At 66.9% G+C, this 113,510-nt stretch carries 108 protein-coding genes and 3 tRNA genes (2 of these 111 running past the window's edge); 57 read left to right on the top strand and 54 right to left on the bottom strand.

Annotated features, from left to right (window positions below):
* Window positions 1–370, bottom strand: the 5' portion of a protein-coding gene (locus tag MNAB215_RS09985; protein ID WP_077078727.1) for a tRNA adenosine deaminase-associated protein. It extends 152 nt beyond the left edge of the window; 370 of the gene's 522 nt are visible here — the first part of the coding sequence; the start codon lies at window positions 368–370; the stop codon falls past the left edge of the window.
* Between the two features lie 130 nt (window positions 371–500).
* On the opposite strand from MNAB215_RS09985, the gene MNAB215_RS09980 reads away from it, so the two are divergent.
* Window positions 501–1,445, top strand: a complete 945-nt coding sequence (locus tag MNAB215_RS09980; protein ID WP_245830428.1) for a prephenate dehydrogenase — start codon at window positions 501–503, stop codon at window positions 1,443–1,445.
* Here MNAB215_RS09980 and MNAB215_RS09975 read toward each other — a convergent pair.
* The 5 genes from MNAB215_RS09975 to MNAB215_RS09955 are packed head-to-tail and all read right to left on the bottom strand — an operon-like array spanning window position 1,408 to window position 5,491.
* Complete coding sequence (locus tag MNAB215_RS09975; RefSeq protein ID WP_077078725.1) at window positions 1,408–1,962, bottom strand: putative glycolipid-binding domain-containing protein; 555 nt, start codon at window positions 1,960–1,962, stop codon at window positions 1,408–1,410. The genes MNAB215_RS09980 and MNAB215_RS09975 overlap by 38 nt on opposite strands.
* Window positions 1,963–2,008: 46 nt before the next feature.
* Complete coding sequence (locus MNAB215_RS09970) at window positions 2,009–2,755, bottom strand: ABC transporter permease (RefSeq protein WP_077078724.1); 747 nt, start codon at window positions 2,753–2,755, stop codon at window positions 2,009–2,011.
* Entirely contained in the window at window positions 2,752–3,441 is a 690-nt protein-coding gene (locus tag MNAB215_RS09965) for an ABC transporter permease (RefSeq protein WP_077078723.1), read from the bottom strand. Before MNAB215_RS09965 ends, MNAB215_RS09970 begins: the two co-directional genes overlap by 4 nt.
* A gap of 2 nt (window positions 3,442–3,443) precedes the next feature.
* Window positions 3,444–4,547, bottom strand: coding sequence for an ABC transporter ATP-binding protein (locus MNAB215_RS09960; RefSeq protein WP_077078722.1), 1,104 nt, complete (start codon window positions 4,545–4,547; stop codon window positions 3,444–3,446).
* Window positions 4,544–5,491, bottom strand: coding sequence for an ABC transporter substrate-binding protein (locus tag MNAB215_RS09955; RefSeq protein WP_077078721.1), 948 nt, complete (start codon window positions 5,489–5,491; stop codon window positions 4,544–4,546). The genes MNAB215_RS09960 and MNAB215_RS09955 overlap by 4 nt, the downstream gene beginning before the upstream one ends.
* Before the next feature lie 111 nt (window positions 5,492–5,602).
* Here MNAB215_RS09955 and MNAB215_RS09950 point away from each other — a divergent pair, with 111 nt between their 5' ends.
* A complete protein-coding gene (locus tag MNAB215_RS09950) occupies window positions 5,603–5,968 on the top strand; it encodes a LapA family protein (RefSeq protein ID WP_077078720.1) in 366 nt (121 codons plus the stop codon).
* Here the strand turns inward: MNAB215_RS09950 and MNAB215_RS09945 are convergent.
* Both MNAB215_RS09945 and MNAB215_RS09940 read right to left on the bottom strand, forming a co-directional pair.
* Window positions 5,965–7,014 (bottom strand): phosphotransferase family protein, encoded by a 1,050-nt coding sequence (locus MNAB215_RS09945; RefSeq protein ID WP_077078719.1) that lies wholly within the window; start codon window positions 7,012–7,014, stop codon window positions 5,965–5,967. The two genes, MNAB215_RS09950 and MNAB215_RS09945, sit on opposite strands and share 4 nt — an antisense overlap.
* Before the next feature lie 9 nt (window positions 7,015–7,023).
* Complete coding sequence (locus MNAB215_RS09940) at window positions 7,024–7,632, bottom strand: histidine phosphatase family protein (RefSeq protein ID WP_077078718.1); 609 nt, start codon at window positions 7,630–7,632, stop codon at window positions 7,024–7,026.
* Window positions 7,633–7,762: 130 nt separating this feature from the next.
* On the opposite strand from MNAB215_RS09940, the gene MNAB215_RS09935 reads away from it, so the two are divergent.
* From MNAB215_RS09935 to MNAB215_RS09915, 5 genes are all read left to right on the top strand, one after another.
* Entirely contained in the window at window positions 7,763–8,818 is a 1,056-nt protein-coding gene (locus MNAB215_RS09935; RefSeq protein ID WP_077078717.1) for a phosphotransferase family protein, read from the top strand.
* A gap of 1 nt (window position 8,819) precedes the next feature.
* Window positions 8,820–9,578 (top strand): SDR family NAD(P)-dependent oxidoreductase, encoded by a 759-nt coding sequence (locus MNAB215_RS09930; protein WP_077078716.1) that lies wholly within the window; start codon window positions 8,820–8,822, stop codon window positions 9,576–9,578.
* Window positions 9,579–9,647: 69 nt separating this feature from the next.
* Window positions 9,648–10,955, top strand: coding sequence for an acyl-CoA dehydrogenase family protein (locus MNAB215_RS09925; protein WP_077078715.1), 1,308 nt, complete (start codon window positions 9,648–9,650; stop codon window positions 10,953–10,955).
* A complete protein-coding gene (locus tag MNAB215_RS09920) occupies window positions 10,952–11,563 on the top strand; it encodes a TetR/AcrR family transcriptional regulator (RefSeq protein WP_077078714.1) in 612 nt (203 codons plus the stop codon). Before MNAB215_RS09925 ends, MNAB215_RS09920 begins: the two co-directional genes overlap by 4 nt.
* The gene (locus MNAB215_RS09915; protein WP_077078713.1) at window positions 11,563–12,531 is read left to right on the top strand and encodes an NADPH:quinone oxidoreductase family protein; all 969 of its coding nucleotides are present in this window, start codon (window positions 11,563–11,565) and stop codon (window positions 12,529–12,531) included. The genes MNAB215_RS09920 and MNAB215_RS09915 overlap by 1 nt, the downstream gene beginning before the upstream one ends.
* A 94-nt stretch (window positions 12,532–12,625) precedes the next feature.
* On the opposite strand, the gene MNAB215_RS09910 is transcribed toward MNAB215_RS09915, so the two are convergent.
* The gene (locus MNAB215_RS09910; protein WP_077078712.1) at window positions 12,626–14,506 is read right to left on the bottom strand and encodes an alkyl/aryl-sulfatase; all 1,881 of its coding nucleotides are present in this window, start codon (window positions 14,504–14,506) and stop codon (window positions 12,626–12,628) included.
* Between the two features lie 169 nt (window positions 14,507–14,675).
* Between MNAB215_RS09910 and MNAB215_RS09905 the strand changes: the two genes are divergently transcribed.
* Complete coding sequence (locus MNAB215_RS09905; protein WP_077078711.1) at window positions 14,676–15,152, top strand: lipoprotein LpqH; 477 nt, start codon at window positions 14,676–14,678, stop codon at window positions 15,150–15,152.
* Here MNAB215_RS09905 and MNAB215_RS09900 read toward each other — a convergent pair.
* The 6 genes from MNAB215_RS09900 to MNAB215_RS09880 form a co-directional block, all read right to left on the bottom strand.
* A complete protein-coding gene (locus MNAB215_RS09900) occupies window positions 15,145–16,674 on the bottom strand; it encodes a sensor histidine kinase (RefSeq protein WP_077081897.1) in 1,530 nt (509 codons plus the stop codon). The genes MNAB215_RS09905 and MNAB215_RS09900 overlap by 8 nt on opposite strands.
* The gene (locus tag MNAB215_RS09895; RefSeq protein WP_077078710.1) at window positions 16,652–17,356 is read right to left on the bottom strand and encodes a response regulator transcription factor; all 705 of its coding nucleotides are present in this window, start codon (window positions 17,354–17,356) and stop codon (window positions 16,652–16,654) included. Before MNAB215_RS09895 ends, MNAB215_RS09900 begins: the two co-directional genes overlap by 23 nt.
* Window positions 17,357–17,513: 157 nt before the next feature.
* Window positions 17,514–17,672, bottom strand: coding sequence for a DUF6131 family protein (locus MNAB215_RS29710; protein WP_165691557.1), 159 nt, complete (start codon window positions 17,670–17,672; stop codon window positions 17,514–17,516).
* A 27-nt stretch (window positions 17,673–17,699) separates the two neighbouring features.
* A complete protein-coding gene (locus tag MNAB215_RS30205) occupies window positions 17,700–17,924 on the bottom strand; it encodes a hypothetical protein (RefSeq protein WP_077078709.1) in 225 nt (74 codons plus the stop codon).
* Between the two features lie 96 nt (window positions 17,925–18,020).
* Window positions 18,021–18,431, bottom strand: a complete 411-nt coding sequence (locus MNAB215_RS09885) for an MmcQ/YjbR family DNA-binding protein (RefSeq protein WP_077078708.1) — start codon at window positions 18,429–18,431, stop codon at window positions 18,021–18,023.
* Window positions 18,432–18,489: 58 nt separating this feature from the next.
* Window positions 18,490–18,900 (bottom strand): MarR family winged helix-turn-helix transcriptional regulator, encoded by a 411-nt coding sequence (locus MNAB215_RS09880; protein ID WP_245830240.1) that lies wholly within the window; start codon window positions 18,898–18,900, stop codon window positions 18,490–18,492.
* Window positions 18,901–18,993: 93 nt separating this feature from the next.
* Between MNAB215_RS09880 and MNAB215_RS09875 the strand changes: the two genes are divergently transcribed.
* Window positions 18,994–19,941 carry a quinone oxidoreductase family protein gene (locus MNAB215_RS09875; protein ID WP_077078706.1) on the top strand — a complete coding sequence of 316 codons (948 nt, stop codon included), beginning with the start codon at window positions 18,994–18,996 and terminating at the stop codon, window positions 19,939–19,941.
* A 21-nt stretch (window positions 19,942–19,962) separates the two neighbouring features.
* Here the strand turns inward: MNAB215_RS09875 and MNAB215_RS09870 are convergent, their stop codons facing one another.
* Window positions 19,963–20,898 (bottom strand): class I SAM-dependent methyltransferase, encoded by a 936-nt coding sequence (locus MNAB215_RS09870; protein ID WP_077078705.1) that lies wholly within the window; start codon window positions 20,896–20,898, stop codon window positions 19,963–19,965.
* Between the two features lie 127 nt (window positions 20,899–21,025).
* On the opposite strand from MNAB215_RS09870, the gene MNAB215_RS09865 reads away from it, so the two are divergent.
* A complete protein-coding gene (locus MNAB215_RS09865) occupies window positions 21,026–21,373 on the top strand; it encodes a nuclear transport factor 2 family protein (protein WP_077078704.1) in 348 nt (115 codons plus the stop codon).
* A gap of 71 nt (window positions 21,374–21,444) precedes the next feature.
* The gene (locus tag MNAB215_RS09860; RefSeq protein WP_083746079.1) at window positions 21,445–22,440 is read left to right on the top strand and encodes a phosphotransferase family protein; all 996 of its coding nucleotides are present in this window, start codon (window positions 21,445–21,447) and stop codon (window positions 22,438–22,440) included.
* Between the two features lie 34 nt (window positions 22,441–22,474).
* On the opposite strand, the gene MNAB215_RS09855 is transcribed toward MNAB215_RS09860, so the two are convergent.
* The 3 genes from MNAB215_RS09855 to MNAB215_RS09845 form a co-directional block, all read right to left on the bottom strand.
* Window positions 22,475–23,419, bottom strand: coding sequence for an aldo/keto reductase (locus MNAB215_RS09855; RefSeq protein WP_077078702.1), 945 nt, complete (start codon window positions 23,417–23,419; stop codon window positions 22,475–22,477).
* A complete protein-coding gene (locus MNAB215_RS09850; RefSeq protein WP_077078701.1) occupies window positions 23,416–24,150 on the bottom strand; it encodes a cysteine hydrolase family protein in 735 nt (244 codons plus the stop codon). Before MNAB215_RS09850 ends, MNAB215_RS09855 begins: the two co-directional genes overlap by 4 nt.
* A 107-nt stretch (window positions 24,151–24,257) precedes the next feature.
* Window positions 24,258–24,848, bottom strand: coding sequence for a TetR/AcrR family transcriptional regulator (locus MNAB215_RS09845; RefSeq protein ID WP_077078700.1), 591 nt, complete (start codon window positions 24,846–24,848; stop codon window positions 24,258–24,260).
* Window positions 24,849–24,932: 84 nt separating this feature from the next.
* On the opposite strand from MNAB215_RS09845, the gene MNAB215_RS09840 reads away from it, so the two are divergent.
* A complete protein-coding gene (locus MNAB215_RS09840) occupies window positions 24,933–25,199 on the top strand; it encodes a hypothetical protein (protein ID WP_245830238.1) in 267 nt (88 codons plus the stop codon).
* A 20-nt stretch (window positions 25,200–25,219) separates the two neighbouring features.
* On the opposite strand, the gene MNAB215_RS09835 is transcribed toward MNAB215_RS09840, so the two are convergent.
* A tRNA-Arg gene (locus tag MNAB215_RS09835) sits at window positions 25,220–25,292 on the bottom strand.
* A gap of 34 nt (window positions 25,293–25,326) precedes the next feature.
* A tRNA-Ser gene (locus tag MNAB215_RS09830) sits at window positions 25,327–25,415 on the bottom strand.
* Between the two features lie 91 nt (window positions 25,416–25,506).
* Between MNAB215_RS09830 and MNAB215_RS09825 the strand changes: the two genes are divergently transcribed.
* A complete protein-coding gene (locus MNAB215_RS09825; RefSeq protein ID WP_077078699.1) occupies window positions 25,507–26,571 on the top strand; it encodes a pyridoxal phosphate-dependent aminotransferase in 1,065 nt (354 codons plus the stop codon).
* A 3-nt stretch (window positions 26,572–26,574) separates the two neighbouring features.
* Entirely contained in the window at window positions 26,575–27,048 is a 474-nt protein-coding gene (locus tag MNAB215_RS09820) for a DUF4334 domain-containing protein (protein ID WP_077078698.1), read from the top strand.
* A 38-nt stretch (window positions 27,049–27,086) separates the two neighbouring features.
* On the opposite strand, the gene MNAB215_RS09815 is transcribed toward MNAB215_RS09820, so the two are convergent.
* Window positions 27,087–27,671: a TIGR03086 family metal-binding protein gene (locus MNAB215_RS09815; protein ID WP_077078697.1), complete on the bottom strand. Its 585-nt coding sequence runs from the start codon at window positions 27,669–27,671 to the stop codon at window positions 27,087–27,089.
* Window positions 27,672–27,694: 23 nt separating this feature from the next.
* On the opposite strand from MNAB215_RS09815, the gene MNAB215_RS09810 reads away from it, so the two are divergent.
* A complete protein-coding gene (locus MNAB215_RS09810) occupies window positions 27,695–28,519 on the top strand; it encodes a crotonase/enoyl-CoA hydratase family protein (protein WP_077078696.1) in 825 nt (274 codons plus the stop codon).
* Window positions 28,520–28,553: 34 nt separating this feature from the next.
* Window positions 28,554–29,789, top strand: a complete 1,236-nt coding sequence (gene lipE, locus MNAB215_RS09805) for a lipase LipE (protein ID WP_077081895.1) — start codon at window positions 28,554–28,556, stop codon at window positions 29,787–29,789.
* A gap of 15 nt (window positions 29,790–29,804) precedes the next feature.
* Here lipE and MNAB215_RS09800 read toward each other — a convergent pair.
* Window positions 29,805–29,894 (bottom strand) — tRNA-Ser (locus tag MNAB215_RS09800).
* A gap of 69 nt (window positions 29,895–29,963) precedes the next feature.
* On the opposite strand from MNAB215_RS09800, the gene MNAB215_RS09795 reads away from it, so the two are divergent.
* Window positions 29,964–30,935: an NAD(P)H-quinone oxidoreductase gene (locus MNAB215_RS09795; protein WP_108637740.1), complete on the top strand. Its 972-nt coding sequence runs from the start codon at window positions 29,964–29,966 to the stop codon at window positions 30,933–30,935.
* A gap of 126 nt (window positions 30,936–31,061) precedes the next feature.
* On the opposite strand, the gene MNAB215_RS09790 is transcribed toward MNAB215_RS09795, so the two are convergent.
* Window positions 31,062–32,258: a cysteine desulfurase-like protein gene (locus MNAB215_RS09790; protein WP_077078694.1), complete on the bottom strand. Its 1,197-nt coding sequence runs from the start codon at window positions 32,256–32,258 to the stop codon at window positions 31,062–31,064.
* 130 nt (window positions 32,259–32,388) lie between these two features.
* Here MNAB215_RS09790 and MNAB215_RS09785 point away from each other — a divergent pair, with 130 nt between their 5' ends.
* The 5 genes from MNAB215_RS09785 to wzm all read left to right on the top strand — a co-directional run bounded on the left by MNAB215_RS09785 (window position 32,389) and on the right by wzm (window position 37,518).
* Window positions 32,389–34,359 carry a DUF6541 family protein gene (locus MNAB215_RS09785; RefSeq protein ID WP_077078693.1) on the top strand — a complete coding sequence of 657 codons (1,971 nt, stop codon included), beginning with the start codon at window positions 32,389–32,391 and terminating at the stop codon, window positions 34,357–34,359.
* Between the two features lie 85 nt (window positions 34,360–34,444).
* A complete protein-coding gene (locus MNAB215_RS09780; RefSeq protein ID WP_245830427.1) occupies window positions 34,445–34,912 on the top strand; it encodes a bacterial proteasome activator family protein in 468 nt (155 codons plus the stop codon).
* A gap of 20 nt (window positions 34,913–34,932) precedes the next feature.
* A complete protein-coding gene (gene wzt, locus MNAB215_RS09775; protein ID WP_077078692.1) occupies window positions 34,933–35,778 on the top strand; it encodes a galactan export ABC transporter ATP-binding subunit Wzt/RfbE in 846 nt (281 codons plus the stop codon).
* Window positions 35,771–36,691 (top strand): galactofuranosyltransferase GlfT1, encoded by a 921-nt coding sequence (gene glfT1, locus MNAB215_RS09770; RefSeq protein ID WP_077078691.1) that lies wholly within the window; start codon window positions 35,771–35,773, stop codon window positions 36,689–36,691. The genes wzt and glfT1 overlap by 8 nt, the downstream gene beginning before the upstream one ends.
* Window positions 36,688–37,518 carry a galactan export ABC transporter permease subunit Wzm/RfbD gene (gene wzm, locus MNAB215_RS09765; RefSeq protein WP_077078690.1) on the top strand — a complete coding sequence of 277 codons (831 nt, stop codon included), beginning with the start codon at window positions 36,688–36,690 and terminating at the stop codon, window positions 37,516–37,518. The genes glfT1 and wzm overlap by 4 nt, the downstream gene beginning before the upstream one ends.
* On the opposite strand, the gene MNAB215_RS09760 is transcribed toward wzm, so the two are convergent.
* Window positions 37,515–38,246, bottom strand: coding sequence for a hypothetical protein (locus MNAB215_RS09760; RefSeq protein WP_077078689.1), 732 nt, complete (start codon window positions 38,244–38,246; stop codon window positions 37,515–37,517). The genes wzm and MNAB215_RS09760 overlap by 4 nt on opposite strands.
* Window positions 38,247–38,414: 168 nt before the next feature.
* On the opposite strand from MNAB215_RS09760, the gene MNAB215_RS09755 reads away from it, so the two are divergent.
* The 8 genes from MNAB215_RS09755 to MNAB215_RS09720 all read left to right on the top strand — a co-directional run bounded on the left by MNAB215_RS09755 (window position 38,415) and on the right by MNAB215_RS09720 (window position 48,261).
* Entirely contained in the window at window positions 38,415–38,657 is a 243-nt protein-coding gene (locus MNAB215_RS09755; protein ID WP_083746297.1) for a hypothetical protein, read from the top strand.
* Window positions 38,658–38,691: 34 nt separating this feature from the next.
* A complete protein-coding gene (locus MNAB215_RS09750) occupies window positions 38,692–39,828 on the top strand; it encodes an SPFH domain-containing protein (protein WP_077078687.1) in 1,137 nt (378 codons plus the stop codon).
* A 123-nt stretch (window positions 39,829–39,951) separates the two neighbouring features.
* Window positions 39,952–40,431, top strand: coding sequence for a GreA/GreB family elongation factor (locus MNAB215_RS09745; protein ID WP_077078686.1), 480 nt, complete (start codon window positions 39,952–39,954; stop codon window positions 40,429–40,431).
* 40 nt (window positions 40,432–40,471) lie between these two features.
* Window positions 40,472–40,900: a GtrA family protein gene (locus MNAB215_RS09740; RefSeq protein ID WP_077078685.1), complete on the top strand. Its 429-nt coding sequence runs from the start codon at window positions 40,472–40,474 to the stop codon at window positions 40,898–40,900.
* 31 nt (window positions 40,901–40,931) lie between these two features.
* A complete protein-coding gene (gene dprE1, locus MNAB215_RS09735) occupies window positions 40,932–42,326 on the top strand; it encodes a decaprenylphosphoryl-beta-D-ribose oxidase (protein ID WP_077078684.1) in 1,395 nt (464 codons plus the stop codon).
* On the top strand, window positions 42,327–43,091 hold the full coding sequence (gene dprE2 / locus MNAB215_RS09730) for a decaprenylphospho-beta-D-erythro-pentofuranosid-2-ulose 2-reductase (protein WP_077078683.1): 765 nt from the start codon (window positions 42,327–42,329) through the stop codon (window positions 43,089–43,091).
* Between the two features lie 2 nt (window positions 43,092–43,093).
* Complete coding sequence (locus MNAB215_RS09725; protein WP_077078682.1) at window positions 43,094–45,001, top strand: galactan 5-O-arabinofuranosyltransferase; 1,908 nt, start codon at window positions 43,094–43,096, stop codon at window positions 44,999–45,001.
* Window positions 44,998–48,261, top strand: a complete 3,264-nt coding sequence (locus MNAB215_RS09720; RefSeq protein WP_077078681.1) for an arabinosyltransferase domain-containing protein — start codon at window positions 44,998–45,000, stop codon at window positions 48,259–48,261. The genes MNAB215_RS09725 and MNAB215_RS09720 overlap by 4 nt, the downstream gene beginning before the upstream one ends.
* Before the next feature lie 93 nt (window positions 48,262–48,354).
* Here the strand turns inward: MNAB215_RS09720 and MNAB215_RS09715 are convergent, their stop codons facing one another.
* The 3 genes from MNAB215_RS09715 to MNAB215_RS29705 form a co-directional block, all read right to left on the bottom strand.
* Window positions 48,355–48,609 (bottom strand): hypothetical protein, encoded by a 255-nt coding sequence (locus MNAB215_RS09715; RefSeq protein WP_077078680.1) that lies wholly within the window; start codon window positions 48,607–48,609, stop codon window positions 48,355–48,357.
* Window positions 48,610–48,784: 175 nt separating this feature from the next.
* A complete protein-coding gene (locus MNAB215_RS09710) occupies window positions 48,785–49,939 on the bottom strand; it encodes a BTAD domain-containing putative transcriptional regulator (RefSeq protein WP_077081893.1) in 1,155 nt (384 codons plus the stop codon).
* Window positions 49,940–50,038: 99 nt separating this feature from the next.
* A complete protein-coding gene (locus MNAB215_RS29705) occupies window positions 50,039–50,194 on the bottom strand; it encodes a hypothetical protein (protein WP_165691556.1) in 156 nt (51 codons plus the stop codon).
* A 187-nt stretch (window positions 50,195–50,381) separates the two neighbouring features.
* Here MNAB215_RS29705 and MNAB215_RS09705 point away from each other — a divergent pair, with 187 nt between their 5' ends.
* Together MNAB215_RS09705 and MNAB215_RS09700 are read left to right on the top strand one after the other, a co-directional pair.
* Window positions 50,382–53,699: an arabinosyltransferase domain-containing protein gene (locus MNAB215_RS09705; RefSeq protein WP_077078679.1), complete on the top strand. Its 3,318-nt coding sequence runs from the start codon at window positions 50,382–50,384 to the stop codon at window positions 53,697–53,699.
* Window positions 53,696–56,929, top strand: coding sequence for an arabinosyltransferase domain-containing protein (locus tag MNAB215_RS09700; RefSeq protein WP_077078678.1), 3,234 nt, complete (start codon window positions 53,696–53,698; stop codon window positions 56,927–56,929). The genes MNAB215_RS09705 and MNAB215_RS09700 overlap by 4 nt, the downstream gene beginning before the upstream one ends.
* On the opposite strand, the gene MNAB215_RS09695 is transcribed toward MNAB215_RS09700, so the two are convergent.
* The gene (locus tag MNAB215_RS09695) at window positions 56,926–57,189 is read right to left on the bottom strand and encodes a hypothetical protein (RefSeq protein ID WP_077078677.1); all 264 of its coding nucleotides are present in this window, start codon (window positions 57,187–57,189) and stop codon (window positions 56,926–56,928) included. The genes MNAB215_RS09700 and MNAB215_RS09695 overlap by 4 nt on opposite strands.
* Window positions 57,190–57,247: 58 nt before the next feature.
* Window positions 57,248–58,240, bottom strand: coding sequence for a hypothetical protein (locus MNAB215_RS09690; protein ID WP_077078676.1), 993 nt, complete (start codon window positions 58,238–58,240; stop codon window positions 57,248–57,250).
* 293 nt (window positions 58,241–58,533) lie between these two features.
* On the opposite strand from MNAB215_RS09690, the gene MNAB215_RS09685 reads away from it, so the two are divergent.
* The 3 genes from MNAB215_RS09685 to MNAB215_RS09675 all read left to right on the top strand — a co-directional run bounded on the left by MNAB215_RS09685 (window position 58,534) and on the right by MNAB215_RS09675 (window position 61,912).
* Window positions 58,534–59,040 carry a hypothetical protein gene (locus MNAB215_RS09685; protein WP_077078675.1) on the top strand — a complete coding sequence of 169 codons (507 nt, stop codon included), beginning with the start codon at window positions 58,534–58,536 and terminating at the stop codon, window positions 59,038–59,040.
* Between the two features lie 169 nt (window positions 59,041–59,209).
* On the top strand, window positions 59,210–60,076 hold the full coding sequence (locus MNAB215_RS09680; RefSeq protein WP_077078674.1) for a cyclopropane mycolic acid synthase family methyltransferase: 867 nt from the start codon (window positions 59,210–59,212) through the stop codon (window positions 60,074–60,076).
* A 51-nt stretch (window positions 60,077–60,127) separates the two neighbouring features.
* Window positions 60,128–61,912 carry an acyl-CoA dehydrogenase family protein gene (locus tag MNAB215_RS09675; protein ID WP_077078673.1) on the top strand — a complete coding sequence of 595 codons (1,785 nt, stop codon included), beginning with the start codon at window positions 60,128–60,130 and terminating at the stop codon, window positions 61,910–61,912.
* Between the two features lie 169 nt (window positions 61,913–62,081).
* On the opposite strand, the gene MNAB215_RS09670 is transcribed toward MNAB215_RS09675, so the two are convergent.
* The 11 genes from MNAB215_RS09670 to glf all read right to left on the bottom strand — a co-directional run bounded on the left by MNAB215_RS09670 (window position 62,082) and on the right by glf (window position 81,336).
* Complete coding sequence (locus tag MNAB215_RS09670) at window positions 62,082–63,653, bottom strand: acyl-CoA carboxylase subunit beta (RefSeq protein ID WP_077078672.1); 1,572 nt, start codon at window positions 63,651–63,653, stop codon at window positions 62,082–62,084.
* Window positions 63,654–63,665: 12 nt separating this feature from the next.
* On the bottom strand, window positions 63,666–68,936 hold the full coding sequence (pks13, locus tag MNAB215_RS09665; protein ID WP_245830426.1) for a polyketide synthase Pks13: 5,271 nt from the start codon (window positions 68,934–68,936) through the stop codon (window positions 63,666–63,668).
* A gap of 107 nt (window positions 68,937–69,043) precedes the next feature.
* Entirely contained in the window at window positions 69,044–70,936 is a 1,893-nt protein-coding gene (fadD32, locus tag MNAB215_RS09660) for a long-chain-fatty-acid--AMP ligase FadD32 (protein ID WP_077078670.1), read from the bottom strand.
* A 288-nt stretch (window positions 70,937–71,224) separates the two neighbouring features.
* On the bottom strand, window positions 71,225–72,265 hold the full coding sequence (culp6, locus tag MNAB215_RS09655; RefSeq protein WP_077078669.1) for a carboxylesterase Culp6: 1,041 nt from the start codon (window positions 72,263–72,265) through the stop codon (window positions 71,225–71,227).
* A 140-nt stretch (window positions 72,266–72,405) separates the two neighbouring features.
* The gene (locus MNAB215_RS09650; protein WP_108637738.1) at window positions 72,406–73,320 is read right to left on the bottom strand and encodes an esterase family protein; all 915 of its coding nucleotides are present in this window, start codon (window positions 73,318–73,320) and stop codon (window positions 72,406–72,408) included.
* A gap of 154 nt (window positions 73,321–73,474) precedes the next feature.
* On the bottom strand, window positions 73,475–74,515 hold the full coding sequence (locus MNAB215_RS09645; protein ID WP_077078667.1) for an esterase family protein: 1,041 nt from the start codon (window positions 74,513–74,515) through the stop codon (window positions 73,475–73,477).
* Between the two features lie 323 nt (window positions 74,516–74,838).
* Window positions 74,839–76,824 (bottom strand): terminal beta-(1->2)-arabinofuranosyltransferase, encoded by a 1,986-nt coding sequence (gene aftB / locus MNAB215_RS09640; RefSeq protein ID WP_281253308.1) that lies wholly within the window; start codon window positions 76,822–76,824, stop codon window positions 74,839–74,841.
* The gene (locus tag MNAB215_RS09635; protein ID WP_077081892.1) at window positions 76,811–77,722 is read right to left on the bottom strand and encodes a decaprenyl-phosphate phosphoribosyltransferase; all 912 of its coding nucleotides are present in this window, start codon (window positions 77,720–77,722) and stop codon (window positions 76,811–76,813) included. Before MNAB215_RS09635 ends, aftB begins: the two co-directional genes overlap by 14 nt.
* 11 nt (window positions 77,723–77,733) lie before the next feature.
* Window positions 77,734–78,255 (bottom strand): phosphatase PAP2 family protein, encoded by a 522-nt coding sequence (locus MNAB215_RS09630; RefSeq protein WP_077078665.1) that lies wholly within the window; start codon window positions 78,253–78,255, stop codon window positions 77,734–77,736.
* Complete coding sequence (locus MNAB215_RS09625) at window positions 78,248–80,146, bottom strand: glycosyltransferase (RefSeq protein ID WP_077078664.1); 1,899 nt, start codon at window positions 80,144–80,146, stop codon at window positions 78,248–78,250. Before MNAB215_RS09625 ends, MNAB215_RS09630 begins: the two co-directional genes overlap by 8 nt.
* Window positions 80,143–81,336 (bottom strand): UDP-galactopyranose mutase, encoded by a 1,194-nt coding sequence (gene glf / locus MNAB215_RS09620; protein WP_077078663.1) that lies wholly within the window; start codon window positions 81,334–81,336, stop codon window positions 80,143–80,145. Before glf ends, MNAB215_RS09625 begins: the two co-directional genes overlap by 4 nt.
* Before the next feature lie 250 nt (window positions 81,337–81,586).
* Here glf and MNAB215_RS30200 point away from each other — a divergent pair, with 250 nt between their 5' ends.
* Together MNAB215_RS30200 and MNAB215_RS09605 are read left to right on the top strand one after the other, a co-directional pair.
* A complete protein-coding gene (locus MNAB215_RS30200) occupies window positions 81,587–82,516 on the top strand; it encodes a PirG (RefSeq protein ID WP_245830236.1) in 930 nt (309 codons plus the stop codon).
* Window positions 82,517–82,659: 143 nt separating this feature from the next.
* Entirely contained in the window at window positions 82,660–84,339 is a 1,680-nt protein-coding gene (locus MNAB215_RS09605) for an LGFP repeat-containing protein (protein WP_217348924.1), read from the top strand.
* Here the strand turns inward: MNAB215_RS09605 and MNAB215_RS09600 are convergent.
* From MNAB215_RS09600 to MNAB215_RS09585, 4 genes are read right to left on the bottom strand one after another with little or no spacing between them, the layout of a single operon-like run.
* The gene (locus tag MNAB215_RS09600) at window positions 84,336–85,163 is read right to left on the bottom strand and encodes an HAD family hydrolase (RefSeq protein WP_108637599.1); all 828 of its coding nucleotides are present in this window, start codon (window positions 85,161–85,163) and stop codon (window positions 84,336–84,338) included. The genes MNAB215_RS09605 and MNAB215_RS09600 overlap by 4 nt on opposite strands.
* Window positions 85,160–85,945 (bottom strand): lysophospholipid acyltransferase family protein, encoded by a 786-nt coding sequence (locus tag MNAB215_RS09595; RefSeq protein ID WP_077078658.1) that lies wholly within the window; start codon window positions 85,943–85,945, stop codon window positions 85,160–85,162. The genes MNAB215_RS09600 and MNAB215_RS09595 overlap by 4 nt, the downstream gene beginning before the upstream one ends.
* Window positions 85,946–85,960: 15 nt before the next feature.
* Window positions 85,961–86,707, bottom strand: coding sequence for a lysophospholipid acyltransferase family protein (locus MNAB215_RS09590; protein ID WP_077078657.1), 747 nt, complete (start codon window positions 86,705–86,707; stop codon window positions 85,961–85,963).
* 6 nt (window positions 86,708–86,713) lie between these two features.
* Window positions 86,714–87,475, bottom strand: a complete 762-nt coding sequence (locus MNAB215_RS09585) for a lysophospholipid acyltransferase family protein (RefSeq protein WP_077078656.1) — start codon at window positions 87,473–87,475, stop codon at window positions 86,714–86,716.
* A gap of 63 nt (window positions 87,476–87,538) precedes the next feature.
* Between MNAB215_RS09585 and MNAB215_RS09580 the strand changes: the two genes are divergently transcribed.
* Genes MNAB215_RS09580 through MNAB215_RS09570 form a run of 3 tightly spaced genes read left to right on the top strand, consistent with a single transcriptional unit; the run spans window position 87,539 to window position 90,217 of the window.
* The gene (locus MNAB215_RS09580; protein ID WP_077078655.1) at window positions 87,539–88,294 is read left to right on the top strand and encodes a phosphotransferase; all 756 of its coding nucleotides are present in this window, start codon (window positions 87,539–87,541) and stop codon (window positions 88,292–88,294) included.
* Between the two features lie 49 nt (window positions 88,295–88,343).
* Window positions 88,344–89,888, top strand: coding sequence for an MBL fold metallo-hydrolase (locus tag MNAB215_RS09575; RefSeq protein ID WP_077078654.1), 1,545 nt, complete (start codon window positions 88,344–88,346; stop codon window positions 89,886–89,888).
* Window positions 89,885–90,217, top strand: coding sequence for a hypothetical protein (locus MNAB215_RS09570; protein ID WP_077078653.1), 333 nt, complete (start codon window positions 89,885–89,887; stop codon window positions 90,215–90,217). Before MNAB215_RS09575 ends, MNAB215_RS09570 begins: the two co-directional genes overlap by 4 nt.
* Here MNAB215_RS09570 and MNAB215_RS09565 read toward each other — a convergent pair.
* Window positions 90,214–91,776, bottom strand: coding sequence for a phytoene desaturase family protein (locus MNAB215_RS09565; RefSeq protein ID WP_077078652.1), 1,563 nt, complete (start codon window positions 91,774–91,776; stop codon window positions 90,214–90,216). The genes MNAB215_RS09570 and MNAB215_RS09565 overlap by 4 nt on opposite strands.
* 47 nt (window positions 91,777–91,823) lie before the next feature.
* Window positions 91,824–92,471 (bottom strand): TetR/AcrR family transcriptional regulator, encoded by a 648-nt coding sequence (locus tag MNAB215_RS09560; protein WP_077078651.1) that lies wholly within the window; start codon window positions 92,469–92,471, stop codon window positions 91,824–91,826.
* Between the two features lie 88 nt (window positions 92,472–92,559).
* Between MNAB215_RS09560 and MNAB215_RS09555 the strand changes: the two genes are divergently transcribed.
* Window positions 92,560–93,045 carry a DUF2834 domain-containing protein gene (locus MNAB215_RS09555; RefSeq protein WP_077078650.1) on the top strand — a complete coding sequence of 162 codons (486 nt, stop codon included), beginning with the start codon at window positions 92,560–92,562 and terminating at the stop codon, window positions 93,043–93,045.
* Here the strand turns inward: MNAB215_RS09555 and serS are convergent.
* Entirely contained in the window at window positions 93,042–94,295 is a 1,254-nt protein-coding gene (gene serS, locus MNAB215_RS09550; RefSeq protein ID WP_077078649.1) for a serine--tRNA ligase, read from the bottom strand. The two genes, MNAB215_RS09555 and serS, sit on opposite strands and share 4 nt — an antisense overlap.
* Window positions 94,296–94,416: 121 nt before the next feature.
* Here serS and MNAB215_RS09545 point away from each other — a divergent pair, with 121 nt between their 5' ends.
* The 3 genes from MNAB215_RS09545 (at window position 94,417) to MNAB215_RS09535 (ending at window position 96,408) form a co-directional block, all read left to right on the top strand.
* Window positions 94,417–95,787: a septum formation family protein gene (locus MNAB215_RS09545; protein WP_174604580.1), complete on the top strand. Its 1,371-nt coding sequence runs from the start codon at window positions 94,417–94,419 to the stop codon at window positions 95,785–95,787.
* A gap of 4 nt (window positions 95,788–95,791) precedes the next feature.
* Window positions 95,792–96,142 (top strand): metallopeptidase family protein, encoded by a 351-nt coding sequence (locus tag MNAB215_RS09540; RefSeq protein WP_077078647.1) that lies wholly within the window; start codon window positions 95,792–95,794, stop codon window positions 96,140–96,142.
* A gap of 74 nt (window positions 96,143–96,216) precedes the next feature.
* Complete coding sequence (locus MNAB215_RS09535) at window positions 96,217–96,408, top strand: hypothetical protein (RefSeq protein ID WP_077078646.1); 192 nt, start codon at window positions 96,217–96,219, stop codon at window positions 96,406–96,408.
* Window positions 96,409–96,414: 6 nt separating this feature from the next.
* Here the strand turns inward: MNAB215_RS09535 and MNAB215_RS09530 are convergent, their stop codons facing one another.
* Both MNAB215_RS09530 and pheA read right to left on the bottom strand, forming a co-directional pair.
* On the bottom strand, window positions 96,415–97,101 hold the full coding sequence (locus MNAB215_RS09530; RefSeq protein WP_077078645.1) for a histidine phosphatase family protein: 687 nt from the start codon (window positions 97,099–97,101) through the stop codon (window positions 96,415–96,417).
* Window positions 97,098–98,027, bottom strand: coding sequence for a prephenate dehydratase (gene pheA / locus MNAB215_RS09525; protein ID WP_077078644.1), 930 nt, complete (start codon window positions 98,025–98,027; stop codon window positions 97,098–97,100). Before pheA ends, MNAB215_RS09530 begins: the two co-directional genes overlap by 4 nt.
* Before the next feature lie 92 nt (window positions 98,028–98,119).
* On the opposite strand from pheA, the gene MNAB215_RS09520 reads away from it, so the two are divergent.
* Together MNAB215_RS09520 and MNAB215_RS09515 are read left to right on the top strand one after the other, a co-directional pair.
* Window positions 98,120–98,911, top strand: coding sequence for a DUF2470 domain-containing protein (locus tag MNAB215_RS09520; RefSeq protein WP_108637737.1), 792 nt, complete (start codon window positions 98,120–98,122; stop codon window positions 98,909–98,911).
* Window positions 98,912–98,969: 58 nt separating this feature from the next.
* Entirely contained in the window at window positions 98,970–100,190 is a 1,221-nt protein-coding gene (locus MNAB215_RS09515; protein WP_077078642.1) for an LCP family protein, read from the top strand.
* Window positions 100,191–100,192: 2 nt separating this feature from the next.
* On the opposite strand, the gene MNAB215_RS09510 is transcribed toward MNAB215_RS09515, so the two are convergent.
* Together MNAB215_RS09510 and MNAB215_RS09505 are read right to left on the bottom strand one after the other, a co-directional pair.
* On the bottom strand, window positions 100,193–101,017 hold the full coding sequence (locus tag MNAB215_RS09510) for a glycerophosphodiester phosphodiesterase (protein WP_077078641.1): 825 nt from the start codon (window positions 101,015–101,017) through the stop codon (window positions 100,193–100,195).
* Between the two features lie 4 nt (window positions 101,018–101,021).
* On the bottom strand, window positions 101,022–102,071 hold the full coding sequence (locus MNAB215_RS09505; RefSeq protein WP_077078640.1) for a DUF4328 domain-containing protein: 1,050 nt from the start codon (window positions 102,069–102,071) through the stop codon (window positions 101,022–101,024).
* A 918-nt stretch (window positions 102,072–102,989) separates the two neighbouring features.
* Here MNAB215_RS09505 and MNAB215_RS09500 point away from each other — a divergent pair.
* The 9 genes from MNAB215_RS09500 to rraA all read left to right on the top strand — a co-directional run bounded on the left by MNAB215_RS09500 (window position 102,990) and on the right by rraA (window position 109,160).
* Window positions 102,990–103,613, top strand: a complete 624-nt coding sequence (locus MNAB215_RS09500; RefSeq protein ID WP_077078639.1) for a superoxide dismutase — start codon at window positions 102,990–102,992, stop codon at window positions 103,611–103,613.
* A gap of 202 nt (window positions 103,614–103,815) precedes the next feature.
* Window positions 103,816–104,349, top strand: a complete 534-nt coding sequence (locus MNAB215_RS09495) for a peptidase (RefSeq protein ID WP_077078638.1) — start codon at window positions 103,816–103,818, stop codon at window positions 104,347–104,349.
* A gap of 255 nt (window positions 104,350–104,604) precedes the next feature.
* On the top strand, window positions 104,605–105,300 hold the full coding sequence (locus tag MNAB215_RS09490; RefSeq protein WP_077078637.1) for a TMEM165/GDT1 family protein: 696 nt from the start codon (window positions 104,605–104,607) through the stop codon (window positions 105,298–105,300).
* 454 nt (window positions 105,301–105,754) lie between these two features.
* The gene (locus MNAB215_RS09485) at window positions 105,755–106,153 is read left to right on the top strand and encodes a helix-turn-helix domain-containing protein (protein ID WP_077078636.1); all 399 of its coding nucleotides are present in this window, start codon (window positions 105,755–105,757) and stop codon (window positions 106,151–106,153) included.
* A gap of 122 nt (window positions 106,154–106,275) precedes the next feature.
* Entirely contained in the window at window positions 106,276–106,932 is a 657-nt protein-coding gene (locus tag MNAB215_RS09480; RefSeq protein ID WP_077078635.1) for a DUF6474 family protein, read from the top strand.
* Between the two features lie 15 nt (window positions 106,933–106,947).
* Window positions 106,948–107,619, top strand: coding sequence for a YcnI family copper-binding membrane protein (locus MNAB215_RS09475; RefSeq protein ID WP_077078634.1), 672 nt, complete (start codon window positions 106,948–106,950; stop codon window positions 107,617–107,619).
* Entirely contained in the window at window positions 107,616–108,125 is a 510-nt protein-coding gene (locus MNAB215_RS09470) for a copper resistance CopC family protein (RefSeq protein WP_077078633.1), read from the top strand. The genes MNAB215_RS09475 and MNAB215_RS09470 overlap by 4 nt, the downstream gene beginning before the upstream one ends.
* Window positions 108,126–108,231: 106 nt before the next feature.
* Window positions 108,232–108,678: an Rv3852 family protein gene (locus MNAB215_RS29405; protein ID WP_077081891.1), complete on the top strand. Its 447-nt coding sequence runs from the start codon at window positions 108,232–108,234 to the stop codon at window positions 108,676–108,678.
* The gene (rraA, locus tag MNAB215_RS09460) at window positions 108,675–109,160 is read left to right on the top strand and encodes a ribonuclease E activity regulator RraA (protein ID WP_077078632.1); all 486 of its coding nucleotides are present in this window, start codon (window positions 108,675–108,677) and stop codon (window positions 109,158–109,160) included. The genes MNAB215_RS29405 and rraA overlap by 4 nt, the downstream gene beginning before the upstream one ends.
* On the opposite strand, the gene MNAB215_RS09455 is transcribed toward rraA, so the two are convergent.
* On the bottom strand, window positions 109,157–110,626 hold the full coding sequence (locus MNAB215_RS09455; RefSeq protein WP_077078631.1) for a flavin-containing monooxygenase: 1,470 nt from the start codon (window positions 110,624–110,626) through the stop codon (window positions 109,157–109,159). The two genes, rraA and MNAB215_RS09455, sit on opposite strands and share 4 nt — an antisense overlap.
* 68 nt (window positions 110,627–110,694) lie before the next feature.
* Between MNAB215_RS09455 and MNAB215_RS09450 the strand changes: the two genes are divergently transcribed.
* On the top strand, window positions 110,695–111,342 hold the full coding sequence (locus MNAB215_RS09450; RefSeq protein WP_425436432.1) for a TetR/AcrR family transcriptional regulator: 648 nt from the start codon (window positions 110,695–110,697) through the stop codon (window positions 111,340–111,342).
* Between the two features lie 35 nt (window positions 111,343–111,377).
* On the top strand, window positions 111,378–112,571 hold the full coding sequence (dinB, locus tag MNAB215_RS09445) for a DNA polymerase IV (protein WP_108637597.1): 1,194 nt from the start codon (window positions 111,378–111,380) through the stop codon (window positions 112,569–112,571).
* On the opposite strand, the gene MNAB215_RS09440 is transcribed toward dinB, so the two are convergent.
* Window positions 112,560–113,510: the 3' portion of a PHP domain-containing protein gene (locus tag MNAB215_RS09440; RefSeq protein WP_077078629.1), read on the bottom strand. 60 nt of this gene lie beyond the right edge of the window; 951 of the gene's 1,011 nt are visible here — the last part of the coding sequence; its start codon lies beyond the right edge, outside the window — the gene reads right to left on this strand; it ends in the stop codon at window positions 112,560–112,562. The genes dinB and MNAB215_RS09440 overlap by 12 nt on opposite strands.

The raw sequence follows: 113,510 nt of genomic DNA, 5'->3' as shown, positions 1-113,510 counted from the left end.
CGAGGTCGCCCTCCTCGAACGGCTCCGCGTCCTCGAGATCGTCGGGATCGAGGTCAGCATCCAGGTTGTCCAATACCTCGGCGGCGATGTCGTAGTCCAGCGCGGCCGTCGCGTCCGACAGCAGCAGCCGGGTCCCCGACGGCGCGGGACGCACGATGACGAAGAATTCGTCATCGACGTCGAGGAGTCCGAAGACCGCCCCGGCGCTGCGCAGCTCGCGCAGCTCTGTTTCGGCGGCAGCCAGACTGATCAGCGACTTGGGTGCCATCACCGAGCAGCGCCATTGGCCTTCTTCTCGAACGACGGCGACGCCAAAACCGTCCGGTGTGTCCGCGGCCGGGCCCTTCGCCGAGGCCCGTTGTGGTCCCATGGGCGCCTACGCTAGTCGCTGACCAGCTCCCTTGACCAGATAAGCCGGACCGGCGAGCCACCTGAGCGCACCGTATTCGGCCGAACTGTGCCAACCTTGGACTGTGGCTGCGACGGCGGCGAGAACACCGGTGTGCGTACTCGGTCTGGGACTCATCGGCGGCTCTGTCATGCGGGCGATCGCGGCCCAGGGCCGTGACGTGTTCGGCTACAACCGCTCGGTGGAGGGCGCTCAGGGCGCCATCGCCGACGGCTTCGACGCCACCACCGACCTCACCGACGCGCTGACCCGCGCCGCGGATACCAGCGCGTTGATAGTGCTGGCCGTGCCGATGCCGGCGCTGCCGGGCATGCTCGCACACATCGGCGAGTTGGCACCCAAGTGTCCGCTGACCGACGTCACCAGCGTCAAATCCGCCGTACTCGACGAGGTCGCCGCGGCCGGCCTGCAGGAGCGCTTCGTCGGCGGTCACCCGATGACGGGCACGGAAAACTCCGGATGGGCCGCCGGGCACGCGGGTTTGTTCACCGCGGCCCCGTGGGTGATCAGCGTCGATGACCACGTGGACCCGGTGGTGTGGTGGATGGTCATGACGTTGGCGCTGGACTGCGGTGCGGCGGTAGTGCCGGCCAGGTCTGACGAGCACGATGCTGCCGCTGCCGCCATCTCACATCTGCCGCACCTGCTCGCCGAGGCCCTCGCGGTCACGGCCGCCGAAGTCCCGCTGGCCTTCGCGCTGGCCGCCGGCTCGTTCCGCGACGGCACCCGGGTTGCGGGTAGTCCGCCGGATCTGGTCCGCGCGATGTGTGAAGCCAATGCCGCCCAGCTGCTGCCGGCGGTCGACCGGATCATCGACCTGCTGAGCCGGGCCCGCGACTCGCTGGACTGGGATAACTCCGTGGCCGAGCTGGTCGATGCGGGCCATGCCGCCCGAATTCGCTACGACCGCTTCCCGCGCTCCGACATCTTCCATGTCGTCATCGGTACAGAACATTGGCGCGAGGAGCTGGCCGCCGCGGGCCGAGCCGGCGGAGTGATCAGATCCGCTCTGCCAATCCGGGATAGTCCACGATGAACCCGTCGGCGTCGACGCTCACGGAGGTGTCGGCGACCGGTGAGTGCAGCTTGATACCGTCGAGGCCGCCGGCGCTGGTGTAGTTCACGATCGCCGCGTTAACGGACATATCGGGCACGTTCACGTAGACCATCGGCAACGCGATGGAGTCGACATTTTCGTGTAATCCGAGCCGTCGAATGGGCAGCGCATTGAAGAACGGGCTGAACACCACGTCGACGTCAAGTGCCCCGTCGAATCCGGCGCGCCGCTCCCCCTGGTGGTCGGTGATCAACCACATGTTCTCTTCGTCACGGGCAATGGCCAGCTGGCGTTCCCGCTCGGCCAGGGTCACCGTCAGACCGAACCTCTTCGTGGCTCCGCTCTCGTCAGTCTGCAGTTCGTAGTAGGCGCCAAACGCGGGATTGCCGTCGGTAGCCGCGGCCACGATGCGGCCGTTGGCTCGAATACGCTTGCCGGACAACTGAACTCGCACCGATTCCATGCGGGAGATATCCGGTGCACGCCAGGTCAACATGGCCGACCAAACGGGCGGGGTCGGATGAGAAGGGGCTGTCACCCTCCTACCGTAAGACGTGTCCACCGGGGACGTCAGCTTTGTCGGGAACTGCGGCCTGCGTCACGCGGCTTCGTGGCCGGCCCGGCCAGCGCGGCCGCCCGGTGCCCGGCACGGAAAGCCAGACCGCGAACGCCAGCAGGCCGTCGAGAACCAGCGCCAACGCGGCCACCATCACCGCGCCGACCAGCGCGAGTTCGAATTCGCGCATCTTGATACCGGAGATCAGGTATCGGCCCAGCCCGCCCAGGCTGGCATACGCGGCGACCGTCGCGGTGGCCACCACCTGCAGCGTCGCGTTGCGCAGCCCGCCCAGGATCAACGGCATCGCATTGGGCACCTCGACGCGCAACAGCACCTGGGCCTCCGTCATGCCCATTGCACGGGCGGCGTCGACCACCGTCGGCTCCACGCTGGCGATCCCCGCGTAGGTGCCGGCCAGCAACGAGGGAATGCCCAGCAGCATCAAGGCAACCAGTGGCGGCCCCAGGCCCAGCCCGAAGACCAGGACCCCCAGCAACAGCACGCCCAGCGTGGGCAGCGCGCGCAGGCCGTTGACCATGCCCACCACCAGGAAAGTGCCGCGGCCGGTATGCCCGATCAACATTCCGATCGGGACGGCGATCAGTGCCGAGGCGCCCACCGCCAGCGCGGTGTACTCCAGGTGTTCGGCGATGCGCGTCGCGAGCCCGACCGGGCCGGTCCAGTTGTCGGCGGTCAGCAGATAAGCAACCGCCTGTTGGACGAAGTTCATCGGGCGCCACCCACCACCGGGGACGCGATCGAGCGGCGCCGGCTGGCCCTACGCCCCGCGTGTTCCCAGGGCGTGGCCAGTCGCCCGAGGACAACGATCAGCATGTCGATGACGCCGGCGAGCACGAGCAAGACGATGATCCCGGCCAGGATCTGGTCGCTCTTGTTGGTTTGGTAGCCCATGGTGAACCAGGAGCCCAGCCCGCCGATGCCGATGACCGATCCCACCGCCACCATGGCGATATTGGTCACGACGACAACGCGCAAGCCCGCGACCAGTACCGGAATTGACAGCGGCAGCTCGACTTTCAACTTTCGTTTGATCACCGGGTAACCGACCGCGATCGCGGCATCGCGCACGTGCACCGGAACAGCGTCGAGCGCCTCGAGCACTGCTCGCACCAACAGCGCGGCGGTGTAGGCGGTCAGCGCGACAATCACGTTGGCCTCGTCAAGGATTCGGGTTCCGATGATCGTCGGCAAGGCCACGAACAATGCCAGCGACGGGATCGTGAACACGATGCTGGCGGCCGCGGTCGTCAGCCGCCGGGCAATCGGCGCGCGCTGCACCAGTACCCCCAGCGGCACCGCGATCGCCAGACCGATCAGTACCGGCAGCAGCGCAAGCCGCAGATGCACCAGGGTCAGGCTCCAGGCGTCGGAGAGATGAGCAAGCAGGTATTGCATGCTCAGTCCCTACGCTGGGATTGCACCGCGGCCAAAACGTCGTCAGCCAATACTCCACCGATGACCTTGCCGTCGCGATCGACGGCGATTCCCACGAAGGACGGGGAGGAAAGCGCCGCGTCGAGGGCCTGGCTGAGGTTACCGCCCGGACGCAGCTGCGAGCCGACGGTGCTGATGCTGTCGGACAACGGCGCCCCACCTCGATAGCGTCGCACGCCGTCGGAGTCGATCCAGCCCAGCGGCACGCCTTCGTCGTCGACGACCAAAGCCCAGGCCTGCGCGGCACATATCGCCGAGCCATCGGTCAAGGTGCTCAACGAGATCCGCTCGATGTCGTGCATTGGCAGTGCGGATGCGTCAATGAGCTGCAGCCAGCGATAGCCGCGGCCAAGCCCGATGAACCTGGCCACGAAATTGTTGGCCGGCCGGGACAGCAAGTGTGCGGGTTCGTCGTATTGCTGCAGCACTCCGCCACGCCCGAAGACCGCCACTTGGTCGGCGAGTTTGAGTGCCTCATCGATGTCGTGCGTGACGAACACAATGGTTTTCTGCAATTCGCTTTGCAGGCGCAGTATTTCGTTCTGCAACTCGTGCCGGACGACGGGATCGATGGCCGAGAACGGTTCATCCATCAGCAGGATGGGCGGATCGGCGGCCAACGCGCGCGCCACGCCGACGCGTTGTTGTTCGCCGCCGGAGAGCTGCGCCGGATATCGGGTCGCCAGCTTGGCGTCCAGCCCGACGCGTTCGAGCACCTCGTAGGCAGCCTTGCGGGCGGCCCGCCGCGGCTCGCCCTTGAGCACCGGCACGGTCGCGACGTTGTCGATCACCCGCTGATGCGGCATCAGCCCCGCATTCTGGATGACATAACCGATTCCGAGACGAAGCTTCACCGGGTCGACGCCCGCGACGTCCGCCCCGTCCACCCTGATGGTGCCCGACGTCGGCTCGACCATGCGATTGATCATCCGCAGCGCAGTGCTCTTGCCGCTGCCAGAAGAGCCGACGAAAACGGTCAATCTGCCGTCGGGAACCTCGAGGCTCAGCTGATCGACGGCGGTGTTACCGCCCGCGAAGACCTTGCTGACGTTCTCGAAGCTGATCACGGTGCGAGCGAATGGTCGAAGCCATTGTCCCGCAGCCAGTTCCGTGCGACCTGGCCCGGGTCTATGCCCGAGTTGCCTGCCACCGCGGCGTTGAGGGTGGCCAACCCCGCAGAGGTCAGCTTCGCTGACACCGCGTCCAGCACATCGTTGAGATGGTCGGATTTCTTCTGCGAATTCACCAGCGGCACAATGTTGCCCGCCAGGAAGTTGTGCTCCGGATCCTCGAGTACCACCAGGTGATCCTGCGGAATCAACGGTGACGTGCTGAAGATGTTGGCCGCGTTCACCTTTCCTTCAACCAGCGCGCGCACCGTCACGGCACCGCCGCCATCTTCGATGGCAACGTAATTACCCGGGCTGATGGTCAGCCCGTATTTCTGCTTGAGGCCGGGCAACCCGGAAGGACGAGCCAGGAAATCCGAAGGTGCTCCGAATTTGACGTCCGACGAATGTGCCGCCAAATCGCCGATGGTTTTCAGGTGCCATGCCGCGGCGGTCGAACCCGTGACGGTGACCGTGTCGGTGTCGGAGGCCGGCGAGGGCGTGAGGAGCGAAAGGTCGCCGGGCAGGCGCTTGTAGAGCTCCAATTCCACGGCATCGAGCATGGTTGCGGTCGAGTTGGGCTCGAAGTACTGCAGCAGGTTACCGATGTATTCGGGCACCAAATCCACGGAATGATCTTTCAGCGCCGGGATATACGTCTCGCGGCTGCCTATTCCCATCCGCCGCCCGACATCAAACCCATTCACCTGCAACGCCTGTGCGTAAATCTCGGCCACGATCTGGGATTCCGGAAAGTCGGCGGATCCCACCACGATGGATTTCAGGCTGCGGATTTCGGGCCCCAGCGGATCGGAGTTACTGCAGGCCGCAAGCAGGCCGACCGACGCCAACCACGCTGCTGCGGGGACGATCGCGATATGCACGCGCCGCAGCATCCTCATACCGCCGACCCTAACGTCAGAATCATCCGGCCGCTGCGACGTCGCACAACCGTGGCGGGCATTCCGGCGTTGTCGGTTTCTTTCTGCCGCAGATAGGGCAAAGATAAGTACATGAGCAGCAACCCACCTGACTCACCTATCCCGCCCGCGCCGACTCCACCCGTCGGCCCGGCACCCGGAGAGAAGGCAGTCAAGTTCACCCGCGCGGCCGCCTTGTGGTCGGCACTGATCGGCGGCTTCCTGACCTTGATCTTGCTGCTGGTCTTCATAGCCCAGAACACGGCCTCGACGCCGTTCCAGTTCTTGGGGTGGCACTGGAGCCTGCCGCTCGGCGTCTCCTTTCTGCTGGCGGCAGTGGGGGGCGGACTGCTCACCGTGGCGGTCGGCTCCGCGCGAATCATTCAGCTGCGCCGCGCGGCGAAGAAGCACTTCGCAGCGGCTAACGACCTGCAACCCGGGATCAACGGGACCGTCTAGTCGGGTAGCCTCGCCAGCTCCCCGAGGCCGCGGGAGATCAGCGGCGCCACGACCTCAGGCATGTGGTCGGACTCACCTTTTCCGCGCGCCTGATCCGACATCCGCCGGCGGAAATCGATGCCGGCAGCGATGATGGCGAGCTTGAAGTACGCCAGCGCCATGTAGAACTCCCAGTGCTCCAGCGGTAACCCGGAAACCAGCGAGTACCGGTCGGCCAATTCGTCGGCCGTCGGCAGCAGCGGCGACGTCCAGGCGGCTTGCGCATTGACGATGAGATCCAGCGCGGGATCGCGGTACACACACATCAGGGCCGTGTCGGACAGCGGATCTCCCAGGGTGGACAGCTCCCAGTCCACCACGGCGCGCACCCGGGTCGGGTCGTCGGCGTCCAGGATGGTGTTGTCGATCCGGTAGTCTCCGTGCACGATCGAGGTTCGGCTCTGCTGCGGAATGGCTTGCTGCAGACCGGAATGCAACCGTTCGACGTCAGCGTCGCGATGGTCGTCGGGCAGCCGCACCAACTCCCACTGCGAACCCCACCGGCGCACCTGGCGTTCCAGGTAGCCGCTGGGCTTGCCGAAATCGGCCAGGCCGACCGCATTTGGGTCGACACTATGCAAGTCGACGAGCACCCGGATCAACGCGTCAACGCATTTGTCGATGACGGTGTGGTTGAACGCCTCGAGTTGGGCGCGGCGGCGCACCACCTGCCCGGCAACGAATTCCACGATCTGAAACGGCGCACCCAGCACGGCGTCGTCCTCGCACAAAGCGATCGTGCGGGCGACCGGAACGGGTGTGCCCTGCAGCGCGGCCACCACCTTGTACTCGCGGGCCATGTCGTGCGCCGAAGGCGTCAGCCCGTGTAGCGGCGGGCGCCGAATCAGCCAGCTCGTCTTGTCGTCATACATCCGGAACGTCAGATTGGAGCGGCCGCCGGAGATGAACTCCGCCCGTAGCTCGCCATCGCGGTCGATGCCGAGCGAACGCAGATACCGGTCCAGCGCGGGCAGGTCCAGCCCGTCGAGTCGGTCAGCCGAAGTCACCGAACTTGTTTACCATCGCTGGTTGCGCGGTAACAGATCCCACACGTGTTCGACCGCGTTGACACCCGCCACCGTCGCCTGGCCGGAGCGCGAGTACCGCAGCAGAGTCACCGATGCGTAGTCCACCAGAAAAGACAACAGCCGGGCCGTGCCCAAAATCTCGTGCAGCAGCAGGTTGATCACCCCGCCATGGCTGAACACCGCAACGGTGTCGTCGGGATCGCCGGAGCCGACCAGATCGTCGACCGCCGCCAGCACCCGCGCCCGGAACGCGTGTTCGTCGACCGCACTGGGCAGCTTCCCTTGGACCAATCGCTCCCACTCCTTCGGGTTTTCCGCGCGGATCTGCTCGACTGGGATGTAGACCGGAAGGTCGCGATCGTATTCGGCGAACCGGTCGTCCACCTCGACGGCGAGCTCTCGCGCCGCGGCGACCGGCTCCGCGGTTTGGATGGCGCGGCGCTGCGGGCTGCTGACGACCCGGGAGATCGGAAACCTGGCCAGCGCCTCGGGCAGGCGTGCGATCTGCGCGCGCCCTTCCTCCGAGAGGTCCGGGTCGGAACCCTGGCCTGCTTCGCTGCGCAGCGGCAACGCATGGCGGACCAGAACCAGTTGCATATCGGTGTCCCCTCATATGGCAGGTGCGGCATCGGTTAGCTGCACTAAGCCTCGCATGAGGAGGCCCACGACACCTTGCCAGCCCGGCGGAGAATGCTATTCTCTGCGCAGAGAGTGGGGTGTGCGGACAATGACGACTGCTGGTGAAACCCAACTGGATCAGGGCGTTCTTGGTCGTTGGCTGGATGCGAACGATGCTCCGGGAAGTGGCGAAGAACTGCTGATGGAACTGCTCAAGGGCGGTTCGCAGAACACGCTGTATTTGATCCGGCGCGGTCCCGAGCGCATGGTGCTGCGGATGCCCGGGGCTCGCGCCGACGCTGCCCGCATCGACGGGTTGTTGCGCGAGATCCGGTTGGTAAGGGCGCTGTCGGGCACGGACGTACCGCACGCCGAGCTGGTGGCTGCCGACGACACCGGCACCGTGCTGGGCATGCCGTTCTACGTGATGCGGGCGATCGACGGCTGGAGCCCGATGGACGGTGGCTGGGAGGCGCCGTACGACACCGACCTTGCGGCGCGGCGCGGGCTGGCGTTCCAACTCGTGGAGGGCGCCGCCAAACTGGGCGGGGTGGATTGGCGCGGCCAAGGGCTCGAGGGATTCGGCCGCCCGGACGGATTCCACGAGCGGCAGGTGGATCGCTGGCTGACCTTCCTCGACGCCTACAAGGTGCGCGAGCTTCCCGGGCTGGACGAAGCGTCCGACTGGCTGCGCCGCAACCGGCCCGCGCACTACCAGCCCGGCATCATGCACGGCGACTATCAGTTCGCCAATGTGATGTTCGCGCACGGCGAGCCGGCCCGGTTGGCCGCCATCGTGGACTGGGAGATGACGACGGTCGGCGATCCGCTGCTGGACCTTGCGTGGTGCCTGCTGGGCTACGACGGCGAAAACCCCCGCCAAGACGGGTTTTATCTCGACATGTCGGGCATGCCGACCCGTAGCGAATTGCTGGGGCACTACGAGAAGATCAGCGGGCTGTCCACCGAAAACATCGACTATTACCTGGTGCTGGCCAACTGGAAACTCGGTATCGTGCTGGAGAAGACTTACGCGGCCGGGGTGCGCACCGGAAAGGTCGACCCGAACATCCAGGATGCCTTCGGGTCGATGATCCCCCGGCTGATCACGACGGCGGCCGAGCTGGCCCGATCGCTGCCTTCCGGGCCGACGGGAGGCCGCTGAAATGGGTTACGCCGACCAGCTTTTCGACCTGTCCGACCGCGTCATCCTGATCACGGGGGGCAGCCGTGGACTTGGCCGCGAGATGGCGTTCGCGGCCGCACACTGCGGGGCGGACGTGGTGATCGCCAGCCGCAACATGGACAACTGCGTGGCCACCGCCAAAGAGATCGAGGCCGAGACGGGCCGGACCGCGATGGCTTACCAAGTGCACGTGGGGCGCTGGGATCAGCTCGACGGCCTCGTTGACGCGACCTACGAGCGGTTCGGCAAGGTCGACACGCTGATCAACAACGCGGGCATGTCTCCGCTGTACGACAAGCTGAGCAATGTCACCGAGAAGCTCTTCGACGCGGTGGTCAACCTGAATCTCAAGGGGCCCTTCCGATTATCGGCGTTGGTCGGCGAGCGGATGGTGGCTGCCGGTCGCGGATCCATCATCAACGTGAGCTCCACCGGATCGCTGCGCCCGAACGGCGGCATCATTCCCTACGCCGCAGCCAAGGCCGGTCTCAACGCCATGACCGAAGGACTGGCCCAGGCGTTCGGGCCGACCGTGCGGGTCAACACGCTGATGGCCGGACCGTACCTGACCGACGTCAGCAAGGCATGGGATCTGGGTAACGGCAACAATTTCGGCCACCTCTCCTTGAAGCGCGCCGGCAACCCGCGTGAAATCGTCGGTGCTGCACTGTTTCTGGCATCCGACGCATCCAGTTTCACCACCGGGTCGATCTTGCGATCCGACGGCGGGATCCCCTGACATGGCAATCGCAAGCGCAGCGGTGCGCAGCGTAGCGAGTCGCCACAATGAGCGAGGTAGGAGTATCGAATGAGTTGGGACTTCTCCACCGAACCGGAGTTCGAGAAGAAGCTGGACTGGATCCGCGAGTTCGTCCGCGAGGAAGTCGAGCCCCTGGAGGTGCTTTTCCCAGGGTGCGAATTCCTGCCGCTGAACGACGAGCGTCGCCGCATCGTTGATCCGCTCAAGCAGCAGGTCCGCGACAACGGCTTGTGGGCACCACATCTGGGCCCAGAACTCGGCGGCCAGGGCTTTGGCGCTGTCAAGCTGACCTTGATCAACGAGATCCTGGGCCGCAGCCCGTGGGCGCCCATCGTGTTCGGCACGCAGGCACCCGACACCGGCAACGCAGAGATCATCGCGCGGTTCGGGACGCAGGAGCAGAAGGACCGTTATCTGGCCGGGCTGCTGTCCGGCGAGATCTTTTCCTGCTTCTCCATGACGGAGCCGCAGGGCGGGGCCGACCCGCGGGTCTTCACCACCCGTGCCGTCCGCGACGGTGAAGACTGGGTGATCACCGGACGAAAGTATTTCTCCTCCAACGCTTCTGTCGCCTCGTTTTTCATCGTCGTCGCCATCACCGACCCGGACGTCGCGGTTCATACCGGCGCATCGACCTTCCTGGTCCCCGCGGGCACCGAGGGCTTGGTCCTGGAGGCCAACCATCACCTGGTCGGCGCCGACCCGCATGAACCCGGGCATTCGCTCGTGCACTACGACGACGTCCGGGTGGGCCCGGATGCGCTGCTCGGTGAAGCCGGTCAGGGCTTCCTGATCCTGCAGACCCGGCTGGCCGGCGGGCGGCTACACCACGCCATGCGCTCGATCGGCATGGCCCAGCGAGCGGTCGACATGATGTCTCGGCGCGCGAAAAGCCGCTTCACACAAGGCAGTTTGCTCGCCGACAAGCAGCTGGTGCAGGAGTTCGTCGCCGACTCGTACACCGAGCTGATTCCCTTCCGGTTGACGGTGCTGCACGCGGCGTGGCTCATCGACAACGGCGACGAACGGGCTGCGCGGGCCGAGATCGCGGCCTGCAAGATCCTGGCGTCACAGGTGCTGAAATCCATTGGGATGCGCGCGATCCAGGTGCACGGCGCGCTCGGGCTCACCGACCAGCTGCCACTGGTCAATGTGCTACTCGGGGGCATCGCGCTCGGGCTGGCCGACGGTCCCACGGAGGCGCACAAGGTCAACCTGGCCCGGATGCTCCTCAAGGGCTACGACGCCGAGGACGGGGAGTGGCCCGGCGAAATGCTGGACGTCCGGCGCGACGCGGCCCGCGCGAAGTACGGCGCGCTCGTGGGCAGCGTTCCGGCGCTTCCCGTTTCGCCGTGAGCAACCGAGTCACCGCGGCCGTCGAGCGTGCCCTCGACGACCGCCAGCGCGAGGCCACCGAGGAGGTGGAACGTATTTTGGCCGCGGCCGTGCGCGTGATGGAGCGGGTCGCCCCCGACGCGCCCCGCGTCAGCGACATCGTCGCCGAGGCCGGCTCGTCGAACAAGGCGTTCTACCGATACTTCGCCGGCAAAGACGATCTCATCCTCGCAGTGATGGAACGCGGCGTCGGGATCGTCGTGTCCTACCTGCAGCACCGGATGGCCAAGGAATCCAGGCCGCAGGACAAGATCGCGCGGTGGATCGAGGGCACGCTGGCGCAGGTCGCCGAGCCGGACCTGATCAGTAAGAGCCGCGCGGCGGCCGGGCAGATGTCGGCAGGCACCAACTGGCGTACGGTCGACCAGGAGATGATGTGGCCGCTGCGTGATCTGCTCACCGAACCGGTTGCGGCGCTGGGCAGTAGCGATGTGGAACGCGACGTCGAGGCGGTGTTCTGCTGCACCGCCGCAACGCTGCGGCGCTACATGGGTTCGGCCGACCGGCCCGGGCCCGACGACATCGCACACGTGGTGCGATTCTGCTTGAACGGACTGGGGGTCAAGTGATGCGCGCGGTCGTCTGCCGAAGCTACGGTCCGCCGGAGAACCTGGTGCTCGACGATGTTCCGGAGCCGGTCCCTGCCCCCGGCCAGATATTGGTCCGGGTACACACCGCGGCGGTCAACTTCCCCGACGTGCTGTTCATCGAGGGCAAGTACCAGATCAAGATTCCGCCGCCGTTCATCCCCGGCAACGAGATCGCCGGCGAGGTGATCGCCGCCGGTGAGGGCGCAGCCATTAGTCCCGGACAGCGCGTCGCCGGAACGACCTTCGGCGCGTTCGCCGAACAGGCGCTGCTCGACGCGAGCCAGGCGATGCTCATTCCCGATGACGCCGACTTCGCCTCGGCCGCGGCATTCGGTGTCACGTATCGCACCGCGTATTACGCGTTGCGGTCGACAGCCGCTGTGGCAGAGGGTGATTGGGTCGTGGTGCTGGGCGCCGCGGGTGGTGTGGGGCTGGCCGCCGTCGACCTGGCGGTGGCCATGAAGGCACGGGTGCTGGCCGCGGCGTCCAGTCCGGAAAAGCTCGAGCTGTGCCGCCGGCGCGGCGCCGAGGCCACCGTGGACTACGACCGCGAGGACCTGAAGACCCGCATCCGCGAACTCACCGGCGACAGCGCGCGAGTGGTTCTGGATCCCGTCGGCGGACAGTATTCGGAACCGGCGCTGCGGGGTCTGGCACGCGGTGGCATGTTCGTCACCCTGGGCTATGCGGCGGGCACCATCCCGACCATACCGCTCAATCTTGTTCTGCTCAAAGACCTCTACGTGCGCGGCATGGAGATCCGCACCTTCGCGAGCGACTACCCCGATGAGGCCGTCCGCGACGATGCCGAATTGGCGCGGTTATTCGCCGGAGGCACGGTCCGTCCCTACATCGGCGCACGATTCCCGCTGTCCGAAACCGCGGCGGCGTTGCGGCATGTGGCCGAACGCAAGGTGCTCGGCAAAGTGGTGATCGACGTCGCCTGACGTCATCCGCCTTGTCGGCCACGCCCGTTGTCGCTCGCAGGCGGGCAGAACCGACGATCCCTTCGCGGCGTGGCGCGTGAGGAAATTGTGTCAGCTACGGCGTCACGATATTGAAGTTCGGATCCGGCCGGTCGAGCGCACCCAGCAGCGACCGCAGCGCAGATTCATCGCCGGACAATTCGAGCCCGGGTGAGCTAGAGTCCCCGAATGCCGCCTGCAGGAGCCGAATCTTGCTGGCCAGCTTGACCGTAACGTTTGCCGATGCGTGGTCCGGTGCACGCTCGCGGTAGACCAGCACGCCGTTGCGCAGTGTGAGCCGGTAATTCGCACCCGAATCCTCAAACAAGAAGTCGAAGGCGAGATCGAGGTCCCAGCTACCCGGTCCATTGACCGCGATGGCGAGGCTGTCGAAGATCTGGTCCGGTGTCAGCTGGGTCAGCATCGACGGAGAGGTGGTCTGGGCGGCGGTGCCGAAGTTGCCGTCGCGCAATTCGGTCGCCCCGCTGAGGAAGAAGTTCCGCCAGGTCGCGTTCTCGGCGCCATACGCCAACTGCTCCAAGGTGTCGGCGTAGAGCCCCCGGGCGCCGGCATGCTCGCTGTCGGTAAAGATCGCGTGGTCCAGTAGTGTTGCAGCCCAACGGAAGTCCCCTGAATCAAACGCGGCCTTGGCCAGCTCGACCACCCGGTCGATACCACCCATCGCATCGACATAGCGGGGTGCGAGGGCCTCCGGGGGATGCTGCCACAGCCGTCCGGGATTACCGTCGAACCAGCCCATGTAACGCTGATAGACGGCCTTGACGTTATGGCTGACCGAGCCGTAATAACCGCGGGTGTGCCAGACCTGCTCGAGAGCCGGCGGCATCTGAAATGTCTCGGCGATTTCAACGCCGGTGTGGCCCTGGTTGAGCAGCCGCAGCGTCTGGTCGTGCAGGTAGGCATACAGATCCCGTTGCAGGGAAAGGAATTCGACGATGCTGTCTTGTCCCCAGGTCGGCCAGTGGTGGGAGGCGAAGACCACGTCAGCGCGTTCGGCGAAGTGGTCAATGGCCTCGGTGAGATAACCCGACCAGGCGTGCGGGTCGCGCACCAGCGCGCCGCGCAGGGTCAGCAGGTTGTGCAAATTGTGGGTCGCATTCTCGGCCATGCACAGTGCGCGGAAACGCGGGAAATAGAAATGCATTTCGGCAGGCGCCTCGGTGCCCGGCGCCATCTGGAACTCGATCTCCACACCGTCGATGGTGTGCTTTTCGCCGGTCTCCCGGATATCGACGGTCGGGACGATGATCGCGACTTCGCCGTTGGAGGCGGCTTGGCCCAGTCCGCAGCCGACCTGTCCCTGGGGTCCGCGTTCCAGCATGCTGCCGTACATATAGGTGGCTCGGCGCGTCATTGCCGGACCGGCATAGACGTTCTCTTGCACGGCGTGCGCAGTGAAGCCTTCCGGAGCCAGCACCGCCACTTTGCCGTCGTCCACATCGGCCTGGGAGGTGACGCCCAGCACGCCGCCGAAGTGGTCGACATGGCTGTGCGTGTAGATCACCGCGACGACGGGACGGTCACCGCCCCGGTGGGTGCGGTACAAATCCAGCGCCGCGGCGGCTACCTCGGTGGACACCAAGGGGTCGATGACGATGATGCCGGTGTCGCCCTCGATGAAGCTGATGTTGGACAGGTCGAAACCGCGGACCTGATAGACGCCCGGAACCACCTCGTACAAACCTTGCTTGGCGGCAAGCGTCGATTGTCGCCACAGACTGGGGTGCACCGACGTCGGCGCGGGACCGTCAAGGAAGGAGTAGGAGTCGTTGTCCCACACCACGCGGCCGTCGGCGGCTTTGATGACGCACGGCGATAAGGCAGCAATGAAGCCGCGGTCGGCGTTGTCGAAATCGGTGGTGTCGTGGAATGGCAGGGCGTGCTCGCCATGCGCGGACTCGATAATTGCGGTGGGAGACTTGTGGTCCACCGGCAATACCTTGCCATCAACGCTCTATTCCACGAAGCGTTCCAGAATCTTGTCAAGTGACCAATGAACACAGAACGACTTTCGCGAGACCCTGGATCTGGGGTTCAGTTAACCCGCATACTGCCCGGATGGCCCTCCGTCCTCGGAGGACTGCTACATCGGCAAAGGAGCACAGGTGAAGCGTGAACTGGCGATCGTGGTGGCCGCGGCGGCCATATTGGCCGCGGGCATTTCCGGCTGTTCGAGCAACAAGTCAACATCGAGCGGTAGCGGCTCTTCGGGCAGTACAAGTGCGGCGGCGTCCGGCGGCGGGGCGCCGTTGGTGAGCATCGACGGGAAGAACCAGAACGTGACCGGCTCGGTCGTCTGCACGACGGCCGGCGGCAACGTCAACATTGCGATCGGCGGGGCGGCGACGGGTATCGCCGCCGTGCTGTCCGACGCCAACCCTCCCGTGGTGAAGTCCGTCGGGCTCGGCAACGTCAACGGTGTGACGCTTGCATACACGCAGGGCACCGGCCAGGGCAACGCCTCGGCGACCAAGGACGGCAATAGCTACAAGATCAGCGGCACTGCCACGGGCGTCGACATGGCCAACCCGATGCAGCCGGTCAACAAGCCCTTCGAAATCAATGTGACCTGCTCTAGCTAGCCGACTCGGACGACGCTGCGGGCGGTTGCCACCCGTTGAGTGGCAACCGCACCGTGAACTCGGTATGTCCGGGTGAGCTGTCGACCGTGATCGTGCCGTTGTGGGCTTTGACGACCGCCGAGACGATCGCCAGCCCCAGCCCTGTACTGCCGCCCTTGCGGGAGCGCGAGGTATCGCCGCGAGCGAACCGCTCGAAGACTTCCGACTGCAGCGTGGCCGGGATGCCGGGGCCATTGTCGATCACCTGCAGCACATTCTGTGTCGCGTCGGTGCTCAACCGGGTCGTCACCACGGTTCCCGCGCCGGTGTGGACGCGGGCGTTGGCAAGCAGATTCGTCAGCACCTGATGCAGCCGTGCCGCATCACCGGTGACGACCACCGGCTCCTCGGGCAGGTCGAGCTCCCACTGGTGATCCGGTCCGGCGACGTGGGCGTCACTGACCGCGTCGACCGCCAGCAGCGACAGGTCGACGGGTTCGCGCTCCAGCGGTCGACCGGAGTCCAGCCGGGCCAGCAGCAGCAGGTCCTCGACCAGTCGCGTCATCCGCTCGGTCTCGGAAGCGACCCGACTCATCGCGTGCTCTACCGCCTCACGGTCGTCGCCCATCCGTTGGGTGAGTTCGGTGTAGCCGCGGATCGCGGCCAGCGGCGTGCGCAGTTCGTGACTCGCGTCCGCGACGAACTGGCGCACCCGGGTCTCGCTGGCCTGCCGTGTCTCCAGAGCCGCCGCGATGTGGTCGAGCATCCGGTTGAGCGCCGAGCCGAGTTGACCCACCTCGGTCGACGGATTGGCGTCTCCTTCGGAGACCCGTACCGGCAGCTCCACCTCACCGCGGGCCAGCGGCAAATCCGACACCTTGCGCGCCGTTGCGGCGACGCGGCGCAGCGGAGCGAGCGCTCGACGGATGATCACCACGCCGGCAATCGTCGCGGCGGCCAGCGCGACGACCGTCACGATCCCGAAGATCACCAGCATCCGGAGCAACGTGGCGTCGATGTCGCCCATCGACAGACCGGTCACGATCACGTCGTCGCCGCGTCGGCTGGACGCGGCGACCACGCGGTACCGTCCCAGACCATCGAGATCGAGGGTCATCGGCGTGCGGCTGCCGGAGATCGACGCGAGCTGGGCCTGGGCCTTGTCGCTCAAGGCCGCCCGGCCTCCGTCGCTGGTCAGGTAACCGGCATCGACCGTCTTGCCGTCGCTGGTCACCGCGGCCACCATCCCGGCCGGCTGACCCGGCGCATCGAGGAATCGCGGGCCGGGTCCAGGTCGCGGATAGTAGGAATGCTCGCGGTGCTGCCATCCCGGTCGGTTCGGTTCGGGGTACATCAGGGCCGAGCGGTAGGAGGCGGCGCCGAGCTGCGCGTCGAGCTGTTTGACCAAGTGGTGGTTGAGCGAAAGTTCAGTTACCGCCGCGATTCCCACACACACCAGGCCGAGCACGATGAGCTGCCCGGCCAGCAGCCGCAGCCGCAACGACCAAACGCGCCGAAGGCTAGCGGGCCGGCTTGAGGACATAGCCCGCGCCACGCAGCGTGTGGATCATGGGCTCGCGCCCGCTGTCGATCTTCTTGCGCAGGTAGGAAATGTACAGCTCGACGATGTTGGACCGGCCGCCGAAGTCGTAGCTCCACACCCGGTCGAGGATCTGCGCCTTGCTCAGCACGCGCTTGGAGTTGCGCATCATGAACCGCAGCAGCTCGAATTCGGTGGACGTCAACGAAATCGGTTCACCGGCGCGGGTCACCTCGTGGCTGTCTTCGTCGAGCACCAAGTCGCCGACCACGAGCTGCGCGCCGCTGTCCACGGTCGTCACCCCGGTGCGCCGCAACAGGGCCCGCAACCGAAGGACGACCTCTTCGATGCTGAACGGCTTGGTGACATAGTCGTCGCCGCCCGCGGTCAGCCCGGCGATCCGGTCTTCGACGCCGTCCTTGGCCGTCAACAGCAGCACCGGTAGCTGTGGATTCTCTTCGCGCAGTTTGTGCAAGACGTCTAGCCCACTCATGTCAGGAAGCATGACGTCGAGCACGACCACGTCGGGCCGCTGGGCACGAGCCGAGGCGATCGCTGACGATCCGTCCCCCGCTGTCGCGATGTTCCAACCTTCGTAGCGCAGTGCCATCGACACCATCTCGGCCAAAACGGATTCGTCGTCAACCACGAGGACATTGATCGGATTACCATCCGCGCGGCACATGACCACGCGCTCTACGGAGGCTCGGGGCTGTGTCGTCACAAGATCCAGTATCCGCGCGTTACTTGGCCGGCGCTATGACATTCCTATGTGTGTTCTGTGCAAGAAGGCCGCGTACCCGCTGAGCAGGCACGCGACCTTCTGGTTAGCAGCTGGTGGGTTAGTACCAGTACCGCCTGCCGCCCACCGGGCGGCCGACGGAGCCAAGTACCCACAGCACCGCACCGATCACCAGTAGGACAACGCCGATGGTGAACAATATATGGACGGTCGGGAACACCAGCCCGAGAATGATCAGGACGACTCCGAGTGCGACCATGACAACTTCCTTCTTTCCGTGAGTGACTTATTGCGCTGAATGAGGCTGTGGTACTTGGGGCTTCGGGCACGAGTCAACCTTTGGATTGACAACCCCGTAGTTCAGCGGCCCCGCGATGACTGTCAGCGCGATAGTGCCGGCCGCGGCACAATCAGGTGGACTGTCTTCGAAGTAGTGCAGCTGCCAAGAGGCAAAGACTCCGATGAGCAACCACACCAGGACGATCGAGCCGAGTAAACCGCGACCACGCATCGTGACCTCCGTTGTGTCCGAGAAATTCTTCTCGTCGCTAAGCGATACCCATTGGACTTGTGTCTAAACATAGCCGGGACCGACAAAGCCCGCGCCCTAGGAGCTGTCGGCGAGCCAGGCTTCGGCCCGCCTTTTCGACGCCCGGGACAGCCACGCGGCCTGGATCAGCTCGGTCAGCTCCGTGGCCGTGATCTCCGTTAGTCGACTGCCGCGCACCAGGACCGAAGGATGACCGTCAAAATGAGCCGTGGTGAAGAACGGCGAGCCGGGGTCCTGGATCAGCGCCAGCTTGTCGCTCTCCGACTCCACCCAGAGCATGATCACGTCCGCGTACCGTTCGCCCGTCTCCGGATCCGTCGCGTCGGGCTGCGGGGTGCGGAAAAACACGAACGACTTTCCGCCGACTTGATAAATGGAGTTGCCCTTTGGCCCTTCCAAGCGATTCACGTGCGGCATCGACGCGGCAATGCGGTGGACATCGCTTTCCCGCGCGCGTCGATGAGCCATGGCCGCGACACTACTCCGGCACTGGGCGCCATTGCAGGGCAGGACAATTCGATGCGCGCTAGTGGTCGAGGAGCTTGGCGAGCAACGCGGACAGTCGTTTCTGGTCGCTTGAATTCAGGCGGTCGGTCATCGGTGCCAGCAGGTCACCGATCTGGGCAATGACCCCCGTTTCCATCCGCCGCGCCTCCGCGGTGAGGCTGACCCGCACCGAACGACCGTCCGCGGCATCGCTCGTTTTTCGGACCAGCCCGCGCTGCACCGCGCGATCGATGAGCCCGCTGACGGTCGAGCGCTCCAGTCCGAGATAGGTGGCGAGCTCGGCCATCGCCGGCTCGCGATCGCGCAGAATCCCCAGCATGCGTAGCTGGGTAAGCGACAGATCCTGTTCGGCGGCAACACGACTCAGCACCGCGATCACCGTAAACGATGCTTGAACCAGGCTGTCCCTGAGCTCGTCGACCGTATCCATGCGAGAAATCATAGCTTGAAATAGTTCGTAACGCCATCTAATCTAGTTCGTGTTACGACCTATGTTGGACCTGTTCGACGAAAGAGAAATGCCATGTACGCAGCCGTCGTCACCAGCTTTGACAGGCCGCCCGCCTACCGCGAGTTCCCCGACCCCATCGCGCGGACAGACGACGAGATCGTCGTTGACGTCGTAGCCTCGGGGCTGCACCGCAGAGTGCGGTCGCAGGCCGACGGGTCGCACTACACCAGCTCGGGTGAGCTGCCTCTGGTCCCCGGCATCGACGGCGTCGGGCGCGGGCGCGACGGCACGCTGCGCTACTTCGTGCTACCTGACACGACGATGGGTGCGATGGCTGAGCAGACCGTGATCGACCGGCGCCGCAGCGTCGTGCTTCCGGACGGGGCCGACCCCATCTTGGTCGCAGCGGCGTTGAATCCGGTGATGTCCTCGTGGGTCGCCCTGCGTCGCCGCATCGACTTCGAGCCCGGTCAAACCGTGCTGATTCTGGGCGCCACCGGAAGCTCGGGCCGGATGGCCGTGCAGGTCGCCAAACGCCTTGGTGCCGGCCGCGTGATCGGCGCCGGACGCGACGGGCGGCGACTCGCTGCTGTCAGCTCGCTCGGAGCCGAGACGGTCCAGCTCGACAGCGCCACTGCGGTAAGCGATCTCGCCCGCCTCGCGGGTGACGTCGACGTCGTCATCGACTATCTCTGGGGCCCGATCACGGCCGACCTGATGGCCGGCATCGCGAGCAACCGATCCGATCCCGGAAAGCCGCTCACCTGGATCGAGATCGGCTCGGTGGCCGGCGCGTCGGCCGAAATCCCCTCCGCCGCACTAAGGGCCGTGCGGCTGCAGATCGTCGGCAGTGGACAAGGATCGGTCCCCACTCGCGACATCGCGGCCGAGTTACCCGCCATCGCCAGCGAAATCAGCGGCGGCGGTTTTTCCCTCGATGCGCGCACCGTGCCGCTCGCAGACGTGGCAGCCGCCTGGAACGACACCGATGCCGACGAACGAATTGTCCTTACGCCGTAGTGTTTTCGATCTCGGCCTGGCTCACCGCTGCGCGGACACGAACTTGGTCGGCGGCATCGAGTTCTCGGCTCCCTGCGGAATGCTGCGGCCGTAGCGGGCCATCAGCTCCGGGAAGCTCAGCGCGGTCACGTCCCAGCCACGTTCGGCCAGCCAGGCGTCGACAGGTGTGCGCTCCTCGGGATACCAGAGATCGTCGAAGTCCGTGATCTCGGCGTCGATCAGCTTTGCGGCGGTGGCGCGGATGCGCTGATTGTCTTCGCGCTGGGCACGCACCTTGTCCGGATCGGTGAACCCCTCCCCCGGAACGTTGGACGCCAGCCAGCTGCCGGGCGCACTGAGCGAATTGATGCGTTCGAACAACAGATCCTGTGCCTGCGCCGGCAGGTAGCGGACAAGGCCCTCGGCCGACCAGATACTCGGCCGCGACGGGTCAAACCCGGAGTCCTGCAACGCTTTCGGCCAATCCTGGCGGAGGTCTATCGGTATGTTCACCAGCTGGGCGATCGGCTGCGCGCCGTGCTCGCGCAACGTTGATTCCTTGAACTCGAGCACCTTCGGCTGGTCCAGCTCGTAGACCAGCGTTCCATCGGGCCACGGTAGCCGCCAGCTGCGGGCGTCCAGCCCAGACGCCAAGATGACCACCTGCCGGACACCGGCGTCGGCCCCGCCGAGAAAGAACTCGTCGAAAAATGCCGTCCGGGTCGCCATGAAGTCGACCATCAGCTGAAGGCGGCTTTGCGCGCCCGGTTCCATTTCGACCAGCTTGGCCGTCACGTCAGGATCCGCGTAGACGCTCCACATCCCCTTGCCCGCGGCATCGAGGAACACTCGCGCGAACGGGTCGTTGATGAGCGGATTGTCGCTGGCGGTCTCGGCGGCTCGAGCGGCCGCAACGCCCAGCGCGGTGGCTCCCACGCTCTGAGTGATGTCCCAGGAATCGTCGTTGGTACGCGGCATCGCTACTTACCTCCCCGATAGTCGGTTGCGTTCACTAGTCTTCCAGGCCGCGGCGGGCGGGGCCGCCCGCGGGGCGTGGCCTACGCTTTTTCCCAGAGGGACCACGGGTTGGCACAGGAGCGCCGCGATGACACGTACGCCGCAGGAAGTATTCGCCCACCACGGGAAAGCGCTGGCTGCCGGCGACCTCGACGAGATCGTCGCCGACTACACCGAGGACTCGGTGGTGATCACCGCGACCGGTGCCGCGCACGGCAAGGACGGCGTTCGGGCGGTCTTCACCGCACTGCTCGGGGACCTGCCCGACGCGGCATGGGACCTGAAAACCCAAATCTTCGGCGGCGACATCTTGTTTCTCGAGTGGGCCGCCGACTCGCACCTCAATCGGGTCGACGACGGCGTCGACACCTTCGTTTTCCGCGACGGCATGATCCTCGCGCAGACCGTGCGATACACCCCGCACCCCAAGGGCTGACGGGCCGCGCCCACCCGCGGAGTAGGTTCTGCCACGTGGAACAGGTTGACCTGACAGCCGTCGCGCGATGGATGTCCGAGCGGGGGCTTGGCGAGGGACCGCTGGAGGATGTCTCCGGCGTCACCGGGGGCACGCAGAACGTGATGCTGCGGTTCACCCGGTCTTCTCGTCCCTACGTGCTGCGGCGCGGGCCGCGACACCTGCGTCCGCGCAGCAACAGCGTGATCCTGCGGGAGACCAAAGTCCTTGCGGCGCTGGCCGGCTCCGACGTGCCGCACCCGCGTCTGATTGCCACCTGCGAGGACCCCACCGTGCTCGGGGATGCCGTCTTCTACTTGATGGAACCGATCGACGGCTTCAACGCAGGCGAGGGACTGCCGCCGCTGCACGCGGGCGATCCGGCGGTGCGGTACGGCATGGGATTGTCGATGGCCGACGCGCTGGCCAGGCTTGGCGCGATCGATCACGTTGCCGTTGGTCTCGCCGATTTCGGCAAACCGGACGGCTTCCTGGAACGCCAGGTGCCGCGCTGGCTTTCGGAACTGGACTCCTACAGCGAGTACGACGGCTACCCGGGGCCCGAGATCCCCGGCATCGAGCAGGTGTCCGGCTGGCTCGAGGCCAATCGGCCGACGAGCTGGACGCCCGGGATCATGCACGGCGACTATCACGCGGCCAACGTGATGTTCTCCCGCACCGGGCCCGAGGTTGTTGCCATCGTCGACTGGGAGATGTGCACCATCGGCGACCCCCTGCTGGATCTCGGCTGGCTGCTGTGCACCTGGCGCCAGTCGGACGGCAGCGCCGTGTTCAGCCACGCCCTGGGCGGCCAGGACGGGTTGGCCAGCACCGACGAGTTGTTCGCACGCTACGCCGCCAACACCACCCGCGACCTGTCCCACATCACCTGGTACACCGTGCTGGCCTGTTTCAAGCTCGGCATCGTCATCGAAGGGACGCTCGCCCGGGCCTGCGCCGGCAAGGCGGAGAAGGCCGTCGGCGACCAGCTGCACGCGGCCACCGTGCATCTGTTCGAGCGCGCGCTCGGGCTGATCGAATCCCGGTGATCGCCCTCTCCGCCGAGCCGCGCACTGCGAATCCTTAACTGCCCGAAGGCACTTCGGCGAATCCAGGTTCGCCGGCGTCCGCGACCGAGTTGAACCGGAAGCGAGTGACCAGGCGCTCGTTGATCTCTTGAATCGCGCTCTCGGGAAGCGCCGTCACATCGAAGTTCTCCCTGATGCGAGCGGGGTTGACCGACCCGGTGAGCACCGCGCTGCCGCGCTGAATGCCCCACGCCAACAGCACCTGTGCGGGCGTCTTGCCGAATTGCCCGGCCATCGAGACCACGAGCGGGTCATCGAGCAGTCGCGGCTCGAGCGCGTGCCCCAGCGAAGCGAACGCCAACAGGACGATTCCTTGCTTCGTCAAGTACTCATGCAGGTCCCACTGCGGGTGGTAGGGGTGCGACTCGACCTCCACGACGGCCGGCTTGATTCGAGCGGAGTCGACGATCTCGCGGGTGCGGTCGAGTCCGATGTCGGACAGGCCTATCGCTCGGGTCAGTCCCGCCTCGACAAGGTCTTCCATCGCGGCCCAGGTCTCCTCCAGCGTGACCCCGTCGTCGCGGATGACGGCTCCGTGCGCGTCGCGGGGATCTTGGTCGTCACCGGGCGCGAATGCAAACGGGGTGTGCACCAGAAACAAATCGACCGCGTCGAGCCCCAGCCTGCTGAGACTGGCCTGCAGCGCGGGCCTGACTCGCTCGGGCCGGTGGTTGTTGTTCCACAGCTTCGTCGTCACGAAAAGGTCGTCACGCCGGACCGTTCCGGCCGCGAACAAGTCCTTGAGCGCCGCGCCGACCTGTGCTTCGTTGCGGTAGCGTTCGGCGGCGTCGAGGTGGCGGAATCCCACCTCCACCGCGGCCTTGACGGCGCTTTCCGTCTTGGTGTTGTCGGAAAGCGACGTGCCGAACCCCAGCGCCGGAATCTCCGCGCCGTTGTTCAGAGCGATTCTGTGCTGATTCGGGATGATGGTTGATGTCATTTTCCTTGGGCTCCTTGAGGATTGGTTTCCCGGCCGAGGTGCATGACGGCCTCGGCTGTGGTCCATACGACGCTGGCAAGGAATCGGAAGTTCACCAGCGCGGCGAGATAGCCGTCGCCTTCGGGCAGGCGTGGGCCGGCCGTGGCGTCCTTGATGACGGCGACTTCGAACCCCTGCTCGACGAGTTCGCGCAGATGGCCTTCGACGCAGAGGTTGGCGGCCATTCCCGCCAAGACGACCTGGTTCACACCGCGCTTGCGTAGTTGCAGCACAAGGTCGTTGGATTCCGGGCCGACAATCTTGTGCGGCGAGGTGATCACGGTTTGCCCGTCGAGGATGTATTGCCGGTAGTCGGGCAGGAAGTCGGCGCCGGAGCCCGCGAAACCCGTTGTGGTGTATGGGCTGTGCCGCTCGAACATCCCGACGGTGCGCATGAATTGCTCGAGCGGATCGCCGAATTGCCATTGCTTGTCGGAGGGGAAGAAGTAGTGCGGCGACACCGCCACGGTGATGCCCGCCAGCTTGGCGGCGCGGAACAGTTCACCGATGTGAGCCACCGTGTGGTTGTCGCGGATGCTGTCACCGAACACCGGCCACGAGACGCCTTCGGGGCTGAGGAAATCGATCTGCGGGTCGGTGATGACGAGTGCCGCGTGCGCGTGATCGAGCACGAAGCCGGAAGCCGGAAGCGCGGGGTTCTGCGGTTCGGCGTAACTGCTCAGGTCTGTCATGGTGCCCGTCCTCGCCGGTATGAAGTCTAGCGGTCGTCTTGACTATAGATGACCGGTCGTCTAATTAACAAGACCCGGCCGCAGACTCGCTCCCAGCGGGGAATGGATCAGCGCAGCAGGGCCGGGACGGTGACCGCTTCGAACCTGTCGTAGGGCGTGCGACTGCGCGTGACCTTCCCCCGCAGTGCCGCACCCTCCCACGCCTCGATCAGCAAGGAGGCGAGTACGGCGGCGTCGAGATCGTTACGGACGTCGCCCGAGTCGCCCTGGCCCGAGCGCACGCAGGCAGTCAGCGCCTCGTTCCAATCGTCGAGAATGCGGACGAGCTCCGCGCGCACGGGCTCACTGGACCCGCTGAGCTCGAGCGAGAGGTTGCCGACCAAGCAACCGAGCAGGAAATCGCCGGCTTCGTGGTCATCCGCCAGCGCGTGGAAGAAGCGGGTGATCCGCTTGCGCGCCAACCCATGCTCGCCGAGAAGTGGTAGCAGCCGAGCCTCGATATCCGACCAGTAATACTCGAGAACCGCCGCACCGAAGGCCTCTTTACTGGGGAAATACGCGTAAAACGACCCCTTGGGCACGCCGGCCGCGTCGGTGATGTCTTTGACGCCGCTGGCCGCAAAGCCCCGAGCGTGCACGAGATCGAGGCCGGCTTCCAGGAGTCGGCGCCGCACCTCGGGGTTGGCAGGGCGTGGCACGCCGTCAATAGTAGTCGACTGGTCGCTTATATTGCTCGTATCACGGCAACGGGCACGGCTGGCCCGCACGGTAAAGTCGTCCGCATGGCATCGGAAGTCGAAAATCCCGGACCGAAAGATCTGGTCGGCTCCATCGGGCGCAGCCTGACGCGCTTACGCGAAACCCGCTTCGACCTGAAGACCCAACCCCTGCGCGAGATGCGCCTGGAGATGCAGATCGTGTTCTTCGCGATCAAGACACCGCTCGCCGGCGGCCGAACCCTGAAGATCCCGGCGCTCGTGATGCTTCGGCGGCTCGGATCCTCCGAGATTCAGTCACGTGATGGGGTCACCGAAGGGGACAGCGACTAGCGGCCGTTCGGCTGTGCGAGCGCGCCCGAAGGGATTCGAACCCCTAACCTTCTGATCCGTAGTCAGATGCTCTATCCGTTGAGCTACGGGCGCTTGTGTTCAATTGTGTGTCCGCCGGCAAACTCTGCGGAGGCGAGAGGATTTGAACCTCCGGTCCCCTTTAAGGGGGACAACTCATTAGCAGTGAGTCCCATTCGGCCGCTCTGGCACGCCTCCCTGTTGAACTTCATGAGGGTACCCGACCCGTTCCCGGGATCCCCGAACCGCCGGAGGCATAGCGTACACAGCGGCGGCATATGCTGACAAAGTGACTGCCCGCCTACGGCCGGAGCTGGCCGGGCTGCCAGTTTATGTCCCAGGCAAGACCGTGCCCGGTGCGATCAAACTGGCCAGCAACGAAACGGTCTTCGGCCCGCTACCCAGCGTCCGCGTGGCCATCGAACAGGCCACCGACGTCGTCAACCGCTATCCCGACAACGGCTGCGTAGCGCTCAAGGCGGCACTGGCCAAGCACGTGGGATCCGACTTCACACCCGAGAACATCGCCGTCGGTTGCGGTTCGGTGAGTCTGTGCCAGCAACTCGTTCAGATCACCGCCGCGGCGGGCGACGAGGTGATCTTCGGGTGGCGCAGCTTCGAGCTGTATCCGCCCCAGGTTCAGATTTCGGGCGCAACCGCGATCAAGGTGCCGTTGACCGACCACACCTTCGACCTCGACGCCATGCTCGCCGAGGTCACCGAACGGACCCGGCTGATTTTCGTCTGCAACCCGAACAACCCGACATCGACCGTCGTCGACCCCGACGCGCTGGCCCGCTTCGTCCGGGCCGTTCCGTCGGACATTCTGATCGCCATCGACGAGGCCTACGTCGAGTACATCCGCGACGGCATGGCGCCGGACAGCCTGGGCCTGGCCCTTGAGCACAGCAATGTCGTTGTGCTGCGCACCTTTTCGAAGGCGTACGGCCTGGCCGGCCTGCGCATCGGCTACGCGGTGGCCCAACCCGAGCTGATCACCGCGCTGGACAAGGTCTACGTACCGTTCACCGTGTCGAGCCTCGCGCAGGTCGCCGCCATCGCTTCGCTCGAGGCCGCCGACGAACTGCTGGCCCGCACCGATGCCCTGGTCGCCGAACGCACTCGGGTCAGTGCCGGGCTGCGTGATGCCGGATTCACGCTACCCGCGGCCCAGGCCAACTTCGTCTGGCTGCCATTAGGTGCCCGCACAACGGATTTCGTCACGGGGGCCGCCGAAGCCGGGATCGTGGTGCGCCCCTACGGCGCCGACGGTGCCCGGGTCAGCATCGGGGCGCCCCACGAAAACGATGCCCTGCTGAAATTCGCCCGCGCCTGGATCACACCAAAGGAGTAACCAATGAGCTTGGCCCGCAAGATGTTTACCGAATTCAAGGACCGAGGTGACGGCATCACCGACGCCGAGCTCGACGACTTCTGGGCGACGCTCGAGCCCGCCACGATCGAAGGCATGCTCGGCGAGTGGAAGGGCGGCGAGTTCGTCACCGGCCACAAGATGAACGGCCAGCTGGAGAAGGCCGGCTGGTTCGGCAAGACCTTCACCTCGGCCAGCGATGTGCAGCCTCTGGTCTGCCTCGACGCCGACGGAAACAAGTTCTCCAACAAAGAGATGGGCAAGGGCGAGGCGAGCCTGTGGCTGGAGGAATTCCGCGGCGAGATCACCGCCACGATGGTCTACGACGGCCAGCCCGTGCACGATCACTTCAAGAAGATCGACGACGATGCCGTAATGGGCATCATGAACGGCAAGGGCGTTCGGGACTTCCAGGATGGGGTAGGCCGGTTTTACTACTTTTACCTTGAGCGGGTGTAGCTTTCGCGCTCACGTGTGACGGCGGTTCGCCTGAGGCGCTAGCCGGCAGGGTTTCGGCCGGTGAATGCGACCAGCTGGTCCAGGGCACTGGCATCCGCAGGCACGTCGACCGGATCGTCGAACCCGGCACCGCCGCGAAACTCCGGCTTGATGACGTTGTGCGCGAGGTCGAGCACATATTCAGTCAGGGAAGCCGGGACCTCGACGTCGTGGCCGACCGCCCTGGCGTAATCCCAGGCGTGGACCAGGAATTCGATCGAGAAGATAGCGCAAGCGCCCTTCGCCGGCATCTCCCCCTTGCCGAACGACACGCTGCCGTCCAGGCCGTGGCGGTGCCAGGCGTCCAGGGCGGCACGCGCAGCACCGACGACCTGGCGCTCCACCGAATCGCTCTCGTCGCGTTCCGGAAATTCCGCGTCCACCATGCCGCCGATCGCCGTGATCGAGTTCAGCAGATGCGCGGTCAACTGGGCCACGTCAAACTCGGTGCACGGCGTCTGGCGGGACAGGTCGTCGCTGGCGATGGGGTGCAACACGTGCAGCAGCACCCCGAGCGTGTCCTCGGCGCTATGCAGCTCGTCGCTCGGCCGGGAATCTGGTCCGGGTCGCAAATCAGGAGCCATAACTCCCACGCTACGGTCTCGATATGGGCGAAACATACGAATCCGTCACGGTTGACATCAATGACCAGGTCGCGCAGGTGACGCTGGTCGGACCGGGCAAAGGCAACGCGATGGGGCCCGCGTTCTGGTCGGAGATGCCCGAGGTGTTCGCCACGCTCGACGCCAACCGCGACGTGCGGGCCATCGTCATCACCGGGTCGGGCAAGAACTTCAGCTACGGCCTGGACGTGCCCGCGATGGGCGGGACGTTCACCCCGTTGCTGGCCGACGGCGCGCTGGCCCGCGCGCGCACCGATTTCCACGCCGAAATACTGCGGATGCAGAAGGCCATCAACGCCGTCGCCGATTGCCGGACCCCCACCATCGCGTCGGTGCACGGCTGGTGCATCGGCGGCGCCGTCGACCTGATCTCCGCGGTCGACATCCGCTACGCCAGCGCGGACGCCAAGTTCTCGGTGCGGGAAGTCAAGCTGGCCATCGTCGCCGACATGGGCAGCCTGGCCCGGCTGCCACTGATCCTCAGCGACGGCCATCTGCGGGAGCTGGCGTTGACGGGCAGGGATATCGACGCGGCTCGCGCCGAGAAGATCGGCCTGGTCAACGACGTGTATGACGACGCCGAGGCGACGCTGGCCGCCGCCCACGCCACTGCCGCCGAGATCGCCGCCAACCCGCCGCTGGCGGTCTACGGCGTCAAGGACGTCCTGGACCAGCAGCGCACCTCGGCCGTCTCGGAGAACCTGCGCTACGTCGCCGCCTGGAACGCCGCGTTCCTGCCGTCCAAGGACCTGACCGAGGGCATCTCGGCGACGTTCGCCAAGCGTCCACCGCAGTTCACCGGGGAGTAGTGCGGCGCCACGTACCCTCGCGGGAGTGGCAGACATGACCCCTGATGGCAGGATCCGCGTCCCGGCCGACCTGGACGCTGTGACGGCGATCGGCGCGGAAGATCACTCCGACATCGACAGCGCGGCCGTCGAACGGATCTGGCAGGCCGCCCGGCACTGGTACCAGGCGGGCATGCAGCCGGCGATCCAGCTGTGCATCAGGCGGCACGGCCGCGTCGTGCTCAACCGGGCGATCGGTCACGGCTGGGGTAACGCACCCACCGACGCACCCGATGCCGAGAAGATTCCGGTCACGACGGACACACCGTTCTGTGTGTACTCCGCGGCCAAGGGCGTGACCGCAACGGTGGTCCACATGCTCGCCGAGCGTGGAGTCTTCGCGCTTGACGACCGCGTCTGCGACTACATCCCCACGTTCACCAGTCACGGCAAGCATCGGATCACCATCCGGCACGTGCTGACCCACAGCGCCGGCCTACCCTTCCCCAGCGGACCCCGGCCCGACGTCAAACGCGCGGACGATCACGAGTACGCCCAGCAGATGCTCAGTGAAATGCGGCCGCTGTACCGGCCGGGTTTGGTGCACATCTACCACGCGCTGACCTGGGGTCCGCTGATGCGCGAAATCGTCTATGCGGCAACGGGTAAGGATATTCGCGAGATCCTGGCGACCGAAATCCTCGAGCCGCTCGACTTTCGCTGGACGAACTTCGGCGTCGACGCCTCAGACCTCCCGCTGGTGGCGCCGAGCCACGCCACCGGGCGGCCGCTACCGCCGCTGATCGCCCGGGTATTCCGCAAGGCGATCGGCGGAACCGTGCACGAGGTCATCCCGTACACGAACGGACGGCTGTACCTGACCACGGTGATCCCGTCGTCGAACACGGTGTCGACGGCAAACGAGATGTCGCGCTTCGCCGAAATCTGGCGTCGGGGTGGAGAACTCGATGGTGTCCGGGTAATACGGCCGGAGACCCTAGCCGGCGCGGTGCGGGAATCCCGAAGGCTGCGACCGGATTTCGCGGTGGGGCTGATGCCGGCCCGATGGGGCACCGGTTTCGTTCTCGGTACGGACAGGTTCGGCCCGTTCGGGCGCAACGCTCCCGACGCGTACGGTCATCTCGGGTTGGTCAACATCGCCATCTGGGCCGACCCGCAACGCGCAGTGTCGGCCGGGCTGATCAGCAGCGGCAAACCCGGCCGCGACCCCGAAGCCCGCCGCCACACCGCGCTGATGGACACCATCGCCGCTGAGATCCCTCCCGTGTAGGGGCTCCAAGGGAGATGGCGGTGGCGGAGGGATTTGAACCCCCGGACGGTTTTAGCCGTCTCTCGCTTTCAAGGCGAGTGCATTAGGCCGCTCTGCCACGCCACCGCTGATAAGGGTAACCGGGACTGCCTTGTCGCCACTGGGCGGTTTCCGGCGGCTAGTAGCGTGGCCGACATGCGCGCCATCGTCGCCGAGTCCGCCGACCACCTGTCCTGGCAAGAAGTACCCGACGTTTCAGCCGGCCCCGGCGAAGTGTTGATCAAGGTCGTCGCGGCCGGCGTCAACCGCGCCGACGTGCTGCAGGCCGCCGGTAACTATCCGCCGCCACCCGGAGCCAGCGAGATCATCGGCATGGAGGTGTCCGGCGTCGTCGCCGAGTTGGGCCCCGGCGTCTCCGAATGGTCTGTGGGACAAGATGTTTGCGCGTTGCTCGCTGGTGGTGGATACGCCGAATACGTCGCGGTTCCCGCCGGGCAGGTGCTGCCGATTCCCCCTGGTGTCAACCTCGTCGACGCTGCCGGGCTGCCCGAGGTGGCCTGCACCGTCTGGTCGAACCTGGTGTTGACCGCGCACCTGCGCGAGGGCCAGCTGTTGCTGATGCACGGCGGGGCCAGCGGGATCGGGACACACGCGATTCAGATCGCCCGCGCGCTGGGCGCCCGGGTAGCGGTCACGGCAGGATCGGCGGCCAAGCTGGACGTGTGCCGCGAGCTGGGCGCCGAGATCACCATCAACTATCGCGACGAGGACTTTGTCGCGCGGGTGCGTGACGAGGCAGGCGGCGCCGACGTGATCTTCGACATCATGGGCGCCTCCTATCTGGACCGCAATATCGACGCCCTGGCCGCCGACGGGCAGCTGGTCATCATCGGCATGCAGGGCGGGATCAAAGCCGAACTCAATATCGGCAAGCTGATGATCAAGCGGGCGCGGGTCATCGGCACCACGTTGCGCGGCCGCCCGGTCAGCGGACCGAACAGCAAGAGCGAGATCGTGCGGGCAGTGATCGAGTCGGTGTGGCCGCTGATCGCCGACGGCCGAGTCCGCCCAATTGTCGGCGCTCGCATGCCGATCCAACAAGCGGGCGACGCCCACAAAAAGCTGGTCGCAGGGGAAGTGCACGGCAAAATCGTGCTGACGGTCTAGCGCCGAGCGTCGAGTGTGCGCTCAGGGCTTCCGGTGTGCGGGGTGGGCGGCTTTTTTGCGAGATTCTCGCCCTGAGCGCACGGCGAACGCCTTGAACGCACACTCGAGCCGAGGATTAGCGAGCGGTCAGCCCAGTGAGGCCAGCGCCCGGACCAACTGGTCGACCTCGGCCATCGTCGAGTAGTGCGCCAGCCCGACGGTGACGGCGCCACCCACATCGTTGACGCCCAGCACGTCGAGCGCCCTGGACGCGCCGTTGGAGATCGCCAGAATTCCGTTGTCCGCCAACCGCTGAACGACCCGCTCGGCGGGAACTCCGTTCAGCGCGAAACTGACCACCGGTATCCGCGCCTCGGGGCGGCCGATCAGCATCATCAACGGCAACGACCGCAGCGACGCCATCAGGTAGTCGAAGATCCGGTTCAGATACGACGTGGCCGATTGCATTGACAGCGACAGACGTTCGCGTCGGCTTCCCCGTGCCGACTCATCAAGGGCCGCAAGGTATTCGACGCTGGCGACCATGCCAGCCAGCAGCCCGAACTGATGCGCACCCACCTCGAGGCGCGCCGGGCCGGTGGCGTTGGGGTCCGTCGAGACCGAGCTGAACGAGTTGATCATGGCCGGATCGCGAAACACGATGGCGCCGACCGGCGGACCGCCCCAGGCAAGGGCGTTCACCGCGACCACGTCGGCGTCGGTTTCCCTGACGTCGAGCAGGCGATACGGCGCGGCCGCGGAATGGTCCACCACGACCAGCCCGCCGACGTCGTGCACCAGCTTGGTCATCGCCCTCAGGTCGGTGACCGTGCCCAGCGTCCCGGATGCGGACGCCACCGCGACCAGCCGGGTCGATTTGCCGACCAGGCCTTCCCATTGCCACGTCGGAAGCTCACCGGTCTCGATGTCGATCTCGGCCCACTTCACCTTGGCGCCGTAGCGGTGCGCCGCGCGCAGCCACGGGGCGATGTTCGCCTCGTCGTCAATGCGGCTGACGATCACCTCGTAGCCCAGCCCGGCCCGCGACGACGACGCTTCGGCCAACGACGACAACAGGACCGCGCGGTCGGCCCCCAGCACGACGCCCGCCGGGTCGGCGTTGACCAGATCGGCAATCGCCGCACGCGCCGCGTCGAGCACCGCGGCGCTGCGCTGTGCCGCGGGGTGCGCACCGACCGTGGTGGCGCCGGACCGGCGGAAGGCCGTCGACGTGGTGGTAGCAACGGAATCGGGGATCAACATCCCGGTCGGGGCGTCGAAGTGCACCCATCCGTCACCCAGCGACGGATGCAGTCCGCGCACCCGGGCGACGTCGTAAGCCATGCCAGCCACCTTAGAGCTTCCGCAATACCGCGAAATTTTGCGACGGTAGCGGGTGCCTGGAAAGGACCGCGCCGTTCCGGCCAGACGGTGGCTTCCCGAGCCAGGTCACCCGGCCAGCCATACTAGTCGAGTGGGGCTCTGGTTCGGAACGCTGATCGCGCTGGTTTTGCTGATCGCCCCGGGGACAATCATTGCTCGTATCGCTCAGCTAACGTGGCCGGTCGCCATCGCAATTGGCCCGGCGCTGACGTACGGCGTGGTGGCCCTGGCGATCATTCCCTACGGCGCGCTCGGAATCCCTTGGAACGGCTGGACTGCGCTGGCCGCGCTGCTCGCGGTGTGCGTGGTGGCGACGGGTTTGCAGCTGTTGCTGGCCCGCTACCGCGACGCCGAGGCCGAGGCGCGAGGGATCGCCGGCTTGCCGGCGCTGGCGGTTGCGGCGGGTGTGCTGTTGGGCACCCTGCTGATCATGTGGGCGGCCTACCGCGGCCTCACGCATTGGCAGTCGGTGCCGAGCACCTGGGACGCGGTCTGGCACGCCAACGAGGTCCGCTACATCCTCGACACCGGCCAGGCGTCGTCGACACACATGGGCGAGCTCCGCAACGTCGAGACACACCAGGCGCTGTACTACCCATCGGTGTTCCACGCCCTGATCGCGGTGTTCTGCCAGCTCACCGGGGCGGCGCCCACTACCGGCTACACGCTGGGCTCGGTCGCAGCGTCGATCTGGCTGTTCCCGACCAGCGCGGCGATGCTCACCTGGTTTCTGCTGCGACCCGTCACGACCCTGTGGCGCACCGCGGGGGCGGCAGCCACCGCGGCCGCACTGTCGGCGTCGTTCACCTCGGTGCCCTATGTCGAATTCGGTGTCGCCGCGATGCCCAACCTGGCGGCCTACGGCGTCGCGATCCCGACGTTCATCCTGATCGTCTCGACGCTGCGGCACCGCGACCGCATCCCGCTGGCGGCGCTGGCCCTGGTCGGTGTCCTGTCGGTGCACCTGACCGGCGGCTTCATCGTCATCCTGTTCCTGTTTTTCTGGTGGCTGCTGTACGCGTGGTGGCATCCGGTGCGCGGCCGGCTCGCCGACGTGCTGACCCTGGCGGCCACGGCGGTGCCGACGGCGCTGATCCTGGCGCCGCAGTTCATCGGGGTGCTCAGGCAGGCCGACATCATCGCCGGGCACGCATTCCCCAGCTTCAAGAGCGCCAAGCAGGGCGTGATCGACGCGCTGCTCCTGCACACCCGCCACCTCAACGACTTCCCGACCCAGTACGGCCTGGTCGCGCTGGTCTACATCGGCATGGCGATCATGCTGTACAAGCGAATCTGGTGGCCGCCGGCGCTCTGGGCGGTGCTGACCATTGCGACGGTCTACTCGGGAGCGCCGTTCCACAACGCGGCCGGTGCCGTCATCGAGAAGTTCAGCCAGTTCTTCTACAACGATCCGCGGCGGCTGACCGCAGTGGTGACGATGCTGGTCACCCCGATGGCCGCCATCGCGCTGTTCGCGGCGGTCCTGCTGGCGGTCGCGGTCGCCAAACGCGTCACCGACCGATTCAAAGAGTTGCCGTCGCGAGTGTGGGTCTCGACGACGGCGGTGCTGCTGGTGTTCTCGACGGTGTTCATCGCGCGGCATTACCTGTACCGGCACCTGGTGCTGTTCGGCGACAAGTACGACTCGGTGATGATCGACCAGCGCGACCTGATGGCGATGGCCTATCTCTCCAAACTGCCGGGCGCACACGACACCCTGATCGGCAACGCCAACACCGACGGCACCGCCTGGATGTACGCGGTCGCCGATCTGCACCCGCTGTGGACGCATTACGACTTCCCGCAGCAGACCGGGCCGGGCCCCGAGCGCTACATCTTCTGGTCCTCTGCCCGCCGCGGCGCTTCCGACCCGAAGGTCCTCGAGGCGATCAAAGCGCTCAATATTCGCTACATCTACACGAGCACGCCGACGGTGCGCGGGTTCGCGGTGCCCGACGGACTAGTCTCGCTGGAGAAATCGAAGTCGTGGGCGCTGATCTACGACAACGGCGGCGCGAAAATCTACGAATGGCGCGGAAACGCTGCAGCGCCACACCCTTAGATGTATTCAAAGGACGGTGACCGGATTGAGTAGTGGCCCAGACGACGATGGCATCGAGGTCATCGGCGACGTCGATCCGCGGATCATGGCGATCGCCGACGCGGCGGACGACGACGACTCGGACGGACGCTCGCTGACCGATCTGGTCGAGCAGCCCGCCAAGGTGATGCGGATCGGCACCATGATCAAGCAACTGCTCGAAGAGGTGCGGGCCGCACCGCTCGACGATGCCAGCCGCAAGCGACTGCGGGAGATCCACGCCACCAGCATCCGGGAGCTCGAGGACGGTCTGGCCCCGGAGTTGCGCGAGGAACTCGACCGCCTCACCCTGCCGTTCAACGAGGACGCCGAACCGTCGGATGCCGAGCTGCGCATCGCACAGGCCCAGCTGGTCGGCTGGCTGGAGGGGCTGTTCCACGGCATCCAGACCGCGCTGTTCGCCCAGCAGATGGCCGCCCGCGCGCAGCTGGAGCAGATGCGCCAGGGAGCCCTGCCCCCGGGCATCGGACGGCCGGGCCACGGGCCCGGCTCGGGCACCGGGCAATACCTGTAAGACGGCTGAAGTAGCTCATCGTGCCGGATCCCGCACCCCACATCGAGACGCGTGACGCATGGGTGGAATTCCCCATCTTCGACGCGAAGTCGCGGTCGTTGAAGAAGGCGTTCCTGGGCAAGGCGGGCGGCACGATCGGGCGCAACAACTCCAACGTGGTGGTCGTCGAGGCGTTGCGCGACATCACCATGTCCCTCGAACTCGGCGACCGGGTCGGGCTGGTCGGCCATAACGGAGCCGGGAAATCGACTCTGCTGCGCCTACTTTCGGGCATCTACGAACCCACCCGCGGCTGGGCGAAGGTCACCGGCCGGGTGGCCCCGGTCTTCGATCTGGGCGTCGGGATGGACCCCGAGATCTCCGGCTACGAGAACATCATCATCCGCGGCCTGTTCCTGGGGCAGACCCGAAAACAGATGCTGGCCAAGGTGGATGAGATCGCCGAATTCACCGAGCTCGGCGACTACCTGTCGATGCCGCTGCGCACGTACTCCACCGGGATGCGGGTCCGGCTGGCGATGGGCGTGGTCACCAGCATCGACCCCGAGATCCTCCTGCTCGACGAGGGCATCGGAGCCGTGGACGCCGACTTCCTCAAGAAAGCGCAGTCGCGACTGCAGGGGCTGGTCGAGCGTTCCGGGATCCTGGTGTTCGCCAGCCATTCCAACGAATTCTTGGCCCGGCTGTGCAAGACCGCGATGTGGATCGACCACGGGGTCATCCGCATGTCGGGCGGCATCGAGGACGTGGTGCGCGCCTATGAGGGCGAGGACGCGGCCCGGCACGTCCACGAGGTGCTGGCCGAGAATCAACTCGCCGCCCAAGCTGATCAGCCACTCGCACAACAAGTTTCCGGGGATGAGTGAGTCCGTCGTCGCCGTGGTCGTCACCCACCGGCGACCCGACGAACTGGCCAAGTCGCTCGAGATGTTGAGCACGCAGACGCGGTCGCCCGATCACCTGATCGTGGTCGACAACGATGGCGCGGCCGACAGCCGCGTGTCCGATGTCGTTGGCGCCCAACCGATTCCCACCACCTACTTGGCCTCACGCCGAAACCTGGGCGGCGCAGGCGGTTTCGCACTCGGCATACTGCACGCGCTGGCACAGGGCGCCGATTGGGTGTGGCTGGCCGACGACGACGGACACCCGCAGGACACCCGGGTGCTGGCGACGCTGCTGGCCTGCGCGGACAAATACGGCCTGGCCGAGGTGTCGCCGATGGTGTGCAACTCCGACGACCCGGATCGACTCGCGTTTCCGCTGCGGCGTGGACTCGTATGGCGTAGGCGCACAAGCGAATTGCGCACCGAAGCGGGACAGGACCTGCTGCGCGGGATCGCATCGCTATTCAACGGCGCGCTGTTTCGCGCGGCCACGCTGGAAGCCGTCGGCGTCCCGGACCTTCGGCTGTTCATCCGGGGCGACGAGGTCGAGGTGCATCGCCGGCTGGTCCGCTCCGGCCTGCCCTTCGGCACCTGCCTGGACGCGATCTACCTACACCCCAGCGGATCCGAGGAGTTCCGCCCGATCCTGGGCGGCCGGATGCACACCCAGTACCCCGACAATCCCACCAAGCGGTACTTCACCTACCGCAACCGCGGCTACCTGCAGTCGCAGCCGGGGCTGCGCAAGCTGGTGGCCCAGGAGTGGCTGCGGTTCGGTTGGTTCTTCCTGATCAGCCGACGGGACCCGCAGGGGTTCGTGGAATGGATTCGGTTGCGCCGCTTGGGACGTCGTGAGCAATTCGGCCAACCCGACGCAGGAGGATCCCGGTGACGTTCATCGACGCGGCGGCGCAGTCCAGGACGTTCACCCGCGCGCGGGGCGACCTCGCCGACGGCTTCCGTCGCCGTGAGCTGTGGTTGCACCTGGGCTGGCAGGACATCAAGCAGCGGTACCGCCGCTCGGTGCTCGGGCCGTTCTGGATCACCATCGCGACCGGGACCACCGCCGTGGCGATGGGCGGGCTGTACTCGAAGCTGTTTCACCTCGACCTGTCCGTGCACCTGCCCTACGTCACGCTCGGATTGATCATCTGGAACCTGATCAACGCCGCGATCCTGGAGGGCGCCGACGTGTTCGTCGCCAACGAGGGTCTGATCAAACAGTTGCCGACGCCGCTGAGCGTGCACGTCTACCGGCTGGTGTGGCGGCAGGTGATCCTGTTCGCCCACAACATCGTCATCTACGTCGTCGTCGCGATCATCTTTCCCAAGCCGTGGTCGTGGGCCGACCTCTCGGTCATTCCGGCCCTGGGCCTGATCGTGCTCAATTGCATCTGGGTGTCGTTGTGCTTCGGCATCCTGGCGACTCGCTACCGGGACATCGGTCCGCTGCTGTTCTCCGTCGTGCAGTTGCTGTTCTTCATGACGCCGATCATCTGGAACGACGACACCCTGCGCCAGCAGGGCGCGGGAAACTGGGCGAGCATCGTCGAGCTCAACCCGCTGCTGCACTACCTCGACATCGTGCGGGCGCCGCTGCTGGGTGCCCACCAGGAGCTGCGGCACTGGGCGGTGGTGCTGGTGCTGACCGCCGTCGGCTGGGTGCTGGCGGCGATCGCGATGCGCCAATATCGCGCCCGGGTCCCCTACTGGGTCTAGTGGGTCGCGTCGGTGACGATGATTTCGTCATCGCTCGCGGCCCATGCCCTGGAGAAGAGCTCGATGGATACCGTCGAGTTCGCGCCGTCGGCGGCGCCGCTGTCATTGAGGTGCACCGTGCCGTCGACGGTGTCGACCCCCGTGATGACCAGCGCGTGGTCGGCGGCGGGCTGGCCGTTCTTGTCCTTGCTGTCCACCGGCTGGCCCCAGATGAGCTCGGCGTTCACCTCGCCGATCACCTTGCGGCCGCTGGCCAAGTAGCGCTTGAGCGCGGCCATGCCGGTGGGGACACCCGTCGTGGTGGCATCGCTGCGATTGGTCAACGTGGCGGCGACACCGTAGTGCGCCAGCAACAGCGGAAGATCGTCGGGCGTGGTGCCCTGGCCGGTGTTCGGGTCGTCTTTGTTGATGGGCAGTGTGTAGATCGATCCCGGGTGCGACTGGCTCGGCAGCTGCTGCGCCGCGGCGATGATCTCCTGCTCCGAGACCGGGCGCCCGGTTATTTCGCCGACCACATCGGCGGCGGCCATCAGCGCGCAGTCGTCATAGGTCTGTGGCCGCCAATACGCGGCGGCAGCGGCCGGGTCGCCGTACCGGCCGGCGGGGGTTGTGCTGTCGGCGTGCGCCAATCCCGTGGCAAAGCCGAGCGTGAGAGCCGCGGCGACGGTTGCGAAACCGACAGCCCGGGCGGCGCTGTGGGCCACGGCGCGAAGGCTGATGGCGATCATGATGGGCTCCTTTGCTCATCCCCGCCCAGCGATCTGGGAGCGTGAGAAAAGGTTCCGACGCCGGCCTTTACGAATCCTTGGAGTCAGGGTTCGCAGCGCACATGTGCGATCCGCAGCGAACACGACGAAAATCGACGCTGGACCGCACAGATGGAGGAGTATGCGATCGTGAGCGACGCCTCGGCAATCGGTTGTGTTGGGACGCTGCTCGTGGCGACCCGCGGTGATCGCGGCGCCGGCGAGGTGTTGGTGACCGTGCGGGGCTCGAAGGAGACCTTGTTGGCATGGTCGGACGAACCATTACCGAGGGGCAGCAAGGTGCTGGTGGTCGAAGCTCGGGGCCCGCGGACGGTGGTCGTCGAGCCGTGGAACCAGCCGGGCGGCACCTCATCTGATCTCAACGACGACTGACATCCCCGAACAGCAAACTTGAAGGAGTCCAACGATGCTCGGTTACAAGGTGCCCGCTCCCGACGAGGCGATGCTGATCTCCGGCGGCAGAGCCAAGAGCAACGCCCCGTTCCGCGTGGTCACCGGCCACGGGGCCTTCATCCTGCCGATCTTCCGCAAGGCGCGGTTCCTGACGCTGGCCATGTGTGAGGCCGAGGTCGCCGAGAAGTGCGTCACCCAGCAGGGCATCACTCTGAACGTCCGGTCGGTGATCGCCTTCAAGGTCGGCAACGACAACGAGAGCATCATCAGCGCCGCGCAGCGGTTCCTGTCCGACCAGGACCAGATGGCCGTGCTCACCGGCCGGATCTTCGCCGGCCACCTGCGCTCGATCATCGGCTCGATGACCGTCGAGCAGATCATCCGCGAACGCCAGAAGCTGGCCACCGAGGTGCTCGACGGCTCCAAGGAGGAAATGGCCAGGATCGGGTTGACCGTCGACGCGTTGCAGATCCAGTCCATCGACGACGACGGCCTCGGCTACATCACCGCGATGTCGGCACCACACAACGCGGCCATCCAGCAGATGGCGCAGATCGCTCAGGCACAGGCGAACCAGAAGTCGGCGGAAGCCGAGCAGGAGTCTCAGCGCCAGCAAGCCGAATTCGCCCGTCAGACCGCCGTCGTCAAGGCGCAGTACAAGGCCGAGGTCGACAAAGCCCAGGCCGAGGCCGCCCAGGCGGGCCCGCTGGCCGAAGCCGAGGCCCAGCGCGAGGTGCTGGCAATGCGCACCGAACTTGCCCAGCGCGCCGCCGAACTGCGCCAGCAGGAGTTGGTCGCCGAGGTGGTCAAGCCCGCCGAGGCCGAAGCCGAACGCGTCCGGATCTTAGCTGTCGCGGACGCCGAGAAGATGAAGATCCTGGCCGAGGCGGCGGCGTCGCACAACCGCGTCGCGCTCGACAAGGCACTCATCGACCAGCTACCTCAAATCGTCGAGAAGGCCGCGATCGGCCTGTCGAACTCCAATCTCACTGTGCTCAACGGCGCCGAAGGCCTCGGCCAGGTCGCCGCCGGGCTGGTTTCGCAGGGCATGGCCATCTTCGATGCGCTGCGCGGCGAGGTCATCGACTACGAGGACCAGGACGGTCCGGGGTTCTCTGGAACCGCGGGCGCCGAGCCACCGTCGCACTAGAAACCGCACGGGCATGACAAAAGGCCCCTCGCGGTTTTGCGGCGTATGAATGAATAATTGGCAAAACCAACTGGGGGCACACGCGACACCCGGTCGCAGGCCCGCTGCGAAAGGTCGGCTGACGTGGCAAAAAAAGTCCAATCGGTGGCGGATGCGGCGAAGGAAAACCTCGCCGCGGAGCTGGACCGGCTACGGCAGCGGCGCGAGCAGCTCGAGCTCGAGGTCAAAAACGACCGCGGCATGGTCGGTGATCACGGCGACGCGGCCGAGGCGATTCAGCGCGCCGACGAGCTGGTAGTCCTCGCCGACCGGATCAACGAACTGGACCGGCGGCTGCGAACCGGGCCGGCGCCGGAGGACGCCTCCGAAGCACTGCCCGGCGGCACCGTGGTGACGCTGAAGTTCGCGGACGGTGAAGTCGTCACCATGCACGTGATCTCGATCGTCGAGGAGACGCCCATCGGGCGCGAGGCCGAGACGCTGACCGCTCGCAGTCCGTTGGCGCAGGCCCTGGCCGGGCACAAGGCGGGCGACACCGTCACCTACTCGACGCCGCAGGGGGAAACCCAGGTCGAGCTGATCTCGGTGAAGCTGCCCAAGTAGCGCGTCCCGGGGACACCCGCGCCCCGTTAGACTCCCCGCAATGCTTCCCCCTGAGCCCGAGACGGCGTCGCCGCTCCCGCACCTGAAGCTCAGCACGCAGGTCACGCGCTTCGTCATCACCGGCGGGCTGGCCGCGGTCGTCGACTTCAGCATCTACGCGTCGCTGTACAAAGGGGTGGGCCTGCAGGTCGATCTGGCCAAGGCCATCAGCTTCATCGTCGGCACCCTCACCGCCTACCTGATCAACCGCCGATGGACATTCCAGGCCGCCCCGAGCACCACACGATTCGTCGCGGTAATGGTTCTCTACGCCGTCACGTTCGCGGTACAGGTCGGTCTGAACCACCTTTGCCTGGTGTTGATGCACTACCGGGGGTGGGCGATACCGGTCGCCTTCGTCATCGCGCAGGGCACCGCGACGGTCATCAACTTCATCGTGCAGCGAGCCGTTATCTTCCGCATCCGCTGAGCGACCTGCGTAAGCGGTACCCTCTTTGACGATGTTGAGCACCGATATTCCGACCACCACCACCCGGCTGATGGGCTTTGGCCGCACCGCGCCGTCGGTGGCCCAGGTGCTGTCGACCCGCGACCCCGAGGTGATCGCCAAGGCGGTGGCCCAGGTGGCCGACGCCGGCGGCCTGGCAAAAGGCCGGGGCGTCATCGCACGCGGGCTGGGCCGCTCCTACGGCGACAACGCGCAAAACGGCGGCGGCCTGGTCATCGACATGACCGTGCTCAATCGCATCCACTCGATCAGCGCCGACACCCGGCTGGTCGACGTCGACGCGGGCGTCAGCCTCGACCAATTGATGAAGGCCGCACTCCCGTTCGGGCTGTGGGTTCCGGTGCTGCCGGGAACACGCCAGGTCACCGTCGGCGGGGCGATCGCCTGCGACATCCACGGCAAGAACCACCACAGCGCGGGCAGCTTCGGTAACCACGTGCGGTCCATGGAGCTGCTGATGGCCGACGGCCAGATTCGGCAGCTCACCCCGGACGGCCCCGAGTCGGAGTTGTTCTGGGCCACCGTGGGGGGCAACGGCCTCACCGGCATCGTCCTGCGGGCCACCATCGCCATGACGGCGACCGAGACGGCGTACTTCATCGCCGACGGCGTTGCCACCAAGGACCTCGACGAAACGGTCGCCGTCCACCTCGACGGCAGCGAAAGCCGCTACACCTACTCCAGCGCCTGGTTCGACTTGATCAACCCGCCACCGAAGCTCGGCCGGGCCGCGGTCAGCCGGGGCAGCCTGGCCAGGCTGGATCAGCTGCCGGCCAAGCTCGCCAAGAATCCGCTGAAATTCGACGCGCCCCACCTGTTGACGGTGCCGAACGTGTTTCCGGTTAGCGCGATGAACAAGCTCTCGTTCATGGCGATCGGCGAGGTGTACTACCGGCTGGGCGGAACCTACAGCGGCAAGATCCAGAATCTGTCGCAGTTCTACCACATGCTCGACCTGGTCAGCGGCTGGAACAATGCTTACGGGCCAACGGGTTTCGCCCAACACCAGTTCCTGGTCCCGCCGGACGCGATGGACGAATTCAAGGCCATCATCCGCTGGATCCAAACCCGCGGCCACTACTCGGCGTTGAACGTGTTCAAACTCTTCGGGCCGGGTAACCGCGCGCCGCTGAGTTTCCCGATGGCCGGCTGGAACGTCGCGATGGACTTCCCCAACAAGCCCGGGATCAACGAGTTCCTCATCGAACTCGACCGCCGCGTTCTCGAATTCGGCGGACGGGTGTACACGGCCAAGGACTCCCGGGTGAGTGCCGAAACCTTTCACGCCATGTATCCGCGCATCGACGAGTGGATCGCCGTGCGCCGCAAGGCGGATCCCCTACGGGTGTTCGCCTCCGACATGGCCCGACGTTTGGAGCTGCTCTAAATGGTGCTCGACGCGGTGGGAAATCCGCAGACCATCCTGTTGCTCGGCGGCACGTCCGAGATCGGGCTGGCGATCTGCGAACGCTACCTGCAGAACGCGCACGCGCGAATCCTGTTGGCCGCCATGCCCGGCGACCCGGGACGCGACGACGCGGTCGCGCAGATGAAAGCGGCCGGTGCGCGTTCGGTCGAGCTGATCGACTTCGAGGCGACGGACTCCGAGAGCCACCCGAAGACGATCGAGCAGGCCTTCTCCGGCGGCGACGTCGACGTGGCCATCGTCGCATTCGGCATTCTCGGCGATGCTGAGGAGCTGTGGCAGAACCAGCGCAAAGCCGTGCTGGCCGCTGAAATCAATTACACCGCAGCAGTTTCCGTCGGTGTCCTGCTGGGCGAGAAGATGCGCGCCCAGGGCTTCGGCCAGATCATCGCGATGAGCACCGTCGCCGGTGAGCGAGTGCGACGGTCCAACTTCGTCTACGGCTCCACCAAGGCCGGCTTGGACGGCTTCTACCTCGGACTCGGTGAAGCGTTGCGCGAGTTCGGAGTTCGGGTTCTGGTGATCCGGCCGGGTCAGGTCCGCACCAGGATGAGCGCACACGTCAAGGAAGCACCGCTCACCGTCGACAAGGAGTACGTCGCCAACCTCGCAGTGACCGCGTCCGCAAAGGGTAAGGAATTGGTTTGGGCGCCAGGAGCATTCAGGTACGTGATGGTGGTGTTGCGGCACATCCCGCGGAGCATCTTCCGCAGGCTGCCCATCTGACCATGCGTAACGCGCTGGCCACCGTCGGCCAGATGGCTCTGGCCCTGCTGGTGGCCGTCGTCGTCTCGGTGGTGTCGCTGGTCGCGATCTCGCGTGTCCAGTGGCCGGCTTTCCCGTCGTCGAACCAGCTGCATGCGTTGACCACCGTCGGGCAGGTCGCCTGCCTGGTCGGGCTGGTGGCCGTCGGCTGGGCATGGCGACGCGGCGGTCGCTACCACCGGCTGCTGGCCCAGCTGGGCGGGCTGGTGTTCGTGTCCGCGTTCAGCGTCGTGACGCTGGGCATGCCGTTGGGAGCGACCAAGCTTTATCTGTTCGGTATCTCGGTGGACCAGCAGTTCCGCACCGAGTACCTGACCCGGTTCGCCGACAGCCCCGCCCTGCACGACATGACCTACCTCGGGCTGCCCGCGTTCTACCCGCCGGGCTGGTTCTGGATCGGCGGGCGCGCAGCGGCGCTGAGCGGGACGCCCGCCTGGGAGATCTGCAAGCCGTGGGCCATCACGTCGATCACCATCGCAATCGCCGTCGCGCTGGTGCTGTGGTGGCGGATGGTCCGTTTCGAGTACGCGCTGGTCGTCACGACCGCGACCGCGGCGGTGACGCTGGCCTACGGCTCACCCGAGCCCTACTCCGCGATGATCACGGTGCTGCTGCCGCCGGTGCTGGTGCTGACGTGGTCGGGCCTGCGAGCCGGCGAGCGTTCCGGAGGCTGGGCCGCGGTGGCCGCGGCCGGACTCTTCCTCGGGTTCACGGCCACCTGGTACACGCTGCTGTTCGTTTTCACCGCGTTCACTTTTGCCCTGATGGCGCTGCTGCTGGTGGTGTCGCGGTGGCGACGCGGCAGCTTGAAGGCGGCGCTCGACCCGCTGCGCCGGGTGGCCGTCATCGCCGTCGTCGCCGCGGCGATCTGGGCGCCCACCTTGCTGCCGTTCGCGCTGCGCGCGCTGCACAGCCCGGTCAGCAACAGCGGCAGCGCCGCGCACTATCTGCCGGCCGACGGCGCCGAGCTGACCTTCCCGATGCTGCAGTTTTCGCTGCTGGGCACGATCTGCCTGCTGGGCACCCTGTGGCTGGTCGTGCGCGCCCGTTCCTCGGCCCGGGCCGGCGCCCTGGCCGTCGGCGTGCTGGCCGTCTACCTGTGGTCGCTGCTGTCGATGCTGACGACGCTGGCGCGCACCACACTGCTGTCCTTCCGGCTGCAACCGACGCTAAGCGTGCTGCTGGTCGCCGCCGGGGTGTTCGGGTTCGTCGAGGGCGTCAAGGCCCTCGCCTCGCGCAGCCTGGCCTTCGAAAAAGCGACCGCGCCGATCGCCGGGGCGATCGGGCTGGCCGCGGCGATCGCCTTCAGCCAAGACATCCCCGACGTGCTGCGGCCGGACCTCACCATCGCCTACACCGATACCGACGGCCACGGCCAGCGTGGCGACCGCCGCCCGCCGGGGTCGGAGAAGTTCTACTCCGTCATCGACGACGCCATCCTGCGTGTCACCGGCAAGCCGCGCGACCAGACGATAGTGCTGACCGCCGACTACAGCTTCCTGTCCTACTACCCGTACTGGGGCTTTCAGGGGCTGACCTCCCACTACGCCAACCCGCTCGCACAGTTCGACCTGCGGGCCACCCAGATCAAGAAGTGGTCCACGCTCAAGACGGCCGACGAGTTGCTGCACGCCCTGGACAGCTCGCCCTGGCCGCCGCCGACGGTGTTCCTGATGCGCCACGGCGCGAACGGCAACTACACGCTGCGGCTGGCCGAAGACGTCTACCCGAATCAGCCCAACGTCCGCCGCTACACCGTCGACATGCGCGCCGCCCTGTTCGAGGATCCGCATTTCGTGGTCCGCAGCATCGGCCCGTTTGTGCTGGCAATCCGCACCCCGGACGCCCAGCCGGCCACGGGCGCCCGATGAGCACCGACACCTCTTCCGGCTTGGCCGAAGAACTACCATCTACCTCCGTGAGCGACACGGGACCAAACCACCGGATCGCTCGGCTCGTCGCCGTGGTCGCCGGTCTGCTCGGGGCTCTGCTGGCGATCGCCACCCCGGTGCTGCCGGTCGACCAGACCACCGCCCAGCTGAACTGGCCGCAGAACGGCACTTTCGAGAGCGTCGACGCACCGCTGATCGGGTATGTGGCCACCGACTTGACCATCACCGTGCCGTGTCAGGCGGCCGCCGGGCTGGCCGGGCCGCAGAACTCCGGCAAGACGGTGCTGCTGTCGACGGTGCCCAAGCAAGCCTCCAAGGCTGTCGACCGCGGCCTGCTCATCCAGCGGGCCAACGACGACCTGGTGCTGGTGGTGCGCAACGTCCCCGTGGTCGGCGCCCCGTTGAGCCAGGTGCTCAGCCCGGCCTGCCAGCGCCTGACCTTCACCGCGCACGCCGACAAGGTCGCCGCCGAATTCGTCGGGCTGACACAGGGGCCCAACACCGAGCATCCCGGCTCGCCGCTGCGCGGCGAGAAGAGCGGCTACGACTTCCGGCCCCAGATCGTCGGCGTCTTCACCGATCTGGCCGGGCCGGCGCCCCCCGGACTCAACTTCTCCGCGACCATCGACACCCGCTACAGCAGCCATCCCACCGGACTGAAGTTGATCGCGATGATCCTCGGGGTGGTGCTGACCGCCGTGTCGCTGATCGCGCTGCACGTCCTCGACACCGCCGACGGCACCCGGCACCGCCGCTTCCTGCCGCCACGCTGGTGGTCAATCGGCAGCCTGGACGCCCTGGTGATCGCCGTGCTGGTCTGGTGGCAGTTCGTCGGCGCCAACACCTCCGACGACGGCTACATCCTGACCATGGCCCGGGTATCGGAGCATGCCGGCTACATGGCCAACTACTACCGCTGGTTCGGTACGCCCGAGGCGCCGTTCGGCTGGTACTACGACCTGCTCGCGTTGTGGGCCCACGTCAGCACCACCAGCATCTGGATGCGGCTGCCCACCCTGGTGATGGCGCTGACCTGCTGGTGGGTGATCAGCCGTGAGGTCCTGCCGCGGCTGGGCGACGCCGTCAAGAAGAGCCGGTCCGCGGCGTGGACCGCGGCGGGCATGTTCCTGGCGTTCTGGCTGCCGCTCGACAACGGCCTGCGGCCCGAGCCGATCATCGCGCTGGGTATCCTGCTGACCTGGTGTTCGGTTGAACGCGCCGTGGCCACCAGCCGGCTGTTGCCGGTGGCCATCGCCTGCATCATCGGCGCGCTGACCCTGTTCTCCGGCCCGACGGGTATCGCCTCGATCGGCGCGCTACTGGTCGCGATCGGACCGCTGCGCACCATCCTGCACCGCAGATCGCGACAGTTCGGTGCGCTGCCGCTGCTGGCGCCCATCCTGGCGGCGGCCACCGTCACCGCGATCCTGATCTTCCGCGACCAGACCCTGGCCGGCGAGATTCAGGCCAGTGCGCTCAAGCGCACCGTCGGACCCAGCCTGAGCTGGTTCGACGAGCACATCCGCTACGAGCGGTTGTTCATGGCCAGTCCCGACGGATCGGTCGCCCGGCGCTTCGCCGTCCTGGCGCTGATCCTCGCCCTCGGGATATCGGTGGCAATGTCGTTGCGCAAGGGGCGAATTCCGGGCACTGCGGCCGGCCCGAGCCGTCGCATCGTCGGCATCACGATCATTTCGTTCGTCGCGATCATGTTCACGCCCACCAAATGGACGCACCACTTCGGGGTGTTCGCCGGGCTGGCCGGCTCGCTGGGGGCGCTGGCGGCGGTCGCGGTGATGTCGGTGGCGATGCGATCCCGGCGAAACCGCACCGTATTCGCCGCGGTGGTGCTGTTCTTGGTGGCGTACTCCTTCGCCAGCGTCAACGGCTGGTGGTATGTCTCCAATTTCGGTGTGCCATGGTCGAATTCGTTCCCGGCGTGGCATTACGCCTTTGCCACCGCCCTGCTCGGGCTGACACTGCTAGTGCTGCTGCTCGCGGCGTGGTTCCACTTCGTCTCCCCGGACAACGGGGGGCCGAAGACCCGGTTCGGGGCGCGGGCGGCCGGAATCGTCCAGTCGCCCTTGGCAATTGCGGCCTGGGCGTTGGTGACGTTCGAGGTGCTCTCGCTGACGCTGGCGATGACCGGCCAATACCCGGCCTGGTCGGTGGGCCGGTCCAACCTGCAGGCATTGGTCGGCAAGTCGTGCGGCCTGGCCGACGATGTGCTGGTTGAGCAGGATCCCAACGCCGGCATGCTGACTCCGGTGACGGCCCCGGTGGCCGACGCGCTGGGGGCCGGATTGTCAGAAGCGTTCACGCCCAACGGCGTTCCCTCCGACGTCTCCGCCGACCGGGTGATGGATCGGCCGGGCGACCGGACTTTCGTCAGCGACAACGGGACGATCACCGGTGGACAGGCCGGTAACGAGGGCGGCACCAGCGCCGCACCGGGAATCAACGGTTCCCGCGCCGAGCTGCCGTACAACCTGGACCCGGCCCACACCCCGGTGCTGGGCAGCTGGCGGTCGGGCATCCAGGTGACCGCCAGGCTGCGGTCGGCCTGGTATCGGCTACCCCCGCGGGACCAGGCGGCACCGCTGCTCGTGGTCAGCGCGGCCGGCCGCTTCGATCCCCGCGAAGTGCAGCTGCAGTGGGCCACCGACAGCGGAGCGGCCAGCGGGCACCCGGACGGGTCGTTCCAATTCTTCGATGTCGGGGCGTCGCCGGCCTGGCGCAATCTGCGGCTGTCGATGTCGGCGATCCCGCAGGCCGCCACCCAGGTCCGCCTGGTCGCCGACGACGAGGATCTGGCGCCGCAGCACTGGATTGCCTTGACACCGCCGCGAATTCCGCAGCTGCGCACGCTGCAGGACGTGGTGGGCTCCAGCGACCCGGTGTTCCTGGACTGGCTGGTGGGCCTGGCCTTCCCGTGCCAGCGGCCGTTCGGCCATCAGAACGGCGTCGACGAGACACCCAAATGGCGCATCCTGCCCGACCGTTTCGGCGCCGAGGCGAACTCACCGGTGATGGACAACAACGGCGGCGGGCCGCTGGGTGTCACCGAATTGCTGCTGAAGGCAACGACGGTCCCGAGCTACCTGAAGGACGACTGGTCGCGGGACTGGGGCAGCCTGCAACAACTGACGCCCTACTACCCCGGCGCTCAACCCGCCGTGCTGCAGCTGGGGACCGCGACCCGCAGCGGCCTATGGAGCCCGGCGCCGCTGAGGCATTAAGCCATTGGGGCACAACGGTATCCAATGCAGTTAGCCCCGCCCCCGGGCGACGGCGATGTCAATCCGGAGGCGGGGCCGAAGCTGTCGTCGAGATCAGGGGATCAAGGCGCGAAGCGGGTGCGTCAGGGCCCAGGCGGGGTCGATGACGTTGGCCGCGTAGTGGCGGAACGGGTGCAGCGGGCCGCTCCACGGGACGTAAGGGTCCGCGGACGCGACGGCCGGCATGAGCGATCCGGCGATCGACAGGCCGATGGTGGCCAGTCCGACGCCCGCGGCGATGCGGAGCTTGGACGGCCGCTTGGCGGTCGTGTCTGACTGGGTCTCTTCGTTGGGGATGTTGGCATTCATGGTGTGGATCCTTAACTGCCCGAATCTTTCCCGAACCCGGAATTGTGAGGGAATCCCGTGTCGGGGTCGACCCCCTCGGCCGACTTCACTAAGACTCGCGCAGCGCGCTTGTCAGACGGTCGTGAAATTCTTGCGAAATTCTTGCGTTTGCTAAGGTCGGCCGCCGCTGCGCTGCTTACAGCGAGCGGATCTCGAAGACAAACTCGTGACTGCCGATGCGGATGTGATCGCCGTTGGCGAGCTCCGCGGTGGGGCGGATACGCCGGCGCTGCACCTTGACGCCGTTGGTCGAGCGCAGGTCCGTGATCACGAAACCCATTCCGGTGTCAGTGATTACCGCATGATGCCGACTGACCTCGGTGTCATCGAGAACGATGTCGTTGTCGTCAAGCCGCCCGATCCGGGTGGTCGCGCCGGTCATCGGATATTGGCGTCCCGCCTTGTCGCGCAGCCGGGCGAGCACCGGTTCGCTGAACACCTGCAGGGCAGCCGATTCGGACTTGGCGGAGGTTTGCTTACTGGTGGTCACCGTCGCCCGCCTGGACCGTTTGGGGCGGCTGGCGGCCAGCGGCTCCTGGCGCAGGATCTGCTCGTGCAACGCACTCACCGTCGGACCGGGGTCGATACCGAGCCCCTCGGCCAACTCCGATTTCAATCGCCGATACGCCCGCAGGGCATCCGACTGGCGCTCGGTGACGTAGTAGGCGGTGATCAGCTGCGCCCACAGCGGCTCGTGGTGGGGGTACCTGGAGACCAGCATCTCCAGTTCGGCGATGACGGCCCCGGGACGTTCGCACGCGATCTCGGCCTCGGCCCGCGCGGTATGGACCGCCAGCCGCTCCTCTAAGAGGGCGGTGGCGTAGGCATCGACGAAGGCGAAGTCGCGCAGGTCGTCCAGCGCCGGCCCGCGCCACTCGCTCAGCGCTGCGGACAGACGGCCGCTGGCCTCCTCGAACTGCCCCGCCGCGACGGCCTGGATCCCCGCGGCCTTCTCGGCCAAGAACCGGCCGATGTCGCAGTCGGCGTCGGCGACATTGAGCTGATATCCCGGCGGGGCGCTGGCCAGCACGGTATTGGGGTTGCCCCCGGCGTCACGGACCAGCCGGCGCAGGTTCGACACGTAGGACTGGATGCTGGTCCGGGCCGCGGGCACGGGATCGCCGTCCCACACGGCATCGATCAGCGCTTCGACGGACACCGGGCGATTGCGGCGGACCAGGAGCATGGCCAGCACCGCTCGCTGTTTCGGCGCACCCAAGGGCACGCGGGCGCCGTTGGTGGTCATCAGCAGCGGCCCCAAGACGCCAAACCCGAGTCCTGGGTTCTTCATCGCGGTGTCAACCTTCTCCGATTCTCGGGCCAGTTTCGCGGGGCCCTGACCCATTTTGACCGCACCGAGGCGGCGAAGCCGGTTTGACAGGCGGGTGGCCTAAAGCGCGGGCAGTACGCCCGCCGCGACAATCTCGTTGAGCAGACTCACCAATTGCTCGAGTTTGGTTGCCTCGGCGCTGGATGCCTTGGCGCGCAACCAGTCGAGAAGACTAACGACGCAGGCCTCGGACCTGTCCTCGGTCGGTGCCGTCACAGGGGGCCCTCTCGCTAAATGCGCGGAGCGCGCGCACAAGAATTTTGGTGCTTTGACGATATTTTCGGCCCCGAACAAGAAATGTTACGAATCTCCGCGCCACCGCGGAAGAGTCCGGGAGCCCGGTCGCGGCTGCGCGGCCCCGCGTCCTCACCGCACTCAGGGCCGTCGCTTACGATCGACCCTCGTGCCCCACGACGGAATCCAGCGATCGCAGCGGTTCCCGCGGTTGGTCGCCATCGTCGCCGGAAGCCTGGGCCTACTGTTATGCCTTCTGGTTCCGTTGTTGCCTGTCCGACAGACGACGGCGACCGTGCTGTGGCCGCAGGGCACCGTGGACGGGCACATCGCGCAGGTCACCGCTCCGCTGGTGTCCGGGGCGCCGCGCGCCCTGGACATCTCCATTCCCTGCCCGGCGATAGCCGGCCTGCCCGCCAGCGGCGGCCTGGTGGTTTCGACGCTGCCCACCGGCGGCGTCGATCCGGGCAAGAACGGGCTGTTCGTCCGCGCCGACAAAGACGTCGTCGTCGTCGCGTTCCGGGACACCGTGGCCGCCGTCGCGCCGCGCCCGGCCGTGGCCGCCGGCGCCTGCAGCGTCCTGCACGTCTGGGCCGACGCGGGTGCAGCGGGTGCGGACTTCGTCGGCATACCGGGCGCCGCGGGCCTGCTGCCCGCCGAGAAAAAGCCGCAGGTGGGCGGGATCTTCACGGACCTGAAGGTGTCCGCGCAGCCCGGGCTGTCGGCCCGCATCGACATCGACACCCGATTCATCACGTCGCCCACCGCCCTCAAGGAGCTGGTGATGGCGATCGGCGTGCTGGCGGTCCTGGCCGCGGTCGTCGCGTTGGCCGTGCTGGACCGCCACAGCCGCGGCGGCACCCTGATCAACTGGCGATCCCCGATCGGCTGGCTGGCCCGGTACCGCCCACGGCTGCGCGGTGGCCGACCGATCAGCGTGGCCACGTGGCTGACCGACGCGGCGGTGATCGGGACGTTGATGGTCTGGCATGTCATCGGTGCCACGTCGTCGGATGACGGCTACAACCTGACGATCGCCCGGGTCGCGCCGCAAGCGGGCTACGTGGCCAACTACTACCGCTACTTCGGGACGACCGAGGCGCCGTTCGACTGGTATCTGGCGGTGCTGGCCAAATTCGCGTCGATCAGCACCGCCGGAGTGTGGATGCGGGTGCCGGCCCTGCTGGCCGGGATCGGCTGCTGGCTGATCATCAGCCATTGCGTGCTGCGCCGGCTCGGCCCGGGAAAGGGCGGCCTGGCCGCCAACCGGGTCGCCGTGTTCACCGCCGGGGCGGTGTTCCTGGCCGCCTGGCTGCCCTTCAACAACGGCCTGCGGCCCGAGCCGCTGATCGCCCTGGGCGTGCTGGTCACCTGGGTGCTGGTGGAGCGCTCGATCGCCCTGCGACGACTGGCTCCCGCGGCCATCGCGATCGTAGTGGCGATGCTCACCGTGACGCTGGCGCCCCAGGGGTTGATCGCCGTCGCCGCGCTGCTGACCGGGGCCCGGGCCATCGCCGGCACGATCCGCCGGCGCCGCGAGACCGATGGGCTGCTGGCGCCGTTGCTGGTGCTCGCGGCCTCGCTGTCGCTGATCCTGGTGGTGGTCTTCCGCAGCGAGACGCTGGCCACTGTCGCCGAATCGGCCCGCATCAAATACAAGGTGGGGCCGACGATCGCGTGGTACCAGGACTTCCTGCGCTACTACTTCCTCACCGTGGAGTCCAACGCCGACGGGTCGATGACGCGGCGGTTCGCGGTGCTGGTGCTGCTGCTGTGCCTGTTCGCTGTTCTGGTCGTGCTGCTGCGGCGCGGCCGGCTGCGCGGCTTGGCCAGCGGACCGGTGTGGCGGCTGATCGGCACCACCGCGATCGGTTTGCTGCTGCTCACCTTCACCCCGACGAAGTGGGCCATCCAGTTCGGCGCGTTCGCCGGGCTGGCCGGAGCGCTGGGCGCGGTGACGGCGTTCGCCTTCGCCCAGATCGGCCTGCACAACCGCCGCAACCTGACGCTGTATGTCACTGCGCTGCTGTTCGTGCTGGCGTGGGCGACCTCGGGCATCAACGGCTGGTTCTACGTCGGCAACTACGGCGTGCCGTGGTTCGACATCCAGCCCGTCATCGCCAGCCACCCGGTGACGTCGATGTTCCTGACGCTGTCGATCATCACCGGGCTGCTGGGCGCCTGGCAGCACTTCCGCATGGACTACGCCGGGCACACCGAGGTCAAGGACAACCGACGAAACCGCGTCCTGGCGTCGACCCCGCTGCTGGTGGTCGCCACGATCATGGTGCTCGGCGAAGTGGGTTCGCTGGCCAAGGCCGCCGTCTTCCGCTACCCGCTGTACACCACCGCCAAGGCCAACCTCGCGGCGCTGGAGTCCGGGTTGTCGCCCACCAGCTGCGCCATGGCCGACGACGTGCTGGCCGAGCCTGACCCCAATGTTGGCCTGCTGCAACCGGTTCCGGGGCAGACGTTCGGCCCCGACGGCCCGCTCGGCGGCGTCAACCCGGTCGGGTTCAAACCCAACGGGGTGGGTGATGACCTGAGGTCGTACCCGGTGGTGACCAAACCGGGGGTGGTGAATTCCGACGCGTCACCCAACAAGCCCAATGCCGCCATGAGTGACTCCGCGGGCACCGCCGGAGGGAAGGGCCCGGTCGGGGTGAACGGATCGAACGTCGCGCTCCCGTTCGGCCTCGACCCGGCCCGCACCCCGGTGATGGGCAGCTACGGCGAGAACACCCTGGCCGCCACCGCCACCTCGTCCTGGTACCAGTTGCCGCCGCGGACCCCCGACCGCCCGATCGTCGTGGTATCGGCCGCCGGCGCCATCTGGTCGTACAAAGAGGACGGCACCTTCACCTACGGGCAGTCGCTCAAACTGCAGTGGGGCGTCACGCGCCCCGACGGCACCACCCAGCCACTCGCGGAGGTCCAGCCGATCGACATCGGGCCGGAGCCGGCCTGGCGCAATCTACGGTTCCCGCTGACCTGGGCGCCGCCTGAGGCCAATGTGGCACGCATCGTCGCCTACGACCCGAATCTGAGTTCGGATCAATGGTTCTCGTTCACGCCGCCGCGGGTCCCGGTGCTGCAAACCCTGCAGCAATTGATCGGATCGCGCGACCCGGTGCTGATGGACATCGCTACCGCGGCCAACTTCCCGTGCCAGCGGCCCTTCTCCGAACACCTCGGCGTTGCCGAACTTCCGCGGTATCGCCTCCTTCCCGACCACAAACAGACGGCGTCGTCGTCGAACGGTTGGGAGGCCAGCGAGACAGGCGGGCCGTTCCTGTTCACTCAAGTGCTGCTGCGGACCTCGACGATCTCGACCTACCTGCGCGGCGACTGGTATCGCGATTGGGGATCGGTCGAGCAGTATTTCCCATTGGTGCCCAGTGATCAGGCGCCGAATGCCGTCATAGAACAGGGCGTGCAGACCATGTACGGCTTGAGCCGGCAAGGACCGATTCGGGCACTGCCATGAGCACGGTCATCGAGAGACAAGCAGCAGCCGCCTCCGGCCGCGACGTACGGACCACGCGCTGGATCGCGACTATCGCCGGGCTGATCGGTTTTCTGTTGTCGGTGGCGACACCGCTGTTGCCGGTCGTGCAGACGACGGCGATGCTCAACTGGCCACAGAATGGCCAATTGAACAGTGTTACCGCACCGCTGATTTCGCTATCTCCGGTGGACCTGACCGCCAGTGTGCCGTGCGCCGTGGTGCGCGACCTGCCGGCCGATGGCGGCGTCGTGCTGAGCACCGCGCCCAAGAAGGGCAAGGACGCGGCGCTCAATGCGTTGTTCGTCGTGGTCAACGGCAAGCGCGTCGACGTCACCGACCGCAACGTGGTGATCGCCAGCGTGTCGCGCGACCAAGCGGAGGGGGGCCCAGGTGCCCCCGGATGTTCCAGCATTGAGATAACCTCCACGCGCGCCGGCACTTTCGCCACCTTTGTTGGGCTGACCGACGCCGCGGGCAAGCCCCAGTCCGGCGGCTTCGCCGACCCCAACCTGCGCCCGCAGATTGTCGGGGTGTTCACCGACCTGACCGGTCCCGCCCCGCCCGGATTGCGATTCTCGGCGACCATCGACACCCGGTTCTCCACGACTCCAACGACATTGAAGTTGCTGGCGATGGTGGGCGCCATCCTGTCGACCATTGTCTCGCTGGTCGCGCTGTGGCGACTCGACCAGCTCGACGGTCGCCGGATGCACCGGCTCATCCCGACCCGCTGGAAAAAGTTCACCCTCGCCGATGCCACGGTCATTTTCGGGTTCGTGCTGTGGCATGTGATCGGGGCGAACTCCTCGGATGACGGCTACATCCTGGGCATGGCCCGGGTCGCCGACCACGCCGGCTACATGTCCAACTACTTCCGCTGGTTCGGCAGCCCGGAGGACCCGTTCGGTTGGTACTACAACTTGCTGGCGCTGATGACCCACGTCAGCGACAACAGCCTGTGGATGCGACTGCCGGACCTGGTCGCCGGGCTGGTCTGCTGGCTGCTGCTGTCGCGGGAGGTGCTGCCCCGGCTGGGGCCCGCGGTGACGTCGAGCAAGGCCGCCAACTGGGCGGCGGGCTTGGTCCTGCTGACCGCGTGGATGCCGTTCGACAACGGCCTGCGTCCCGAACCGATCATCGCCCTCGGTTCGCTGATCACCTACGTGCTGATCGAGCGCTCGATGTGCGCGTCCCGGCTGACCCCGGCGGCCCTGGCGGTGGTCACCGCGGCATTTACCCTCGGCGTGCAGCCCACCGGTCTGATCGCGGTGGCCGCGCTGGTCGCCGGTGGCCGTCCGATCCTGCGGATTCTGGTCCGCCGCCATCGCGCGGTCGGGACCTGGCCGCTGGTGGCCCCGCTGCTGGCCGCCGGCTTCGTCATCCTCACCGTCGTGTTCGCCGACCAGACGCTGTCAACGGTGTTGGAAGCCACCAGGATTCGCACCGCGATCGGGCCCAGCCAGGCCTGGTACACCGAGAATCTGCGCTACTACTACCTCATCCTGCCGACCGTCGACGGTTCACTGTCGCGCCGGTTCGGGTTCCTGATCACCGCGCTCAGTCTGTTCACGGCGCTGTTTATCATGTTGCGGCGCAAGCGAGTTCCGGGAGTGGCCCGCGGACCGGCGTGGCGCCTGATGGGTGTCATCTTCGGCACCATGTTCTTCCTGATGTTCACCCCGACCAAGTGGGTGCACCACTTCGGGCTCTTCGCCGCGGTGGGCGCCGCGATGGCCGCGCTGACGACGGTGCTGGTGTCGCCGAAGGTGCTGCGCTGGTCGCGCAACCGGATGGCATTCGTGTCGGCGGTGATGTTCGTGTTGGCGCTCTGCTTCGCCACCACCAACGGTTGGTGGTACGTCTCGAGCTACGGCGTGCCGTTCAACAGCTCCATGCCGAAAGTCGGCGGAATCTCAATCAGCACAATATTTTTCGCGCTGTTCGCGATTACCGCGGTGTACGCGGCCTGGCTGCACTTCGCGGACACGAGCCACGGCGAGGGGCGGCTGGCGCGCGCGCTGACGGCCGCGCCCATCCCTGTCGCCGCGGGCTTCATGACGCTGGTCTTCGTAGGTTCGATGGTGGCCGGCGTCGTACGTCAGTACCCCACCTATTCCAATGCCTGGGACAACTTGCGCGAGTTCAGCGGGGGCTGCGGCCTGGCCGACGACGTGCTCGTCGAGCCGGACAGCAACGCCGGCTTCATGGCGGCCCTGCCCGACAACTACGGCCCGTTGGGCCCGCTGGGCGGGGTCAACCCGACGGGATTCACCCCCAACGGTGTGCCGGAACGCACGCTGGCCGAGGCCATCCGGGAGACGACGGTGCCCCAGCCCGGGACCGACTACGACTGGGATGCGCCGACCAAGCTGAAGACACCGGGCATCAACGGGTCGACACTCCCGCTGCCCTACGGCCTTGACCCGCAACGGATTCCGGTGGCCGGTAGCTATACCACCGGCGCCCAACAGCAGAGCAGGCTGACCTCGGCGTGGTACCAGCTACCGAAGCCCGACGCCGGACACCCGCTAGCGGTGGTCACCGCCGCGGGCACCATCGCCGGCGACAGCATCCTGCACCACCACACCACCGGACAAACGGTCGTACTGGAATTCGGCAAGCCCGGTCCCGGCGGCGCCGTGCAACCGGCCGGCCGCCTGACGCCCTACGACCTCTACGGCGAGCAGCCGAAGGTCTGGCGCAACCTGCGGTTCGCGCGCTCCCAGATGCCCGCCGACGCGGTCGCGGTCCGGGTGGTGGCCGAGGACCTGTCCCTGACGCCGGACGACTGGATCGCGGTGACCCCGCCCCGGGTGCCGGAGCTGCGCTCGCTGCAGGAGTACGTCGGCTCGACGCAGCCGGTGCTGCTGGACTGGGCGGTCGGGCTGGCCTTCCCCTGCCAGCAGCCGATGCTGCACGTCAACGGCGTCACCGAGATCCCGAAATTCCGCATCACCCCCGACTACAACGCCAAGAAGATGGACACCGACACCTGGCAGGACGGCGTCAACGGCGGCCTGCTGGGCATCACCGACCTGCTGCTGCGCGCGCACGTGATGTCCACCTACCTGTCCCATGACTGGGGCCGCGACTGGGGATCCTTGCGTCAGTTCGAGACCATCGCGGATGCCCATCCGGCCCAACTCGACCTGGGCACCGCGACCCGCACCGGCTGGTGGTCGCCGGGACAGATCCGCATTAAGCCCTAATCTCCTGTGCGAGTGTAGGTTTCGCCGTACGTCTGACTGCGGCAAGTGGCGCCCGGTACCTGTGTCACGTTTTCGTAGCCATGCGCGGACAGCGAGGTGACGGGGTTCTGGAGCGGTTGCGGCAGCGCCATCGTCTCGGTGAAGTTGGCATGGGCTTGAGGGCCCGATGAGCAACCGCTCGCGTAGTCCTGGTTGAGGGTCCACACCCCGTTTGCGAAGACGAACGCCGCCTCGCCACTCGCACCGGTGAAGAAGCTCATGCATCGATCGCCGGCGCGCAGGCAGTCGGTCCGCACGCCGTACTTGACGTCAGATTTGCTACCGCTCGCGTAGGTCGTTTGATCGTCGTAACTGCCGTGCAGCGCTTCGGCCGGTGACACCACGCGCGGATCCAGGTGAGTGGGGTCGGGCAGCTTCGAGATGTCGGTGTCGCCCGTTCGGGTCAGGGTCGCGGTCCGTTTGGTGAAACAGCCATTCGCCGTCGCCCGGGTCACTTCGCCCGACATGGTCCCGCTCGCGCTGCGGCGCCAGCGAGACCACGTTCCACGCTTCGTCATTCGGCCGGGAGCAATCGATATGCGAGATGGCGACGGCGAACCAGCTGTTACCGATGTTGTCGAACACCATGTCGGAGACCTCGAAGTTGTTGGCCGACGCGGTGGCGACACAGCCGTTGGCGCTGCACGCCGAGCGCAGAGTCCAGGTGTCCGTGTATGCCTTCGCATCGCCATCCTCGTCGGGGCCCCCGCCGGCCAGGGTGGCGGCACTCACCCGCACGGCGAAGGTTCCGGTGAAGGGGCCGGTGTTGGCGGCCGGGGCGGGCGACGCGCTGGTGGAGGACGCCTGCGACGCGCCACCGTGATGAGCACTCGTGAGGACCAGCGCCGCGACGACGACCGCGACGACCACGATGACGCCGGCGCTCGACAGCACGACGAGCCGGCGCTTGCGAGATTCCTTCGGGCCCGGTGCTTTCGAGTCGTCCTGCTGCTTCTGCTGGTCGGAGGGGAGGCCGGCCGGCGTGGACCCGATCGGTGAGTACGCCGGGTACTCGTACACGTACCCGGACCCTGTGCCGGGGTAATCCAGCGCCGGGTCGGATCCGGCGGCCCATTGGGGAAGCTCCTTGGCCACGGTGTTTCCGCCGTCATCGGCCAGGATCGTCACGGCATTGCCGGCGTCACCGGTCAGGACTGTCACCGCGACGACTCGGTGGGTCACATTGTCGAAAGCCCGCCACGTTTCGCCCTTGTCGTTGCGGCCGATCATCTCCAGCAATTGATAGCGCCCGACCGGCGTCCCGTCCTGCACAGCACCTCCCGGTGACCCGTGAGCGAACCCCCGCTAGCAGGCACAATAAACCGCGAGCGGCTTCGGTGGTGGCGGAATTTGACCATCGGCGAGACGGACGTCGAATTTGCCCGGTGTCCCCAGTGAACTCGCCGCCGAAATTCATTCGGCCAAACTAATTCATCATCGGTCAAATAGCGTGCCATTTATTGACGTTTTAGTAATTCCCGGCATTTCGTTTAATTCCGGCGAATTCCGGTCAATATCTATCTCCGCTGTGATGCAGGCAATAGGGAGGCGGGAGGGGTGACCCGGTGCACACTTTCGTACGGGTAGGCGCATGCGGTGCGGTGATCGCCGCGGCGGTGACCACGGTGATGGGCGTCGAGATCACAAGGGCCGCGGCCGAAGCCGGCACCACCGTCGTGCTGGACAGCGACCTTCGGCGTTGCGATTTCAGCCTGATCAGCACCGATCCCATGGTGGCGCACCCCGGTCTTGGCACCGGTTCGGCCGTCATCCGCCACTCCGGATCGAGCGCGACCGCCGAAGTCCACCTGACCGACTCGCCGGAGCCGGGCACGCATTTCGACGTCGGCTTGATTCAGGAACCGCGGCCGGCGTCGGCGACCTGCGGCCCAGGGGATCCGGGTACGGCCTTTTCCGGATTCGACACCGACGCGGCCGGCGACGGCACGGTGACCATCACCGAAGGCCTTCGACCGGGAACGACGGGCGTCTGGGTGATCATCGAGCGCGGCAATCCGCACTCGCAAAATCCGGCCGAGTTCTACACCTCGGAGTTCGTGGCGCCGGTATAGCCGGCCGTAGTCCAGCCATTCGACCCACCTCGACTTCGGCGAAGCACTCCAACCGAGTTCGCCTTAGAGTGATGCACGACTCACCCCTTCGGGCCGAATAGTGACTGGACCACCCGACGGCCTACCTGGCGCATCACGCCGGTGGTGTCCAGGGAAAGGCAGCACAGTCATGGCTGAGGAACTGACGCCGCATTTCGAGGATGTTCAGGCGCACTACGACCTATCTGACGACTTCTTCCGCCTGTTCCTCGACCGCACCCAGATGTACACGTGCGCCTACTGGCTTGGCAGCGACGACATGACGCTGGAACAGGCGCAGATCGCCAAGATCGACCTCTCGCTTGGCAAGCTGGGCTTGGAGCCGGGCATGACGCTGCTGGACCTCGGCTGTGGCTGGGGCGCCGCCATGCTGCGGGCCATCGAGAAATACGACGTCAATGTCGTCGGCTTGACGCTGTCCAAGAACCAGGCCGCCTATGCACAAAAGATGCTCGACGAACTCGACACCCCGCGCTCCAGGCGCGTGCTGCTCGAGGGCTGGGAGCGCTTTCACGAGCCGGTGGACCGAATCGTCGCGATCGGCCCGCTCGAGCATGTCGGCTACGACCGCTACACGGCTTTCTTCGAGAGGGCGTATGAGCTGTTGCCGGCTGGTGGCACGTTCCTGCTGCACACCATCACCGTCCTCTCGGAGAGGGAGATCATCGCGTCGGGCTTGCCGCTGACTCCGGCGATAGTCGAGTTCAGCGACTTCATGAAGACGGAGATCTTCCCGGGCGGCTATCTGCCGACCATCGACATGGTGAAGGAATTCTCGGCCAAGGCCGGCTTCAAGCTGAAGCGTCGCCAATCACTGCAGCGGCATTACGCAAAGACCCTCGACGTATGGGCCGCGGGGCTCGAGGCACACACGGCCGAGGCCATCGAGATTCAGTCCGAAGAGGTCTACGAGATGTACATGAAGTACCTGACCGGCTGCGCGAATCTCTTCCGCAAGGGTTACACCGACCTCAACCAATTCACCCTGCGGAAGTAGCGCGGCGCGGCAGTTCTTCACGCTAGGTCGCAGCTGTAATACCGTCGCATCATGAGCGACTACGGCCCGCAATACGGGCTAGAGGCCGTCGACAGGTTGCCCTTCTCAACTCCGGAAAAGGCGCAGCGCTACCAAACGGACGACTACCGCGGCGCCGTGGGCCTCAACTGGTACCTCACCGACCCGACCCTGCAGGCCACCATGGCTTACTACCTGAAGCCCGACGAGCTGGCCGTCGTCGAGCCCCATCTGACCCGCATCGGAGAGCTGATGGGCGGCCCGGTCGCGCGGTGGGCCGAAGAAACCGACCAGAACCCGCCGCGGCTGCAGCGCTACGACCGCTGGGGACACGACATCAGCCGAGTTGTCATGCCGTCGTCGTTCACCGAATCCAAGCGCGCCGTCCTGGAGGCGCAGCACGCGCTGCGCACCGACGCGCGGGCGGCCCAGGTGAGCTCGGGGCTGGCGTTGTTCGCATCGAATTACCTACTCAATCAAGCCGATATCGGGATGGGCTGCGCGCTGGGCACTGGCGGCGGCATGGTGCAGTCGCTGGTGTCCGCCTACGCGCCGGCCGATGTCCGCGAGCACGTGCTGGCCAAGTTCGCGTCCGGCGAGTGGGCGGGCGAGACGGCACAGCTGCTGACCGAGCGCACCGGCGGCTCCGATCTGGGGGCGTTGGAGACCACCGCGACGCGTGCCGGAGATGCCTGGCTGCTCAACGGATTCAAGTGGTTTGCCTCCAACTGCGCCGGAGAGGCGTTCGTCGTGCTGGCCAAACCCGAGGGCGCGCCCGACTCGTCGCGCGGCGTCGCGAACTTCCTGGTGCTGCGCACCCGCCGCGACGGTTCGCGCAACGGGGTGCGGGTGCGTCGGTTGAAGGACAAGCTCGGCACTCGCTCGGTGGCTTCCGGCGAAGTCGAATTCGTTGACGCAGAAGCTTTTTTGCTGTCCGGCGAGCCGACCGCCGACAGCGGTCCGTCCGACGGCAAGGGCCTGGGCAGGATGATGGAGCTGACCAACGCCGCCCGACTCGGCATCGCGCTGTTCGGCCTCGGCAACGCGCGCCGCGCCCTCGTTGAATCGCTCTGCTACGCGCGGCAGCGGCGAGCGTTCGGTGGCGCGCTGATCGACAAGCCGCTGATGCGGCGCAAGCTGGCCGAGCTGATCGTCGACGTCGAGGCCGCGCAGGCAATGGTTTTCGACGGCATCGGGGCACCGAACCACCGCCAGCCGCGCGGCATGCGACAGCGCATCGCGGTGCCGGTCACCAAACTCAAGGTGTGCCGGCTGGGGATCACCGCAGCCTCCGACGCGATCGAAATCCACGGCGGCAACGGCTATATCGAGACGTGGCCGGTGGCCCGACTGCTGCGCGACGCGCAGGTGAATACGATCTGGGAAGGCCCGGACAACATTCTGTGTCTGGATGTGCGGCGCGGGATCGAGCAGACTCAGGCGCACGAGACGCTGTTGGCCCGGATGCATGACGCGGTGTCGGTCTCCGACGGCGACGAGACGACGGATCTGGTGGCCCGCCGCATCGAACACCTGGATGATGCGATCACGGCGTGGGCCAAACTCGATGGCGCCGTCGCCGAGGCGCGGCTGTTCCCGCTCGCTCAGTTCATGGGCGACGTGTACGCGGGTTCGCTGCTCATCGAGCGATCCGCTTGGGAGAGAACGACTTTCGGCATCGACCACACGGCCCTGGTCGCTCGGTTGTACGCGCAACGCTATCTCGCCGATCGCGGACCACTGCGCGGCATCGACGCCGACTCCGACGAGGCACTCGACCGTTTCGACGAGTTGGTGGACGGCGCGCTGGCGCTATGAGGAAGCTCCACAAGTCGAACCCGCCCCATAGCTGGTCACACTGGCCACAGCGGCACCAAAACGGCAGGGCTAGAACACTTTTGGAAAGAGATATCGCATGCGCTATCGCATTTCCGATCCGCATGCCCCGAGGTTTCCCGGTGCCGCTGGGGTGGGTGTGACTCGAAGGCTAGATCGGTATCAACCCGTGCTTGCGTCCGACGCGGAACCATAACTGCTTGTCCCGCAACAGACGTAGCGATTTACGCAGCAGCAGCCGGGTGTCGTGCGGGTCGACGACCGCGTCGATGAACCCGCGTTCGGCGGCGGTCCACGGGATCGCCATGTTCAGGTTGTAGCCCTCGATGAAATCCTTCTTGATCTGCTGCGCCTCGGGTGTGGTCGGGTCCGGGAAGCGCTTCATCAGCAGCTGCGCAGCGCCCTCCGCACCGATCACCGCGATGCGCGCGGTGGGCCACGCGAAGTTGAAGTCGGCGGTCAGCTGCCTCGATCCCATGACGGCGTAGGCGCCCCCATAGGACTTGCGGATGGTGATCGTCACCTTCGGCACGTCGGCCTCGACCACCGCGTACAGGAACCGGCCGCCACGCTTGATGATGCCGTTCTTCTCCTGCTCGGCTCCCGGCAGGAATCCGGGGGTATCGACCACGAAGACCAGCGGGATTTCGAACGCGTCACAGAAGCGGATGAACCGCGCGGCCTTGTCGGAGGCCTCGTTGTCGATCGACCCGGCCAGATACATGGGCTGGTTGGCGATGACGCCGACCGGGCGCCCGTCGACCCGGGCGAACCCGGTGATGATGGCCTGCCCGCCCTGCGCTGCGACGTCGAGGAAGTCGCCGTCGTCGAAGATCCGCAGCAGGATTTCGTGCATGTCGTAGGCCGCGTTGTCCGAGTCCGGAACGATCGCGTCGAGTTCCAGGTCGGTCGGGGTGATCTCGGGCTCCAGGCCCGGATTGACGATCGGCGGGGTGTCGAAGCAGTTCGACGGCAGGAAGGACAGGAAGTCACGCACGTACTGGAATGCGTCGGCTTCGGAGTCGACGACCTGGTGGATGTTGCCGTAGCGGGCCTGGGCGTCGGAGCCACCCAACTCGTCGAGGCTGACGTCCTCGCCGGTGACTTCCCGGATCACGTCCGGCCCGGTGACGAAGAAGTAGCCCTGGTCGCGCACGGAGACCAGGAGATCGTCCTGGATCGGCGAATACACCGCTCCCCCAGCACATTTGCCGAAAATGAGAGAGATCTGGGGCACCAGCCCGGACAGCGCCTCGTGGCGGCGGCCCAGCTCGGCGTACCAGGCAAGCGAGGTGACCGCGTCCTGAATCCGGGCGCCACCTGAGTCCTGGATGCCAATGATCGGGCAGCCGACCATCGCGCACCACTCCATCAGGCGGGCGACCTTGCGGCCGAACATCTCCCCGACCGTGCCCTGGAAGACCGTCTGATCATGGGAGAACACCCCGACCGGTCGGCCGTCGATCAACGCGTGACCGGTGACGACCCCGTCGCCGTACAACGCGTTGGGATCGTTGGGCGTCTTGGCCAAGGCACCGATCTCCAGGAAGGTCCCCGGGTCGACCAGCGAGTACACCCGGGAACGCGCGCTCGGGATGCCCTTCTTGTCGCGCTTGGCGGCGGCCTTCTCGCCGCCGGGCTCTTTGGCCAACTCCAGGCGAGCACGCAGTTCGGCCAGCTTCTCGGCTGCCGTGTGTGCGCGAGAAAGCTCAGTACCCGTCACTACTTGCCTACCTCAACTCGTCTGACTGGTTTGCGCCTCGACATTACCCAGCACCTCAGCCATGTGAGCGCCGACCTTGGCGATGATCGGTTCGTCGATGGCCTGGATGTGCTCGCCACCGATCGGCACCACCTCCAGGTCCGCCACGAACTCGCCCCAGCCGCCGTCCGGCTGGCGGATCGCGTACCGCGGCTCGAACGCGATGACGTCATCGTGGTAGCGGTCGGCCATGTAGAGGGTGACGTGGCCGTCGTAGGGCTCGATCTGGACGGTCTCGAGCGCCCGGTTGTCCAGATAGGACGTCCGCTGGTGCTCGACGATGCCGCCCGGGACCTGCACGCCGCTTTGCTGGACGATGTCCAGCACGAACTTGACCTGCCCCTCATCGTCGAGCTCTTCGAGCTGCTCATAGGGGATCCCCGGAATCTCGACGTTGAAGGTCCGCTCGGCGAACTTCGCGTAACGGTCCCAGCGCTTGCGCGTTTCCTCCTTGGTCTGCGGGATCTCCTCGCCAGCGCGCACCGTGTCGATCATCCCGACGAAGCGGACGTCGGCACCGGCCCGCTTCAACCCGATCGCGCACGCGTACGCCAGCGCACCGCCCAGCGACCACCCGGTCAGGATGAACGGCTTATCTCCGTTGATTTCCAACAGCTTCGGCACATATTGGGCGGCCCGCTCCTGGACGGTGCCCTCGACGCGCTCGAGGCCGTACATCGGCGTGCCCGGCGGCAGCCGCTTGAGCAGCGGCTCGTACACCACGGTCGACCCGCCGGCGGGGTGGAACACGAACACCGGCACCTGTGAGTCGTTCTCCGGGGCGCGCAGGGTGCGGACGAAGCCGTCGATCTGGCCGGCCTCGAAATAGGCGCGCACCTTCTCGGCCAGCGCCTCGATGGTCTCCGACGTCAGCACGTCCTCGGCGCTGATCGGCCCCTCGGCGCGCTCGGCAAGTCGTTGCGCCATCTTGGCGGCGGTGTCGTCGTCCAGCTTGGGCAGCGGGTTGAAGATGCCGCCCGGAGACTTCCCGGTGACGATCGCCCAGGTGGCGAAGACGACCCGCTCGGCCGCATCGCGCGGTGGCACATCGGAGTTCAGCGCCTTGGCGACGGCTTCCTGGCTGAGCGCCCCGGCGAGATCCTTCTTGGCTCCGTTGCTCGCGGGGCCGGACGGATCGGTCGGCGGCGGCGGAACCGGCAGGTCCCCGGCGGGCGGGGTCGGCGCGGACCCTGGCTCGGTGGCCGCCGGCGCGTCGGTGCCGGTCTTGGGGCCGCCGTGCAGCAGCTCGGCCTGCTCCCTGGCGATCTCGTCGGCCGTCTGCGTCTTCTGGTGCTCGTGCAGCTGCTCGACCTCGTCGCGGTGCTCGATCGCGTACTCGATCAGCTTCTCGACGGCGTAGAGGTTGGCGTCGCGCACGGCCGTCAACTGGATGGGCGGCAGATCGAAGTCGTACTCGACGCGGTTCTTGATCCGCACCGCCATCAGCGAGTCCAGGCCCAGCTCGATCAGCGGCACCTCCCACGGCAGGTCCTCGGGCTCGTAGCCCATGGCCGCACCCACGATCGCGCCCAGCCGCTCGCCGATGGTCTCGCCGGAATCCGGTGACCACTTGGTGAAGCCGGCGGGCATGTAGCGGGTGGTCAGGCTGTCCCCCAGCGTCTCGGACTCGGGGTCCTCGCCGGCACTGAGCGCGGCCAGCCGCGGATCGCCGACCGGCGCATCGCCCACGGGCGTAGCGCTGACGGCCGCGACAGTGGTCCCGGCCGTGATGGCCGTGCCGGCGCCGACCGCGGTCGGCAGCACCGACGCGACACCGCCGCGGCTGACCAGTGCGTCGTACACCAGCGTGAACGACTCGTCGACGCGCGCGTGCACCTGCACCGACGCGCCGCCGGGGTGGCGGGTCAGCGTCGTGACCAGCCGGGAGCCGTAGGCGGGCACCGCCCGCTGCTCGGCAGCCGTCAGCTGCGCATCCGGAATGACTTGGGCCGCAGCCTGTTTCACCAGGTCAGCCAGGTCGGTGGTGGTGCGGGGCGCGTACTCCCAGACGTGGCGGCCATCCGGCAGCGCCACGTGGGACCCCGGCGGAAGCACGGAGCCGTCGCCGGAGAAGTGGACGTCCAGCCAGTGCTCTTTGCGCTTGAATCGGGTCGGCGGGATGTTCGCGTACTCCCACGGGCCCTTGGCGGGGCTGAACAACGTGCGGGGGTCCAGGTCGTGGCCGTATACGTAGAGCTGGGCCAGTGTCGACGTGATCGACTCGACCTCGTCCTGCTTGCGGGCCAGCGTCGGGATCAGCTGGGCGTCGTGCAGCCCGGCGTCCGCCGTGGTCAGGCCCACCTGCATCAGCGCCACCGGGTTGGGCGCCAGCTCCACGAACGTGGTGTGGCCGCTGTCGACGGCGTTGCGGATGCCGTGGGTGAAGTAGACGCTGTGGCGCAGCCCCTTCTTCCAGTACTCGACATCGTGAATCGGGTCGCTGCCGGGTTTGATGTAGCTGCCCTCGTGCACAGTCGAGTAGATCCCCGCGGTCGGGCTCATCGGCTTGATGCCCTGCAGCTCGGCGGTGAGCTCGCCCAGCAGCGGGTCCATCTGCTGGGTGTGGCTGGCGCCTTTGGTCTGGAACTTGCGGGCGAACTTACCCTCCGCCTCACAGCGGGCGATGATCGCGTCGACCTGGTCGGGCGGGCCGCCGATGACGGTCTGGGTCGGCGCGGCGTAGACGCACACCTCCAGGTCGGGGAAGTCGGAGAAGACCGTCTTGATCTCGTCGGCGGAGTACTCCACCAGCGCCATCAGCCGGATGTACTCGCCGAACAGCATCGCCTCGCCCTCACCCATCAGGTGCGAGCGCGAGCAGATCGCCCGGGTGGCATCGCGAAGCGACAGGCCGCCGGCGAAATACGCCGACGCCGCTTCACCCAGCGACTGCCCGACCACCGCGGCGGGCTGGGCGCCGTGGTGCTTGAGCAGCTCACCCAGCGCGATCTGGATCGCGAAGATGGTGACCTGCGTGGTTTCGATGCCGTAGTCCTGCGAGTCGTCCAGGATCAGCTCGAGCACCGAGTAGCCCAGCTCGTCCTGCACCAGCGCGTCGACCTTCTCGATCCACTCGGCGAACACCGGGTTGCGCAGGTACAGGCTTTTGCCCATCTTGCGGTGCTGCGCACCGAAGCCGGCGAGTACCCACACCGGGCCGTTGCTGACCGGGCCGTCGACGCTGAACACGTTCGGCCGCTGCTTGGCCTCGGCGACCGCGCGCAGCCCCTTGATGGCCTCCTCGTGGTCGTGGGCCAGCACCACCGCGCGCGAACGGCCGTGGTTGCGCCGCGAGAGCGAGCGGCCGATCGACTCCAGCGAGGCCGCCTGCCCCTCGGGGCTCTCCATCCAGTCGGCCAGCTCGGCCGCCGCGGCCTTCTTCCGTGAAGTCAAAAACGCCGACACCACCAGGGGGATCAGGGGCGTGGTGGGTTCCGCCTCCTCTTGTGCCGCAAGCTCTTCGAGCGCCACCTGCTTGAGCTCTAGCGCCTCGTCGGTGACGCCGGGCAGCTCGGGCTCGAAGTCGTCGGCCTCGTATTCGTCGGTGATGATGTTCCCGAAGTCGTCGAAGCGCAGCGAGTGGCCTTCCAGCGAAGGGGCCGCGGCGGAAGCCGCCTCGGGGGCCTTGGCGTCGGGCTCGACCACACTCTTGAAGAAGTCGCGCGGCAGGACCTCGCGCACCACCATGTGCGCGTTGGCGCCGCCGAAGCCGAAGCTGGACACACCGGCCAGCGCGTAGCCGCCGTAACGCGGCCAGTCGGTCGCGGTGTCGATGACCTTCAGGCGCATCGCGTCGAAGTCGATGTACGGGCTGGGCCCGGCGAAGTTGATGGACGGCGGCAGCTTGTTGTGCTGCAGCGAGAGCACCACCTTGGCCATGGCGGCCACGCCCGCGGCCGATTCCATATGTCCCACGTTGGTCTTTATCGCACCCAACAGCGCCGGCTGGTCGGCGGTCCGGCCCCGGCCGACGACCCGGCCCAGCGCCTCGGCCTCGATCGGGTCGCCGAGGACGGTGCCGGTGCCGTGTGCCTCGATGTAGTCGACGTTGCGCGGGTCGATGCCCGCGTCTTTGTAGGCCCGGCGCAGCACCTCGGCCTGCGCGTCCTGGTTCGGCGCGATCAGGCCGTTGGACCGGCCGTCGTGGTTGATCGCGCTGCCGGCGATGACGGCCAGGATCTGGTCGCCGTCGCGGCGGGCGTCGTCGACCCGCTTGAGCACCAGCATGCCGCCGCCCTCGGAGCGGGTGTAGCCATCGGCGTCCGAGGAGAACGACTTGATCCGGCCGTCCGGAGCGAGCACCGCGCCGATCTCGTCGAAACCGAGGGTCACCGCGGGGGTGATGAGCGCGTTGACGCCACCCGCCACCGCCACGTCGCACTCGCCGTTGCGCAGCGCCTGCACTGCCTGATGCGCCGCCACCAGCGAGCTCGAGCACGCGGTGTCGACCGCGAGCGACGGGCCGCGGAAGTCGTAGAAGTAGGAAACCCGGTTCGCGATGATCGAGGTCGCGTTGCCGGTGATGGCATAGGGGTGCGCGACGGTCGGGTCGGACACCGCCATGAAGCCGTAGTCGTTGCTCGAGACGCCGACGTAGACGCCGACGGCCTCGCCGCGCAGGCTCGACGCCGGGATGCGGGCGTGTTCGAGTGCCTCCCAAGTTAATTCGAGCGCCATCCGCTGCTGCGGGTCGATGTTGTCGGCCTCGGTCTTGGCCACCGCGAAGAACTCGGAGTCGAAGCCCTTGATGTCCTTGAGGTATCCGCCGCGGGTGCGTGCCTGATTGATCCGTTCGGCGAGCCGGGGTTCCTCGAAGAACTCCGACCAGCGGCCCTCGGGCAGATCGGTGATGGCGTCGCGGCCCTCCATCAGGGCCTGCCAGGTTTCCTCGGGGGTGTTCATATCCCCGGGCAGCCGGGTGGACAGGCCCACGACCGCGATGTCGACGCGCTCGGCGGGCCCGGTGCGCGTCCAGTCGAAGCCTTCCAGCCCGTCGTCTTCGCGCTCCGGCTCGCCCTCGACGATCCGGGTCGCCAGAGATTCGATGGTCGGATGCTGGAAAGCCACCGCGACCGACAGCGTGACACCGGTCATGTCTTCGATGTCGGCGGCCATCGCCACGGCATCGCGCGACGACAGGCCGAGCTCCACCATCGGCACCGACTCGTCGATCGCGTCGGGCGACTGTCCGACGGCGTTGCCCACCCAGTTGCGCAGCCACTGCCGCATCTCGGGCACGGACATGTCGGACCTCTTGGCCGGCACCTCCCCGCGAACGACGGGTTCAGGTTGGTCGGAGTGGTCGGAGTTGTCGGGCAGGTCAGATTCGGTGTCAGCCATGGTTCCTGGATTCAGTCGGTGGCACTGGCGAAAGCGGTCGGGGAACCGATACCGCTGCGCAGACTGCCGTCAAGGTAGGCGGCGCGGCAGGCACGGTGCCCGATCTTGCCGCTGGACGTACGGGGAATGGTCCCCGACTGCACCAGCAGCAGGTCACGGACGGTCACGCCATGGCGTACGGCGATGGCCGCCCGAATGTCGTCGGCGATGGGCTGGTATTCGAGCTTGTGCGTGCCTGCGGCGCGCTCGGCGACGATGACCAGCTGCTCGGAGGTGTCGTCCGGGTCGAACTTCAGCCCGACGTGCGGGTTGTCGAACACCGTCTGCGGCAGCTGGTTGGCCGGGACCGAGAAGGCGGCCACGTATCCGGTGCGCAGCGCCTTGCTGGCCTCCTGCGCCGAGTACTCGAGGTCCTGTGGGTAGTGGTTACGGCCGTCGACGATGACGAGGTCCTTGATGCGCCCCGCTATATAGAGGTCGCCGTTGAAGTAGGTGCCGTAGTCGCCGGTACGGACCCAGAGCCCGTCGTCGGCGGCACCCTCGGCGTGCGACTGGCTGACGCGCGACTTGAGGATGTTGCGGAAGGTGTGGGCGCTCTCTTCTTCCCTGCCCCAGTAGCCGAGGCCCAGGTTGTTGCCGTGCAACCAGATCTCACCGACCTGTCCGTCCGGCACCTCGCTGGCGGTGTCGGGGTCGACGATGACCGCCCACTCGTCGACGCCGACCTTTCCTGCGGATACCTGCGCGACGGCAGTGGGCGCGTCGGGAGCCACCTCGACGAAGCGCTGGTTGTTCAGCTCGTCCCGGTCGACGTGGATGACCGTCGGCGGCTCGTTCGCCGGGGTGGTCGAAACGAACAGGGTCGCCTCGGCCAGTCCGTAGGAAGGCTTGATTGCCGTCTTGGGCAAACCGTAGGGCGCGAATGCCTCGTAAAACTTGCGCATCGAGGCCGGGGATACCGGCTCGCTGCCGTTGAGGATGCCTTTGACGTTGCTGAGGTCCAGGGGCGGCTCGTCGTCGCGGGGCAGGCCTCGGACGGCCGCGTGTTCGAAGGCGAAGTTAGGCGCGGCGGAGAAGACGCCACCGGTCTCGCCGGGCTTACGCGCGAGTTCGCGGATCCAGCGGCCGGGCCGGCGCACGAACGCGGCAGGCGTCATAAAGGTGAAGCTTTGGCCGAGCACCGGGGCGCACAGCGCCGTGATCAGGCCCATATCGTGGAAGAGGGGAAGCCAGGACAGGCCGCGGTCGCCTTCGGCACCCTCGAGGGCGACCAGCGTCTGCAGCACATTGGTGGGCAGGTTCAGGTGGCTGATCTGTACGCCGGTCGGTGTGCGGGTGGACCCCGAGGTGTACTGCAGGTAAGCGATGGTGGATGCGTCGGCTTCAGGCTCGAGCCAGGTGACGGCAACCTCGGCGGGCACCGCGTCGACGGCGATGACGCGGGGCCGTTCCTTGGCGGCGCGGGCACGGATGAACTTTCGGACGCCTTCGGCGGCGTCGGTCGTGGTCAGGATCGTCGACGGGGTGCAGTCGTCGAGCACCGCGTGCAGCCGGCCGATATGTCCTGGCTCGGCCGGGTCGAACAGCGGCACCGCGATCCGGCCGGCGTAGAGGGCGCCGAAGAAGGCGATGAGGTAGTCCAGGTTCTGCGGGCACAGGATGGCGATCCGGTCACCGGGCTGGGTGACCTGCTGCAGACGGGCACCCACGGCACGGTTGCGGGCGCTGAAGTCCGACCACACGATGTCGCGCTCGACGCCATCGCGCTCGGTGGAGTAGTCGATGAATCGATAGGCCAGCTTGCTGCCACGAACCTTCGCCCATTTCTCGACGTGCTTGACCAAGTTCGTATTCTCCGGGAACTTGATCTTTCCGTTCACGATGAACGGGTTGTGGTACGCCATTGCCGCCCTCTCCTATTTACAACGCTCGCCAGTCAGCTACGCCGACGGTGCTAGTGCCGGCCTCGCCGACGGTTTCCCCTGCGCGCGCCCTGCCCGCCGCGTTTCGCGCGGCCGTGCAAGCCTCCACCCGATCGGGAACAACCACCAAACTCTTATGCCTCTTAATTTTTTCTTAATGTTAAGGGGCAGCGCCCGGCAGACCAAATCTCAAGGTACCGCCGATACCGCCCAGTACCGCCTACCTAGCGGCTGTGTCCCGCTGCCGGGGCCACTCCCGCACGCGGACGATCACCCATGTTTGGGATGCGGCGCGTTTTCGATGAGGCCGCGCGCCCAGTTCAACGCCCAATCCGTCGCCGGCGCCCCGTCCAGGCTCCAGCACTGAATGGTGGCATACAGCGCGTGCACCGGCTGCCCGGCGCCGCCGGCCAGCGTGTTCAGCGTGTTCGGCAGGTTCGCGACGCTGAACGCTTCCTGCGGGGCGGCGCAGATCAGGTCACCCGGGGCACAGATTTCGTTGGTCTTGTCGTTCAGCGTGCCGAAGCCGCCTGGTCGCGCACCCGTCATGGTCAGACCGAGCCCGGACAGCACCGGGACCTCGTGCAGGGTCACCTCGGCGCCCTCGCCCGGCGGGTTCGGCCCGATATCGTTGCCGACCCCCTGCTGGCGACGCCCGTCGGCGATCAGCGTCACGCCCAGCACCAGGTCGTCGTCGATGGGTCCGCGCCCGTTGCCGATATCGCTGGCGATGTCGCCGGCGATCACCGCGCCCTGTGAAAAGCCCAGCAGCACGTAGCTGGTCAACGGGCATTTGGTGTTCATGTCGGTCAGCGCCTGGACCATCGCGCGGGTGCCTTCCGCGCGGCTTTCGTTGTACGACATCTGCTTGACGCCGCCGAGCGGATTGTTGAACTGCGCCGTGTAGGGGACGGTGTACACCTGCAGGCGAGACGACGGGAACTGCTGGGCGATCTCCAGAGTGTCTTTGTGCAGCAACGCATTCGGAAACTGCACCGGGTTCAGCGGATCGTCTTGCAGGGACGACTCCCAGGTGCCCGGCACGACGATCAATTGCACGTCGGGGCAGGACGCGTCCTGAGACGCCGGACGCGGCTTGTGCGGGTGGGTCGCCGTCGACGACGGCGGCAGAACGCCCGGCGGTACCGCGCTGGGCGGTGCTTCGTTGCTGCGCAACATGGTCACCACCGCGACGATCACCAGCAACACCACCACCGCCATGGACAGGGCGGCCGCCCAGGCTAGGACCCGGCGATGCTTGTTCTGGGCCTTCGCGCTTTTCCTGGCCTTGCCAGCTTTGGGGGTGGGCATGTTCTCCTGCTAGCAGATTCGGTCACTCGCAGCTTGGAGACAAACAAGCGGCCGTTCCGCCCTCTGCTGCATTCATTACACGGTACCGGCGCTCCCGACCGGACCAGTCCGGCGGCGACCCGCTTCGCCCGGCTCCGCCGCTACCGGATGGCGCCGACAATATCGCCGGACATCGCGCCGAGCTGTCCCGACCACGAGCCCCAGCCGTTGTCGCCGCCACCCGGGAAGTCGAAGTGCCCGTTGTGGCCGCCTACGCTGCGATATTGCTGGTAGAACATCCGGCTGTTCCCCATCGCCTCGCCGGCCTGGCCGATCATCGCGGCCGGATCACTGGCATCCATGGTGGTCGGACTCCAGACCCACACCCGGGTGTTGTTCTGCGCCAGCAGCGAAGCGTGTACCCACGGGTCGTGCCACTTCCACCGGCCCAACTGCGGGGCACCCCACATTCCGTTGCCGTCCACGCCGCCGAACTGCTGCAGCCCGGCCAGGATCGACCCACCCGTGGTGGTGTTCGAGGGGTAGAGGAACCCGGACAGCGAGCCGGCGAAGCCGAAGCGGTCCGGGTGGAAGGCGGCGAGGGCCATCGACGCATAGCCGCCCTGCGAGGCGCCCACCGCGGCGTGGCCGCCCGGCGCCAAGCCCTTGTTGGCGGCCAGCCAGTCCGGCAGCTCACTGGCCAGGAAGGTGTCCCACTGCTTGCTGCCGTCCTGTTCCCAATTGGTGTACATGCTGTACGCGCCACTCGCCGGCGCGACCACCGAGACCCCCTTGCCACCCAGGGTGTTCATCGCGTTGCCGGCGGTGACCCAGTTGCTGACATCGGGGCCCGCGTCGAACGCATCCAGCAGATACACCGCGTGTGGCCCCCCGGCCAGGAAGGCCACCGGGATGGACCGGCCCATGGCGCCGGACGGCACCATCAGCGTCTCGTAAGCCGCCGCTCTGGCCTTGCCTGCGGTCCCCGCACACACCGCCATGCCGCCCACCCCGAGCGACAGAGCGGCAACGCAGAACATCCGTGCCAACGTCGACAGACTCCGTAAACCCCTCATGTCCACCTCCATCGTCTGACCGCTGTCTGCACACTAACCAGGGCCGCAGGACAGCCGATCCGCAGGGTAGTGAAATAGGCCACACTCGACCCAACTGCCAGCGGCGGCGACCCCGAGGGATCGCCGCCGCTGGCGGTCAAGCTTGCGCTGTCGGTTAGGTGCCCGAGTTAGGCGCTGTGGCAGGTGCTGCCGTGGCCGGACCGTTGCCCGGCGTCGCGCCCAGCGTCTGCTGCAGGTCGGGCTTCATCGCCTGCAGCTGCGAGCCCCAGTACGGCCAGTCGTGCGTGCCGTTGGCGTCGAAGTGCCACACCGCGTTGTGACCGCCCGCGGCGTTGTACGCGTCCTGGAACTTCAGGTTGCTGGTCCGCACAAAGCCCTCCAGGAACTTCGCGGGCAGGTTGTCCCCACCGAGGTCGGACGGCTTGCCGTTACCGCAGTACACCCAGATGCGGGTGTTGTTCGCGACGAGCTTGCCAACCTGCAGCGACGGGTCGTTGCGCTGCCACGCCGGGTCGCTCGACGGGCCCCACATGTCGTCCTTCTTGTAGCCACCGGCGTCACCCATGGCCAGGCCGATCAGCGACGGGCCCATGCCCTGCGACGGGTCCAGCAGCGCCGACAGCGAGCCGGCGTAGACGAACTGGTCGGGGTGGTAGGCAGCCAGGATCAGCGCCGACGAGCCGGCCATCGACAGACCGACGGCAGCGCTTCCGGTGGCCCTGACCTGCTTGTTGGCCGCCAGGTAGGCCGGCAGCTCGCTGGTCAGGAAGGTCTCCCACTTGTAGGTGGTGCAACCGGCCTTACCGCAGGCGGGCTTGTACCAGTCCGAGTAGAAGCTGGACTGCCCACCGACCGGCATCACCAGCGCAAGTCCCGACTGGTTGTACCACTCGAACGCGGGGGTGTTGATGTCCCAGCCGTTGAAGTCGTCCTGTGCGCGCATGCCGTCCAGCAGGTACACCGCGGGCGCGTTGGCGCCACCGCTCTGGAACTGAATCTTGATGTCGCGGCCCATTCCGGCCGACGGAACCTGCAGGTACTCCACGGGCAGACCCGGACGCGAGAACGCCCCTGCGGTCGCCGGGCCCCCCACGACGCCGATCAGACCCGAAAGCAGGGCCGCGCCAACGGCTCCAACTACGAGTCGGCGTGGCATGCGAGCCACGGCGCCGCGAAACCTGTCAACAAACGTCATCCTTGCTTCCTCATCCTCTCGGCGCGCACTTCATAAGGACGCGTCGTTGATTTGGGTCGAACTGCAATGCGATCTCCGCAGCAGTCTCGTGTAGTCAACCACACCATCGGTCGTCCGCTCACATCGAGGAGACCGCGCAAACTGTGCCTCGGTTCTCTTCCCCAAAGGTTTTCAGACCAAACACACGCACGTAGAACCGCGTTTCCGCATGTGTTAGGGCGGAGTGGCCAGCTGGTTGAGACCGAATTGTGATGTTGCTGTCAATGTGGGATCGCAGCAACAGGAGCGCCGGTCGGCGCTCGCCGAGGCTTATCCGCGGGTGCTCACTCCCGCGGAGGTGGCGGACCCGGTTCGGGGATCGGGAGCCCACACCTGGCGAGCTCGTAGAGCGGAACCCGGTCGATCCGATAGCCGGTGAATTCGAAGGAGTGCAAGAAGTTTGACACGAACCGGTGCACCGACATCGGCGCGCGCACCGAGGCCAAGACGGCCTTGGTGGCCGGGCATTTCAGCGCCGCGACCGCCTGGGCCACCCAATTCGCGTCCAGATAGCCCGGGATGCCCGGATACACCTTGACCCACGGCCCGTCGGCGATGACCCAGTCCGGGAAGAGGTTCTTGTCATGCCCGATCCGGCCATGCGTCAGCCGCGCGGTGTGCTGGGCCAGGGGATTTGCCAAGCCGATCTGGTCGATTACCCGGACATCGAGGCCGACGTTCATCCCCAGCATGCCGAGGTTGGTGAAAAAGACTGCGTGTTGCGGTCTTTGGAGCGCCTTATTCTCCGGTGAACTGCCCGGAGCGGGCTGCGCCATGGGTACCAGATCCCATTGCGTGTAGTTGCCGGACGGCAGCAACAACGCCCCCTCCGGCGTGTTGTCGAGCGCGGTCAGCACAGCAGCCATCCTGGGGTAATCCAGGTAGTCGGCGGCGGTCAGCGGGTGGGCGTGCCCGGTGGCCTGCGCATAGAAGCGCCGCTCGTCGACGATGCCGGAGTAGCTGACGTGGGTGGCGTCGTCGCCCATCCCCGGCGAGTTTGCTGCCCACAGCGACCAGCCCGCGACGGCCAGCCACAGCCCACCCGCGGCACCGGCCAGCCAATAGCCCGTTTCCCGCGAATAGTCCTGCCCGTCGGGCAGCATCACGGGGATGACCGCGACGGGTGCCAGCAAACAAAACAGCGGTGCCAGCAACACCCGCGCGTGCATGAAATCGCCGCCTTGGCGGGTCCAGTACAGCACCTGCAGCACCCCGCTCACCAGGACGAAAGCCACAGCCGCCGGCGGGCTCTGCACGGCGCGGGCCAGCCGTCCGTAGTTGGGCGCCAGCATCGGGCGCAGGAACGACGGCCGGCGCCGCGTCGTCATCAGCAGCAGGCCGAGCGGGACGAGAAGCAGGGCCGGCAGCCAGACCGCGTAGGGCCCGATGAAATTCAGGAAATAGATCGCTCCCTGCGACCATTTGTCGCCCGCGGCGTCCTTCGCCAGGGCGGTGCCGGGGACGAGCAAGCCGTAGTAGCCCATCCGGAAGATCTGGTAGGCGACGGGCACCAAGCCCCCGGCGACCACGATCAGCAGGCGCCGGCGCCAGGTCCGGGCCGCGATCAGCATCATGATCAGCGCCAGCCCACCCATCAACGCCAGCTCGGGCCGGACCAGCACGCTGAAACCCGCGACAAAGGCCAGCGCTCCGATGAACACGTCGTTGTCCGGCTGGTTGCGCAGCGGCTGCGCCCAGCGCACCATCATCCACCACAACAAGCCCAGGTAGGCCAGCGCCAGCCCGCTTTCCAGACCGGACGTGGCGAAGTCGCGCGCCGGCGGAAGCGCGATGTAGACCAACGCCCCGGCGGGCAGCATGATCGCCCTGCGCCCGCGCAGGCTGGGCGCGTAGAGCCGGGCGGCGCCGAGCATGAGCAGCGCCACCCCGAGCAGCGACAGCACCAGGGCCAGCGTCAACGCCACGTACTCCATGCGCATCGGGCCGCCGATCCAGCTGCCGACGTACATCAGATAGGTCCATGCCGTGGAGGTGTTGGCCTCGACCCGCTCGCCCTGGTTGAAGACCGGCCCGTTGCCGGCCAGCAGGTTGCGCACCGTGCGCAGCACGATCAGGCCGTCGTCGGCGATCCAGCGGCGCTGCCATGCGCCCCAGCCGAACAGCAGCACCACCAACGCCACGCTGATGCCGAGGCTGACCCGAACCGTCCTGTCGTACCGGAAGGCCGGACGACCGAACCGCCTGACCATCGGCCGGCGCCGCATCACCTCACGCTTGATGGCCTCCAGACCGGGGCTAGCCGAAGGCAACGGCGGCACCAATTGTCGCGATCCACGTCAGCGCCAGCAGCTGGAACACCCGGTCGCGCAGCACGATGTCTTCGGGTTCTCCGGCCAGCCCGCCGTCGACGTCAACCGCATAGCGCAGGATCGCGATGGTGAACGGGACCATGGACACCACGAACCAGCTCGCCTCGCCGTGTTCCTTGTCGAAGGCCCACAGCCCGTAGCAGACCACCACCGCGGTGGCCGACAGCGTCCAGACGAAGCGCAGATAAGTGCTGGTGTAGCTTTCCAGCGACTTACGGATCTTGGCTCCGGTGCGCTCGGCCAGTTGCAGCTCGGCATAGCGCTTGCCGGCCGTCATGAACAGCGAGCCGAACGCCATCATCAGCAGGAACCACTGGGTCAGGTGGATATTGGTGGCCGCGCCCCCGGCGATGGCCCGAATCAGATACGCCGACGACACGATGCAGATGTCCATCACCGCTTGGTGTTTGAGGCCAAAGCAGTACGCCAGCTGGATGGCGATGTAGACGGCCATCACCAGCGCCAGGTTGGGAGTGAGCCACCAGCCGATGGCCAGCGAGGCCACCCCCAGCACCGCCGCCAGGGTGTAGGCCAGCCATTCGGGCACCACGCCGGCCGCGATCGGGCGGAACCTCTTGGTGGGGTGGGCGCGGTCGGCTTCGACGTCGCGCGCGTCGTTGATCAGGTATATCGATGACGCGCCCAGGCTGAACACCACGAAGGCCACCGAGACTTCGATCAGCACCTTGGCGTAGTCGTAGTGGACCGGGCCGCCCAGCGCGGCCACCGGCGCGAGCAGCACCAGTACGTTCTTCACCCACTGGCGCGGGCGCATCGCCTTGACCACGCCGGTGATCAGGTTTGCCGGCGGTTGGCCGGTCGCCACGTCTTCGCTCATTTCGGTCACACCTATCTCGACGCTCTATCGAGCCAGAGTGCAAGGCGGGCGACGGCAGCGCCGAGCGCCACGCCGAAGACAACGTCACTGGGATAGTGCACTCCCAGCACCAGCCGTGACAACGCCATCGGCGGGACGAGCACCACGGGCAGTGGCAGCCCGGTGGCCCGCCCCATCAGGATGGCCGCCGCGGTGGTGGACGTCGCGTGCGCGGACGGGAAGCTCAGCGCACTCGGCGTGCCGACGTTGACGGCGACGGCCGGATCATGTGGGCGTTTGCGCCGCACCACCCGCTTGAGCAGCACCGCGGCCGCGTGAGCGGCGAAAGTGCCGGCAACGGCCACCAGCCATTCGCGGCGGCGGCGCTCCTTCAACAACGCCCCGAGCAGCTCGACGAGCAGCCAGCCGACGCTGTGTTCACCGAAGTGCGACAGCCCGCGCGCGGTGCTCAGCACGCCGGGGCGGTCGGTCAGCGCCGCCTGAATGGCGACCAGCGCGGCCACTTCGCCGCGCGGCGTCGCCGGTTCAGGCATGTTGTGACTCTTTGCCGGCGGCCGGCAACAGCGCCGTCTCCCACTTCTGTTTGCTGGACAGCACCGGCAATGCGCTCCGGTACACCCTGCGCATCTCGTCGAACCGGCTCAACAGCTGACGCTGACGCCGCAGCGAGGCGAACAGCAGCGCGAACATCTTGGCCCGGTCGCGCTGCCGGTAGACGACGCCGCAGCCATCGGCGGTAGTCACGGTGACACCGTCGACCGTGCACAGCCGGAACCAGCGCGCGTCCTGGGTCGGCACGTTGAATTCCGGCCGCTGACGAGTTTCCGGGTCGGCCGTCGTGAGGTTGTGCACGATCCCGCGGGCCAGCCGGTAACCGACGGACAGGGGGTTGACCGGTGGCTTCATCGCTTTGCTTTGGTGCGACGGTGCCGGCAGTTCGCTGGCCGCCGGCAAGACGACGGCATCGGGGAATTCCTTGCGTAGCCGGTGCACTTCGGGCAGCGCGGATTCCAGGATCGAGAAGATGTGCTCCGGGCCCGCAAGGAAGTCGTCGATGGCCCTGTTCTGAATTGCCACTGTTGAATACTCAAGGCAGGCAAGGTGTTTCAGCGTCGCCTTGAGGTGGCTGCGGACCAGGCCGGTGATGTCACCATCCCAGTGCAGCGCCGCGACCACGAGCCGGTTGCGCAGATGGAAGTAGGCCTGCCAGTCGATCGCGTCGTCTTTGTCGCTCCAGGCCATGTGCCAGATCGCGGCGCCGGGCAGCGTGACAGTCGGGTAGCCATGTTCGCCGGCGCGCAGCCCGTATTCGGCGTCGTCCCATTTGATGAACAGCGGCAGCGGCTGTCCCAGCTCCTCGGCGACCTGCCGCGGGATCATGCACGTCCACCACCCGTTGAAGTCGACGTCGATGCGCCGGTGCAGCAGCGCGCTGCGATCGTTCTTGTCGCTCAACGGGTATTCGGCGAAGTCATGGTCGTACTCGGCGTGTGGCGCGGCCGTCCACATGAAGTTCGACTGGTTGACGACCTCGCCCATGATGTGCAGGTGCGACGGCTCCTGCAGGTTGAGCATCTGACCACCGATCAGCATCGGCGTCTTGGCGAACCGGTTCATCGCCAGCACCCGCAGGATGGTGTCCGGCTCGATGCGAATGTCGTCGTCCATGAACAGGATCTGTTGGCAGTCCGTGTTTTTCAGCGCCTCGTACATCACCCGGCTGTAGCCGCCGGAGCCGCCGAGGTTGGGCTGGTTATGGATGGACAGGCGATTACCCAGCCCTGCGGCAGCCGCCGCGAAGTCCGGGTGGTCGCGCACTTTGCGCGTGCCCTGGTCCGGGACAATCACCGCACCGATTACCTTGTCCACCAAGGGATCTGCGGTGAGGTCGGCCAGCGCATTGACGCAGTCGGCGGGGCGGTTGAACGTCGGGATGCCGACGGCGATGTTGGCCGTGCCCGGAGCGGGCTCGGTCGCATACCAGCCGCCGCTGACCAGGCTGACCGCGGTGTCGGTGGTGATGTCGAACCAGATCCAACCGCCGTCCTCGAACGACTTGAGCGGCACCTCCAACTCGACGACGGCCGGCTGATCGTCGGTGCCGACGAACTGGCGGCCCTCCACGGAGATCCGCACCCCCGTGGCCTTGGTCCGGTACATGTCTACGCGGCCGGTTCCAGTGAGCTCGACCCGTAGCACCACCGATTTGCAGATCGACCAGCGGCGCCAGTAGCTGGCCGGGAAGGCGTTGAAGTAGGTGGCGAACGAGACCTCGGACTCTTTGCCGATCTGCAACGAGGTGCGGCTGGTCGCATGCGCGCGCCGCGAGTTGGTGGTCGACTCCTCCAGGTACAGCTTCCGGACGTCGAGCGGTTCACCCGGCCGCGGCAGGATGATTCGGTACAGCAGGCTCACGGCGGTCATCGGTGCGCGCCTTCCTCCAGTGGTGTGCCGTCGCGCAGGTGTGGCGCGAGGGTGTTGTCGTACATGTTCAGCGCACTCGCGATGGCCATGTGCATATCCAGATATTGGTAGGTGCCAAGCCGCCCCCCGAACAGCACCTTCGACGAAACGGTCTCGGACTTCGCCCGCGCTCTGTAGGCGGCCAACAGGGCGCGGTCTGCCTCGGTATTGATCGGATAGTAGGGCTCGTCGTCATCGTCGGCGAAACGGGAGTACTCCCGCATGATCACCGTCTTGTCGGCCGGGTAGTCGCGCTCGGCGTGGAAGTGCCGGAACTCGTGGATACGGGTGTAGGGCACGTCGAGATCGTTGTAGTTCATCACCGGCGTGCCCTGGAAATCCCCGATCGGCAGCACTTCCACGTCGAAGTCCAGTGTGCGCCAGCCGAGCCGGCCCTCGGCGTAGTCGAAGTAGCGGTCGATCGGACCGGTGTACACAACCGGAGCCTCGGGACTGTCCGCACGCAGCTGATCGCGGACCTCGAACCAGTCGGTGTTCAGCCGGACCTCGATGCGGTCGTCGGCGGCCATGTTTTCCAGCCATGCGGTGTAGCCGTCGACCGGCAGGCCTTCGTAGGTGTCGCTGAAGTACCGGTTGTCGAAGGTGTAGCGCACCGGCAGCCGGGTGATGTTGGCCGCGGGCAGTTCCTTGGGGTCGGTTTGCCACTGCTTGGCCGTGTATCCCTTGACGAATGCCTCGTAGAGCGGGCGGCCGATCAGCGAGATGGCCTTTTCCTCGAGGTTTTGCGCGTCCGCCGCATCGATTTCGGCGGCCTGCTCGGCGATGAGCCGTCGCGCTTCGTCGGGGGTGAAGTACTTGCCGAAGAACTGCGACACCAGGCCCAGCCCCATGGGGAACTGGTAGGCCTGCCCGTTGTGCATCGCGAACACGCGATGCCGGTAGTCGGTGAAATCGGTGAACTGGGACACGTAGTCCCAGACCCTCTTGTTCGAGGTGTGGAAGAGGTGCGCTCCGTACTTGTGTATTTCGATACCGGTCTGCGGCTCGGCTTCGGAATACGCGTTGCCACCGATGTGCGGTCGTCGCTCGACGATCAGCACGCGCTTTCCGAGTTGGCTGGCCACGCGTTCGGCGATGGTCAGACCGAAGAATCCAGAGCCGACGACGAGGAGGTCAAAACGAGCGGTCATCGGTTGCCTAGGGTATCCGACCGCAGGGGCGGAACCCCATCTGGCGAGGCTTGAGGGTGGCGTTCGCACACGTAAGTCGCGTCTTCAACGATCTGGAAACGGTTAGAACCGGCTTCATCGCGATTGCCTCACGATTCAATATCGTCACTCTAGTAACACGGCTCCCACTCGTACCATCGACTTTGTGTGGTTCTTGCCGGAACGGACCGGCAGGGCACACGGACAGAAAACACAGATTGAGGAGACTTCCGTGCCGAACCGACGCCGTCGCAAGCTCTCCACAGCCATGAGCGCGGTTGCCGCCCTGGCAGTGGCGAGTCCTTGCGCATACTTCCTTGTTTACGAATCAACTTCGGGCCCCAAGCCTGTCGAGCACCACGAGTTCAAGCAGGCGGCGGTCATGACCGACCTGCCCAATGAGCTGATGGGCGCGCTCTCGCAGGGCTTGTCGCAGTTCGGGGTCAACCTGCCGCCGATTCCCGCCCTGAGTGGGACCTCCGGCGGTGCTGGCGGCCTGGGTACCACCGGCCTGACCAGCCCCGGACTCGGTACCTCGGGGCTGACCAGCCCCGGCCTGGCGAGTCCTGGCCTGGGCGCCAGCCCGGCCCTTGGCACTCCGGGGCTGACCAGTCCTGGCTTGGGCACCCCGGGGCTGACCAGCCCAGGTCTGTCCAACCCTGGCCTGCCCGGGACACCGGGCGTGCCCGGGACGCCGGGGCTCACCACGCCTGGTGCACTGACGCAGACGCCGGGCACCGGCCTTAACCCGGCCCTGGCCAACCCCGGGCTGACCAGCCCGGCCGGCCTGACGCCCGGTGGCACCGGTTTCTCGCCCAGCGAGGTGCCGATCAGCGCCGACCCGGGTGCCGACGGCACCTACCCGATCCTGGGTGACCCGTCGACTCTCGGCGGCGGCGGTGGCGGCGCCGGCAGCGGCGGTAGCGGCGGGCTCGTCAACGACGTGATGCAAGCCGCCAACCAGCTGGGCGCCGGCCAGGCCATCGACCTGCTCAAGGGCCTGGTGATGCCGGCCATCATGCAGGCCGCGCATGGCGGCGCGCCGGGTGCGGCGGGCGCTCTGCCCGGTGCCCTGCCGGGCGTCGCTGGTGCCCTGCCGGGTGCGGCGGGTGCCCTTCCGGGTGCGGCGGCTGCACTGCCGCCGGCATTGCCTCCCGTCTAGAACTTCGGGGGTCCTGTCACCTGACGGCACCGCAGAGTCGACCCGATCTCTGCGGTGCCGTCGAACAGTTTCCGAAACAGTTTTGTCACATAAATAACGTGTCACCTCATATACACCATTAGAAACACACGTAACATCAGCTGGTGTCGTCCCGTAGTCGCGCACCCACGATGTTTCTTACCGCCATCGCGGCGACCATCGTGATCGTGTCGGCGGTGGCGAATCTGACCCGCGATCGCGGCGACCACAACCCGCCGCCGGCTCACGGAACCCAACTCGCCGAGCAGCCGCTGATCGGGCTCGGACCCGGCGTCACGGTCCGCGAACTCAGCCAGGCCACACCGTTTTCGTTGGTCGCACTCACCGGCGACCTGGCCGGCACCTCCACCCGGGTGCGCGCCAGACATGCCGACGGCTCGTGGGGGCCCTGGTATCAGACCGAATACGAGACCGCGGCACCCGACAACGGCTCCTCGGCGGGCCAACCGCTGACGGGGTCCGCCAAGGCGGCCGGACCAACCGAGGGACCGCGCAGCACCGATCCGGTGTTCGTCGGCACCACCACGACCGTGCAGATCGCGGTGACCCGCCCGCTCGACGCCGTGCCGACCGGGGGGACCCAACCGCCTCCACCGTCGTCGGAGAACACCGATCTCGGGTACCGGCCGGCGTCACGGGATCAGCCCTTCGGGCAGAACATCTCGGCGATCCTCATCTCCCCGCCCCAAGCCCCGGTCGAAACACACTGGACCCCGCCGTCGGGGGTGCTGATGCCCGGCCAGCCGCCCGCCATCATCAGCCGGGCGGAATGGGGCGCCGACGAATCGCTGCGATGCGGTAGTCCGCAGTACGACAACGGAATTCGCGCCGCCGTCATCCACCACACCGCGGGCAGCAACGACTACTCCCCGCTGGAATCCGCCGGCATCGTCAAGGCAATTTACACCTATCACAGCAAGACGCTGGGGTGGTGCGACATCGCCTACAACGCGCTGGTCGACAAATACGGCCAGGTGTTCGAGGGCAGCTCAGGGGGCCTCACGAAGGCGGTCGAGGGCTTCCACACCGGCGGGTTCAACCGCAACACCTGGGGTGTGGCGATGATCGGCAACTTCGACGACGTACCGCCGACGCCGCTCCAGCTGCGCTCCGTGGGCCGGCTGCTCGGCTGGCGCCTGGGCATGGACGGCGTCGACCCCAAGGGCATCGTCCAACTGGAATCGGCGGGTAGCCACTACACGACCTTCCCGGCCGGCGCCATCGCGACGTTGCCCACCATCTTCACCCACCGCGACGTCGGCAACACCGACTGCCCGGGCAACGCCGCCTACGCGCTGATGGACGAAATCCGGGACATCGCATCGCATTTCAACGACCCCCCCGAGGAGCTGCTCAACGCGCTCAAGGGCGGGGCGATCTACGAGCACTGGGAAGCGATCGGCGGCATGAACAGCGTACTGGGCGCGCCGACTTCGCCCGAAGACGCGACCGAGGGCGACGGCCGCTATGCCACCTTCGCCAAGGGCGCCATGTACTGGTCGCCCGAAACGGGACCCCAACCGGTCACCGGCGCGATCTATGACGCGTGGGCCTCGCAAAGCTACGAGCGCGGGCCGCTCGGCCTGCCGACCAGCGCGGAAATTCAAGAGCCGCTGCAGATTACCCAGAACTTCCAGCACGGGACGCTGAACTACGATCGGCTCACCGGTGACGTCTCCGAAGTGATCGACGGAATCACGACACCGTTGTCAACGCAGTCGCCGAGCGGGCCGACGGTGCCGCCCGAACACTTCTCGCTGCCGACGCATCCGACCAACGCCTAGCCGCGGGCCCACCAGCGTTCCAGCACCCGGCCGACCCCGTCATCGGAGTTGGGCGCGGTGATCTCGTCCGCGGCGGCGAGCACGTCGGGGTGTGCGTTCCCCATCGCCACACCGTGGCCGGCCCACAACAGCATCGGCAGGTCGTTGGGCATGTCGCCGAACGCCAGCACCTCACCGCGGGCGATGCCCAGCGGCTTGGCGACCTCCTCGACGCCGGTGGCCTTGCTGATGCCCAGCGGCACGATCTCCACCAGCCCGTTGTTGGTGGAATAGGTGATATCGCCCTCGATCCCGATGTGCTTGGCAAGTTCGGCGGCCATGTCGGCGCTGCGGGCACCGGCCTTGCGGATCAGCAGCTTGATCGCCGGGGCGCTGAGCAGATCGTCGATCGACACTTCGGTGTTGTCCGGGTTCAGCCACGCGTGCTCGTAGCCCGGCGAACTGACGAATTGCGGAGTCGCCGTGTCGTGCGCGCGCTCGCCGATCCGCTCGACAGCCAGCCCCGCGCCCGGGATGGCGCGGGCAGCGATTTCGGCCAGCTCGCCCAGGGTGTCGACGGGCAGGGTCCGCGCCGACACCACCCGGTCGTTCGCGGGGTCGTAGATGACGGCGCCATTGGCGCACACCGCCATTGGCGTGAACCCGAGTTCCTCGACCACCGGACGTATCCAGCGCGGCGGGCGACCGGTCGCCACGACGAACCGGGCACCGGCCTCGACGGCGGCCCACACGGCATCGCGGGTGCGGGGGGTGATGGTTTCGTTTTCGTCGAACAACGTGCCGTCGACATCGCAGGCGACGAGCGCCGGTGGGGTCACGGTCAATGCTTGCCGCTTTGATTCTGTCCTGGACGCGTCACGCCGTCGGTCCCGTACCTCTGTACTCGCTCCTGCAGCTCGGCCAACCGGATCGCCTGGGAGTCTTCCTGGGTCGGCGCGGCGCCACCCAGCCGGCGCGGCACCCAGTTCTCTCCTTCGGGGTGCGGGTACTCCTCCTGCACCTGATACAGCAGGCCAGTCATCGCGTTGCGCAGCGCGACGTTGAGCTGTTCGGGGTTGCCCTGCGGCAGCAATGGCCTGCCCGCTGCCACAGTGATCGGAACCTTGTTGCGCCACACCTTCTTTGGATGATCCTTGGGCCAGATCCGGTGTGCCCCCCAGACGATGATAGGAACGATCGGCACCTGCGCCTCCAAGGCCATGCGTGCGGCCCCGGTCTTGAATTCCCGAAGCTCGAAACTGCGGCTGATGGTGGCCTCGGGGTGCATCCCGATCAGTTCGCCCTCCCGCAGCCGCTGCACGCCCACCGCCAGCGCGTCGTGCCCGCTGCGGCGGTCGACCGGGATGAGCCTGGCGTGCTTGATCACGTAGTTGACGGCCTTCACCTCAGCCATTTCGGCCTTGATCATGAAGTACATGCGCCGGCCCCGCTCACGCGCGGCGAACAACGGCGGAAGCCAGTCCAGGTAGCTGGTGTGGTTCTGGGCCAGTAACGCACCACCCCGCGCGGGAATGTGCTCCAGGCCGCGGAAGGTGAACGTGGTGCCCTGCATGGCCACCATCGGCGGAACGATCCACTCACCTAACCGGTAAAACGGCTCTGCCATGCCCTCTCCTTCGCCCTACGGTGCGGGTCGCTGGGCGGCCTTCGCCGCCGCCTCGTCTGCCTCGATCTGAGCCGCCTCGGCTCGCGTCGGTGCCCCGCCACCCAATCGGCGGGGCACCCAGTAGGCCCCGGCCGGATGCGGATAATTCTCCTGCACGCGGTGCAGCAGCGCGGTCATCGACTCGCGCAGCGTGGCGTCGGTGCCGGCAATGTCGTCCGCGGCCCGCAACGGCGCGCCGACCTGCACGGTGATCGGCACGTTGTCGCGCCCGATTTTCCGGGGGTGGTCCTTGGTCCACACGCGCTGGGCTCCCCAGACGATCACCGGGACAATCGGGACGTCCGCTTCCATCGCCATGCGCGCCGCCCCGGTCTTGAACTCCTTGAGCTCGAAGCTGCGGCTGATGGTCGCCTCGGGGTAGACGCCGACCAACTCGCCCTCGCGCAGCCGCTGCACCGCTGCCGCATAGGCACCCGCCCCGGCGCCCCGGTCCACCGGAATTGTGCCGGTGTGGTTGATCAGGAAGTTGACCACCTTCACCTGCTGCATCTCGGCCTTGATCATGAACCGCAGCCGGCGGCCGCGGCGCCGCATGGCCAGCGCGGCCGGAAGAAAGTCGACATAGCCGGTGTGATTGATGGTCACGACCGCACCGCCGCATCGGGGGACGTTCTCCTCCCCGCAGTAGGTGATCCGGGTGCCGGTGGCCAGGATGGCCAACTGGGCCAGGATCTCGCAGGTGCGGTAGGTCGGCTCTACCATCGGTGACTACTCCGGCGCCCCTGGGGCTTGGGCGCGCCGGGCCGCCCGCTCGGCCGCCTCCTCGGCGTCTAGGCGGGCGGCTTCGGCCAGGGACGGGGCGCCACCACCGAGGCGGCGCGGCACCCAGAACTCCCCGGCCGGGTGCGGTCCGTACTGTTCTTGTGCCCGTTCCAGCAGGTGCTGCATCCGCGAGTGCAGCACGACCTTCAGTTCCTCGACGGCCAGCGTCGGTGCGATCGGTTCGCCGACCAGCACCGTGATCGGCACCTTGGGGCGCAGCAGCTTCTTCGGGTGGCCCTTGGTCCAGATGCGCTGCGCACCCCAGACGATGTGCGGAATGATCGGCACCCCGGCTTCCACCGCCATGCGGGCGGCGCCGCTCTTGCATTCCTTGATCTCGAAGCTGCGGCTGATGGTCGCCTCGGGGTAGACCCCGACCAGCTCCCCGTCCTTGAGGTTCCGGACGGCGGCCTCGTAGGAGGCGGCCCCGTCTTGGCGATCCACCGGGATGTGCCGAAGGCTGCGCATGATCGGCCCGGTGACCTTGCCGTCGAACACCTCTTGCTTGGCCATGTACCGCACTTTGCGGCCCTGCTTGTAGGCGGGCAGACCGGCGAAGGTGAAGTCGAGGTAGCCGGTGTGGTTGATCGCGACGACAGCGCCGCCGCTGGCCGGGAGGTTCTCGACACCCGCGACGCTGATCTTCAGCCCTTGCAGGCGCCAGGTCAGGCGAGCGAGCTGAATGATAGTCCCGTAAACCGGTTCCACAGCGTCTGAGCCTAGTGCTCCTGGCTGTGAGCCGCCCGCAGTGGTGTGGAGAGAAGACCAGCCGTGACCTACCCGTCGTCGCCGCCGCCGGTGCCCACGATCGTGCACCGGCTGGCCGACGGCAGGCGGGTGCGCGCGGTCTGGGTCAACGGGGACGGCGGCGTGACCTTCCGGCTGGGTTCTGGCATCTCTGCCGAGTTCGTCAAGGTGGCCGACGCAACCGTTGACTTCGCCGCCGAGGCCCGGCGCCTGCGCTGGGCGGCTCCCCACCTGACGGTGCCGCCCGTGTTGGGGTTCGGTGTCGACGAAGCCGGCGACCGGGCCTGGCTGCACACCGGAGCGCTGCCTGGCCTGTCCGCGGTCCACCCACGCTGGCTGGCGGCCCCGGAAGTGGCGGTGCGAGCGGTCGGCGCCGGGCTGCGTGTACTGCACGACCGATTGCCGGTGTGGTCATGCCCGTTCGACTGGTCGGCGACCAACCGGCTGGACAGGCTGTCCTCGAAGGGCCGTGCGCAGCTGGGCGAGCCGCCGCCGATCGACCGGCTGGTGGTCTGCCACGGCGACGCCTGCTCACCCAACACGCTGATCGACGACGACGGCCGTTGTTGCGGGCACGTCGACTTCGGCGAGCTCGGCGTGGCCGACCGGTGGGCCGATCTGGCGGTGGCCACGCTCTCGCTGGGCTGGAACTATCCCGGCCGATCGTGGGAGGCCGAGCTGTTCACCGCCTACGGTGTGCGGCCGGACCCGGTACGCATCGACTACTACCGGCGGCTATGGCGGGCCTTCGATCACACCTCGGATGCGGCCTCACGCTAAGCTCGGGGGCTGAAAAGCCCCTCATCCCGAACGGCACCGAAAGGTATTTGTGCAGGTCACAAGCGTAGGCCACGCCGGATTTCTGATCCAGACCCATGCGGGCACGATCCTGTGCGACCCCTGGGTCAACCCGGCCTACTTCGCGTCGTGGTTTCCGTTCCCGGACAACAGCACCCTGGACTGGGACACGCTGGGCAACTGCGACTACCTGTATGTCTCGCACCTGCACAAGGATCACTTCGACGCCAAGCACCTGAGCGAGCACGTCAACAAAGACGCTCTGGTGCTGCTGCCCGACTTCCCAGTGCCCGATCTCCGAAATGAACTGCAGAAGCTAGGTTTTCACCGCTTCTTCGAGACCGGCGACTCGGTCAAACACCGGATCAGCGGACGCAAGGGCGACCTCGACATCATGGTCATCGCCCTGCGGGCGCCCGCCGACGGCCCGATCGGCGATTCGGCCCTGGCGATCTCCGACGGCGCGACGACGGTTTTCAACATGAACGATGCCCGGCCGGTGGATCTGGACGTGTTGAGTCGCGAATTCGGGCACATCGACGTGCATCTGCTGCAGTACTCGGGAGCGATCTGGTACCCGATGGTCTACGACATGCCGGCCCGCGCCAAGGAGTCGTTCGCCACCCAGAAGCGGCAGCGCGGCATGGACCGCGCGCGCCAGTACATCGACCAGGTCGGCGCGACCTGGGTGGTGCCATCGGCCGGGCCGCCGTGCTTCTTGGATCCCGCACTGCGTGATCTCAACGACGACCGCGGTGACCCGGCCAACATCTTCCCCGACCAAATGGTGTTCCTGGACCAGATGCGCAGGCACGGCCACGACGGCGGCCTACTCATGATTCCCGGGTCGGTCGCGGATTTCACTGGCACGGTGTTGAATTCGCTGACCCATCCGGTCGACGAGGTCGAGGCAATTTTCACCACCGGCAAGTCGGCCTACATCGCCGACTATGCCGAACGGATGGCGCCCGTGCTTGCCGCGGAGCGGGCGAGCTGGGCCCCCGCGACCGGAGAACCGTTGCTGGAACCGCTTCGGGCGCTGTTCGAGCCGATCATGCTGCAAAGCAACGAGATCTGCGATGGGATCGGCTACCCCGTCGAGCTGGTGATCGGTCCGGAGACCGTCGTTCTGGACTTCCCTAAACGCGTTGTGCGCGAACGCATCCCGGACGAGAGGGTCCGATACGGATTCGGGATCGCGCCGGAGTTGGTCCGGACGGTGCTGCGCGACCACGAGCCCGACTGGGTCAACACCATCTTCTTGTCCACCCGCTTCACGGCGTGGCGGGTCGGCGGCTATAACGAGTACCTGTACACCTTCTTCAAGTGCCTGACCGACGAGCGGATCGCGTACGCCGACGGCTGGTTCGCCGAGACCCACGACGACTCCGCCTCGATCACGATGGACGGCTGGGAAATTCAACGTCGCTGCCCCCATCTCAAAGCCGACCTGTCGAAATTCGGTGTGATAGAGGGAGACACGCTGACCTGCAATCTGCACGGTTGGCAGTGGCGGCTGGACGACGGCCGCTGCCTGACCACCCGAGGTCACCAGTTGCGAAGTTCGCGGGCATGAGCGATAGCTACGACGACGGGCTGATCCAGCTGGATCGGGCGGCGATTACGTTGCGCCGCTACCACTTTCCGTCCGGAACGTCGAAGATCGTGGCGCTCAGCACAATCCGCGGCTACAAAACCGAGTCGCTGGGCTGGTTCGCGGCTCGGTTCAGCTTCTGGGGCGGTCCGGACCCCCGCCATTGGCTGCCGCTGGACGTGAAGCGGCCATTGCGGTCGACACTGATCACCCTGGACATCCCCGGCACCCGGCCCAGTCCGGCGTTCACCCCCGCCCGCCCGGGCGAGTTCATCGCCCTGCTGGACGAGCTGCTGGGTCAGCTCGGTTAACGTCCCGCGTCGTCTAGCGCCGCACGTGCGGCGTTGTAGCCGGGAATGAAGGTGATCCCTGGACCGCCGTGGCATCCGGTGCTGGCCAGGTACAGCCCCTGGATTGGGAGTGGTTGTCCGAGATAACCTTTCGGGCCGGGCCTGTTGGGACCAACCTGCTGCGCGTGGAACAAGCCGTGGCAGTAGTCGCCGCCCGGGGCGCCGAACATCACACCCATGTGCCGGGGCGTGAAGGTGGTGTGCCGGCTGATGCTGCGCTCGAAGTTGGGTGCCAACCGGGTGATCTTGTCGATCACCCGCTGGCCCATTTCAACCTTGGCGGCCCCGTAGTCCACATCGCCCTCGATGGGGAACCACAGCGCGAATGCCGACGCGGCGTGCTTGCCCTCGGGAGCGAGGTCCGGATCGTTCTGCGACGGAATCTGGAAGACGACCGTCGGGTCGGCGGGGACGATGCCGCGCCGGCAGTCTTCCCACTGTTGTTGCACCTCCTCAGGCGTGCAGAAGATACCGATCGACGCCTGCATGCTGGGATCGTTGAGCGCCTCGTAGGGTGCCGCGAACTCGGGGGCTTCATCGAGGGCGAAATGCATCTGCAGGTAGCTGCCGCGGTGATCGATCCGTGCGTAGCGCTCACGGATATCGGCAGGCAGTGCCCCCGGGTCCACCAGCTCGTTGACCGTCAGGTCGGGCGCTACCGCGGAGATGACGATCGGGGCGGCCAGCGTCTCGCCCGACTCGATGCGAACGCCGGTCACCCGACCGTCGGCGACAAGGATCTCGTCCACCTTGCTGCGCAGCCGAACTTCGCCGCCCTGGCTGGTCAGCAAGTCGGCCAGATGCGCCGTCAGCGCACCGATGCCGCCGCGCAGCTTCTTCATCTGCATGGTGTCGCCGTCGGGAACGCCCAGCCCGAAGGCCAGCGCGGCCGCGCTGCCCGGGGTGGCCGGCCCGCGGTAGAGGGTGTTGACGGCCAGCACGGTCATCGAGCCGCGCAGCGCACCGTGCTTCTCGCGGTCCGGCAGGTAGCGGTCCAGCACATCGGTGACCGAACCGAACAACATGTCGTCAATGGCCGAACGCTCGAATTCGTTTGTGGCACAGGCATACATCTCGTCGATCGACTTGGGCGGCGCTCCGGCCTCGAAACGGCCCAGCGCCCGGGTCGGCGCCTGGGCCCAGCCCATCAGGCCCGCCATCCCGTTGACGGCGTCGGCCCCGTGCACCTCGTTGAGGTGGGTGAACAACTTGATGGGATCGCTGTACTGGACCATCGGATCGTCACCGACACCGCGCAGCGCCACCGACATCACGTCCAGGTCGATCGTCGGCAACGTGTCCAGGCCGAGTTCCTGCCGGACCACCGGGGCGGTCGGGAACTGCACCGAACCCGCGATCTCGAACTGGTACCCGTCGAAAAGCTCGACCGTGGAAGCCATTCCACCGGCGTAGAGCTTTGAATCCAGACACACCGTCCGCAGGCCTGCCTTCTGCAGCAGCACGGCCGCGGCCAGCCCGTTGTGTCCCGCACCGACAACTATCGCGTCATAACCAGTCATGTCCTGCCCTCCGGAAGGAGGCTCGCACGGTCACAAAGTTTTGTCAATTATGACGAAACCGGGCGGGCTGGCGCCGTGACCCACGAGTCGGTGATGCCCGCCCGGAGTGACTCCAGCGCCGCGTGGCACACCCGCGCGAGTTCGCCGAGAGACCGCTCGTCGCCGACCATCCACACCTCCATCGCACCGAACACCGCGGCGGCAATGCAGCGCGCGGTCACCGCGGTACGCACCCGTTCGTCCGCGGTCCGATCCGCAGCGCCGCTGGCCTCGGAGCGACGGCGTTGCAGCTGCGCTGCGATGGCGTCGGCGAAGTCGGCCTGCACCTCCCGAATGTGCCGGACGATGCGGCCGGGGTCGAGCTCGTCTTGCCGCAGCGCGGCGATCTTGGCCACGGCGTCAACGTCATACGGAAACGAGAAGATGGCCGACTGCACCGAATCGATGATCGCTTCATCGTCCGGCCTGGCATCCAGGGCCGCGCGAAACCAGTGCAACCCGGTGTAGTCGGCAAACAGCAGATCGTGCTTGGAGCTGAAGTGGCGGTAGAACGTCCGCAGCGACACCCCGGCGTCGGCGGCAATCTGTTCGGCCGACGTGTCTTCCACGCCCTGGGCCAGGAATCGCACCACCGCAGCCTGGCGCAACGCATCACGAGTACGTTCGCTGCGCGCCGTCTGAGCGGGCCTGACCATTGCAATAAAGTACCAACACCCCGGATTTGTTATCGCTCTAGTTGTGTCAACATTGACAAAACTTTGCGGCGGGGGTGAGACTGCGCCCATGGTCTCGCTTCTCACCCACGCAGTTCTCGGGTTCGCGGTAATCGCCTGGATCGTGGCGTCCAACTCCAAGGTGTTCGCCCGGCCGGCAAGCGGCCCGTTGTTCTCACCGCTGGAAATCGTGTACTACGTCATCGGTATCGCCTCGGTGGTGCTGGGCTGGTATTTCAACATCACCTACGTGCAGCAATACGCGCACGGCTCCACCAATCCCCTGTGGGGCGAACACGGCAGCTGGGCCGAATACATCCGGCTGATGTTCACCAACCCGGCGGCGGACTCCGCCAGCCAGGACTACACCATCGCGAATGTCATTCTGCTGCCGGTCTTTACCATCGCCGACGGCTACCGGCGTGGACTGCGGCGGCCCTGGCTGTTCTTTGTGTCGAGCCTGTTCACCAGCTTTACGTTCGGGTTCGCCTTCTACTTCGCCACGATGGAACGGCAGCACCGCCACGCAAAGGCCCGCGAGTCGGTCGGCGCCTAGGGCTCGAGCACCTCGGTGCCGACGAACGGAACCAGTGCGGCGGGCACCCGCACACTGCCGTCGGGCTGCTGGTGGTTCTCCAGGATGGACACCAGCCACCGCGTCGTGCCCAGCGTGCCGTTGAGCGTGGCCGCGGTCTGCGGCCTGCCGTTCTCGTCCCGGTAGCGGGTGGCCAGTCGGCGCGCCTGAAACGTGGTGCAGTTCGATGTCGAGGTCAGCTCGCGGTAGGTCTGCTGCGTCGGAACCCACGCCTCACAGTCGAATTTGCGGGCGGCCGAAGAGCCGAGATCGCCTGCGGCCACGTCGATTACCCGATACGGCACCTCGATGAGCGCCAACATCTCGCGCTGCCAGCCCAGCAGCCGCTGGTGTTCGGCCTCGGCGACGTCGGGCATGCAGTAGACGAAGCCTTCGACCTTGTCGAACTGATGCACCCGGATGATGCCGCGGGTGTCCTTGCCGTAGCTGCCGGCCTCTCGGCGAAAGCACGACGACCAGCCCGCGTACCGCAGCGGCCCGGCGGACAGATCCAGGATCTCGTCGGCGTGATAGCCGGCTAGCGGCACCTCGGAGGTGCCGACCAAATACAGGTCGTCGGCCTCCACCCGGTAGATCTCGTCGGCGTGGGCGCCCAGGAATCCGGTACCCGCCATCACCTCGGGTCGCACCAGCACCGGCGGGATCATCGGGATGAAACCGTTGGCGACGGCCAGCCGCAGCGCCAGTTGTAGCAACCCGAGCTGCAACAGCGCGCCCTGACCGGTCAGGAAGTAGAACCGCGATCCGGATACCTTGGCGCCGCGCTGCATGTCGATGAGACCCAGCGATTCCCCGAGTTCCAGATGGTCCTTCGGGTTCTCGAGCGCCGGCGGCTCGCCGACGATGTCGAGCACCGCGAAGTTGTCTTCCCCGCCTGCGGGCACTCCGTCGACAACGACGTTGGAGATCGCCATGTGCGCCGCGGTGAACGCCACCTCCGCGTCCGCCTGGGCGGTTTCGGCGGCCTTCACCTGCTCGGCCAGTTCTTTCGCGTGCGCCAACAACGCCGGGCGCTGCTCGGGCGACGCCTTGCCCACACCCTTGCTCGCGGCCTTCTGTTCGGCCCGCAGCGTGTCGGCGCTCGATATCGCGGACCGGCGCGCGGCGTCGGCGGTCAACAACGCGTCCACCAGCGCAGGGTCTTCTCCGCGGCTGAGTTGCGAACGCCGCACGGCATCGGGGTCTTCGCGGAGCAGCTTCAGGTCGATCACGGCCGCAAGACTACTTTTCGATCGGCCCGCAGGTTGCGCAGCACCGACGCACCGGATCCCCAGGATGCACTTTTGTAACAATCGTCACAGTAACTTCGCTCGTCCTGTCAGAATGGAGTCGATGTCGGACACGCTCGAGACGGAAGTTTCCCCCGCCAACCCGCCCGCCGCGCCACCCGCTGCCGAAGCGGATGAGCAGGCGGGCGTCTTCGGGTGGCCGAGTTCGTTGCAGGCGGCGGCAACCCGGCGCGCCTTGCTGCTGACCGCGCTGGGCGGCCTGCTGATCGCCGGGCTGGTGACCGCGCTCCCGGTCGCCGGCAACGGGTCGGGGCGGCTTGCCGGCTACATGGACAGCAATCCGGTACCCACCACCGGAGCAAAGAGCGACGCCGCCTTCAACCGGGCCAGCAGCGGCAACTGCCTGATGTGGCCCGACGTCACACCCGAGTCGGCGCGCATCGTCAACTGCGCCGACGACCACAAGTTCGAAGTCGCCGAGTCGATCGACATGCGGACGTTCCCGGGATCCGAATACGGACCCAACGCCGCGCCGCCGTCGCCCGCCCGCATCCAGCAGATCAGCCAGGAGCAGTGCGAGTCCGCCGTGCACCGCTACCTCGGGCCCAAGTTCGATCCCAACAGCAAGTTCACCGTCAGCATGCTGTGGGCGGGCGACCGGGCCTGGCGTCAGTCCGGCGAGCGGCGCATGCTGTGCGGCCTGCAACTGCCCGGCCCGAACAACGCCCAGGCCACCTTCAAGGGCAAGGTCGCCGACGTCGACCAGTCCAAGGTGTGGCCGGCCGGCACCTGCTTGGGAATCGATCCGTCGACCAACCAACCCATCGACGTTCCCGTCGAATGCGGGGCGCCGCATGCCATGGAGGTCACCGGCACGGTCAACCTGGCCGAGAAGTTTCCCGCCGCGCTGCCCGCCGAGCCCGATCAGGACGGTTTCATCAAGGATTCCTGCACCAAGATGACCGACGCCTATCTGGCCCCGATCAAGTTGCGCACCACCACCCTGACGCTGATCTACCCCACCCTGGCGCTGCCGAGCTGGTCGGCGGGCAGCCGTGAGGTCGCCTGCAGCATCGGCGCGACGCTGGGCAACGGCGGCTGGGCCACGCTGGTCAACAGCGCCAAGGGGCAACTGCTGATCAACGGCCTGCCGCCGGTGGCACCGCCCGACATTCCCGAAGAGCGGCTGACGATGCCGCCGATGCCCGTTCAGGTGCCGACCACCAACCAGCCCAGCGCTCCCACCGCGCCGGAAATGCCGCCGGGCAATCAGCACCTCCCGCAGCAACAGCCGGTGGTCACCCCACCCCGCTCGCCGGCCTCGCAGGCCCCGGCCACCCAAGCGCCGCAACAGGTCCCGCCGCCGCCGGACGGCGGGCTGCCGCCGGGGTTCGGGCCGCCGCAGGACGCACCGGTGCCGCCCCAGCCGGGCGATCCCGGGGTGCCGCCGCCCCCGCCCGCACCGGGAGGCTAACCGGGTGGCCGTGCGGATGGAGCCGCAGCGGTTCGACGAGCTGGTCGCAGACGCACTCGACCTGATCCCAGCCGAACTGGCGGCCGCGATGGATAACGTCGTCATTCTGGTCGAAGACCGCCATCCCGAGGACCCGGAACTGCTCGGGCTGTACGAGGGGGTGGCGTTGACCGAGCGCGATTCCGACTACGGCGGAGCGCTGCCGGACGCCATCACGATCTACCGCGAGGCGCTGCTCGACGTCTGCGACACCGACGAGGAGCTGGTCGAAGAGGTGGCGATCACGGTCATTCACGAGATCGCCCACCACTTCGGCATTGACGACCATCGCCTGGAGGAATTGGGCTGGGCCTGACGACCGCCCGACAACCCGGCGTCGGCCGGGCGCGTCATCCCGGATTTGTCTTCCCCTGGTGCTAAGAACGGCTCATGAGCGCTGAGTGCCGCGACTGCCTGGCAGGCCTAGATCACTGCCACGGCACCATCATTCGTCATGCATTGCGCCGGTCGGAGTGCACCGAGGCCGACTGTGTCAGCCCCGAGCTGATGCCGCACACCTTCGCGATCGACTGCGAAGCCATCGGCTGCGAGTGCACAGAATCGCTGGCGCTGGCGGTCTGAAGGTCGTCACCCCATCGGATCGGTGCCGAACCGCACCGCATCGACGACCGCGGTGGGATCGGGCTCCGGGTAGAACGGCGGGGTCAGGGCTCCCCACCGCAGACAGCTCCATCGGCCATCGGTGATCGGGGCCAGCACGACGGAATCGGCGTTGCTCAAGTGGTTCTCCAGCGCGAACTCGGCGTCCACCCCGGCCAGCACCGCGGACGCCAGCCGGATCGCCGCGCCATGGCTGACGACGACGATGTCGCCGTTCCATTCGTAATCGTCCAGGTAGCGCATGCGTAGCTCGGTGAGCACCGGCACGTAGCGGTCCAGCACGTCGTTGCCGGTCTCGCCGCCGGGCAAGGGGACGTCGAGTTCACCGCGGTGCCACCGCTCGTAGATGGCGTTGAACTGGGCCACCGCCTCGTCGTCGTTGCGGTTTTCCAGCTCCCCGACCTGGACCTCGTGAATGCCCGCCAGCGGGTGGGTGGCCACGTCGGCTTCCGCGCCGATCACCGCGGCCGTCTGCGACGCCCGGGCGGCCACCGAGTGCGCGAGCAGCCCCGGCCTGCCGATACCGCGGGCGAAGCCCAGCGCCTGGTCCCGACCCAACTCCGTCAGCTCGGTCCCGGGTGGCCGGGTGTCCAGCCTGCGCTCGACGTTGGCATGGGACTGCCCATGCCGCACCAGCACCAGCCGTCCGCTCATTGCGCCGGCTTCCCGTCGCGCAGCCGCTCCAGCCAGCGCGTCGCCTCGTCCGGGGGCGGTGCACCCACAGCTGTGGCGGGCCCCGTTGCCCAGGAACCCAGATATCGCACGTCCGCACAACGTCGATGCAGCGCCTTGAGTGCCTCGGCGACGGCGAAATCGTCGATGTGACCGACGCAGTCGGCGAAGAACAGGTACGTGCCGAGCTCGGTGCGGGTCGGCCTGGATTCGATGCGGATGAGGTCGATGTCGCGGAGGCCGAATTCGGCGAGCGCTGCCACCAGCGCGCCGGGCGCGTTGTCGATGCGCAGCACCACCGACGTGCGGTCCGCTCCCGTCCATACCGGTGGCGGTCCAGGATTGCCGACGAGCACGAACCGGGTGCGCGCGTTGGACTCGTCGACGACGCCGTCGGCGAGGGTGGCCAGCCCCCACCGGGTGACGGCCAGCGGCGAGGCCACCGCCGCGTCAGCCTGCCCCTCGGCCACCTGCCGGGCCGCGTCGGCATTGGAGTACGCGGGGCGAAGTTCGGCGGTCGGCAGGTTGGCCGCGACCCATTGCCGCACCTGCGCCGCGGCGACCGGGAAAGCGGCCAGCGTCCGCACGTCGGCGGCGCTGCGGCCGGCCTTGACGACGATGCTGAACGCCACATCCAGTGTCGTCTCGGCGAAGACCTGCAGCGGCGAGCCGATGGCCAAGCTGTCCAACGTGGGCATCACCGACCCGTCGATCGAGTTCTCGATCGGCACGCACGCGTAGTCGGCCTCGCCCTTGCGCACCGCGTCCAGCGCCGCCGGTGTGCTGTCGATCGGCAGCCGCTGCACAGCCTCAGCGCCGTCGTCGGGGATCAGACCGACGGCCGTCATGTGCAGCAGCGCCGCCTCGGTAAAGGTCCCCTCGGGACCGAGGTAAGTGATGCGGGACACGCCCCAACCCTAACGGCGTTGATCCGAATCGGGCCTTGCAGCGTTCCGTGATCTAAGTTAACTTAGGCTTACCTAACCATCAGAGGAGAATGATGTTACCGCTGACCAGCGCCGCGCCGACGACTGCCGAACGCATCCGCAGCGCCTGTCATCGGGCCGGTGGCGCGCTGCTGGCCGTCGAGCGCGAAGACCCCGTCGCCACGCCGGTGCACCACCTGCTGGACGACGGATCCTTCGCGGTGACGCTGCCCGTCGCGCGCGGCGGTGCGCAGGGCGGCCTGGTGGCCGGATCCCAGGCACTGCTCGAGCTGACCGACTATGCACCGCTGCCGCTGCGCGAGCCGGTCCGCTCGCTGGTGTGGGTGCGCGGCCGCCTGCAGCAGGTTCCGCCCGCGTCGGTGACACAAACGCTCGACCTGATCGCCACCGAATGCCCGAACCCGGCCCTGCTGCAGGTCGATACGCCCCACTCCATGCCCAGCAACCCGCAGGACACCCGCTATACGCTGCTGCGGCTCGCAATCGACTCGGTGGTGGTCACCGACGCCACCGGCGCCGAGCCCGTCAGCGTGGACGATCTACTCGCGGCCCGACCCGACCCGTTCTGCGAGCTCGAGTCGGGCCTGCTGTGGCACCTGGACAAGGCCCACAGCGACGTGGTCGCGCGGCTGGTGTCCAGATTGCCCGCCGCGCTGCGCCGCGGGCAGGTCCGGCCGCTGGGTCTCGACCGGTACGGCGTGCGGTTCCGCGTCGAGGGCGAGGACGGCGACCACGACATCCGACTGCCGTTCCACAAGCCGGTGGACGACATGACCGGCCTCAGTAAAGCGTTCCGCGTGCTGATGGGTTGCCCCTTCATCAACGGCTTGCGCGCCCGCCGGTAACCGGCGGTATCCACGTTCCCCGCTGGCCGCACCGGGTGGGGACACGTAGGTTATCCCGGTGCCCGGCGACCGATCACCCGAACGTGGATGGCCCGGGCGGCGCGTCCCGCCTGCCAGCCGTCGCGAGCCGTCGCAGGTGATTCACCGCCACCCCGGCCGGCCGCCGTCGGCGACCGATCAGACGGTCCCGCTGCAGCGGCTGCCGCCGCCCGCGCCTGCCCCCGAAGCTCCGCCGCCGCCGGGCCCGCGGCCGCGTCCGGCCCAGCAGTCAGCGCCTCCGCCCCGGCCGGGAGCCCCCGGGACCCACCGCAGGCGCCGCAAGCGGCGCTGGGCCCGACGAATCGTGCGCACAGTGCTGGTCGTCCCGCTGCTCATCGGCCTAGCCATCGTCGGCGGCGCCGTGTGGTTCGACACGGCGCTGCACCGCGAGCCGGTATTCACCAACTACACCGGTCGACCAGGGTCGGGTGCCGGCACCAACTGGCTGCTCGTCGGGTCCGACAGCCGCCGGGGCCTCAGCGCTGCGCAACAGCAGGACCTGGCCACCGGCGGCGACATCGGCAACGGCCGCACCGACACCATCCTGCTGGTCCATGTGCCGCATCTCGGTTCGAGCACCCCGACCACGCTGGTGTCGATACCCCGCGATTCCCTCGTATCGATCCCCGGACACGGCAAGGACAAAATCAACTCCGCATTCGCGATAGGCGGGGCCTCCCTGCTCGTCCAGACCGTCGAGCAGGCCACCGGACTGCGCCTCGACCACTACGCCGAGATCGGCTTCAGCGGCTTCGCGGCCCTGGTGGACGCCCTCGGCGGCGTCACGGTGTGCCCGGCCACGGCGATCAACGACCCGTTGGCCGGCATCGATCTGCCGGCCGGCTGCCAGCAGCTGCGGGGCCGCGACGCGCTCGGGTACGTGAGGACCCGCGACACCCCGCGGGCAGACCTGGACCGGATGATCAATCAACGGCAATTCGTGTCCGCGCTGCTGCACCGCGCCGCCAGCCCGGCGGTCTGGCTCAACCCGTGGCGCTGGTACTCCGTCGACCGCGCGGCCGCCGACGCGCTCACCGTCGACCAGGATGCGCACGTGTGGAACTTGGCCCAGCTCGGCTGGGCGCTGCACGGGTCCCCCACCGCGATGACCGTGCCGATCGGTTCGTTCACCGGCAGCGATGTCGGCTCGGTGGTGGTCTGGGACGACGACGCGGCGGGCAAGCTGTTCGCCGCGCTGGCCTCCGATGCGCCTGCGCCCACCACCGCGCCCGGCCAGTAGCGCTAGCCGCTGCCTTCGATCGTCCGCGCATTCTGCAGCCAGGCCCTGGTGCGGCCCGGGTGATTGGTGGCAATCCAGGCCGCCCCGACGCTGCGGCAGAAGTCGATGTCGTCGTACTCGTCGACGGTCCAGCAGTAGACGGACCGGCCCTGCGCCGCGGCGCGATCCACCAGCTGCGGATAATCCCGCAACGCCGCCACCGAAGGCCCGACGGCCGTCGCGCCGATGGCCGTCGCGGCGCTACTGGTCAGGTAGCGGGCGGTGTTGCCGAGCAGCACGGTCGGCAGCAGCGGCGCGGCTCGGCGGATCCGCCACACCGCGGCGGCCGAGAACGACATGACGACCGCCCGAGATCGGTCGGCAGACGCCGGCGAGGCGATGCCGAAGCGGTGCAGCAGGGCCAGCAATTTGCTTTCCACCAGTGAGCCGTAGCGGACCGGATGCTTGGTCTCGATGAACAGCTTCACCGGCCGGTGCCAGTCCAGAACGAGCGATACCAATGCGTCCAGCGTCAGGAGGCTGGTATCGCCCTGCCCTCCGTCGGAGCGCCAACTCTCGTGCCACGCGCCGTAATCGAGTTCACTCAGCTGGGCCAGCGTCATCGTGCTGACCAGGCCGGCGCCGCTCGACGTTCGCTCCAGTCGGCGGTCATGCACGCAGACCAGGTGGCCGTCGCGGGTCAGCCGCACATCGCATTCCAGGCCGTCGGCGCCCTCTTTGAGGGCGAGATCGTAGGCGGCCAGAGTGTGTTCGGGCCGGTCAGCCGACGCCCCGCGGTGGGCGACGACAAAGGGATGCCCGCCGAGCACCTCGTCGGCCCACGTCATACCCCTATGCTGCCGGTTCCTCCCCCTCCAGCTCAACCGGGGCAGCCGATGCGGGCGCCGCCGGTCGGCCGGGGAGGTCGGGGCTCGCGATGATCCAGCGATGCGCGGGCCGCTCCACGGGCTTGCGCACGAAGGCTTCGAAGACCCTGGCAGCGGCGGCCACTGCGACCGCCGCCAGCAGGTAGGCGAACACCATGAGGGCGGTGTTGTTGGCGATGCCCTGCGGGTCGGTGGCGAAGCTGGTAATCATGGCCACGATCGAGGCCGCGTAGCTGAACGCCCACGCGATCCACCATTCGGTGATCTGTCGGCGCAGCCGGGAGTAATGCTCTTCCATGATTGCCACCTCGATGACGTACACCGGGGCCCACAGCAGGTTGGCCACTGGTATCACGCAGCCGGCCCACAACGCCCGAACGGAACGCTGCTCGCTCAGGCCGTGATGCGCGAAGACCGCGGCCCGCCGGGCGATCAACCATTGGATCAGCAACACACCCGAGGTGATCACCGCGGCAACCGCGGCCACACTCGCAAGCACCCCGAGCCAGTCCGCGGCGATGGCGACCCAGGAATTCAGCAACGTGTTTCGGTTGATGACCAACAGCACGTAACGCACCACGTACACCAGCGCCGCAATGCTCAGCACCAGCACGCTGACGAAGAGTGCGACGCGCACCGCGGCCGTCGACGGGCCGGTCCGCGCGGCCGGCTCATCCGCCGCGGCGGTCTGGATGCGATCCGTCAGACCCCAACGCGGAATCACCGCGTATCGCGGCGTCGGCCCCAGGGGGCGACGTGGTCGCCGCGCGGCCGGTGGTGCCCCGGGACGCACCGCGATCCACCGAAAGCCCGGCGGCAGCCGGGGCACCGCGCGCTGCCACGCGGGCGGCGCGGCCGGCGCCGAAGGCCCACGCTGTTGCGTGCTCCACCGCGGGTCAGCCGGCGGCATGTCCGCCAGCGGCGCCATCAGCGCCCCACGGCAGCGGGGGCACCAGTCGCGGCGCCGGTCGCGCACATTCCACCGAGTGCCGCACTGGGAGCACACCTGGATCACCGGACCAGCGTAGCTCCGACCACGGCGCGGGCCACGGGACACGACCCGCGGCGATCGGTCACGGTCGGGTTGCGCACAACGGCGAGACCACACTCATCGCGGCGACGGCTCTGGGCCGGCGACGCCTCGCGAACAACGGGACGGCCACCCGGCCCGTGACCCGTCCTCGGCATGCGCGCGCGGCGCCCCGGCGATCACTCGACGGCACCAACAGTTACCTATGGCTATCCACAGTTTCCACAGGTTTATCCACAGTGGGCCCGTGGGTAAGGGAGCCATTAATACAGCTTCTTTCGGCTAACCCGCGTCGCGTTGTGGATAACCGGCGGGTTAGTTAAGGCTTGTCTGACGACCCCGAATCGGGGACGCGAGCGAAATGGATTGCCACGCTAAGCAACCACCCAATCGCCGATGCCCGGCGCGCCGGCGAGCGCACCCCCACCGCCCCGCCCAACACTGAGCGTCTGCACGAATCTGCAGCTCAGAGGCCGATTGCGGGCACTATTTTTCAACCTGATCACAAAGCGTTATGATCGCGATCACGATAAGTAGTTGTGACTCACCTCACTACGACGGGGTGCGCGGCAGGTGAAAGGCGCTTAATGGCGACGCATTCGTTCGGTCCGGGATCGTCGGGCCCCTCGAACTCGTATTCCGGCTCGCCTGCATGGAACCAGAGCTATAGCGTCGCCGCTCTGCGCGCCGGCCTCGTCGCACTCGCATTGCTCGCGGTTCTCGCGCTCATCGTCTTGTCTTGAAATCACCGCGACTGGGTACTAGGCCGAGCGGCGAGTAGCGATCGTTCTTGCGGCGCGCGCGGTCATGGAGCAGGGTTGATAACGCCGGGCCGCCGCGTGGCGGACCGCGCGCTAACGCGCGTCAAGACGATCACTAACGATCATCGAGGAAAGGAAAGCCGTGGCTGAATACACCCTGCCCGATTTGGACTGGGACTACGCAGCGCTGGAACCGCATATCTCCGGTCAGATCAACGAGATCCACCACACCAAGCACCACGCCACCTACGTCAAAGGACTCAACGACGCGGTGGCCAAGCTCGAAGAGGCACGCGCCAACGGCGACCACTCGGCGATCTTCTTGAACGAGAAGAACCTGGCCTTCCACTTGGGTGGGCACGTCAACCACAGCATCTGGTGGAAGAACCTGTCGCCGAACGGTGGCGACAAGCCGACCGGCGACCTGGCCGCCGCGATCGACGAGCAGTTCGGTTCGTTCGACAAGTTCCAGGCTCAGTTCAGCGCTGCCGCCAACGGCTTGCAGGGTTCGGGCTGGGCGGTGCTGGGCTATGACAGCCTCGGCGACAGGCTGCTGACCTTCCAGCTGTACGACCAGCAGGCCAACGTCCCGCTCGGCATCATTCCGCTGCTGCAGGTCGACATGTGGGAGCACGCCTTCTACCTGCAGTACAAGAACGTCAAGGCGGACTACGTCAAGGCGTTCTGGAATGTCGTCAACTGGGCCGACGTGCAGTCGCGCTACGAGGCCGCAACCAAGAAGACCGGTGGTTTGATCTTCGGCTGACAACATCCGCCCAAGGCTGAGGCGTCGCGGATATTCCGCGGCGCCTTTGCTTTTCCCCGCTCCGGGCATCTCCGTGAGCCGGGCAAGAATGCCGGCGCTATTAGCCGTGTCGAGTTGCAACCCTGGAAACCCACAGGCATTCTGAATTATTCGAGCTACCAGCGTGGTTATTTCGAAGCCGACGCGTCGCGGGGAGGTCGAGATGGAAGCTGGGTCCGCCGGCCCGATAGGTGTTGCGCCCTTTCATTCCCGTGGTGACCTGAAAGGGTTTGTCATCTCCGGGCGTTGGCCTGACTCCACGAAGGAGTGGGCCCAACTGCTGATGGTGGCGGTTCGCGTCGCATCGTTGCCCGGATTGCTCTCCACCACAACGGTATTCGGTGCTCGCGAGGAATTGCCCGACGAGCCCGAGCCCGACACCGTCGGCCTGGTGGTGGCCGAGGGCACGGTATTCGGTGAATCCGCCATCCAGCCCGGCTATTTCGCGCAGCGCCAGCCACCCGCGCTGCTGATGCTGCACCCGCCATCGGAAACCACGCCGTCGTTGCCCGAATGCAACGGTGCGGCCTCGGGGTGCGTACTACTGCCGGGCTTGCCGTATCTGGGTTTAGAGCATCGAGCGGCCTGGGTGGAGGCCGAAGCCGACGGCACCATCACGTCGATGGTCAGCCGTGTCGGCGTCGACCCCATCAGTCATCCTGATACTGCGATCCTGGCAATGCTGCTTGCCGCATAAGGACATTCACCCGAACTCCTTCAGTCCACGAATCGTGGAATACGGGTGCCCGAACTTCGGCGCCTCGCTGGCGCCGCCCCGACCCGCCCGGTAGCCTAAGACCGTTAGCGAAGGGGAGTAGCCCCCAATCGTCGAGTCGACATACTGGCGCATAGCCCGGCCGGCGAACCGGTGTAACCCAACCGGTGGGTGAGACCTTCGACCGGTGTTCGACGGCCACGCGGTCGTCGACGACGTGTCGAAAGGTCGCCTCTCATGCTCGCCGCGACATTGCTCAGCCTCGGGGTGGTCTTCCTCGCCGAACTCGGCGACAGGTCCCAGCTCATCACCATGACGTACGCGCTGCGCTACCGATGGTGGATCGTGCTGACCGGGGTCGCCATCGCCGCGTTCCTCGCGCACGGTGTTTCGGTGACGATCGGCCATTTTCTGGGCGCGGCGCTGCCCGCCCGCCCCTTGGCCTTCGTGTCCGCGCTTGCCTTCCTGGCCTTTGCCGTGTGGGCTTGGCGTGAGGGCGCCACCGGCGATGACGACGTGTCGACCGGTGACCAACCCCGATTCGCGCTGCTCGCAGTGATTTCCTCGTTCTTCCTCGCCGAGATCAGCGACAAGACGTCGCTGGCGACCCTCATGCTGGCCAGTGATCACGACCTGATTGGGGTGTTGATCGGCTCGACGGTCGGCATGGTCTGCGCTGACGCCCTGGCGATCGCTGTCGGGGTGCTGCTGCATCGCCGTCTTCCGCGGCAGTTGTTGCACGTGCTGGCGAGCCTGCTGTTCCTGATGTTCGGCCTGTGGATCCTCCTGGACACCGCGCTCGGCTGGCGGCCGGCCGCCGTTGCGGTCACCTCGACGGTGGCGCTGGCCGTCGCCGTCGCGCTGCTGGCGCAAACTCTGCGCCGGCGCCGGACAAACGCCTCGATCGCCGGGAGGCCACCGGAAATCGGCTAGGGGGCCGACCGGCACCGCTCCCCTCGTCCGCCGGACGCGGCAGCGGCCCCCGGAGTTCCCTCCGCGGGCCCTTCGAGGTACCCAAACCCCGGCTCCCGCCCAGACCTCGCGTCCGACAGCAAAGACATCTTCCGTCGGGTCTGTGTCATCTCCCGGTTGCGGTGCATCCGCCCGATCCCTTCCGGCCACCCCGCCCGCCACGCCTGAGCGCGGTACCGGCCCGCGTCGAATTGCTACCTCGATTCTGCGGATAACCTGTGAGTTTTGTTCGCTTTATGGACACTAGCGTGATTTAGTTGGACGCTCGTCGGGTGTGGACTCGGCTAACCTCCCGACGGACGCCAGCGAAGCCGCGCTTCTTTGCACCTGGCTGTGGTCAGAAACACTCGGTACCATGGTCAGCAAATACACTTAGGTAATGGCTCGCTTCTACAGCCCAGTGGAGGTCTTATCGATGAGCACGACGTTCGCTGCTCGCCTCAATCGTCTATTCGACACCGTGTATCCCCCCGGACGCGGGCCGCACACCTCCGCAGAGGTGATCGCGGCGCTCAAGGCGGAAGGCATCACGATGTCGGCTCCCTACTTGTCGCAGCTACGCTCCGGCAACCGCACCAATCCGTCGTCGGCGACCATGGCCGCGCTGGCGAATTTCTTCCGGATCAAGCCGGCGTACTTCACCGACGACGAGTACTACGAAAAGCTGGACAACGAACTGTCGTGGCTGGCCGCAGTGCGCGACGACGGTGTGCGCCGCATCGCGGTGCGGGCCGTCGGGTTGTCCCCGCAAGCCCAGCAGGACATCGTGGAGCGCGTCAACGAGCTGCGTCGCGCGGAGCATCTCGACGCGTAAGCCCGCGACCGGTCAGGCACCCGCCCGGTTGGGTTGCTTTCGGCCTATGCCGATTAGGGTTGGCTCACGGATCGCGCACACGCGACAGCGATAGTCCACCAGATACCGGGAGGCGGCCAGGAATGGGCCTGTTCCGCAAGCGAAAGAGTCGCGCGACGCGTCGCGCCGAGGCCCGTGCGATCAAGGCCCGCGCCAAGTTGGAGGCCAAGCTGGCCGCCAAGAACGAGGCTCGCCGAATCAAAGGCGACCTGCGTTCCGCGGAGAAGACCCTCAAGACGCAGATCAAGTCTCAGCGGGACAGCGACCGCGCGGCGTTGAAAGTCGCCGAGACCGAGCTCAAAGCGGCCAGGGAAGGCAAATTGCTGTCGCCGACACGGATACGCCGGGTACTGACAGTGTCTCGACTGCTCGCGCCGATCCTGACGCCGTTGATCTACCGGGGAGCCACGGCCGTCCGCGCGCTGATCGACCAGCGTCGCGCCGACCAACTCGGGATTCCGCTGGCTCAGATCGGCCAATTCTCCGGGCACGGCGCCCAGCTGTCGGCGCGGATCGCCGGGGCAGAAAAGTCACTGCGGCTAGTGCAGGACAAGAAGCCCAAGGACGCCGAGACCAAACAGTTCGTGTCCGCCATTTCCGAACGGCTCAGTGATCTGTCGGCGGCCGTCACCGCCGCGGAGAACATGCCCGCCGCGCGGCGCCGCGCCGCGCACTCCGCGATCTCGGCACAGCTCGACGGCATCGAAGCCGACCTGATGGCACGGCTCGGGCTGAGCTGAAAGTCGTGCGCTGACATGCCATTCCACGACCACCGGCTGCCCCGCGCCCTGATCGCGCTCGCCGCGGCCAGCGGACTCTACGTCGCCTCGGCCACGGTCGGGCCCGCGGCTTGGGCGCACGTCCACGCCAGCAGCGACAGCGCCGTACGCGGCGGTACGGCGCTGGTGACCTTCCAGGTGCCCAACGAATCCGACAAGGGCGCGGCGACCACCGCGCTGACGATCGCCCTGCCCAACGTCGGGTCCGCTCGCACCGAAGCGATGCCGGGGTGGACCGCCAAGCTGGACCGTGATGCCGCGTCGGGCACCGTCGGCTCCGTAACCTGGACGGCGGCGCCCGGCGCCGGGATCCCGGTGGACCAGTTCGCGCTATTCCGGATATCGGTGCAACTGCCCGACACCGACACCGTCAGCTTCCCCACGACGCAGACCTATTCGGACGGGTCGGTCGTGAAATGGGATCAGCCGCTGCTGCCCGGTGGCGGTGAGCCCGAACATCCGGTGCCCATGCTGACCCTGGGCACCGGGCCGGCCGGAGCGCACGAACACCATCACGGGAGCGCGCCGATCGATCACCAGCTCGAGCAGTCGAACTCGCCCGACAACACCGCGCGCCTGTTGGGCGGAGCAGCCCTGATAGTGGCGGCCCTGGGTATCTGTCTGGTGCTGGTTCGCCGCAGGACATGAGACGCCGCGCGGTCCTGGCGTGGGCTGGTGTGATGCTGGCCGCCGTCGCGTTGACCGCGGCCTATACCGCGCCGGTCGCATCCGCGCATGCCACCCGGTTGTCCGCCGACCCCGCGGACAATGCGGCCCTGACGACGGGGCCCGACCGGGTGAGCGCGACCTTCAACGAACGATTGCAAACCACGTTTGCGGCGATGACCGTCGTCGGGCCCGACGGCAATTTGTGGTCGACCGGGGAACCGAGCGTGCAGGGCGCGGTCGTCGCCATCGGCCTGCGGCCACTCGGGCCGGCCGGCACCTACACGGTGAACTACCGGGTGACGTCGGCAGATGGCCACGTGGTCTCCGGGTCATGGTCGTTTCGCCTGACGGTGCCCGGGACCGGCACACCCGGACCCGCCGCCGCCGGTACCGCGGGCAACGGCATCCCGGTCTGGCCGTTCGTCGTGGGGGCGGTGGCGCTCGTCGCCATCGGTGCATTGTGGGCGGTGCGGCGCAGGCCCTGACCGTCCTGGCCGCGGAATCGACGTCGCACGCCCTGGCATGATGGGATCCGAGTAACTTTTCGTGACGCTAGAAATGGCCGAAAGAATGCTGCAAAGGAGCGGCCGCATGGCAGACCCGCACGATCGACCTAACGGCGAACGCGACGCCCCTACGCCTGAGAACCCGACGTCACCCGAGCAGAAGCCCCCCGCCAAGGCAGCCAAGAAGGCACCCGCGAAAAAGGCGCCGGCGAAAAAGGCGGTCGCGAAAAAGGCGCCGGCCAAAAAAGTACCCGCGAAAAAGGTGCCCGCCAAAAGCCCGGCCCCCGCGCCGCCACAGCCCCCCGCGTCGCCCGCGGACCTGCGGCAGTTGATCGAATCCAATGGCGAGCTCGCCGCTGCGGCCAAAGATGCTGCGGCGCAGGCGAAGTCAACGGTCGAAGAAGCCAAAGACCCCGTCTCACCCGCCCTCGTGCCATCGTCACCCAGCCAATCGGCGGTACCGCTGGCGGTCGCCGTCGCAATCAGCCTGCTTGCCATCCTGCTGATCCGGCAACTACGCCGTCGCGGATGAGCATCTCGTTTCAGCCGACCGCCGACCTCGTCGACGACATCGGGCCTGATGTACGCAGCTGCGACCTCCAGTTCCGCCAGTTCGGCAGCCGCTCCCAATTCGCCGGGCCGATCAGCACCGTCCGGTGCTTTGAGGACAACGCGCTGTTGAAATCGGTTCTCTCCCAGCCAAATGCGGGCGGGGTACTGGTCATCGACGGCGCCGGCTCGCTGCACGCCGCGCTGGTCGGGGACCTCATCGCCGAACTGGCCCGCTCCAACGGCTGGGCCGGGCTGATCGTCAACGGCGCGGTCCGGGACGCTGCCGCGCTGCGCGGTATCGACATCGGCATCAAGGCGCTGGGCACCAATCCCCGCAAAAGCAGCAAGAGCGGTGCGGGCGAGCGTGACGTCGAGATCAGCCTGGGCGGGGTGACATTCGTCCCCGGCGACACCGCCTACAGCGATGACGACGGCATCGTGGTCACCGCTGCGACTGGTTAAACAGCCACTGCCGCTGGCTTTTTAGAGAACTTCAGTCCGTCGTCGTCGATCTTGCCGCGCCGGATCGTCCGCATGTCGAAGAAATAGTTCTGCTTGAGCCGCCAGGGCGCACGCGATCCCGATTTGGGAAGCAAGTGCACCGAACGCCGGAAGTAGCCGGGGTTGAAGTCCATGAACGGTAGCTCGTCGACGGCGTTGCCCGGGTGCTGCGGTTCCACGACGTCAAAGCCCTTGGCGTCCATGTAATTCAGCAGCCGACAGACGAATTCGGAGACCAAGTCGGCCTTGAGTGTCCAGGACGCGTTCGTGTACCCGAAGGTGATGGCAAAGTTCGGCACACCGGAGAACATCAGGCCCTTGTAGGTCATCAGCGAGGTCAGGTCCATGGGCTCACCGTTGCGGGTCGGGACCACCCCGCCAATCAACTGCATATTCAATCCCGTTGCGGTGACAATGATGTCGGCCTGCAACTCCTCACCCGAGGCGAGCTTGATCCCGGTCTTGGTGAACCGGTCGATGGTGTCGGTGACGACGTCGGCCTTGCCGTGCCGGATGGCCCGGAAGAAATCGGCGTCCGGAGCCAGGCACAGCCTTTCGTCCCACGGGTTGTATCGTGGCCCGAAGTGCTTCTCGACGTCGTAGCCCTTCGGCAGGCGCCGCTCGGCCATCGTCATCAGCAGGTTGCGCATGTAGGCGGGGCGCTTGCGGGCCAGCTGATACTGGAAGGTGCTGAACGCGATGGCTTTCCAGCGATTCGCGACGTGTGCGAGGCGTTCCGGTAGCCACCGGTTGAATTGCTCGGCAAAGGGGTCCACCGAGGGCAGCGAACCGATGTAGGTCGGCGACCGCTGCAGCATCGTGACATGACCGGAGCCGGAGTTCACCAGCGCCGGGATCAGGGTCACCGCGGTCGCGCCGGACCCGATGACGACGATCTTCTTCCCCGCATAGTCCAGGCCCTCCGGCCAGTGCTGCGGATGGATGATGGTGCCTCCGAAATCGTCGGCGCCGGGGAACTCGGGCGAGTATCCCTGGTCGTAGTTGTAGTAGCCGGTGCAGGCGAACAGGAACGAGCAGGTGATCTCATGCTGTTGGCCGTCCTGCTCGACGGTCAGTGTCCAGCGGTTGTCGGAGTCGGACCAATCGGCGGCCAGCACCCGGTGCCGGTAGCGGATGTGCCGGTCGATCCCGTTCTCCACGGCGGCTTCGTTGATATAGGCCTTGATCGAGGCGCCATCGGCGATGGATTTGGCCGAGGTCCACGGCTTGAACCGAAAGCCGAGGGTGAACATGTCGGAGTCCGACCGGATGCCCGGGTATTTGAACAGGTCCCAGGTGCCGCCCAGGTCGTCGCGGCGTTCCAGGATGGCGAAGCTCTTGGTCGGGCAGCGCTCCTGGAGGTGCCAGGCCGCGCTCACCCCGGAAATGCCCGCCCCGACAATGACGACATCAAGGTGCTCAGTCATGACCGTCACGCTATCAACACGCTGTTGAATTCGTCAACGGTCTGTTGAAATGCTCAACTCTGTGTAAAGTGGCGAGAGTGACTGCCGCCAGTTCGACTCGCGCCCCGCGGGGCAGGCGCTCGACGCGTCCGTCCGGGGACGAGCGCGAATTGGCCATCCTGTCCACCGCCGAGCGACTGCTGGCCGAACGTCCCCTCGCCGATGTCTCGGTCGACGACCTGGCCAAGGGGGCCGGGTTGTCCAGGCCGACGTTCTACTTCTATTTCCCGTCCAAGGACGCCGTGCTGCTCACTCTCTTCGAGCGGGTGATCATCGAGGCCGACTCCGCGCTGGAGTCCCTGATCGCCAACCCACCAGCCGATCTGAAGACGCTCTGGCGCACCGGAATCAACGTGTTCGTGCAGACTTTCGGCGCGCATCGCGCGGTGTCGCTGGCCGCCGAAGCCGCGCGCACCAATAAGGACATCCGGGATCTGTGGTCGCGCTTCATGCAGAAGTGGGTCGCCCACATCACCACGGTGATCGAGACCGAACGCGCCCGCGGCGCCGCGCCGGTGACGCTGCCGGCGCACCAGCTGTCGGCGGCCCTGAACCTGCTCAACGAGAAGGTGATGCTCACCTCGTTTGCCGAGGAACGGCCGTCGGTGCCGGGCGAGCAACTCCTCGACACGCTGGTGCACATCTGGGTCAGCAGCATCTACGGCGAGGCCTGTTAGCGCGGCTTGTCAGACCGGCGTGCGAACATACGTTCGTGCGGTGCGAAGCGTCCATCCTGCACGCGGACCTGGATTCGTTCTACGCGTCGGTCGAACAGCGCGACGACCCGACGCTGCGCGGCCGGCCGGTGATCGTGGGCGGCGGCGTGGTGCTGGCGGCCAGCTACGAGGCCAAGGCCTACGGCGTGCGCACCGCAATGGGTGGCGCGCAGGCGCGGCGGCTGTGCCCGCACGCCGCGGTGGTTCCGCCGCGAATGTCGGCCTACTCCCGGGCCAGTGACGCGGTGTTCGACGTGTTCCGCGACACCACACCGATAGTCGAGGCGCTCTCGGTGGACGAGGCATTCCTCGACGTCGCCGGGCTGCATCGGGTGTCCGGCACACCCGTGCAGATCGCCGCGGGATTGCGCGCCGACGTGCGCGAGCGCGTCGGGCTCCCGATCACCGTCGGCATCGCGCGTACCAAATTCCTGGCGAAAGTCGCCAGCCAAGAAGGCAAACCGGACGGGCTCTTGCTGGTGCCACCCGACCAAGAGCTGGCGTTCCTGCATCCCCTGCCGGTACGCCGGTTGTGGGGCGTCGGGTCCAAGACCGCCGACAAGCTGAACGCCTACGGCATATACACCGTGGCTGACGTCGCCGAACTCAGCGAGTCGACACTGACCTCGCTGCTGGGCGGCGCGATGGGACGCCAACTGTTTGCGCTGTCCCACAACATCGATCGCCGCCGGGTCACCAACGGCGTGCATCGTCGGTCGGTCGGCGCTCAGCGCGCGCTGGGCCGTGCCGGTAATCGCATGTCCCCCAGCGACATTGACGCGGTCGTCGTTAACCTGATCGACCGGATCACGGCCCGGATGCGCGCCGCGGGGCGCTCGGGTCGCACCGTGGTGCTTCGGATGCGCTTCGACGACTTCACCCGGGCGACCCGATCGCGCACGCTGCCGTGGGCCACATCGTCGACGCAGCCGATCCTGGGCGTCGCCCGTCAGCTGGTCGCGGCGGCGGCGCCCCTGATCGCAGAGCGTGGGTTGACCCTGGTGGGGTTTGCGGTGTCGGGCATCGACCGTAGCGGGGCCCAGCAGCTGATGCTGCCGTTGTGCGGGGAGCCGCCTTCGATAGACGCTGCGATCGACCGGGTGCGCAGTCGCTACGGCAAATCGGCCCTGACGCCGGCCGTCCTGGTCGGCCGCGACCCCGGTATCGAGATGCCGCATTTACCCGACTGATGCCGCCCAGTCCAGCAGCCGATCGGCCGGCCACGTGTTGACGATCCGGTCGACGGGAACTCCGGCGTCCAGCGCGCGCTGGGCTCCGTAACCCAGGAAGTCCAGTTGTCCGGGCGCGTGCGCGTCCGTATCGATGCTGAACACACACCCGATCTCCAGTGCCAGATTCAGTAGGCGGGTCGGCGGATCGCGGCGCTCTGGCCGGGAGTTGATCTCCACCGCGGTGCCGTGATCACGACACGCGGTGAACACCGCCTCGGGGTCGAACTTCGATTCGGCCCGAATGCCGCGGTTCCCGGCGACCAGCCGACCCGTGCAATGGCCCAGCACGTCGGCTTGGCCGTCCGAGACCGCGCGCACCATGCGGCGGGTCATCGCGGCGGAATCCATCGACAACTTGGAATGCACACTGGCCACCACCACATCGAGACGCTCCAACAGCTCCGGTTCCTGGTCCAGGCTGCCGTCGTCGAGGATGTCGACCTCGATGCCGGTGAGGATGCGCATCGGCGCGAACTGGTCGCGCAGTCCGTCAATCACGTCAAGCTGTTTGCGCAACCGCTCCGGCGACAGCCCGTTGGCGATCGTCAACCGCGGCGAATGATCGGTCAGCGCGCAGTACTCATGGCCCAGCTCGGCCGCGGTGGCCATCATCTCCTCGATCGGCGCCGAGCCGTCGGACCAGTTCGAATGCAGATGCAGATCGCCACGCAGCGCGGCGCGGATCTCGCCACCGCCGAGATCGGTTGCCGCATCGCGTAGTTCGACCAACGCATCGGGTTCACGACCGGCCCAGGCCTGCGCGATGACCTTTGCGGTCTTGGGACCGATGCCCGGCAAGGTCTGCCAGCTGTTCGCCTGCCCGTGCCGCTCACGCTCGGCGTCGTCCAGGTTTTCCACGATGTCGGCTGCGTTGCGATACGCCATCACTCGTTTGGG

It is taken from the genome of Mycobacterium numidiamassiliense, assembly GCF_900157365.1.
Lineage (GTDB): Bacteria > Actinomycetota > Actinomycetes > Mycobacteriales > Mycobacteriaceae > Mycobacterium > Mycobacterium numidiamassiliense.
This window is presented reverse-complemented; position numbering and strand designations above follow the sequence as displayed.

Coding starts and splice junctions, on each gene's coding strand:
- MNAB215_RS29405 (WP_077081891.1), top strand. CDS start 108,232: ATGGCAGACCCGCACGATCGACCTAACGGCGAACGCGACGCCCCTACG.
- glfT1 (WP_077078691.1), top strand. CDS start 35,771: ATGAGTGAGTCCGTCGTCGCCGTGGTCGTCACCCACCGGCGACCCGAC.
- MNAB215_RS09475 (WP_077078634.1), top strand. CDS start 106,948: ATGCCATTCCACGACCACCGGCTGCCCCGCGCCCTGATCGCGCTCGCC.
- MNAB215_RS09715 (WP_077078680.1), bottom strand. CDS start 48,609: ATGAATGCCAACATCCCCAACGAAGAGACCCAGTCAGACACGACCGCC.
- MNAB215_RS09935 (WP_077078717.1), top strand. CDS start 7,763: ATGACGACTGCTGGTGAAACCCAACTGGATCAGGGCGTTCTTGGTCGT.
- MNAB215_RS09885 (WP_077078708.1), bottom strand. CDS start 18,431: ATGGCTCATCGACGCGCGCGGGAAAGCGATGTCCACCGCATTGCCGCG.
- MNAB215_RS09740 (WP_077078685.1), top strand. CDS start 40,472: ATGCTTCCCCCTGAGCCCGAGACGGCGTCGCCGCTCCCGCACCTGAAG.
- MNAB215_RS09455 (WP_077078631.1), bottom strand. CDS start 110,626: ATGACTGAGCACCTTGATGTCGTCATTGTCGGGGCGGGCATTTCCGGG.
- MNAB215_RS09810 (WP_077078696.1), top strand. CDS start 27,695: ATGGGCGAAACATACGAATCCGTCACGGTTGACATCAATGACCAGGTC.
- rraA (WP_077078632.1), top strand. CDS start 108,675: ATGAGCATCTCGTTTCAGCCGACCGCCGACCTCGTCGACGACATCGGG.
- MNAB215_RS09780 (WP_245830427.1), top strand. CDS start 34,445: ATGGCGATCGCCGACGCGGCGGACGACGACGACTCGGACGGACGCTCG.
- MNAB215_RS09710 (WP_077081893.1), bottom strand. CDS start 49,939: ATGAAGAACCCAGGACTCGGGTTTGGCGTCTTGGGGCCGCTGCTGATG.
- MNAB215_RS09565 (WP_077078652.1), bottom strand. CDS start 91,776: ATGACTGGTTATGACGCGATAGTTGTCGGTGCGGGACACAACGGGCTG.
- MNAB215_RS09865 (WP_077078704.1), top strand. CDS start 21,026: ATGACACGTACGCCGCAGGAAGTATTCGCCCACCACGGGAAAGCGCTG.
- fadD32 (WP_077078670.1), bottom strand. CDS start 70,936: ATGGCGTACCACAACCCGTTCATCGTGAACGGAAAGATCAAGTTCCCG.
- MNAB215_RS09795 (WP_108637740.1), top strand. CDS start 29,964: ATGCGCGCCATCGTCGCCGAGTCCGCCGACCACCTGTCCTGGCAAGAA.
- lipE (WP_077081895.1), top strand. CDS start 28,554: ATGACCCCTGATGGCAGGATCCGCGTCCCGGCCGACCTGGACGCTGTG.
- MNAB215_RS09630 (WP_077078665.1), bottom strand. CDS start 78,255: ATGCCTGAACCGGCGACGCCGCGCGGCGAAGTGGCCGCGCTGGTCGCC.
- MNAB215_RS09470 (WP_077078633.1), top strand. CDS start 107,616: ATGAGACGCCGCGCGGTCCTGGCGTGGGCTGGTGTGATGCTGGCCGCC.
- MNAB215_RS09485 (WP_077078636.1), top strand. CDS start 105,755: ATGAGCACGACGTTCGCTGCTCGCCTCAATCGTCTATTCGACACCGTG.
- MNAB215_RS09490 (WP_077078637.1), top strand. CDS start 104,605: ATGCTCGCCGCGACATTGCTCAGCCTCGGGGTGGTCTTCCTCGCCGAA.
- MNAB215_RS09975 (WP_077078725.1), bottom strand. CDS start 1,962: ATGTTGACCTGGCGTGCACCGGATATCTCCCGCATGGAATCGGTGCGA.
- MNAB215_RS09760 (WP_077078689.1), bottom strand. CDS start 38,246: ATGATCGCCATCAGCCTTCGCGCCGTGGCCCACAGCGCCGCCCGGGCT.
- MNAB215_RS09675 (WP_077078673.1), top strand. CDS start 60,128: ATGAGCGACTACGGCCCGCAATACGGGCTAGAGGCCGTCGACAGGTTG.
- MNAB215_RS09700 (WP_077078678.1), top strand. CDS start 53,696: ATGAGCACGGTCATCGAGAGACAAGCAGCAGCCGCCTCCGGCCGCGAC.
- MNAB215_RS29710 (WP_165691557.1), bottom strand. CDS start 17,672: ATGGTCGCACTCGGAGTCGTCCTGATCATTCTCGGGCTGGTGTTCCCG.
- MNAB215_RS30205 (WP_077078709.1), bottom strand. CDS start 17,924: ATGCGTGGTCGCGGTTTACTCGGCTCGATCGTCCTGGTGTGGTTGCTC.
- culp6 (WP_077078669.1), bottom strand. CDS start 72,265: ATGCCCACCCCCAAAGCTGGCAAGGCCAGGAAAAGCGCGAAGGCCCAG.
- MNAB215_RS09720 (WP_077078681.1), top strand. CDS start 44,998: ATGAGCACCGACACCTCTTCCGGCTTGGCCGAAGAACTACCATCTACC.
- MNAB215_RS09915 (WP_077078713.1), top strand. CDS start 11,563: ATGCGCGCGGTCGTCTGCCGAAGCTACGGTCCGCCGGAGAACCTGGTG.
- MNAB215_RS09955 (WP_077078721.1), bottom strand. CDS start 5,491: ATGAGGATGCTGCGGCGCGTGCATATCGCGATCGTCCCCGCAGCAGCG.
- MNAB215_RS09545 (WP_174604580.1), top strand. CDS start 94,417: ATGTCGGACACGCTCGAGACGGAAGTTTCCCCCGCCAACCCGCCCGCC.
- MNAB215_RS09930 (WP_077078716.1), top strand. CDS start 8,820: ATGGGTTACGCCGACCAGCTTTTCGACCTGTCCGACCGCGTCATCCTG.
- MNAB215_RS09950 (WP_077078720.1), top strand. CDS start 5,603: ATGAGCAGCAACCCACCTGACTCACCTATCCCGCCCGCGCCGACTCCA.
- MNAB215_RS09875 (WP_077078706.1), top strand. CDS start 18,994: ATGTACGCAGCCGTCGTCACCAGCTTTGACAGGCCGCCCGCCTACCGC.
- MNAB215_RS09520 (WP_108637737.1), top strand. CDS start 98,120: ATGTTACCGCTGACCAGCGCCGCGCCGACGACTGCCGAACGCATCCGC.
- MNAB215_RS09645 (WP_077078667.1), bottom strand. CDS start 74,515: ATGACGTTTGTTGACAGGTTTCGCGGCGCCGTGGCTCGCATGCCACGC.
- dprE2 (WP_077078683.1), top strand. CDS start 42,327: ATGGTGCTCGACGCGGTGGGAAATCCGCAGACCATCCTGTTGCTCGGC.
- MNAB215_RS09560 (WP_077078651.1), bottom strand. CDS start 92,471: ATGGTCAGGCCCGCTCAGACGGCGCGCAGCGAACGTACTCGTGATGCG.
- MNAB215_RS09965 (WP_077078723.1), bottom strand. CDS start 3,441: ATGCAATACCTGCTTGCTCATCTCTCCGACGCCTGGAGCCTGACCCTG.
- MNAB215_RS09850 (WP_077078701.1), bottom strand. CDS start 24,150: ATGACAGACCTGAGCAGTTACGCCGAACCGCAGAACCCCGCGCTTCCG.
- MNAB215_RS09530 (WP_077078645.1), bottom strand. CDS start 97,101: ATGAGCGGACGGCTGGTGCTGGTGCGGCATGGGCAGTCCCATGCCAAC.
- MNAB215_RS09840 (WP_245830238.1), top strand. CDS start 24,933: ATGGCATCGGAAGTCGAAAATCCCGGACCGAAAGATCTGGTCGGCTCC.
- MNAB215_RS09855 (WP_077078702.1), bottom strand. CDS start 23,419: ATGACATCAACCATCATCCCGAATCAGCACAGAATCGCTCTGAACAAC.
- MNAB215_RS09860 (WP_083746079.1), top strand. CDS start 21,445: ATGTCCGAGCGGGGGCTTGGCGAGGGACCGCTGGAGGATGTCTCCGGC.
- MNAB215_RS09590 (WP_077078657.1), bottom strand. CDS start 86,707: ATGGTAGAGCCGACCTACCGCACCTGCGAGATCCTGGCCCAGTTGGCC.
- MNAB215_RS09820 (WP_077078698.1), top strand. CDS start 26,575: ATGAGCTTGGCCCGCAAGATGTTTACCGAATTCAAGGACCGAGGTGAC.
- MNAB215_RS09815 (WP_077078697.1), bottom strand. CDS start 27,671: ATGGCTCCTGATTTGCGACCCGGACCAGATTCCCGGCCGAGCGACGAG.
- MNAB215_RS09895 (WP_077078710.1), bottom strand. CDS start 17,356: ATGTGCCGCGCGGATGGTAATCCGATCAATGTCCTCGTGGTTGACGAC.
- MNAB215_RS09535 (WP_077078646.1), top strand. CDS start 96,217: ATGAGCGCTGAGTGCCGCGACTGCCTGGCAGGCCTAGATCACTGCCAC.
- MNAB215_RS09495 (WP_077078638.1), top strand. CDS start 103,816: ATGGAAGCTGGGTCCGCCGGCCCGATAGGTGTTGCGCCCTTTCATTCC.
- MNAB215_RS09510 (WP_077078641.1), bottom strand. CDS start 101,017: ATGACGTGGGCCGACGAGGTGCTCGGCGGGCATCCCTTTGTCGTCGCC.
- MNAB215_RS09925 (WP_077078715.1), top strand. CDS start 9,648: ATGAGTTGGGACTTCTCCACCGAACCGGAGTTCGAGAAGAAGCTGGAC.
- MNAB215_RS09725 (WP_077078682.1), top strand. CDS start 43,094: ATGCGTAACGCGCTGGCCACCGTCGGCCAGATGGCTCTGGCCCTGCTG.
- pks13 (WP_245830426.1), bottom strand. CDS start 68,936: ATGTCCGTGCCCGAGATGCGGCAGTGGCTGCGCAACTGGGTGGGCAAC.
- dprE1 (WP_077078684.1), top strand. CDS start 40,932: ATGTTGAGCACCGATATTCCGACCACCACCACCCGGCTGATGGGCTTT.
- MNAB215_RS09870 (WP_077078705.1), bottom strand. CDS start 20,898: ATGCCGCGTACCAACGACGATTCCTGGGACATCACTCAGAGCGTGGGA.
- MNAB215_RS09790 (WP_077078694.1), bottom strand. CDS start 32,258: ATGGCTTACGACGTCGCCCGGGTGCGCGGACTGCATCCGTCGCTGGGT.
- MNAB215_RS09650 (WP_108637738.1), bottom strand. CDS start 73,320: ATGAGGGGTTTACGGAGTCTGTCGACGTTGGCACGGATGTTCTGCGTT.
- MNAB215_RS09750 (WP_077078687.1), top strand. CDS start 38,692: ATGCTCGGTTACAAGGTGCCCGCTCCCGACGAGGCGATGCTGATCTCC.
- MNAB215_RS09480 (WP_077078635.1), top strand. CDS start 106,276: ATGGGCCTGTTCCGCAAGCGAAAGAGTCGCGCGACGCGTCGCGCCGAG.
- MNAB215_RS09695 (WP_077078677.1), bottom strand. CDS start 57,189: ATGAGCTTCTTCACCGGTGCGAGTGGCGAGGCGGCGTTCGTCTTCGCA.
- MNAB215_RS09940 (WP_077078718.1), bottom strand. CDS start 7,632: ATGCAACTGGTTCTGGTCCGCCATGCGTTGCCGCTGCGCAGCGAAGCA.
- glf (WP_077078663.1), bottom strand. CDS start 81,336: ATGACCGCTCGTTTTGACCTCCTCGTCGTCGGCTCTGGATTCTTCGGT.
- MNAB215_RS09880 (WP_245830240.1), bottom strand. CDS start 18,900: ATGGATACGGTCGACGAGCTCAGGGACAGCCTGGTTCAAGCATCGTTT.
- MNAB215_RS09635 (WP_077081892.1), bottom strand. CDS start 77,722: ATGAGCGAAGACGTGGCGACCGGCCAACCGCCGGCAAACCTGATCACC.
- MNAB215_RS09680 (WP_077078674.1), top strand. CDS start 59,210: ATGGCTGAGGAACTGACGCCGCATTTCGAGGATGTTCAGGCGCACTAC.
- MNAB215_RS09625 (WP_077078664.1), bottom strand. CDS start 80,146: ATGACCGCCGTGAGCCTGCTGTACCGAATCATCCTGCCGCGGCCGGGT.
- MNAB215_RS09570 (WP_077078653.1), top strand. CDS start 89,885: ATGAGCGATAGCTACGACGACGGGCTGATCCAGCTGGATCGGGCGGCG.
- MNAB215_RS09970 (WP_077078724.1), bottom strand. CDS start 2,755: ATGAACTTCGTCCAACAGGCGGTTGCTTATCTGCTGACCGCCGACAAC.
- MNAB215_RS09900 (WP_077081897.1), bottom strand. CDS start 16,674: ATGTCCTCAAGCCGGCCCGCTAGCCTTCGGCGCGTTTGGTCGTTGCGG.
- MNAB215_RS09555 (WP_077078650.1), top strand. CDS start 92,560: ATGGTCTCGCTTCTCACCCACGCAGTTCTCGGGTTCGCGGTAATCGCC.
- MNAB215_RS09595 (WP_077078658.1), bottom strand. CDS start 85,945: ATGGCAGAGCCGTTTTACCGGTTAGGTGAGTGGATCGTTCCGCCGATG.